General features: G+C 64.4%; 104 protein-coding genes and 1 pseudogene (2 of these 105 only partly in view). 44 read left to right on the forward strand and 61 right to left on the reverse strand.

What is annotated here, in order from left to right; translation table 11 throughout:
- The 4 genes from tssC to L1O02_RS19945 all read right to left on the reverse strand — a co-directional run.
- A protein-coding gene (gene tssC / locus L1O02_RS19930; RefSeq protein WP_016965107.1) for a type VI secretion system contractile sheath large subunit crosses the window boundary here: on the reverse strand, positions 1 to 985 show its 5' portion. It extends 491 nt beyond the left edge of the window; only the first 985 of its 1,476 coding nucleotides appear in the window; its start codon is at positions 983 to 985; its stop codon lies beyond the left edge, outside the window.
- Positions 986 to 1,012: 27 nt separating this feature from the next.
- Positions 1,013 to 1,519 carry a type VI secretion system contractile sheath small subunit gene (gene tssB, locus L1O02_RS19935; RefSeq protein WP_016965108.1) on the reverse strand — a complete coding sequence of 169 codons (507 nt, stop codon included), beginning with the start codon at positions 1,517 to 1,519 and terminating at the stop codon, positions 1,013 to 1,015.
- A gap of 32 nt (positions 1,520 to 1,551) precedes the next feature.
- The gene (gene tssA, locus L1O02_RS19940) at positions 1,552 to 3,108 is read right to left on the reverse strand and encodes a type VI secretion system protein TssA (protein ID WP_108542710.1); all 1,557 of its coding nucleotides are present in this window, start codon (positions 3,106 to 3,108) and stop codon (positions 1,552 to 1,554) included.
- A gap of 315 nt (positions 3,109 to 3,423) precedes the next feature.
- A complete protein-coding gene (locus L1O02_RS19945; RefSeq protein ID WP_060838533.1) occupies positions 3,424 to 3,789 on the reverse strand; it encodes a hypothetical protein in 366 nt (121 codons plus the stop codon).
- A 192-nt stretch (positions 3,790 to 3,981) separates the two neighbouring features.
- Between L1O02_RS19945 and L1O02_RS19950 the strand changes: the two genes are divergently transcribed.
- Positions 3,982 to 4,368, forward strand: a complete 387-nt coding sequence (locus tag L1O02_RS19950) for a hypothetical protein (RefSeq protein ID WP_108542709.1) — start codon at positions 3,982 to 3,984, stop codon at positions 4,366 to 4,368.
- 250 nt (positions 4,369 to 4,618) lie between these two features.
- Here the strand turns inward: L1O02_RS19950 and L1O02_RS19955 are convergent, their stop codons facing one another.
- Genes L1O02_RS19955 through L1O02_RS19965 form a run of 3 tightly spaced genes read right to left on the reverse strand, consistent with a single transcriptional unit; the run spans position 4,619 to position 8,847 of the window.
- The gene (locus tag L1O02_RS19955; RefSeq protein WP_060838531.1) at positions 4,619 to 5,707 is read right to left on the reverse strand and encodes a lipocalin-like domain-containing protein; all 1,089 of its coding nucleotides are present in this window, start codon (positions 5,705 to 5,707) and stop codon (positions 4,619 to 4,621) included.
- The gene (locus L1O02_RS19960; RefSeq protein ID WP_060843080.1) at positions 5,697 to 8,177 is read right to left on the reverse strand and encodes an FtsX-like permease family protein; all 2,481 of its coding nucleotides are present in this window, start codon (positions 8,175 to 8,177) and stop codon (positions 5,697 to 5,699) included. Before L1O02_RS19960 ends, L1O02_RS19955 begins: the two co-directional genes overlap by 11 nt.
- A 1-nt stretch (position 8,178) precedes the next feature.
- Positions 8,179 to 8,847, reverse strand: coding sequence for an ABC transporter ATP-binding protein (locus L1O02_RS19965; protein ID WP_060838529.1), 669 nt, complete (start codon positions 8,845 to 8,847; stop codon positions 8,179 to 8,181).
- 116 nt (positions 8,848 to 8,963) lie between these two features.
- On the opposite strand from L1O02_RS19965, the gene L1O02_RS19970 reads away from it, so the two are divergent.
- The gene (locus tag L1O02_RS19970) at positions 8,964 to 9,512 is read left to right on the forward strand and encodes a YniB family protein (protein ID WP_108542708.1); all 549 of its coding nucleotides are present in this window, start codon (positions 8,964 to 8,966) and stop codon (positions 9,510 to 9,512) included.
- On the opposite strand, the gene L1O02_RS19975 is transcribed toward L1O02_RS19970, so the two are convergent.
- The 11 genes from L1O02_RS19975 to pedF form a co-directional block, all read right to left on the reverse strand.
- Positions 9,486 to 10,337 (reverse strand): VanW family protein, encoded by an 852-nt coding sequence (locus tag L1O02_RS19975; RefSeq protein WP_108542707.1) that lies wholly within the window; start codon positions 10,335 to 10,337, stop codon positions 9,486 to 9,488. The two genes, L1O02_RS19970 and L1O02_RS19975, sit on opposite strands and share 27 nt — an antisense overlap.
- Before the next feature lie 151 nt (positions 10,338 to 10,488).
- Positions 10,489 to 12,216, reverse strand: coding sequence for a NahK/ErcS family hybrid sensor histidine kinase/response regulator (locus tag L1O02_RS19980; protein ID WP_060838526.1), 1,728 nt, complete (start codon positions 12,214 to 12,216; stop codon positions 10,489 to 10,491).
- Positions 12,200 to 13,363 carry an alcohol dehydrogenase-like regulatory protein ErcA gene (gene ercA, locus L1O02_RS19985; protein ID WP_060838525.1) on the reverse strand — a complete coding sequence of 388 codons (1,164 nt, stop codon included), beginning with the start codon at positions 13,361 to 13,363 and terminating at the stop codon, positions 12,200 to 12,202. The genes L1O02_RS19980 and ercA overlap by 17 nt, the downstream gene beginning before the upstream one ends.
- Before the next feature lie 920 nt (positions 13,364 to 14,283).
- The gene (gene pqqB, locus L1O02_RS19990) at positions 14,284 to 15,198 is read right to left on the reverse strand and encodes a pyrroloquinoline quinone biosynthesis protein PqqB (protein WP_108542706.1); all 915 of its coding nucleotides are present in this window, start codon (positions 15,196 to 15,198) and stop codon (positions 14,284 to 14,286) included.
- A 61-nt stretch (positions 15,199 to 15,259) separates the two neighbouring features.
- The gene (pqqA, locus tag L1O02_RS19995) at positions 15,260 to 15,331 is read right to left on the reverse strand and encodes a pyrroloquinoline quinone precursor peptide PqqA (protein WP_011060521.1); all 72 of its coding nucleotides are present in this window, start codon (positions 15,329 to 15,331) and stop codon (positions 15,260 to 15,262) included.
- Positions 15,332 to 16,029: 698 nt separating this feature from the next.
- Positions 16,030 to 17,550, reverse strand: a complete 1,521-nt coding sequence (locus L1O02_RS20000; protein WP_060838523.1) for an aldehyde dehydrogenase family protein — start codon at positions 17,548 to 17,550, stop codon at positions 16,030 to 16,032.
- A gap of 286 nt (positions 17,551 to 17,836) precedes the next feature.
- Complete coding sequence (gene pedH, locus L1O02_RS20005) at positions 17,837 to 19,612, reverse strand: PQQ-dependent alcohol dehydrogenase PedH (protein ID WP_016967314.1); 1,776 nt, start codon at positions 19,610 to 19,612, stop codon at positions 17,837 to 17,839.
- A 671-nt stretch (positions 19,613 to 20,283) separates the two neighbouring features.
- Positions 20,284 to 21,213, reverse strand: a complete 930-nt coding sequence (locus tag L1O02_RS20010; protein WP_235758567.1) for a quinoprotein relay system zinc metallohydrolase 1 — start codon at positions 21,211 to 21,213, stop codon at positions 20,284 to 20,286.
- A 35-nt stretch (positions 21,214 to 21,248) separates the two neighbouring features.
- The gene (locus L1O02_RS20015; protein ID WP_060838521.1) at positions 21,249 to 22,019 is read right to left on the reverse strand and encodes a quinoprotein dehydrogenase-associated SoxYZ-like carrier; all 771 of its coding nucleotides are present in this window, start codon (positions 22,017 to 22,019) and stop codon (positions 21,249 to 21,251) included.
- Positions 22,020 to 22,027: 8 nt separating this feature from the next.
- Positions 22,028 to 22,903, reverse strand: coding sequence for a transporter substrate-binding domain-containing protein (locus tag L1O02_RS20020; protein ID WP_108542704.1), 876 nt, complete (start codon positions 22,901 to 22,903; stop codon positions 22,028 to 22,030).
- A gap of 5 nt (positions 22,904 to 22,908) precedes the next feature.
- Complete coding sequence (gene pedF, locus L1O02_RS20025; protein ID WP_016967318.1) at positions 22,909 to 23,370, reverse strand: cytochrome c-550 PedF; 462 nt, start codon at positions 23,368 to 23,370, stop codon at positions 22,909 to 22,911.
- Between the two features lie 253 nt (positions 23,371 to 23,623).
- Between pedF and exaA the strand changes: the two genes are divergently transcribed.
- Positions 23,624 to 25,519: a quinoprotein ethanol dehydrogenase gene (gene exaA, locus L1O02_RS20030; RefSeq protein WP_108542703.1), complete on the forward strand. Its 1,896-nt coding sequence runs from the start codon at positions 23,624 to 23,626 to the stop codon at positions 25,517 to 25,519.
- A 187-nt stretch (positions 25,520 to 25,706) separates the two neighbouring features.
- Positions 25,707 to 26,366 (forward strand): pentapeptide repeat-containing protein, encoded by a 660-nt coding sequence (locus L1O02_RS20035; RefSeq protein ID WP_108542702.1) that lies wholly within the window; start codon positions 25,707 to 25,709, stop codon positions 26,364 to 26,366.
- A 1,164-nt stretch (positions 26,367 to 27,530) separates the two neighbouring features.
- Here L1O02_RS20035 and L1O02_RS20040 read toward each other — a convergent pair.
- The 5 genes and pseudogenes from L1O02_RS20040 to L1O02_RS31125 form a co-directional block, all read right to left on the reverse strand.
- Positions 27,531 to 27,859, reverse strand: a pseudogene (locus L1O02_RS20040) (type II toxin-antitoxin system RelE/ParE family toxin).
- On the reverse strand, positions 27,856 to 28,092 hold the full coding sequence (locus L1O02_RS20045; RefSeq protein WP_060843072.1) for a type II toxin-antitoxin system ParD family antitoxin: 237 nt from the start codon (positions 28,090 to 28,092) through the stop codon (positions 27,856 to 27,858). Before L1O02_RS20045 ends, L1O02_RS20040 begins: the two are co-directional and overlap by 4 nt.
- Before the next feature lie 42 nt (positions 28,093 to 28,134).
- Complete coding sequence (locus L1O02_RS20050) at positions 28,135 to 28,773, reverse strand: response regulator transcription factor (protein WP_060838517.1); 639 nt, start codon at positions 28,771 to 28,773, stop codon at positions 28,135 to 28,137.
- The gene (locus L1O02_RS20055) at positions 28,773 to 30,044 is read right to left on the reverse strand and encodes a HAMP domain-containing sensor histidine kinase (protein ID WP_235758568.1); all 1,272 of its coding nucleotides are present in this window, start codon (positions 30,042 to 30,044) and stop codon (positions 28,773 to 28,775) included. Before L1O02_RS20055 ends, L1O02_RS20050 begins: the two co-directional genes overlap by 1 nt.
- Positions 30,045 to 30,046: 2 nt before the next feature.
- Positions 30,047 to 30,169, reverse strand: coding sequence for a hypothetical protein (locus L1O02_RS31125; RefSeq protein WP_019092738.1), 123 nt, complete (start codon positions 30,167 to 30,169; stop codon positions 30,047 to 30,049).
- 191 nt (positions 30,170 to 30,360) lie between these two features.
- Here L1O02_RS31125 and L1O02_RS20060 point away from each other — a divergent pair, with 191 nt between their 5' ends.
- From L1O02_RS20060 to L1O02_RS20085, 6 genes are all read left to right on the forward strand, one after another.
- Positions 30,361 to 31,545 (forward strand): ABC transporter substrate-binding protein, encoded by a 1,185-nt coding sequence (locus L1O02_RS20060; RefSeq protein WP_235758569.1) that lies wholly within the window; start codon positions 30,361 to 30,363, stop codon positions 31,543 to 31,545.
- A 30-nt stretch (positions 31,546 to 31,575) separates the two neighbouring features.
- The gene (locus L1O02_RS20065; RefSeq protein WP_060838514.1) at positions 31,576 to 32,550 is read left to right on the forward strand and encodes a YVTN family beta-propeller repeat protein; all 975 of its coding nucleotides are present in this window, start codon (positions 31,576 to 31,578) and stop codon (positions 32,548 to 32,550) included.
- A complete protein-coding gene (locus tag L1O02_RS20070) occupies positions 32,547 to 33,305 on the forward strand; it encodes an ABC transporter ATP-binding protein (RefSeq protein ID WP_235758570.1) in 759 nt (252 codons plus the stop codon). Before L1O02_RS20065 ends, L1O02_RS20070 begins: the two co-directional genes overlap by 4 nt.
- The gene (locus L1O02_RS20075; RefSeq protein WP_060838512.1) at positions 33,302 to 34,096 is read left to right on the forward strand and encodes an ABC transporter permease; all 795 of its coding nucleotides are present in this window, start codon (positions 33,302 to 33,304) and stop codon (positions 34,094 to 34,096) included. The genes L1O02_RS20070 and L1O02_RS20075 overlap by 4 nt, the downstream gene beginning before the upstream one ends.
- A gap of 543 nt (positions 34,097 to 34,639) precedes the next feature.
- Positions 34,640 to 35,182, forward strand: coding sequence for a PQQ-dependent catabolism-associated CXXCW motif protein (locus L1O02_RS20080; protein ID WP_235758571.1), 543 nt, complete (start codon positions 34,640 to 34,642; stop codon positions 35,180 to 35,182).
- Between the two features lie 47 nt (positions 35,183 to 35,229).
- Positions 35,230 to 35,895, forward strand: coding sequence for a response regulator transcription factor (locus L1O02_RS20085; RefSeq protein WP_011060504.1), 666 nt, complete (start codon positions 35,230 to 35,232; stop codon positions 35,893 to 35,895).
- A gap of 409 nt (positions 35,896 to 36,304) precedes the next feature.
- Here the strand turns inward: L1O02_RS20085 and nahK are convergent, their stop codons facing one another.
- From nahK to L1O02_RS20105, 4 genes are all read right to left on the reverse strand, one after another.
- The gene (gene nahK / locus L1O02_RS20090) at positions 36,305 to 38,941 is read right to left on the reverse strand and encodes a hybrid sensor histidine kinase/response regulator NahK/ErcS' (protein ID WP_235758572.1); all 2,637 of its coding nucleotides are present in this window, start codon (positions 38,939 to 38,941) and stop codon (positions 36,305 to 36,307) included.
- The gene (nosP, locus tag L1O02_RS20095) at positions 38,871 to 40,034 is read right to left on the reverse strand and encodes a nitric oxide-sensing protein NosP (protein ID WP_060838509.1); all 1,164 of its coding nucleotides are present in this window, start codon (positions 40,032 to 40,034) and stop codon (positions 38,871 to 38,873) included. Before nosP ends, nahK begins: the two co-directional genes overlap by 71 nt.
- A 520-nt stretch (positions 40,035 to 40,554) precedes the next feature.
- Entirely contained in the window at positions 40,555 to 41,739 is a 1,185-nt protein-coding gene (locus L1O02_RS20100; RefSeq protein WP_235758573.1) for a porin, read from the reverse strand.
- Between the two features lie 225 nt (positions 41,740 to 41,964).
- A complete protein-coding gene (locus L1O02_RS20105; protein WP_235758574.1) occupies positions 41,965 to 43,026 on the reverse strand; it encodes an Ldh family oxidoreductase in 1,062 nt (353 codons plus the stop codon).
- A 132-nt stretch (positions 43,027 to 43,158) separates the two neighbouring features.
- On the opposite strand from L1O02_RS20105, the gene L1O02_RS20110 reads away from it, so the two are divergent.
- The 7 genes from L1O02_RS20110 to L1O02_RS31130 all read left to right on the forward strand — a co-directional run bounded on the left by L1O02_RS20110 (position 43,159) and on the right by L1O02_RS31130 (position 48,680).
- Positions 43,159 to 44,034: a MurR/RpiR family transcriptional regulator gene (locus L1O02_RS20110; RefSeq protein WP_060838506.1), complete on the forward strand. Its 876-nt coding sequence runs from the start codon at positions 43,159 to 43,161 to the stop codon at positions 44,032 to 44,034.
- 16 nt (positions 44,035 to 44,050) lie between these two features.
- The gene (locus L1O02_RS20115; RefSeq protein ID WP_108542694.1) at positions 44,051 to 44,803 is read left to right on the forward strand and encodes a transporter substrate-binding domain-containing protein; all 753 of its coding nucleotides are present in this window, start codon (positions 44,051 to 44,053) and stop codon (positions 44,801 to 44,803) included.
- Positions 44,804 to 44,889: 86 nt separating this feature from the next.
- Positions 44,890 to 45,609, forward strand: a complete 720-nt coding sequence (locus tag L1O02_RS20120) for an ABC transporter permease subunit (protein WP_235758575.1) — start codon at positions 44,890 to 44,892, stop codon at positions 45,607 to 45,609.
- Positions 45,606 to 46,316: an ABC transporter permease gene (locus tag L1O02_RS20125; RefSeq protein ID WP_235758576.1), complete on the forward strand. Its 711-nt coding sequence runs from the start codon at positions 45,606 to 45,608 to the stop codon at positions 46,314 to 46,316. The genes L1O02_RS20120 and L1O02_RS20125 overlap by 4 nt, the downstream gene beginning before the upstream one ends.
- A 46-nt stretch (positions 46,317 to 46,362) precedes the next feature.
- Positions 46,363 to 47,604, forward strand: a complete 1,242-nt coding sequence (locus tag L1O02_RS20130) for an FAD-binding oxidoreductase (RefSeq protein ID WP_235758577.1) — start codon at positions 46,363 to 46,365, stop codon at positions 47,602 to 47,604.
- 16 nt (positions 47,605 to 47,620) lie between these two features.
- Complete coding sequence (locus tag L1O02_RS20135; protein WP_281063585.1) at positions 47,621 to 48,421, forward strand: amino acid ABC transporter ATP-binding protein; 801 nt, start codon at positions 47,621 to 47,623, stop codon at positions 48,419 to 48,421.
- Positions 48,422 to 48,551: 130 nt separating this feature from the next.
- The gene (locus L1O02_RS31130) at positions 48,552 to 48,680 is read left to right on the forward strand and encodes a hypothetical protein (protein WP_258010304.1); all 129 of its coding nucleotides are present in this window, start codon (positions 48,552 to 48,554) and stop codon (positions 48,678 to 48,680) included.
- Between the two features lie 338 nt (positions 48,681 to 49,018).
- On the opposite strand, the gene L1O02_RS20140 is transcribed toward L1O02_RS31130, so the two are convergent.
- Positions 49,019 to 51,442, reverse strand: a complete 2,424-nt coding sequence (locus L1O02_RS20140) for an AAA family ATPase (RefSeq protein ID WP_235758578.1) — start codon at positions 51,440 to 51,442, stop codon at positions 49,019 to 49,021.
- Between the two features lie 475 nt (positions 51,443 to 51,917).
- Between L1O02_RS20140 and L1O02_RS20145 the strand changes: the two genes are divergently transcribed.
- Positions 51,918 to 52,199 (forward strand): hypothetical protein, encoded by a 282-nt coding sequence (locus L1O02_RS20145; protein WP_235758579.1) that lies wholly within the window; start codon positions 51,918 to 51,920, stop codon positions 52,197 to 52,199.
- 591 nt (positions 52,200 to 52,790) lie between these two features.
- Here the strand turns inward: L1O02_RS20145 and L1O02_RS20150 are convergent.
- The gene (locus tag L1O02_RS20150; RefSeq protein WP_235758580.1) at positions 52,791 to 53,492 is read right to left on the reverse strand and encodes a hypothetical protein; all 702 of its coding nucleotides are present in this window, start codon (positions 53,490 to 53,492) and stop codon (positions 52,791 to 52,793) included.
- Between the two features lie 18 nt (positions 53,493 to 53,510).
- Here L1O02_RS20150 and L1O02_RS20155 point away from each other — a divergent pair, with 18 nt between their 5' ends.
- On the forward strand, positions 53,511 to 54,551 hold the full coding sequence (locus L1O02_RS20155) for a hypothetical protein (protein WP_235758581.1): 1,041 nt from the start codon (positions 53,511 to 53,513) through the stop codon (positions 54,549 to 54,551).
- A gap of 435 nt (positions 54,552 to 54,986) precedes the next feature.
- Here the strand turns inward: L1O02_RS20155 and L1O02_RS20160 are convergent, their stop codons facing one another.
- The 6 genes from L1O02_RS20160 to L1O02_RS20185 all read right to left on the reverse strand — a co-directional run bounded on the left by L1O02_RS20160 (position 54,987) and on the right by L1O02_RS20185 (position 60,766).
- On the reverse strand, positions 54,987 to 55,310 hold the full coding sequence (locus L1O02_RS20160) for a hypothetical protein (RefSeq protein WP_108546325.1): 324 nt from the start codon (positions 55,308 to 55,310) through the stop codon (positions 54,987 to 54,989).
- Between the two features lie 125 nt (positions 55,311 to 55,435).
- Positions 55,436 to 55,783, reverse strand: coding sequence for a DUF3969 family protein (locus L1O02_RS20165; RefSeq protein ID WP_108546324.1), 348 nt, complete (start codon positions 55,781 to 55,783; stop codon positions 55,436 to 55,438).
- 370 nt (positions 55,784 to 56,153) lie between these two features.
- A complete protein-coding gene (locus L1O02_RS20170) occupies positions 56,154 to 56,549 on the reverse strand; it encodes a hypothetical protein (RefSeq protein WP_235758582.1) in 396 nt (131 codons plus the stop codon).
- A 372-nt stretch (positions 56,550 to 56,921) separates the two neighbouring features.
- Positions 56,922 to 57,356, reverse strand: a complete 435-nt coding sequence (locus tag L1O02_RS20175) for a hypothetical protein (RefSeq protein WP_235758583.1) — start codon at positions 57,354 to 57,356, stop codon at positions 56,922 to 56,924.
- On the reverse strand, positions 57,356 to 59,311 hold the full coding sequence (locus tag L1O02_RS20180) for a DUF637 domain-containing protein (RefSeq protein ID WP_235758584.1): 1,956 nt from the start codon (positions 59,309 to 59,311) through the stop codon (positions 57,356 to 57,358). The genes L1O02_RS20175 and L1O02_RS20180 overlap by 1 nt, the downstream gene beginning before the upstream one ends.
- 51 nt (positions 59,312 to 59,362) lie before the next feature.
- Entirely contained in the window at positions 59,363 to 60,766 is a 1,404-nt protein-coding gene (locus tag L1O02_RS20185) for a PLP-dependent aminotransferase family protein (RefSeq protein WP_108546321.1), read from the reverse strand.
- A gap of 87 nt (positions 60,767 to 60,853) precedes the next feature.
- Between L1O02_RS20185 and L1O02_RS20190 the strand changes: the two genes are divergently transcribed.
- From L1O02_RS20190 to L1O02_RS20200, 3 genes are read left to right on the forward strand one after another with little or no spacing between them, the layout of a single operon-like run.
- Positions 60,854 to 61,300: a GNAT family N-acetyltransferase gene (locus L1O02_RS20190; RefSeq protein ID WP_108546320.1), complete on the forward strand. Its 447-nt coding sequence runs from the start codon at positions 60,854 to 60,856 to the stop codon at positions 61,298 to 61,300.
- Positions 61,297 to 61,917: an NAD(P)H-dependent oxidoreductase gene (locus L1O02_RS20195; protein ID WP_102863379.1), complete on the forward strand. Its 621-nt coding sequence runs from the start codon at positions 61,297 to 61,299 to the stop codon at positions 61,915 to 61,917. Before L1O02_RS20190 ends, L1O02_RS20195 begins: the two co-directional genes overlap by 4 nt.
- Before the next feature lie 28 nt (positions 61,918 to 61,945).
- Complete coding sequence (locus L1O02_RS20200; RefSeq protein ID WP_016968757.1) at positions 61,946 to 62,377, forward strand: carboxymuconolactone decarboxylase family protein; 432 nt, start codon at positions 61,946 to 61,948, stop codon at positions 62,375 to 62,377.
- A gap of 607 nt (positions 62,378 to 62,984) precedes the next feature.
- On the opposite strand, the gene L1O02_RS20205 is transcribed toward L1O02_RS20200, so the two are convergent.
- A complete protein-coding gene (locus L1O02_RS20205; RefSeq protein ID WP_235758586.1) occupies positions 62,985 to 63,530 on the reverse strand; it encodes a hypothetical protein in 546 nt (181 codons plus the stop codon).
- Between the two features lie 270 nt (positions 63,531 to 63,800).
- On the opposite strand from L1O02_RS20205, the gene L1O02_RS20210 reads away from it, so the two are divergent.
- Both L1O02_RS20210 and L1O02_RS20215 read left to right on the forward strand, forming a co-directional pair.
- Positions 63,801 to 63,983, forward strand: a complete 183-nt coding sequence (locus L1O02_RS20210; protein WP_042942436.1) for a type II toxin-antitoxin system HicA family toxin — start codon at positions 63,801 to 63,803, stop codon at positions 63,981 to 63,983.
- Positions 63,984 to 64,021: 38 nt separating this feature from the next.
- The gene (locus L1O02_RS20215) at positions 64,022 to 64,423 is read left to right on the forward strand and encodes a type II toxin-antitoxin system HicB family antitoxin (RefSeq protein ID WP_016968754.1); all 402 of its coding nucleotides are present in this window, start codon (positions 64,022 to 64,024) and stop codon (positions 64,421 to 64,423) included.
- A 695-nt stretch (positions 64,424 to 65,118) separates the two neighbouring features.
- Here L1O02_RS20215 and L1O02_RS20220 read toward each other — a convergent pair.
- Positions 65,119 to 66,744: a methyl-accepting chemotaxis protein gene (locus L1O02_RS20220; RefSeq protein WP_108546318.1), complete on the reverse strand. Its 1,626-nt coding sequence runs from the start codon at positions 66,742 to 66,744 to the stop codon at positions 65,119 to 65,121.
- Between the two features lie 467 nt (positions 66,745 to 67,211).
- Between L1O02_RS20220 and L1O02_RS20225 the strand changes: the two genes are divergently transcribed.
- Entirely contained in the window at positions 67,212 to 67,568 is a 357-nt protein-coding gene (locus tag L1O02_RS20225; RefSeq protein ID WP_207816638.1) for a DUF6572 domain-containing protein, read from the forward strand.
- A gap of 48 nt (positions 67,569 to 67,616) precedes the next feature.
- Here the strand turns inward: L1O02_RS20225 and L1O02_RS20230 are convergent, their stop codons facing one another.
- Both L1O02_RS20230 and L1O02_RS20235 read right to left on the reverse strand, forming a co-directional pair.
- On the reverse strand, positions 67,617 to 67,871 hold the full coding sequence (locus L1O02_RS20230) for a hypothetical protein (RefSeq protein ID WP_235758587.1): 255 nt from the start codon (positions 67,869 to 67,871) through the stop codon (positions 67,617 to 67,619).
- A gap of 68 nt (positions 67,872 to 67,939) precedes the next feature.
- Positions 67,940 to 68,809: an AraC family transcriptional regulator gene (locus L1O02_RS20235; RefSeq protein WP_060843048.1), complete on the reverse strand. Its 870-nt coding sequence runs from the start codon at positions 68,807 to 68,809 to the stop codon at positions 67,940 to 67,942.
- Positions 68,810 to 69,179: 370 nt separating this feature from the next.
- Between L1O02_RS20235 and L1O02_RS20240 the strand changes: the two genes are divergently transcribed.
- Together L1O02_RS20240 and L1O02_RS20245 are read left to right on the forward strand one after the other, a co-directional pair.
- A complete protein-coding gene (locus L1O02_RS20240) occupies positions 69,180 to 69,683 on the forward strand; it encodes a zinc ribbon domain-containing protein (protein WP_235758588.1) in 504 nt (167 codons plus the stop codon).
- Positions 69,684 to 69,721: 38 nt separating this feature from the next.
- Positions 69,722 to 70,078 (forward strand): DUF6572 domain-containing protein, encoded by a 357-nt coding sequence (locus tag L1O02_RS20245; protein WP_235758590.1) that lies wholly within the window; start codon positions 69,722 to 69,724, stop codon positions 70,076 to 70,078.
- A 22-nt stretch (positions 70,079 to 70,100) separates the two neighbouring features.
- On the opposite strand, the gene L1O02_RS20250 is transcribed toward L1O02_RS20245, so the two are convergent.
- The 7 genes from L1O02_RS20250 to L1O02_RS20280 form a co-directional block, all read right to left on the reverse strand.
- Positions 70,101 to 70,355 (reverse strand): hypothetical protein, encoded by a 255-nt coding sequence (locus tag L1O02_RS20250; RefSeq protein ID WP_235758592.1) that lies wholly within the window; start codon positions 70,353 to 70,355, stop codon positions 70,101 to 70,103.
- A gap of 83 nt (positions 70,356 to 70,438) precedes the next feature.
- Complete coding sequence (locus L1O02_RS20255; protein WP_235760263.1) at positions 70,439 to 71,164, reverse strand: hypothetical protein; 726 nt, start codon at positions 71,162 to 71,164, stop codon at positions 70,439 to 70,441.
- Positions 71,165 to 71,307: 143 nt separating this feature from the next.
- Positions 71,308 to 72,381 (reverse strand): 2,3-butanediol dehydrogenase, encoded by a 1,074-nt coding sequence (locus tag L1O02_RS20260; RefSeq protein ID WP_235760264.1) that lies wholly within the window; start codon positions 72,379 to 72,381, stop codon positions 71,308 to 71,310.
- An 88-nt stretch (positions 72,382 to 72,469) separates the two neighbouring features.
- Positions 72,470 to 73,582, reverse strand: a complete 1,113-nt coding sequence (locus tag L1O02_RS20265) for an acetoin dehydrogenase dihydrolipoyllysine-residue acetyltransferase subunit (RefSeq protein ID WP_235758594.1) — start codon at positions 73,580 to 73,582, stop codon at positions 72,470 to 72,472.
- Positions 73,582 to 74,595 carry an alpha-ketoacid dehydrogenase subunit beta gene (locus L1O02_RS20270; protein WP_060843043.1) on the reverse strand — a complete coding sequence of 338 codons (1,014 nt, stop codon included), beginning with the start codon at positions 74,593 to 74,595 and terminating at the stop codon, positions 73,582 to 73,584. The genes L1O02_RS20265 and L1O02_RS20270 overlap by 1 nt, the downstream gene beginning before the upstream one ends.
- 30 nt (positions 74,596 to 74,625) lie before the next feature.
- Entirely contained in the window at positions 74,626 to 75,603 is a 978-nt protein-coding gene (locus L1O02_RS20275; RefSeq protein WP_235758596.1) for a thiamine pyrophosphate-dependent dehydrogenase E1 component subunit alpha, read from the reverse strand.
- Entirely contained in the window at positions 75,581 to 76,681 is a 1,101-nt protein-coding gene (locus tag L1O02_RS20280) for an NAD(+)/NADH kinase (protein WP_235758598.1), read from the reverse strand. Before L1O02_RS20280 ends, L1O02_RS20275 begins: the two co-directional genes overlap by 23 nt.
- A gap of 355 nt (positions 76,682 to 77,036) precedes the next feature.
- On the opposite strand from L1O02_RS20280, the gene L1O02_RS20285 reads away from it, so the two are divergent.
- Positions 77,037 to 78,905 carry a sigma-54-dependent Fis family transcriptional regulator gene (locus tag L1O02_RS20285; protein ID WP_129406644.1) on the forward strand — a complete coding sequence of 623 codons (1,869 nt, stop codon included), beginning with the start codon at positions 77,037 to 77,039 and terminating at the stop codon, positions 78,903 to 78,905.
- A gap of 146 nt (positions 78,906 to 79,051) precedes the next feature.
- Here L1O02_RS20285 and L1O02_RS20290 read toward each other — a convergent pair whose 3' ends face one another.
- Complete coding sequence (locus L1O02_RS20290) at positions 79,052 to 80,065, reverse strand: AraC family transcriptional regulator (RefSeq protein ID WP_129406645.1); 1,014 nt, start codon at positions 80,063 to 80,065, stop codon at positions 79,052 to 79,054.
- Positions 80,066 to 80,236: 171 nt separating this feature from the next.
- Here L1O02_RS20290 and L1O02_RS20295 point away from each other — a divergent pair, with 171 nt between their 5' ends.
- Together L1O02_RS20295 and L1O02_RS20300 are read left to right on the forward strand one after the other, a co-directional pair.
- Positions 80,237 to 81,088: a 3-hydroxybutyryl-CoA dehydrogenase gene (locus L1O02_RS20295; RefSeq protein WP_060838472.1), complete on the forward strand. Its 852-nt coding sequence runs from the start codon at positions 80,237 to 80,239 to the stop codon at positions 81,086 to 81,088.
- On the forward strand, positions 81,081 to 81,677 hold the full coding sequence (locus tag L1O02_RS20300; RefSeq protein WP_060843038.1) for a TetR/AcrR family transcriptional regulator: 597 nt from the start codon (positions 81,081 to 81,083) through the stop codon (positions 81,675 to 81,677). Before L1O02_RS20295 ends, L1O02_RS20300 begins: the two co-directional genes overlap by 8 nt.
- A 3-nt stretch (positions 81,678 to 81,680) precedes the next feature.
- Here the strand turns inward: L1O02_RS20300 and L1O02_RS20305 are convergent, their stop codons facing one another.
- Both L1O02_RS20305 and L1O02_RS20310 read right to left on the reverse strand, forming a co-directional pair.
- On the reverse strand, positions 81,681 to 82,316 hold the full coding sequence (locus tag L1O02_RS20305) for a response regulator transcription factor (RefSeq protein WP_235758600.1): 636 nt from the start codon (positions 82,314 to 82,316) through the stop codon (positions 81,681 to 81,683).
- Positions 82,313 to 84,214 carry a PAS domain S-box protein gene (locus L1O02_RS20310; RefSeq protein ID WP_235758602.1) on the reverse strand — a complete coding sequence of 634 codons (1,902 nt, stop codon included), beginning with the start codon at positions 84,212 to 84,214 and terminating at the stop codon, positions 82,313 to 82,315. Before L1O02_RS20310 ends, L1O02_RS20305 begins: the two co-directional genes overlap by 4 nt.
- Positions 84,215 to 84,589: 375 nt before the next feature.
- Here L1O02_RS20310 and L1O02_RS20315 point away from each other — a divergent pair, with 375 nt between their 5' ends.
- The 6 genes from L1O02_RS20315 to L1O02_RS20340 all read left to right on the forward strand — a co-directional run bounded on the left by L1O02_RS20315 (position 84,590) and on the right by L1O02_RS20340 (position 90,649).
- Positions 84,590 to 86,212, forward strand: coding sequence for an acyl-CoA synthetase (locus L1O02_RS20315; RefSeq protein WP_235758604.1), 1,623 nt, complete (start codon positions 84,590 to 84,592; stop codon positions 86,210 to 86,212).
- Between the two features lie 243 nt (positions 86,213 to 86,455).
- Positions 86,456 to 88,228 (forward strand): acyl-CoA dehydrogenase C-terminal domain-containing protein, encoded by a 1,773-nt coding sequence (locus tag L1O02_RS20320; RefSeq protein WP_129406649.1) that lies wholly within the window; start codon positions 86,456 to 86,458, stop codon positions 88,226 to 88,228.
- Positions 88,229 to 88,365: 137 nt separating this feature from the next.
- Positions 88,366 to 88,779 carry a hypothetical protein gene (locus L1O02_RS20325; RefSeq protein WP_060838466.1) on the forward strand — a complete coding sequence of 138 codons (414 nt, stop codon included), beginning with the start codon at positions 88,366 to 88,368 and terminating at the stop codon, positions 88,777 to 88,779.
- Between the two features lie 60 nt (positions 88,780 to 88,839).
- Entirely contained in the window at positions 88,840 to 89,316 is a 477-nt protein-coding gene (locus L1O02_RS20330) for a hypothetical protein (protein ID WP_235758606.1), read from the forward strand.
- Between the two features lie 62 nt (positions 89,317 to 89,378).
- Positions 89,379 to 89,984, forward strand: a complete 606-nt coding sequence (locus L1O02_RS20335) for a hypothetical protein (RefSeq protein ID WP_235758608.1) — start codon at positions 89,379 to 89,381, stop codon at positions 89,982 to 89,984.
- Positions 89,985 to 90,034: 50 nt separating this feature from the next.
- A complete protein-coding gene (locus tag L1O02_RS20340) occupies positions 90,035 to 90,649 on the forward strand; it encodes a hypothetical protein (protein ID WP_060838463.1) in 615 nt (204 codons plus the stop codon).
- Between the two features lie 67 nt (positions 90,650 to 90,716).
- Here L1O02_RS20340 and L1O02_RS20345 read toward each other — a convergent pair whose 3' ends face one another.
- Together L1O02_RS20345 and L1O02_RS20350 are read right to left on the reverse strand one after the other, a co-directional pair.
- Positions 90,717 to 90,902 (reverse strand): DUF2188 domain-containing protein, encoded by a 186-nt coding sequence (locus tag L1O02_RS20345; RefSeq protein WP_235758610.1) that lies wholly within the window; start codon positions 90,900 to 90,902, stop codon positions 90,717 to 90,719.
- Between the two features lie 96 nt (positions 90,903 to 90,998).
- Complete coding sequence (locus L1O02_RS20350; protein ID WP_235758612.1) at positions 90,999 to 91,205, reverse strand: DUF6021 family protein; 207 nt, start codon at positions 91,203 to 91,205, stop codon at positions 90,999 to 91,001.
- A 164-nt stretch (positions 91,206 to 91,369) separates the two neighbouring features.
- On the opposite strand from L1O02_RS20350, the gene L1O02_RS20355 reads away from it, so the two are divergent.
- The 7 genes from L1O02_RS20355 (at position 91,370) to L1O02_RS20385 (ending at position 98,342) form a co-directional block, all read left to right on the forward strand.
- Positions 91,370 to 91,990, forward strand: coding sequence for an HAD family phosphatase (locus L1O02_RS20355; protein ID WP_108546306.1), 621 nt, complete (start codon positions 91,370 to 91,372; stop codon positions 91,988 to 91,990).
- 1,251 nt (positions 91,991 to 93,241) lie between these two features.
- A complete protein-coding gene (locus L1O02_RS20360; RefSeq protein WP_060843028.1) occupies positions 93,242 to 93,430 on the forward strand; it encodes a DUF1843 domain-containing protein in 189 nt (62 codons plus the stop codon).
- Positions 93,431 to 93,466: 36 nt separating this feature from the next.
- Positions 93,467 to 94,102, forward strand: a complete 636-nt coding sequence (locus tag L1O02_RS20365; RefSeq protein ID WP_235758614.1) for a DUF1842 domain-containing protein — start codon at positions 93,467 to 93,469, stop codon at positions 94,100 to 94,102.
- Positions 94,103 to 94,154: 52 nt separating this feature from the next.
- Positions 94,155 to 94,760 carry a DUF1842 domain-containing protein gene (locus tag L1O02_RS20370; protein WP_060838457.1) on the forward strand — a complete coding sequence of 202 codons (606 nt, stop codon included), beginning with the start codon at positions 94,155 to 94,157 and terminating at the stop codon, positions 94,758 to 94,760.
- A gap of 135 nt (positions 94,761 to 94,895) precedes the next feature.
- On the forward strand, positions 94,896 to 96,362 hold the full coding sequence (locus L1O02_RS20375; protein ID WP_060838456.1) for a GDL motif peptide-associated radical SAM/SPASM maturase: 1,467 nt from the start codon (positions 94,896 to 94,898) through the stop codon (positions 96,360 to 96,362).
- A 248-nt stretch (positions 96,363 to 96,610) separates the two neighbouring features.
- Positions 96,611 to 97,366 carry a helix-turn-helix transcriptional regulator gene (locus L1O02_RS20380; protein WP_060838455.1) on the forward strand — a complete coding sequence of 252 codons (756 nt, stop codon included), beginning with the start codon at positions 96,611 to 96,613 and terminating at the stop codon, positions 97,364 to 97,366.
- A gap of 181 nt (positions 97,367 to 97,547) precedes the next feature.
- Complete coding sequence (locus L1O02_RS20385) at positions 97,548 to 98,342, forward strand: helix-turn-helix transcriptional regulator (RefSeq protein WP_060838454.1); 795 nt, start codon at positions 97,548 to 97,550, stop codon at positions 98,340 to 98,342.
- A 112-nt stretch (positions 98,343 to 98,454) separates the two neighbouring features.
- Here L1O02_RS20385 and L1O02_RS20390 read toward each other — a convergent pair whose 3' ends face one another.
- From L1O02_RS20390 to L1O02_RS20435, 10 genes are all read right to left on the reverse strand, one after another.
- On the reverse strand, positions 98,455 to 101,553 hold the full coding sequence (locus L1O02_RS20390; RefSeq protein WP_060838453.1) for an efflux RND transporter permease subunit: 3,099 nt from the start codon (positions 101,551 to 101,553) through the stop codon (positions 98,455 to 98,457).
- On the reverse strand, positions 101,550 to 102,761 hold the full coding sequence (locus L1O02_RS20395; RefSeq protein ID WP_060838452.1) for an efflux RND transporter periplasmic adaptor subunit: 1,212 nt from the start codon (positions 102,759 to 102,761) through the stop codon (positions 101,550 to 101,552). Before L1O02_RS20395 ends, L1O02_RS20390 begins: the two co-directional genes overlap by 4 nt.
- Positions 102,762 to 102,885: 124 nt before the next feature.
- Positions 102,886 to 103,497: a TetR/AcrR family transcriptional regulator gene (locus L1O02_RS20400; protein ID WP_060838451.1), complete on the reverse strand. Its 612-nt coding sequence runs from the start codon at positions 103,495 to 103,497 to the stop codon at positions 102,886 to 102,888.
- Between the two features lie 502 nt (positions 103,498 to 103,999).
- Positions 104,000 to 104,890, reverse strand: a complete 891-nt coding sequence (aepX, locus tag L1O02_RS20405) for a phosphoenolpyruvate mutase (protein WP_060838450.1) — start codon at positions 104,888 to 104,890, stop codon at positions 104,000 to 104,002.
- Positions 104,891 to 104,947: 57 nt separating this feature from the next.
- Positions 104,948 to 106,333: a class II fumarate hydratase gene (fumC, locus tag L1O02_RS20410; protein ID WP_060838449.1), complete on the reverse strand. Its 1,386-nt coding sequence runs from the start codon at positions 106,331 to 106,333 to the stop codon at positions 104,948 to 104,950.
- 89 nt (positions 106,334 to 106,422) lie between these two features.
- Positions 106,423 to 107,253 carry a hypothetical protein gene (locus L1O02_RS20415; RefSeq protein ID WP_060838448.1) on the reverse strand — a complete coding sequence of 277 codons (831 nt, stop codon included), beginning with the start codon at positions 107,251 to 107,253 and terminating at the stop codon, positions 106,423 to 106,425.
- Positions 107,254 to 107,372: 119 nt separating this feature from the next.
- Entirely contained in the window at positions 107,373 to 108,602 is a 1,230-nt protein-coding gene (locus L1O02_RS20420; protein ID WP_235758616.1) for a pyridoxal phosphate-dependent aminotransferase, read from the reverse strand.
- 259 nt (positions 108,603 to 108,861) lie between these two features.
- Positions 108,862 to 110,097 carry an MFS transporter gene (locus L1O02_RS20425; protein WP_060843019.1) on the reverse strand — a complete coding sequence of 412 codons (1,236 nt, stop codon included), beginning with the start codon at positions 110,095 to 110,097 and terminating at the stop codon, positions 108,862 to 108,864.
- A gap of 101 nt (positions 110,098 to 110,198) precedes the next feature.
- A complete protein-coding gene (locus tag L1O02_RS20430) occupies positions 110,199 to 111,023 on the reverse strand; it encodes a hypothetical protein (RefSeq protein WP_060838445.1) in 825 nt (274 codons plus the stop codon).
- A gap of 2 nt (positions 111,024 to 111,025) precedes the next feature.
- A complete protein-coding gene (locus tag L1O02_RS20435) occupies positions 111,026 to 112,249 on the reverse strand; it encodes an MFS transporter (protein ID WP_235758618.1) in 1,224 nt (407 codons plus the stop codon).
- A gap of 95 nt (positions 112,250 to 112,344) precedes the next feature.
- Here L1O02_RS20435 and L1O02_RS20440 point away from each other — a divergent pair, with 95 nt between their 5' ends.
- A protein-coding gene (locus L1O02_RS20440) for a LysR family transcriptional regulator (RefSeq protein WP_060838443.1) crosses the window boundary here: on the forward strand, positions 112,345 to 112,375 show its 5' end (the start). It continues 887 nt past the right edge of the window; only the first 31 of its 918 coding nucleotides appear in the window; its start codon is at positions 112,345 to 112,347; the stop codon falls past the right edge of the window.

Consider the following 112,375-nt stretch of genomic DNA (forward strand, 5'->3'; position numbering starts at 1 on the left):
GGACCTCGGTGGGGATCTTGGTTTCGATCTCGCCCATGCTCTCGAAGTGGTGCAGGGGCAGGTCCTCCACCGCGCCGCCGCTCTGCGGGCCGATGATGTTCGGGCACCAGCGGAACTTGGCAAAGCTGTCGGTCAGGCGGGTGCCGAAGGCGTAGGCGGTGTTGCCCCACAGGTAGTCTTCGTGACTGTTGGCAACGTTTTCCTTGTAGACGAAGGATTTCACCGGGTTTTCTTCCGGATCGTAAGGATTGCGCAGCAGGAAACGCGGCAGGGTCAGGCCGATGTAGCGCGCATCCTCGGACTGGCGGAAGCTCTGCCACTTGGCAAATTGCGGGCCTTCGAAGTGGTCCTTCAGGTCCTTGAGGTCCGGCAGCCCGGTAAAGCTTTCCAGGCCGAAGAACTTCGGCCCCGCCGCGGCAATGAACGGCGCGTGGGACATGCAGGCCACGCTGGACACGTACTGCATCAGCTTCACGTCCGGCGAGCTGGGGGACATGAAGTAGTTGGCGATGATGGCCCCCACCGGCTGGCCACCGAACTGGCCGTATTCAGCGGTGTAGATGTGTTTGTAGAGGCCGGCCTGCATCACTTCCGGAGAGTCCTCGAAGTCGTCCAGCAGGTCCTGCTTGGAGACGTTGAGGATCTCGATCTTGATGTTCTCGCGGAAATTGGTCCGGTCCACCAGCAACTGCAGGCCACGCCAGGCCGACTCCAGCGACTGGAAGTCGGGATGGTGGAGGATCTCGTCCATCTGCTGGCTGAGCTTGGCGTCGATCTCGGCAATCATCCGATCGACCATGGCCTTCTTCACCGGCTCGCCGCTGTTCTGCGGTTTCAGCAACTCTTCGATAAAGGCCGAGACCCCGCGCTTGGCGATGTCATAGGCCTCGTCATCCGGGGTCAGGCGCGTCTCGGCGATGATGCTGTCGAGAATGCTGTATTCACTGCTGTCCTGGTGCTTCTGCTGTGCGGCACTGCTGCTCATGTTCTAGCTTCCTTGGCGGTTGAGGGCTCAGTCTTGCAGGGCGGGGGCGGCGTTCAGACCCAGTTCACCCAGGACCCGGTCCCGAGACTGGTCATCGGCCAGCACGCCTTCGATGGCTTTGCGAAAGGCCGGCGCGTTGCCCAGCGGCCCCTTGAGCGCCACCAGGGCGTCGCGCAGCTCCATGAGTTTCTTCAGCTCCGGAACCTGCTCCACCAGGCTTGCGGGATTGAAGTCCTTCATCGAATCAACCCGCAATTGCACCGCCAGCTCGTCGCTGCCGCCGTCGTCCTGCAGGCGATTGGGCACGCTCAGGGTCAGGCGCAGTTCCTGCTTGGCCAGGACCTCGTCAAAGGTCATCTTGTCGATGCTGATGGGTTTGCGATCCTCGACCTTGCGCTCGTCCAGGCGCTGGGTGTAATCGCCGATCGCCAGCAGTTTCAACGGCAGTTCGATCTCTTCCTGGGCGCCGCCGGTGGCGGGCTTGAACGTGACGTTGATCCGTTCCTTGGGGGCTACAGAGCCTTCTTTGGCCATGACACTTCTCCTTGGGTTGTTGGCCCTGGGGCCTATTCGAGTACCACCTCGAGATCGAGATGGCACAGCCTGCGATAAACCTCTTCCTTGCGTTCGCGCACCGCGTGGTTTTGCGGCAACAGCTCGCAGCAGTTGTGCAGCAGCTGCAGTACCTCCAGCGCCAGCTGCGGCTCCCAGGCCTGCAGGCCCGAGTGCTGCAGCTGCTGGTCGAGAGTCTCCAGCTGGGTCTTGGCCAGTTCGTACTTCTTGGCCGTGAAACACAGGCGCGCCAGGCTCAACTGCCAGAAGAACCGCACCCGCCCACCCTGGGCGTTCTGCAGTCCCTGCTTGAGCACCTGCACCGCGGCCTTGAGGCCGTCCTTGCGCAGGATCGGCAGCACCTCCTCCAGAGCCTCTTCCCAGGCCGGCAGCTGGCTGTCCGCTTCGACCTTGCGCGGCACGTCGGCACTTTGCAGATGGGGCAGGACCTGGGCGCTGACCCAGGCGCGGGTGGCCGGATCGGCAAAGGCCACGCCGTCATGGAAACGCAGCTCGATCAGCCCGGGCAGGCGTTGCAGCAGCAGGGCGAAATGGAACTCCACCTCGCGCATGGCCGACTCGGCATTGAGTTCCTGCAGGCACTCCCAGACCATGCGCTGACCGTCGAACCAGAACGGCGCCCGGGCCAGACTCGCCTCCAGCTCCACCAGCAGATCGGCGTACTGGCCCTGGGCGAAACGTTCCTGGTAGTGACGCAGCTTGTCCGCCGGCAGCCCGCGCAAGGCGGTGACCTGCTCGGCATTGCGCTCGGGCACCGCATCGATGGCCAGCCACATCAGAGTGCGATTGAGGCGCAAAGCCCGTTGATCAGTGGCCTTCTGCCGCAGCCACCAGGCGCACAGCGGCCGGGCGTTGTCCTGCTGGGCACGCAGGGCCTTGTGCGCATCCTTTTCGTTATCGATGGGTGAACCGGGGGTGAACAGCTGCGCCGCCGCCTGCTTGACCTGAGCCACCACGCTGCCCACGGCGCCGGGTTCCGGCTGCTGGTCCGCGGCCCGGGTGACCATGCCCTGCAGACGCCGGCAGATGGGCAGCAGCAAGGGCGCTTCGTCCCCCAGGTGCCCGGTCAGGATGCCGTCCAGCCCCTGGATCTGCTCCACCAGGCGGCGGAACAGCGGCAACTGCTCCTTGATCGGCACATCGTCGTCGAGGGCTTCCTGCAGGCGCGGCACCAGCCAGGCGACCGCCGCGGCACGGGTGCGCGGCTTGGCCGGATGCACCTGCTCCCAATGGTGTTCGCACAGGTGGCGCAACAGCCCCAGGCCCGCCAGCAGGCCTGGGAAAGACTCACGCTGATGCAGGGCCCAGGTCAGCCAGGCGGCGACCCGCAGATCCTTGGATTGATGACGCAACAGGGCTTCGCTTTGCTCCTGGACCTTCAGCCAGTCGATCTGACCGTTGGCATGCAGCGACTGGGCTTTGCCCAGCTCGTTTTCCAGGGCTTCGTACTCGTTGGAGAAGCGTACGTCTTCGCCGGCGAAACTGTGCTCGTGCACAGGGGACTGGGCGAGTTTGAGGTGATGGGAATACAACTTACGGGAGTAGCTCATGGCTGGCCACTTTCCATGCCCGCCACGCCGCTCAGACAAAAGCGCTGATTACGCTCTTTGAAGAAAAGTCTGACAAAGGTGGGAAACAAAGTGCGCACTGGAACTACCGGATATCCATTCAGGTGGCAAAACCCTAACGGAACACCCCAGGCAAAAATATAGGATTTTTCCTATATAGACTGATAAACCTCTAATACAAATATATTTAAGTTCTTATGCGCAACTTCTTGCACAGTTGTATTCGGATTTATGCAACAAGTGGTATTAATCGCGCCGCCCCGCCTGGCTCGCTCACCCCTGCCGCACCGAGCGCCGTCAATGGGCCGCCGACTTATCCGCGCTCAGCACTTTGCGCAATTGCAGGTAGATCACCCCATCGCCGTCGAATGCGAGTACTTCATTAGCGCTCAAAGTTTCACCGTCGCGCCCTTCATATTTGAGCCAGCCCTCATCCCACAACTGACCACTTTCATAACGCACCTGCACAAAGTAATAAGGCGGCTCGGCGCGGGTGATTTCAATGTAATGCCCACCATCGGCCGCGCCCTGCCACTGGGCATTGGGGTGCTCGGCCAGCCCACGGGCCGGCGCCTTGGTGAAGTCCATCAAGGCCACGTACAGTGCAATCAGCACCAGCGCCAGCCCGCCCATCGCCATCAGAAAACGCTTCAACCAGATCAATCCCTAATCTCCAGCACATGGCCCGTTCACCGGCGGCCCGGTCGGGCCGGGGGGCATTCTGTGCCCCTGCCGTGCAACAGCGCAATAAAAAGCCTCGGGCAACTTGCCAGGCGCTGCCGCTCCCTGCAGCCTTGTCGCCTGACCGGTCCATGGACCGCGCGCCCTTGCCCCTCGACAACGGAAACACCTGACATGCGCATCACCCTCACCGCCCTCCACAGCGACCCGTCGTCAGCATTGTGGGTCGACTTCAGCTGTGCTTTCGGTGAAGGCCGGGGCCAATGGCTGGGAGCCCCGCCCCAGGTTGCCCAGGAGCACGAGGTGGAGCTGAGTCTGGAGGATGAGTTCCGCTGGCAGCACAACCTGTGGGCCGGCACCGGGTCTGAGCCGCGAATGGCTCGGGACAAGGACGGACTGCACATCACCGGGCAATTGCTCCAGGTGGACGAGGACGGTGGCGCGGCCCTGGCCATGGGCGCCTCCATCGTCCTGCTGAGCGTGCAGGGACGCACCCCGCCACGGCCGGGATTCGTCAGCCTGCTGGCCCGTCAGGTGAGTCTGCAACCGCTGGCACTTTGAGCGTCGCTCGGGCGAAACCGAAGAAGGCGCAAGCAAGGAAGGATGAAGCAGGAACATCGCCGAGCGCGACAGGGAAAGGTGTCCGCCCAGTGCTCTGGCCTTGGCAATCCATGCACCGGTAAAGAGCCCTTGCACCGGGCGAACGCTTGGCATTCTAGTGCAACTACCCGGGAATGTCCGTGGGCCGAATCTGAATAAAACTGCAGCGATCGGCACTGCCACCCGCCGCGCCGGTGCGAGCCGGCCACCCTCAATAGCCGGTCATCTCCAGATAGCCGCTGCCGCCGTGGCTGCCCTCCAGCGTGACCGGCCCTTCCCAGTAGGGAATGCTCAGTTGCATCCAGGACTGGGGATTCAAGGCCCGGGTCCTGATGTCCAGCCCCTTGTCGGGAATGCTCAATTGCCAGGCGATCGGCAGGCGCCGTCCCTCGACCAGGGCAGTGTCCAGCGCCGTCATGCGGATCTGCTCCCGTCCCAGGCTCTGGGTGCTGCCGTCGGCATTGATCCAGGTGCCGGTGATATAGGGCGCGTGACCGTCCTGCCGGACCCGAAACAGCATCAGCCGCTCGCCGCTGTCCAGATGCAGGGAAAACCAGTCCCAACCGCTCTGGTCGGCCGCCAGGGGCTGGCTGCTCCACTCACGGTCGAGCCAGGCCGGGCCGCTGACCTCGTAACGCTGGCCATCGATCTGCAACTGGCCCGTGGCCTGGAAAAACGGCTGGCTGTAGTAATAGGACGCCTGCCCCTGATCGGATTTGCGGCTGTAGCCACCCTCGCCCTGCAGCACCAGGGGCCGGCTGCTGGACAGTTGCAACCGATAGGCAAACCCCGGTCCGCTGGCCTGCACCTGCATCCGTGCCAGGGGATTGTCGCCGCCGGACAGGCTGTCGAAGCGCCAGTCATCAATCCAGGCCTGGAACGGCTGCGCCGTGACCCCGGCCTGCCCCACCCCGCCCCGGGCATAACGCTCGGCGGCATGATGGCTGCTGGCCGAAGTGGCCGCCGCGTGCCCCAGCCAGACCAGCGGCGCACTCCAGCCGGGCTGCTCCGGCGCGGCGCGCAAGGCGCTGCGAAACAGCGTCCACTGCACACCGAAGCGTCGCCCCTCCGCGTCCTTGAGGTCGGCGGTGAGGTACCACCACTCGATGCGAAAACCGTCGTGGGGACCATGATCGGCAGGAAAGCTGAACCTGCGCCCCGGCAGCACCGGGGCGAAGGCCGCGGCCTCATTGCCCAGCCCGGCAAACCCCTGGGGCGCCGCGGCGTCCTGGTCGCAACCGGCCAAGGACAACACCAGCCACAGCGCAAGCAGGCCGCGGCACACGGGCTCAGTCTTCATGGGCAAAGCTCCTCAGCAGATCCGCCGGTTGCGCACGGTACAGGCGAAGCAGCGGCCAGGCCGAAGCCAGCAGGGTCGCCAGCATCGCCAGCCCCAGCAATTGCAGCAACTGCCCGGGAAACACCCGCAACGGCAGGCGCCAGCCAAAGGCCTGGACGTTGATCACGCTGTCCAGGCACCAGGCCAGGACGATGCCCAAGGGCAGCGCCAGGACCAGGGTGAGCAAGGCCAGCAGCCAGGTCTGGGCCAGGTTCAGCAGCAGCAACTGACGCCGCCCCACACCCAGGGCCCAGAGTGGCGCCAACTGGCCCAGGCGACTCTGGCTCTGGGTCAGCAGGCTGATGAACAACGCCACCCCGGACACCCCCAGGGTCAGGCTGTTGAGGGCCGCGGTGGCAGCAAAGGTGCGCTCGAAGACCTGTTGCGACCAGCCCTTGAGCCGGGCCTGATCGATGACCCGACTGTCATCCAGGTGAAATTGCCGTTGCATCTCGCCGATCAGCGCCGGCACCGCCGCTGGCGCAAGGCGCAGGTTGAAACGGTTTGGCGTCAGGTCCGGCCAGTGCCGCAGCAGGTGCTCGACGTTCACCAGCAGGTGCCCCCGGGGATTGCCGTAATCGGCGTAGATCCCCACCACCTGCGGTGCCCACTGCCCTTGCGGCACCGGCAGTTCCAGGCGATCGCCGACCCGCAGCCTGAGCCGCCGGGCCAACTGCTCGCTGAGCATCAGGCTGTCCTGGCTCGCCAATTGCGCCCAGGGATCGGCGCCCGCCGCCTCCAGCAACGGCCAGTGCTCACGGTAGCTGTCATGCTCGACCACCCCGTACAGGTCCGCCGGCCAGCCCTGGATCTGCAACGTCACTTGCCAGCTGGGCAACAGCGCCGTCACCTGGGGCTGCTGCGCCAGCCAGTCGCGCAGTTGCCGGGCCTGCTCGGGGGATTGCGGATTGACGTAGAGCTCGGCGCTCAAGCGCTGCTCCAGCCAGTCAGTGAAGGTCTGGCGAAAACCGGCGGTCATGCTGCCGGCGCCGATGTTCGCCGCCAGGGCCAGGAGCAAGGCCATCAAGGCCAGGCTCAGGGCTGGCAACTGCTGCCGGCAATCGGCGAGAAACCACTGCGCCAACACCCCGCGGCTGCGCCCCAGCAAACCGCCCAGCACCGCGTTGAGCAGCACCGGCAGGCCCAGGGCGGCCGCCAGCAGCAAGGCCGCCATCAGCACGAACCCACTGCCCAGACTGTCGCCCCAGCGCCACGCCAGCAGCGCCACCAGCAAGGCCAGGCAAGCGATCCAACCCTGGCGCCGCAACCAGCGAGCATGGGCCTGGTGCCAGGCCTGGGGATTGGCCAGGGCCAGCAGCGGCAGGCGCGCCGCCCGCAGCAGGCTGGCGCCACCGGCCAGCAAGGCGCCCAACAGACTCAGGCCGATACCGCTGAACCACCACCCGGGACTCAGGCTCAACTGCCCCGCCACTTGCGCGCCGTACAAGCCCCGCAGGCTGGCGGCCACGTCCGGCAGCAACACACCGGCCAGCAGGTAGCCGCTGACCACCCCCGCCACTCCGCCCAGCAACGCCAAGCCGCCCAGTTCGACGCTCAGGCAGAGGATCAGCACACGCGCACTGACCCCGCAGGCCCGCAAGGTGCGCAGCAAGCCACGCCGCTGTTCCAGGGCCAGGCCGATGGCGGCATGCACGATAAACAGCCCGACCACGAAGGACAGGAACCCCAGGGCATCCAGGTTCAGGTGAAAGCTCTCGGTCAGGCGCGCCAGATCGCTCTGTGCCTGCCCCTGGCGCAACACCAGTTGCCCCCTCAGGGCCTCGGGCAACGGCGGCGCGCTGGCGGCAAACGCCTTGGGCAGCAACAGCCGGCTCAACTGCCCGGGCTGGCCCAGCACCTGCTGGGCAAAGCCGATGTCCATCAACAACACGCCCGGGGCCATGTCCGCCTGCACCCGCAGCGGCGGCAAGCGCTGGCCGTTGAGTGCCGAGGGTTGCTCGCCCGGTTGCCAGCCCAGGCTGGCCAGGGTCTGCGGCGCCACCCAGGTCATCCCTGGCGGGCTGATGAATTCGACCCTCTGCTGCAGCGCCAGCGTCTGCCCGGCCACCGCAGCACCGGCAGGCAGCGACAACGGCTCGATGCCCAGCACTTGCAGGGACAGGTCGTCATGTCCCGGCACCTGCAGGCGCCCCTGCAGCACCGGCGACACCGGCCAGCCGGCACGACGCAGGTCGACGAACCACTGCTGGGCGACACTGGCTCCACTGGGGCTGCTCAGGCTGGCCTGGGGCTCGCCGCCGATCAGCTGGCTGGCCCGCGCATAACTGTCCCGGGCCTGACTGTTGAGGGCCAGCACGCCGGTCAACAGGCTGGTGGCCAGCCACAGCCCGGTGAGCACGCTGAAGAACTGCACCGGATGCTGGCGCCAATGACTCAGCAACGCCTGCAGGGCCGTCACCAAGACCCGCATCTCAACCCCCGACCGGGTCGGCCAGACGGCCGCGATGCAGCACCACCGTCTGTTGCAGGCGGCTGGCCACCCGCTGGCTGTGGGTGACCATCAACAGGCTGGTGGGGCTGTCGGCCAACAGTTCCAGGAGCAAATCCAGCACCTCGTCGCTGGTGGCCTCGTCGAGGCTGCCGGTGGGTTCGTCCGCCAGCAGCAACCCGGGTTTCGCCGCCAGGGCCCGGCCCAGGGCAACCCGTTGCTGCTGGCCGCCGGAGAGCTGCTCCGGATAGCGCCGCAGCAGGTCCCCCAGGCCCAGGCGCGCCACCAGCTGCGCCTGCCACAGCGGATCGAGGCGCCCGGCCAGGCGCGCCTGGAAGCTCAGGTTGTCTTCCACCCGCAGGCTGCTGATCAGGTTGAACTGCTGGAACACCAGGCCCACTTCAGTGCGTCGCCAGTCGGCGCGCTGGCCCTCGGTCATCTGCTCCAGGTGCTGCCCGCCGATGCGGATGCTGCCGGCGTCGACCCGGTCGAGCCCGGCGATCAGGTGCAGCAAGGTGCTCTTGCCACTGCCCGACTCGCCCATCAGCGCCAGGCTGCTGCCGTGCCGCAGCTGCAGGTCCACGCCCTGCAGCACCGCCAGCGGGCCCTGGGGCGTGGGGTAACTCTTGAAGACGCCTTGTACCTGCAGCATGGGCTGATTCGTCCGAGTAGAGAGGGAGCCAAGGATAGCCTGAGCAGCACCGCCCCTATCGGCCCGTGCCGGTGAAATATAGTATTGCGCCACTTTCTTCATGGCAGGACGCACAGATGAACTACACCCAGGCCCAATTGAAGTACCGACTGCAGATTGGCGCAGGCGCATTGATGTTCACCGGCGCACTGATCTCCACGCTGTTCTCCACCCTGAAAATGCTCCACTGGCGCCTGGACAGCTACACCGCCATGGCGAGCACCATCAACCGCCCGATTCAGCAGTTCACCCTGATGGTCTCGGAAAACACCCGGGCCCTGGACTGGTTCTGGGACAACAGCCCGACCCCCGACTTCCTGCGCCTGAGCAACGCCGCGCACTGGAAGTTCCTGCTGATCTACCTGCTGATCTTCGTCGGCGCCGCCCTGTTCGCCTCGGGCCGGACGCTGATGCGCAAGGTCGAGGCCGTGGAACCGCTGATCGAGGCCCAGCTCAACGCCCCGGTCGAGGACGGCGTGCCCGCCAGGACCCTGCAACAGCTGGAGGAGTCGACCCGGGTGGAGGCCGCGCCAGCGTTCTTCAGCCAGACCCGCCTGCTGGTGGTCTGGCCCCTGGGCGGCGCCGCGGTCTACCTGGGCCTACTGTGGATGCTGGGCATCATCTGAGCCCGTCGCCGGCTGATCGAGCAGCGCCTCGGCCACCGGGTACTTGACCAGCACCCGGTTGCGATACAGGCACTCCTGGCGCAGCAGCTGGGCGTCCTGGCCCTTGGTGCGAATGTCGCGCCAGATCTGGTTCTCGCGGTACACCCGGGTGCCCTCGCGCACAAAGCGATGGGCCCGCTGGTAGACGTGATAGCGATACTCCCGCGGCCGCTCGCAGAGCAGCTCGCCCTCCAGTTGCTGCGCGCCGACCAGCAGCTTGAGCTGCAAGGTCTGCGGCCCGGGGTTGTACAGCACCAGATCGATGTAGTTGTAGAAGATCGCCGCACCGGAACCGAAGGGCAGCACCCGGCCCTCGTCGGGGAACGGGTCGAAGCTGTGGTTGGCCCGCTCCACCACCTCAAGCGGCGAATGCAGCGCCATCCAGTGAATCAGGTTGCTCAGTTGGCAGATGCCACCGCCGATGCCGCTGCGGGCCTCGCCGAACGACAGCTCCATGCCTTCGACAAAACCGCGCCGGCGACTGGGTCGGCCCACCAGCTTGCAGAAGGAAAAATACTCGCCGGGGGCGATGCGCACGCCATCGATACAGGCCACCGCCAGCTTGAGGTTGATCACCTTGTTGTGCTGCAGCGCCAGGTCGGAGTCGCCCAGGGTGCGGATCAGTTTCGAGGTGTGCTTGATCAGCCGATGGGGCAAGCGCGGGCTGCCGGCCTCGGGCCGGGCGTAACGGCGCCCGGAACAGCGCCAGGCCAGGTGGCGCATCAGGCGCTTCTGGCGCACCCGCAGCCAGTACAGCAGCGGGTGATACGAGGACAGGGGTTTCATCGATGGGTCAACGGCGGCCCGGCGCGCTGGCGCAGGAGCCGGCTTCGTCCTTGAAAAAAAGAGCGGCATCTTAGCCGCAAGCCTGCCCCCATGCCAGAAGCCCCGCACCCGAGCGCCCCATCCTCGGATGCCCCATGGAACCGGCCCGGCCCTAGCCCAGCAACTGGCTGAGCACGGCCCGCAGCTTGCCCGGCTTCACCGGCTTGTTGAGCAACGGCGCGCCCAGTTGCTGCAAGGCCCGGCGACACTGGTCGCTGCGGTCGGCGGTAATGATCACCGCCGGCAGCGGCTGCTGGAAGTGCTCGCGCAACTGCTGCACCACCTGGCAGCCGGTGACCCCGTGATCCAGGTGAAAATCCGCCAGGATCAGCTCCGGCGCCCGGCCCTGAAGCACCGCCAGGGCGGCCGCCTGATCGGTGGCGGTGAGCACTTCGCAGCCCCACTGCCCGAGCAGCGCGGCCATGCTCTCAAGGATGCTCAGCTCGTTGTCCAGCACCAGCAGACGCCGCCCCGGCAGCGGGTTGCCGGTGCCCGGCTGCGGTGCCTGCAAACTGATGGGCAATGGCACCCGGTCCGCCAGGGGCACCTCGATGCTGAACCGCGAGCCCCGCCCCGGCCGCGACTGCACCTGCACCCGGTAGCCGAGGATCTTGGCGATGCGCTCGACGATCGCCAGCCCCAGGCCCACCCCTTTGCGGTCGGCGGCACGGCCCACGTCCAGCTGATTGAATTCGAGGAAGATCGATTCCAGGCGGTCGGCGGCAATGCCGCGCCCGGTGTCCCACACCTCCAGCCGCAGCTGATCGCCGCGACGCCGCGCCGCCAGCAGGATGCTGCCGCGCTCGGTGTAGCGGCAGGCATTGCTGAGGAAGTTGCGCAGAATCCGCGTCATCAGCCGCAGGTCGGTGAACAGGGCAAAGTCGCCAAAGCGCACCCGCAGCTCCAGGCCCGCCGCCTCGGCCACCGACTGGAACTCCGAGACCAGCGGCGCGAGCAACTCATCCAGGCGATAGACCGCAGGGTCCGGCTTGACCGCCGCCTGGTCGAGCTTGGAGATGTCCAGCAGATCGGTGAGCAGGTCCTCGGCGCCTTCCAGGGCCTGGTGGGTGCGCTCCACCAGCAGTTGCTCGGCCGCCGGCAGGCGCCGCTCGCGCAAGGTGGAGATCAGCAGGCGCGCGGCATTCAAGGGTTGCAGCAGGTCGTGGCTGGCGGCGGCCAGGTACTTGTCCTTGCTGCGATTGGCCGCCTCGGCGGCGTCCCGGGCCTCGCGCAGGTCGCGCTCGATGCGCTCGCGCCGGGCGATCTGCTGTTGCAGGTTGCGGTTGGCCTCCAGCAGCTCATCGGTGCGCGCCGCCACGCGCTGCTCCAACTGGTCGTTGAGCTGTTCCAGGCGCTGCTGGGCCAGCTTGCGTTCGGTGATGTCGGCGACAAAGCCTTCCACCAGCCCATCCTGATCCGGCTTGAGCAGCAGGTTCATCAGCACGTCGATGCTGCTGCCGTCCTTGCGCCGCAACTGGGTTTCATAACCCAACAGGCTGCGCTGGCGCTGCAGCTGCTCGCCGATGGCGGCCAGTTCCGCGGCACCGCCCACGAACAGATTGCCCGCCAGGTCGGCCAGGGAGAACAGCACTTCCTGCGGGTCCTGATAGCCCAGCATGCGCGCCAGGGCCGGGTTGGCCGCGCGCAGGCCGGCCTGCAGGCTGGCCTGGAAGATCCCGTGCACCGCATGCTCGAACAGCCACTTGTAGCGGTTGCGCTCGGTTTCCAGGTCTTCCAGGCGCGCCGCCAGTTCCGGGTAGTGACTCTTGCGCGCCGAGTGATTGCCCAGCCCCAAAAGCCCCGCCAGGGCCCGTTGCTGTTCGTCAGAGGGCCTCGCCATACACCACCTCGACATCACGCTGGCTGGATTCGCGAGGGTTGGTGAGGATGCACGGATCGTCCATCGCATGCTGCGAGAGGAACGGAATGTCGCTGCTGCTGACCCCATGCAGGCTCAGGGTTTCGTGGAAACCGATGGCGTGCTTGAGGGCGATCAGGTGCTCCACCAGGCGCCCGCAGATCTGCCGCTGGTTGAGCCCGCGACAGTCGATGCCGAAGGTCTCGGCAATCACCTTGAAGCGCTCCGGCGCCGAGCTGTAGTTGAAGGCCACCACATGCTCCACCAGCACCGCGTTGCACAGCCCGTGAGGCAGGTCGAGAAAGCCTCCCAGGCTGTGGGACATGGCGTGCACCGCGCCGAGAATCGCGTTGGAGAACGCCAGCCCGGCCTGCATGCTGCCGAGCATGATCTGCTCGCGCAGGGCGATGTCGCCGGGGTTGGCGATCATCTGCACCAGGTTGCCGTTGATCAGGCGCATGGCTTCCAGGGCATGGGGATCGGTGAGCGGCCCGTGACCGGTGGAAACAAAGGCCTCGATGGCATGCACCAGGGCGTCGATACCGGTGCAGGCGGAGAGGAACGGGTCCATGCCCAGGGTGGTTTCCGGGTCGATCAGCGACACATCCGGCACCACCGCCTTGCTGACGATGGAGAACTTCATCCGCTCCTGCTGGTTGGAGATGATCACGAACTGCGAGACGTCCGCCGAGGTGCCGGCGGTGGTGGGAATCATGATCAAGGGCGGGCTCGGCACGCGGATCATGTCCACCCCTTCGAACTCCAGGATGCTGCGCCCGTGGGCCACCACGATGCCGATGCCCTTGCCGCAGTCCATGGGGCTGCCGCCGCCGACGGCGACGATCACATCGCAGGCGTTTTCGCGGTAGACCTCGGCGCCCTGCATCACCTCCTCCACCCGCGGGTTGGGCGACACCTGGCTGTACAGGCAATAGTCGACACCCTGGGCCTGGAGACTGGCCTCGACATCGGCGACCCAACCGGCGGCGATCACCCCGGGGTCGCTGACCACTAGGACCTTGCGCGCGCCGAAGGTCTTCGCATAGTTGCCGACGTTATGCCGGCAACCGGCACCAAAGATGATTTCCGGAGACACGAACTTGCGCAGCAGACTGAGATTCTGGCTCATGACGGAAGCCTGTTTTCTTATTGTTCTGAAAGGAGAACGCCAGCCTAAAGCATCCGTTGCTGAAAGCAATCCGACCATCGGCGGACTTCGCAGCCTCGCAGGCCCTGTAGCCGCTGCCGCAGGCTGCGAACGGCACGAAGGGCCGCAGCGCTCTTGAGGCCGCTGCGGGTTTGGCGGGTGATCGCCAGGCAAGGTCCTGCGGACCTTTGCTCAGCTTCGCCGTGGCTCAGCAGCGGCTAAAGGGCTACAGGGCCAGTATCGATCCGAGGGTGTAGCCGCTGCCGCAGGCTGCGAACGGCACGAAGGGCCGCGGCGCCCTTGAGACCGCTGCGGGTTTGGCGGGTGATCGCCAGGCAAGGCCCTGCGGACCTTTGCGCAGCTTCGCCGTGGCTCAGCAGCGGCTACAGGGCTACAGGGCCAGTGCCGATCCGAGGCTGGTGTAGCCGCTGCCGCAGGCTGCGAACGGCACGAAGGGCCGCAGCGCTCTTGAGACCGCTGCGGGTTTGGCCGGTGATCGCCAGGCAAGGTCCTGCGGACCTTTGCGCAGCTTCGCCGTGGCTCAGCAGCGGCTACAGGGCCGGTGCCGATCCGAGGCTGGTGTAGCCGCTGCCGCAGGCTGCGAACGGCACGAAGGGCCGCAGCGCTCTTGAGGCCGCTGCGGGTTTGGCGGGTGATCGCCAGGCAAGGCCCTGCGGGCCTTTGCGCAGCTTCGCAGGCTCGGCAGCGGCTACAGGGCTACAGGGCTACAGGACCAGTATCGATCCGAGGTTGGTGTAGCCGCTGCCGCAGGCTGCGAACGGCACGAAGGGCCGCAGCGTTCTTGAGGCCGCTGCGGGTGTGGCGGGTGATCGCCAGGCAAGGCCCTGCGGGCCTTTGCGCAGCCTCGCAGGCTCGGCAGCGGCTACAGGGACCGGGTGGCGTCAGAGGTGGATGTCCAGGCCGTCATGCGCCACTTCGATGCCGCGGCGGGTCAGTTCGGCGCGCTCGGCGGAGTCTTCGTCGAGGATCGGGTTGGTGTTGTTGATGTGGATCAGCACCTTGCGCGCCCGGGGAAAGCGCTCCAGCACCTCGAGCATGCCGCCGGGGCCGCTTTGCGCCAGGTGGCCCATCTCGCTGCCCAGTTTGTCGCCGACGCCACAGACGCGCATTTCATCGTCGCGCCACAGGGTGCCGTCCACCAGCAGGCAGTCGGCGCGGTCCATCCATTCCAGCAGGGCCTCATCCACCTGCCCCAGCCCCGGGGCATAGAACAGGCTGGCGCCGCTGCGCCGGTCCTCGATGAACAGGCCGATGTTGTCCCCCGGGTGCGGGTTGCCACGGTGGGGCGAATACGGCGGCGCGCTGCTGCGCAGGGCAATGGCCCGCAAGGCGAGGTCCGGGCAAGCCGGCAGGCTGAATTCGCGGCCATCGAGGTGGATGGGCTGCCACTGCAAGCCGCCGTTCCAGTGGCTGAGCATGTTGAACAGGGGGAAGCCGCTGCACAGGTCCTGATGGACCATCTCGGTGCACCAGACCTGATGCGGGCAGCCTTCGCGCAGGCTGAGCAGGCCGGTGCAGTGGTCGATCTGGCTGTCCAGCAGGATCACCCCGGCCAGGGCGGTGTCGCGCAAGTGCCGGGCCGGTTGCAGCACCGGGAAGGACTCCAGCTGTGCGCGAATGTCCGGCGAGGCGTTGCACAGGATCCAGTCGTTGCCGTGGTCGCTCAAGGCGATGGACGACTGGGTACGGCGCTGGGCGCGCAGGCTGCCGTCGCGCACCCCGGCGCAGTTGCGGCAGTTGCAGTTCCACTGCGGAAAACCGCCGCCCGCCGCGGAACCGAGAATGCGGATATGCATGACGTGCTCCTGAAGGGCAAAAGACTCCGGCCAACACCAGGAGCGGCCGGAGCGGGACGGCTCAGCGGTTGGCGAAGTACATGGTCACTTCAAAGCCGATGCGCAGGTCGGTGTACGCGGGTTTATGCCACATGGGGTCAATCCTCTTGTTGTGCCGGACGATTCCGGTAGAGGCATTAATGCACGGGGCGCGCGGCGGCCGAATGCTACTTTGGGACGAGCCGGCGGGGTGCGTTGGTAGGGGCTGGGCGCACGTGTAGCCGCTGCCGCAGGCTGCGAACGGCACGAAGGGCCGCAGCGTTCTTGAGGCCGCTGCGGGTTTGGCGGGAGATCGTCAAGCAAGGCCCTGCGGGCCTTTGCGCAGCCTCGCCGGGGCTCGGCAGCGGCTACAGGGCCGGTGTCGATCCGAGGTTGGTGTAGCCGCTGCCGCAGGCTGCGAACGGCACGAAGGGCCGCAGCGTTCTTGAGGCCGGCGCGGGTTTGGCGGGCGATCGTCAGGCAAGGCCCTGCGGGCCTTTGCGCAGCCTCGCCGGGGCTCAGCAGCGGCTACAGGGCCGGTGTCGATCCGAGGTTGGTGTAGCCGCTGCCGCAGGCTGCGAACGGCACGAAGGGCCGCTGCGTTTTTGAGGCCGCTGCGGGTTTGGCGGGGGATCGCCAGGCAAGGCCCTGCGGGCCTTTGCGCAGCCTCGCCGGGGCTCGGCAGCGGCTACAGGATGGCGCAAGTTGAGGGGATCGGGGTCTCTAAAAAAAACGGCGCGACGTCCACCCAAGACGTCGCGCCGTTGCCACACAAAGCGGGGCAGCACCCAACTACCCCGCCCTTTCTTGCCCTTAGAAGAAGCCCAGGGGGTTGATGTCGTAGCTCACCAGCAGGTTCTTGGTCTGCTGGTAGTGGTCGAGCATCATTTTGTGAGTCTCGCGGCCCACGCCGGATTTCTTGTAGCCACCGAACGCGGCATGCGCCGGGTACAGGTGGTAGCAGTTGGTCCACACCCGACCGGCCTTGATCGCCCGGCCCATGCGGTAGGCGCGGTTGATGTCGCGGGTCCACAGCCCGGCGCCCAGGCCGAACTCGCTGTCGTTGGCAATCGCCAGGGCTTCGGCTTCGTCCTTGAAGGTGGTCACGCCCACCACCGGGCCGAAGATTTCTTCCTGGAACACGCGCATCTTGTTGTGGCCCTTGAGCAGGGTCGGCTGGATGTAATAGCCGCTGGACAGGTCGCCTTCCAGGCGCTCGGCGGCGCCACCGGTGAGCAGCTCGGCGCCCTCCTCCTGGGCGATCTGCAGGTAGGAGAGAATCTTCTCGTACTGCTGCTGCGATGCCTGGGCGCCGACCATGGTCTCGGTGTCCAGCGGGTTGCCGCGCTTGATCTTGACGATCTTCTTCATCACTTCGGCCATGAACGGCTCGTAGATCGACTCCTGCACCAGGGCGCGGGACGGGCAGGTGCAGACTTCACCCTGGTTGAAGAACGCCAGCACCAGGCCTTCGGCGGCCTTTTCGATGAACTTGGGTTCGGCCTGCATGATGTCTTCGAAGAAGATGTTCGGCGACTTGCCGCCCAGTTCCACGGTGGACGGAATGATGTTCTCGGCGGCGCATTTCATGATGTGCGAGCCCACCGGGGTCGAGCCGGTGAAGGCGATCTTGGCGATGCGCTTGCTGGTGGCCAGGGCCTCGCCGGCTTCGCGGCCGAAACCCTGGACGATGTTCAGCACACCGGCCGGCAGCAGGTCGGCGATCAGCTCGGCGAAGATCATGATCGACAGCGGGGTCTGCTCGGCGGGCTTGAGCACCACGCAGTTGCCGGCGGCCAGGGCCGGGGCCAGTTTCCAGGCGGCCATCAGCAGCGGGAAGTTCCACGGGATGATCTGCCCGACCACGCCCAAAGGTTCGTGGAAATGGTAGGCAGTGGTCAGTTCGTTGATCTCCGCGGCGCCGCCTTCCTGGGCACGGATGCACCCGGCGAAGTAACGGAAGTGGTCGGCGGCCAGGGGCACGTCGGCGTTGAGGGTTTCGCGCACCGCCTTGCCGTTGTCCCAGGTCTCGCTGACCGCGAGGATCTCCAGGTTCTGCTCGATGCGGTCGGCGATCTTCAGCAGCACCAGCGAACGGTCCTGGGCGCTGGTCTTGCCCCAGGCATCGGCGGCGGCATGGGCGGCGTCCAGGGCCTTGTCGATATCGGCGGCGCTGGAACGGGGGAATTCGGCGATCACTTCGCCGTTCACCGGCGAGGTGTTGGTGAAGTACTGGCCTTCCACCGGCGGCACGAACTGGCCGCCGATGAAATTGCCGTAGCGTGGCTTGAAGGACACGACGGCGCCTGGGGTTCCGGGTTGTGCGTAGATCATGCTGAGCCTCTGCTGGTCGAGGCCTGTCCGACGACAGGCGATGGACCGATGGTAGAGAGCCTCGGGTGCCGGACGAATGCATCGTTGGCAGGGGGGGCTCTCGTCATTTGGTCGTAGGTTGATTGCCCAGTGCGGGAGCCGGCTTGCCGATGAAGGCGCTCTTGCGGGCCTCTTCGCCAGCAAGCTGGCTCCTACGGTCGGCAGGGATATCCCGGGGCTTGTAGGAGCCGGCTTGCCGGCGAAAGCGGTCGTGCGGGCGCCTTCGCCAGCAAGCTGGCTCCTACGATTAGCGTTTGCTCACCAGGTCCTTGGGCAGCTTGAAGGTCCAGAGCATGCCGCCCTGGTTGAAGTCCTTGACCCGCTTGGCCACTTCGCCGCCCCACAGCGGCACCGCGCCGCCCCAGCCGGAGAGCACCGAGACGTACTGCTCGCCGTCCATTTCCCAGGTCACGGGCGAGCCCAGGACTCCGGAGCCGGTCTGGAATTCCCAGACCTTCTCGCCGGTCTTGGCGTTGAACGCCTGGAGGAAACCTTCAGGCGTGCCGGTGAACACCAGGTTGCCCTTGGTGGTCAGCACCCCGCCCCACAGCGGCGCGAAGTTCTTGTGGCGCCAGACTTCCTTGCCGCTGATGGGGTCGATGGCCCGCAGCACGCCGATGTAGTCCTCGTTCAGCGGCTTGATGGTGAAGCCCGCGCCGAGGAACGCCGCGCCCTTCTTGTAGGCGATGCCTTCGTTCCAGATGTCCATGCCCCACTCGTTGGACGGCACATAGAACAACCCGGTGTCGCGGTTGTAGGCCATGGGCATCCAGTTCTTGGCGCCGAGGAAGGCCGGGGCGACGAACACCGAACTGCCCTTGGCTTCGCTGCCCGGGGCGCCGGGACGGCTGGCCTCGTTGTAGATCGGCCGGCCGTTCTTATCCAGGCCGGTGGCCCAGGTGATCTTGTCGACAAAGGGGAAGCCACGGATGAACTTGCCGTTGGTGCGATCGAGCACGTAGAAGAAGCCGTTGCGGTCGGCGGTGGCGGCGGCCTTGATCTCCTTGCCGCCCTCCTTGTAGTTGAAGGAGATCAGCTCGTTGACGCCGTCGAAGTCCCAGCCGTCGTGGGGGGTGCTCTGGAAGTGCCACTTGATGGTGCCGTCGTCCGGGTTCAGGGCCAGGCGCGACGAGGAATACAGGTTGTCGCCAGGGCGCAGGTGGGAGTTCCACGGCGCCGGGTTGCCGGTGCCGAACAGCAGCAGGTTGGTTTCCGGGTCGTAGTAGCCGCCGAGCCACGGCGCCGCGCCGCCGGTCTTCCACAGATCGCCCGGCCAGGTCTTGCCCGCCTCGCCGCCGGAAATGCCGTTCTCGATGGCCTTGCCGTCCTTGTACACATAGCCCATGTGGCCTTCCACGGTGGGGCGCATCCACAGCAGCTCGCCGTTTTTCGGGTCGTAGGCCTGGATCTTGCCGACCACCCCGAACTCGCCGCCGGCGACCCCGGTGATCAGCTTGCCGTTGACGATCATCGGCGCCGCGCTGATGGAGTAACCCTCCTTGTGGTCGGCGACCTTCTTGCTCCACACCACCTTGCCGGTGTCCTTGTTCAGGGCCACCAGCTTGGCGTCCAGGGTGCCGAAGAACACCAGGTCGCCGTACAGCGCCACGCCGCGGTTGATCACGTCGCAGCACGGGCGGATGTCATCCGGCAGGCGCGCATCGTACTGCCAGAGCTTCTTGCCGGTGCGCGCATCCACCGCGAACACCCGCGAGTAGGAGCCGGTCATGTACATCACCCCGTCCTTGATCAGCGGCTGGGCCTGCTGGCCGCGCTGCTTCTCGCCGCCGAAGGAGAAGGCCCAGACCGGCCGCAGCTCCTTGACGTTATCGACGTTGAGCAGGTCCAGCGGGCTGTAGCGCTGGCCCTGGACACCCAGGCCGTTGGTGACGATCTGCTGCGGGTTCTTCGGGTCCTGGAGGATCTCTTCATCGGTGACGGCGGCCAGGGCCGCGCTGGACAGCAGCATGGCGCTGAGCACCAGGCTCACGGCGAAAAAGGGACGACGTGGGGGTTGGGTCATGACGGCTACCTCGGCGGTTATTGTTGTTCCCGGGAAATTTTCCCGGTCTGCCGGGAATTCTTGGTCCCGGCCTGTTTGCCAACAATTGCCCGCAGTGCGGAGTTTTCTAGTTCCTTGGTACTGGAGGGGCAGAGGCAAGCTTCAAGCAACAAGCGGCAAGCAGGCGCCATGCCCCCGCACCGTAGGAGCTGGCTTGCCAGCGAAGGGGCCCGCAAGATCGCCTTCGCCGGCAAGCCGGCTCCTACAAGGCTCCACGCGATGTACCTGCCTCCCGTAGGAGCTGGCTTGCCAGCGAAGAAGCCCGCAAGATCGCCTTCGCCGGCAAGCCGGCTCCTACAAGGCTCCACGCGATGTACCTGCCTCCCGTAGGAGCTGGCTTGCCAGCGAAGAGGCCCGCAAGATCGCCTTCGCCGGTAAGCCGGCTCCTACAAGGCTCCAAGCGGTGTGCCCGCCTAACGTAGGAGCTGGCTTGCCAGCGAAGAAGCCCGCAAGACCGCCTTCGCCGGCAAGCCCCCACAAGATCCCTCATGTAGATGTGGCGAGGGAGCTTGCTCCCGCTGGGTGGCGCAGCCGCCCCAATGGCGGCCACCCCGTTCTTGCTGATAGATCACGGATTCAGGTCTGGCGACCGCTGCGCGGTCGAGCGGGAGCAAGCTCCCTCGCCACAAGGGTCAGTGATCGTCGATACGCTGCAGGCGCTGGCGCTCGTAACGCGGGTACAGGTGGCTGACGCTACGGATCAGCTCGTAGCGGGTCAGGCTGATGCTGGCAAAACGCTCGGGGATCGGGCGGCGGATCATCTCCGCCATGTCGTCGCCTTGGGCGGCGCCGTCGCGCATCAACCCGTCCAGCCAGCCCAGGTAGTCACGCATCTGGGCAAAGGGCCGGGCATCCGTCGCCACCGGGCCATGGCCTGGAACGATCAGCTTCCACGGCAGGGCCTGCAAGGTGTCCAGGTCCTTGAGCCAGACACCGAGCCCCGGGCTGTTGGGGGTGGTCAGCGCGCGCTCGTAGAACACCAGGTCACCGGCAAACAGCACCCCGGTGTTCTCATCGAGAATCGCCAGGTCGGCACCGGTGTGCCCACTCAAACTGAGCAGGCGCAAGCGATGCCCGCCCACCTCAAGCACCCCGGGCTCCAGCACCCGGGTCGGCAGCACCACCTCGGTGCCGCGCATCCAGTCGCCGACCATGCGGTACAGGTTCTCGGCCATGGCGTCCCCCTGCTGGCGCAGCAGGTCGGCTGTGCCGGCCAGGGCGCCGATGGGCACATCGCCAAAGGCCTGGTTGCCCAGCACATGGTCGGGATGATGGTGGGTCAACAGCAGCTGGATCACCGGCTTGTCGGTGGTGGCGGCAATCGCCCGGCGCAAGGCTTCGCCGTAGCGTTTCGACGGCCCGCTGTCGATCACCACCACCCCGCTGTCGGTGACGATGAACCCGGTGTTGACGATGTTGCCGCCGTTGGCCTTGGCGAAATTGTCGGTGCTGCCTTCCAGCAGCCAGGTGTCCGCGGCGATCTGCCGGGGCTTGAGTTGATAGTCCAGGTCGGCCCGGGCCGGCAGGCCCAGGCATAGCAGCAACAGCAGGATCCAACGCATGGTGCGCCTCGGCTCGGGTGGGTCAAAGGATGCGCTCAGGGCAGCTTGGCCTCGAACTGGTTGCCGCTGTTGTCGCGCAACAGCAAGCGGGTCTGCCCCGTCCCCTGGATGTCGAACCCCAGGTTGGGGTTTTCGCTGACCGCCGGGAACAGTTCGAGGCTGGCCAGAAGCTGATCGTTCGGGTCGCGCAGTTCGGCGTGGTTGAGAAAGAACTCGGGGATGCCGCTGACCAGGCCGTTGTCCATCGGGTGAGACACTTGCAGGCGCAGACGGCTGGCATCACCCCGCGGGTAACGCCCGCCCAGCACCTCGCCGATGTGCTCTTCCCAGCCCGGCTGGGTGCGCACCACGCTGGGGGCGGTGCAGCCGCCACCGGCGGCATCGATCAGGGTCGAGCCCACGTGCCACAGGCCGTCGCGGGTCTGCACCGCGGCGCGCAGCGGCGTGGCCTGCTCGATGCGGATGCGGATCGACAGCCAGGGCAGCACCCGCTCCCCCGGCACGAAATCGACAATGCGCGGCAAGGGGTTGAGCTCGGCCCAGGCAAGGATGCGCACCACGTCGCCGCTGAAGGCCCGGGCGTCGATCTCCAGCGGCACCTGCCGCGCATCCTCGGCAAAGGGCGGCGCCAGCAGCTTGACCCGGTCATCGAAGACGAACGCGGCATCGCCCAGCAATTGCTTGTGGTAGAAGGCCCACATCACCGAGGGCACCGGGTCCGCGCCCGGGGCCTGGGGATCGGCGGCCAGCGCCGGGGTCGCCAAGGGCAGCCAGCACGCCAGCAGACAGGTCGCTCGCCAGTTCATCGCAGCTCCTATTGATACATCTCCGGGACCTCGTAACGCAGGCCATAACGGGCGTACAGCGCCTGCAGGCGACCGTCGCGGATCAGCCCTTCCAGGGCCTCCTCCACGGCATAGGCCAGCTGGCGGTTGCTTTCATGCACCGCCATGCCGATCTCCCACACCTGCTTGCCCATGTTCGGGTAGGCGTTCTCCGCCAGGGCCAGCTGCGGGTCGGCGGCCTTATGCAACTGCCAGTCGATCTCGCCGCGCATGGCCATCACCGCGTCCACCTGCCCGGCCCGCAAGGCACCGAAGGCCTGCTGCACGCTGGGGTAATGATGGGTCTTGGCACTGAGCATGCCGTTGAACACCGAGGTCAGGTAGAACGAGGGCACGCTGTCCACCTCGACCCCGATCGGGTGCTCCTGGAACACCGCGACACTGGCCACCGAGTCCAGCCGGCGGCGGTCGAATGCCACCTGCCAGCGCTCCTCCTGATAGGGGCCGAACATCACCACGTGGTCGTTGGCCAGCTCCCCCAGTTCATTGCGCTTTTGCGCGTAGTCGTGGTCGTAGGGCACGCGCATCATCAGGTCGGCCAACTGCTGGTGGCGCAACGGGCTGCCGCGCCAGATGTAATCCCGCAAGTCGTCGTCGAGCTTCTCCCCGGGGGGCGCCCAGATCAGTTGCAGGCGCACCCCCAGGGCCTCGGCCAGGGCTTGCGCCAGCTCGACGTCGACGCCCCGGGGCTGGCCCTGGTCCTCGAAGCTGTAGGGGGCAAAATCCTGGTACACCGCCACCTTCAGCTCACCGGAGGCGATCATCGTGTCGTAGTTGCGCACCCCGGCCTGCGCCGCCGCGCAGCACAGCAGCAAGCCACTGAGAAACAGCGCCAGGCGGCCCATGGCAATCACTCCTCGACGCGCACGCTGTCCAGGTAGGTGCGCACCGCCCACAGGGCTTCCTGGCTCAGGTAGTCGGCCATCTTCGGCATGTACACCCGGCCATCGCGCACCGCGCCGTGGCGCACCCGCTCGACGAACCATTCATCCCCGGCTTCACCGGCATCGAGCATGCGCAAATCCGGCGCAATGCCGCCGGACTTGGCTTCCAGGCCATGGCAGGCGGCGCAGTTCTGGTTGTAGGCCGAGGCGCCGATTTCCACCGCCTTGTCGTGCTCGGGCGAGGTGCGGTACGGGTTGACCGAAGCCCAGCCGTCGCCATCGACGCTCACCCCGGCGTCCTTGATCGGCGTCAGGCCCTTGGTTTCCACCGCCTGGGGCACCACGTTGCCATGAGCCCATACAGCACCGGTGGCCAAGGCACCGGTCAGCAGCCCTACCGCGAGCAAGGCGTTGCGTTTTGTTGTCATTGTTATGCCCTCAAGATTGCACGCAAGACCTCGCTACAGAGGCCATGGCGCCATCTTAGGAACAGCCGGCGGACGGCCGTATGCTGCTTTGGTGGTCGCGCCCTACTCCCTTGGTAGTAGGGCTTGTGGCGCGGGCCTAAATCAGGTGCCGCCCGGGAACTATTCCCGGCAAGGGCGGGACTTTTTCCGTATCTCAACACCCGCCCCGGGGCAGACCCTAGTCAGGCCAAAACCTCCACTGGGAACTGCAACCATGACAATAAGATCGCTACCCGCCCTTTCCCCCCTGAGCCTTGCCGTCCAGGCCCTGCTGCTGGCCGGCAGCCTGTCCCTGGGCACGGCGGCCACAGCGGCCACCGCCCCGGCGGCACCTGCCAGCAAGAACGTCACCTGGGAAGACATCGCCAACGACCACCTGACCACCCAGGACGTGCTGCAGTACGGCATGGGCACCAACGCCCAGCGCTGGAGCCCCCTGGCCCAGGTCAACGACAAGAACGTGTTCAAGCTGACCCCGGCCTGGTCCTACTCCTTCGGCGACGAGAAGCAGCGCGGCCAGGAATCCCAGGCCATCGTCAGCGACGGCGTGGTCTACGTCACCGGCTCCTACTCGCGGGTGTTCGCCCTCGACGCCAAGACCGGCAAGCGCCTGTGGACCTACAACCACCGCCTGCCGGACAACATTCGCCCGTGCTGCGACGTGGTCAACCGCGGCGCGGCGATCTACGGCGACAAGATCTACTTCGGCACCCTCGACGCCCGGGTCATCGCCCTGGACAAGAACACCGGCAAGGTGGTGTGGAACAAGAAGTTCGGCGACCACAGCGCGGGCTACACCATGACCGGCGCCCCGGTGCTGATCAAGGACAAGACCAGCGGCAAGGTGCTGCTGATCCACGGCAGCTCCGGCGATGAATTCGGCGTGGTCGGCCAGCTGTTCGCCCGCGACCCGGAGACCGGCGAAGAGGTGTGGATGCGGCCCTTCGTCGAAGGCCACATGGGCCGCCTGAACGGCAAGGACAGCACCCCCACCGGCGACGTCAAGGCACCGTCCTGGCCCGATGACAAGACCACCGAAACCGGCAAGGTCGAAGCCTGGAGCCACGGCGGCGGCGCCCCTTGGCAGAGCGCCAGCTTCGATGCCGAAACCAACACCATCATCGTCGGCGCCGGCAACCCCGGGCCGTGGAACACCTGGGCGCGCACCGCCAAGGACGGCAATCCCCACGACTACGACAGCCTGTACACCTCGGGCCAGGTCGGCGTCGACCCGAGCACCGGCGAAGTGAAATGGTTCTACCAGCACACGCCGAACGATGCCTGGGACTTCTCCGGCAACAACGAACTGGTGCTGTTCGACTACAAGGGCAAGGACGGCAAAGTGGTCAAGGCCACCGGCCACGCCGACCGCAACGGCTTCTTCTACGTGGTGGACCGCAACAACGGCAAACTGCAGAACGCCTTCCCCTTCGTCGACAACATCACCTGGGCCAGCCACATCGACCTCAAGACCGGCCGCCCCGTAGAGAATCCCGGCCAGCGTCCGGCCAAGCCGCTGCCAGGTGAAACCAAGGGCAAGCCGGTGGAAGTCTCGCCGCCGTTCCTGGGGGGCAAGAACTGGAACCCCATGGCCTACAGCCAGGACACCGGGCTGTTCTACATCCCCGGCAACCAGTGGAAGGAGGAGTACTGGACCGAGGAAGTGAACTACAAGAAAGGCTCGGCCTACCTGGGGATGGGCTTCCGTATCAAGCGCATGTACGACGACCACGTCGGCACCCTGCGCGCCATGGACCCGACCACCGGCAAGCTGGTGTGGGAACACAAGGAACACCTGCCACTGTGGGCCGGCGTCCTGGCGACCAAGGGCAACCTGGTGTTCACCGGCACCGGCGACGGCTTCTTCAAGGCCTTCGACGCCAAGACCGGCAAGGAGCTGTGGAAATTCCAGACCGGCAGCGGCATCGTCTCGCCGCCCATCACCTGGGAACAGGACGGCGAGCAGTACATCGGCGTGACCGTGGGCTACGGCGGCGCGGTGCCGCTGTGGGGTGGCGACATGGCCGAACTGACCAAGCCGGTGGCCCAAGGCGGTTCGTTCTGGGTGTTCAAGATCCCGAGCTGGGATAACAAGACCGCCCAGCGCTGACCGACTGGTGGCGAGGGCGCTGGCGCCCGCTGGGCCGCGCAGCGGCTCCGAACCCTGCCCACGCGATAGCTCAGGCCTACCGCGTGGGCCGGGTTCACGACGGCTACGCCCCCGGGGCGCCGGCCGGTCCAGCGGGCGCCAGCGCCCTCGCCCCACCCGCCTTCACTCCCGCCTGGAGAACCGCACCATGAACTACCTGCCCCTGGTCCTGCTGTTGGGCCTCTCCCCCGCCTTCGCGGTGAACGTCGACGACGACGGCAACGATGTACCCCTGACCATCAATGGCTGCCTGATTGCCGAATCCAGCCAATGCCCGGGCGCCAACCTGCGCGGCGCCAACCTGGCCAACCAGGACCTGCGCAAGATGAACCTGGCCGGCGCCGACCTCTCCGGCGCCGACCTGCGCCATGCCCAGCTGGACCTGGCCAATTTGGAAAAAGCCCGCCTGCAAGGCGCCAACCTGACCCGCGCCAGCCTGCAACAGAGCAACCTACGGCTGGCGGACTTCAGCGACGCCAAGCTGATGGCGATCCAGGGCTGGAGCCTGTTTGCCCAGGGCGCGCAATTCGAGAATGCCAACCTCAGCGCGGCCTACCTGCAATTTGCCCGGCTGTCCGGGGCCAAGCTGCACCGGGCCAACCTGCAGGCGGCGGATCTGGAGATGGCCTGGTTGAACAAGGCCGATCTGCAAGGGGCCAATCTGAGCGAGGCCAATCTGCAGGAAGCCAAACTGGGCGAAAGCAATCTGGAACGCGCCGATTTGCGCGGGGCGCGGCAGCATTATGGGAATTTTCAGGATGCCAATATGGAGGGGTGCCAGGGGTGTCCGGGGACGTGGGATAAGTAGGGGGTTGGGGGCATAGCCGGTGCTGTGGGTGTGGCCACCTGGGGGGCGCTCTTTCAGCTAGTGGGACGGGGTACATATCCGTTGCTGCGGGTGCGGCCACTTAGGGTTTCGCTCTTACAGCGAGTGGGACGGGGTACATATCCATTTCTGCGGTCACGGCCACTTAGGGTTTCGCTCTTACAGCGAGTCACTTTGAAACCCGGAATGCCGGCCAGCCCAAAGTAACCAAAGGCTCCTGCCCCTCCACTCGGTGCCTCGCTGGGGCTCGGCATGCCCGAACTCCGGCATTGATCCGTGGGCCGCCGCAATGGGCCATCCATGGCCCAGTGCGGCTAACCCGGCATCCCTGCCGGGTTACCCACGGATCAATGCCTGCGTTCGGCCATCGTGTCTAAGGGGGCAGGAAGATCAAAAGCCAGATCAAAAACAAAATCTGAATGCGGCCTGCCGGCCAACCTGTTTCATCGCCGTTCGCATTACATGTAGCCGCTGCCGCAGGCTGCGAACGGCTCCGCAGGAGACGCTAAACCTGCCTCCCCGATATTCCTGACCTATCGCTCCGCCTGGTTTTGCGAGCGCGAGCGCTCGTTCGCAGCCTTCGGCAGCGGCTACAAGGAGCCGGCCTGCGCACCTGGGTTTTGGCGTTGACTTTTGATCTTGATCTTGATCTTCAGGCCCCTTCCCAGCCGGCCGAGCGCAGGCGTTGCGTAGGGGGCAGCTCGGCATGGATGCCGAGCTAGCCGCCACCCGGCCATGGATGGCCGGTTGGTGGCGGGCCCCCGGAGCAATGCCGGAGAGAGGGAACCCCGAGCCCCAGCGAGGGGCCCATGGAGGGGCAAGCGTTTTTGGTTCCTTTTTAGGCGTTTGTAAAAAGGGACTCGCCGTAAGGGCGAAACCATAAGTGGCCATAACCGCAGGAACGGATATGTACTCCGTCCCCCATCGCCGCAAGGGCGAAACCCTAAGTGGCCGCACCCGCAGCAACGGATATGTACTCCGTCCCCCATCGCCGTAAGGGCGAAACCCTAAGTGGCCGCACCCGCAGCAACGGATATGTACCCCGTGGCACAGCCCCCTAAAGACGAAACCACCAGCAGCCACACCCTCAGCAACGGATATACACCCCGCCCCTTCACCACAAAAAGCCCCCAACATCCCCCACCACTACCGGAAAACACCTTCAGCCAACCACTCAGGAAAGTCCCGCATACCATGCAAAACCCGCCATACATCGATGTGGTCATCGCGTTCAACGTAGAACACCAGATAGGGATAGCGCTTCAGCGGCCAGCAAAGCACCCCCGGCAGATCCAGCTCGTGGGCGTAGCGAGACATACTCGAGGCCGAATGGCGGCCGATATGTAGATAGGGCTTTTCAAAGCATCGATAAAACCGAGCGCAGCCTGCTCGGCCTGTTGGTCAAGGTAGTAGTTGATAACACCTTCCACATCCTGGCTGGCAAGGGCGCGTGGCATGACCGGCTTGGCTTTCATCTTCGCGCCTTGTGAACCCTGGCACGCAGGGATTCGAAATAGTCACCCTGCACAGCAGTGCCCGGCGCCGATTGAGCACCGGCCAACAACAGGCCACGCAGATGTTGCCGATCCTGATCCTTGCGAATCAGCTCACGCACATATTCACTGCTGGTGCTGTAGCCGCGCTGGCTGACTTGATCATCGACAAAGGACTTGAGAGCGTCCGGCAGGGAAATGTTCATGGTGCTCATGGCTTTGTCCGCCTTTGACAAATTTTGCCAAACCATACCCCCTCACCCCGCCACCCGCACCACCCCCATATCAATCCCCAAATGCACCAACTCCGCATGGGAGCTGACCTGCAGCTTGCTCTTGAGCAAGGTCAAATGGTTCGACACAGTCTTGGCGCTGATGCACAGCTGCTCGGCAATCACCCGCGCCGGGGTGCCCTTGGCCAGCATCACGAAGATCTCCAGCTCGCGCTGGGTCATGCTCTGCAAGCGCGGGTCGCTGGCGTTCTGCGCCGGGGTGCAGGCCAGTTGGGTGGCCAGGGGCTGTTCGATGTAGGCGTGTCCGGCCAGCACCCGGTGCACCGCTTCGATCAGCACCTGGGGTGCGGAGTTCTTGGTCAGGTAGCCCGAGGCACCGGCCTCCAGGGCCTGGCGCACCAGGGGCAGTTCGTCGTGCATGCTGAAAAACAGCACCCGCAGTTGCGGCAGGCGCTGGCGCAGGCGGCGGGTGGTCTCCAGGCCGCTGATGCCCGGCAGGCCGAAATCCATGATCACCAGGTTCGGCACTTCTTCGGCGACCCGGGTCAGGGCTTCTTCGCCGCTGGCCGCTTCGCGCACCTGCATCGCCGGCAATACCGCGCGCAGCAGGCTGGCGTAACCCTGGCGAACCACGGCGTGGTCATCCACCAACAAGATGTTCATCAGGCCTCCACGGGCATGTTCAGGGGCATGTTCAAGGCCAGCGCCCAACCGGCACCGGGACGGCTGAGGATGTGCAGTTCGCCCCCCAGGCTGCGGGCCCGTTCGGCCATCGAGTGCAGGCCGACGCCGGGGCGCTGGGGCTGGCGTGCGCCGCATCCGTTGTCGCGCACCAGCAGGCGCAGGCCCCGGGCGCTGCGTTGCAGGCGCACCCGCACCTGGCTGGCGCCGGCGTGCCGGGCGACGTTGGTCAGCGCCTCTTGCAGCAGACGGTAGAGGTGGGTCTTGCTGGCGTCGGGCAACGCCGGCAGGTCGGCGCCGACCCGCAATTGGCAGTCGATGCCCTGGCTGTCCTGCCATTGGCTCACCAGCAGGCCGAAGGCTTCGGCCAGCGGCAGGTGCTGCAGCACCACCGGGTACAGGTCCTGCACCAGGGCGCGAAAGCCCAGCTGCAAGCGTTCGCAATTGAGTTCCAGGGCCTGGGCCGTGTGTTCCACCACCGTGGGCTGGCCGCTGACCATGCGCAGCAGGCAGACCTGGGCGCGGATGCCCGCCAGGTATTGCCCGAGGTCGTCGTGCAGGGTCTGCGCCAGGTAGGTGCGTTCGCGCTCCTGCACCGCCAGCAGGGCCTGGGTCAGTTGCGCGTTGTCGGCGCGGGTCTGCTCCAGGGTCGCGGTCATCCGGTTGAAGTGTCCGGCCAGTTGTCGCGCTTCCGGCAGGCCGGCTTCGCGCAGGCGCACCGCCAGTTGCCCGCCGGACACCTGCTGCAAGGCCCGCAGCAAATCATCCAGCAAGCCCATGCCCCGACGTACTGCCCAGCGGATGGTCAGCAGGCTCAAAAGCAGGGCCAGGCCGCACAGGCTCAACAGCTGTTGCAGGGAATCCCAAACTTCATCGATCTCATCCCGCGCGTCCACGGCGATCAGCACCCGGCGGCCGTCGCCCAGGTCCAGTTCCCGGGCGCTGTGGCGACGGTCGCTGAACAGCTGGCGGCCAAGCCAGGCGTCCAGCCCGGCCTGCTCGGGCATGCGCGCCGCCTCGTCCGGCCCCAGCCAGTGCACCCGCACATGGCGCAGGCTCTGGGTGAGATGCGGTTGCAGGCCCGCCGGGTTGCGCTCGGCGCTGTCGCTCAAGTACTCCACCACCGCTTCGGCGGACTGCAGTTCACGCTCGACATCGGCCACCGCCTGATGCAGCAGCAAGCCGGCGCAGGCCAGGGTCACCACGGCAAAGAACGCCGTGACCCACAGGTTGATCCGCCACAGCGCCGACATGCCTAGCGCCCCGGAACCAGCGGCACCGCCAGGGGCACGACCGGGCGCGGGCCGTGCAGGCGATCGACGCCGATCAGGCTGAGGATCAGCAGCAAGGGCAGGAGCAGCACTTTGATGATGCGCATGGGCGTCGCTCTCAAGGTTCGGGCTCAGGGTTCGGGGCAGATTCAGGCCAGGATCGAGGCCGCAGGGACCATGCTAAGACCGCCGCGCCCGCGCCGGGTTACTACCTTGGTACTGCCCGGGCGCTACTTTCTGCATATTTCCCCGCCCCGACGCTGTTCCTATGCTGGCGCCACCTGCCGTGGAGCGCCCTATGCACAAGCCTGCCCCGCTTATCCCGACTTGCCTGCTGGTGCTGGCCTCGCTCCTGCTGCCCCTGAGCGCCAGCCAGGCCAACGAGGAACCCTTGCAGGTGCGCATCGGCTACCTGGGCTATCGCCCTGACCCCGGCCCGCTGCTGTCCAACATCATCCCCGAGCCCGCCGACGCCGGTCTGCAAGGCGCCCAGTTGGCGATTGTCGACAGCAACAGCACCGGGCGCTTTCTCAAGCAGCAGTTCCAGCTCGACAGCGCCAGCGTCGACAGCCCCGAGGCACTGCTGCAAGCCGCCAGGGCCCAGCACGACCAGGGCCTGCGGCTGTTCGTGGTGAATGCCCCGGCGGCCAGCCTGCGGGAGTTGTCGGCGGCCCTGCCCGACAGCCTATTGTTCAACGCCGGCAGCCCCGACGACGCCCTGCGCAGCAGCCAGTGCCTGGGCAACGTGCTGCACAGCCTGCCCGGCCGGGCGATGCTGGCCGACGCCCTGGTGCAGTTCATGGTGCTGCGCAAATGGCAGCGGGCCTTGCTCATCGTCGGCCAGACCGAAGACGACCGCGCCTACGCCGACGCCTTGCGCCGGGCCATGCAGCACTTCGGCCTGAAGATCGTCGCCGAGAAAGCCTGGAGCTTCGACAACGACCAGCGCCGCAGCGCCCAGGCCGACATGCCGCTGTTCACCCAGACCGCCGAATACGACGTGGTGCTGGTGGCCGACGAGCGCGGCGATTTCGGCGAATACCTGCCCTACCAGACCTGGTACCCGCGCCCGGTGGCCGGCACCCAGGGCCTGACCCCCACCGGCTGGCACAAGAGCGTGGAAACCTTCGGCGCCGCGCAGTTGCAAAAGCGCTTCGAAGCCCAGGCCGGGCGCTGGATGAACGACCGCGACTTCGCCGCCTGGATGGCCGTGCGCAGCGTCGCCAGCGCCGTGAGCAAACTGCGCCAGGCCGACCCGCGGGCCCTGCAGGCGCTGCTGCTCAGCGACCAGCTGCCGCTGGACGGCTTCAAGGGCCGCAAGCTCAGCTACCGGCCGTGGAACGGCGAACTGCGCCAGCCGATTCCCCTGGTGCAGCCCCGGGCCCTGGTCAGCACCTCGCCCCAGGACGGCTTCCTGCACCCCTTCAACGAAATGGACAGCCTGGGCTACGACCGCCCCGAAGTGACCTGCCGCTACCCCTGATCCGATCACCACAACAACAAGGAATCCGCCATGCGCCGCCCTCTTCTCTGCCGCTCTGCCCTTTGCGCGGCCCTGCTGCTCGCCGCCGGGCACGCCATGGCCGCCACGGCCTGGGTCTCCAACGAAAAGGACAACAGCCTGAGCCTGATCGACCTGCAGACCCTGGAAGTCACCCAGACCCTGCCGGTGGGCCAGCGCCCGCGCGGGCTGCTGCTGTCCCATGACAACAAGCTGCTGTACATCTGCGCCAGCGATTCGGACCGGGTCCAGGTGATGGACGTGGCCACCCGCAAGATCATCAAGGAGCTGCCCTCCGGCAAGGACCCCGAGCAGTTCGCCCTGCACCCCAACAACCGCTGGCTGTACGTGTCCAACGAGGACGATGCGCTGGTCACGGTGATCGACACCGAGACCGCCAAGGTCCTCGGCCAGATCAACGTCGGGGTCGAGCCCGAGGGCATGGCGGTGAGCCCTGATGGCAAGTGGGCGGTCAACACCAGCGAAACCACCAACATGCTGCACTGGATCGACACCAGCACCCAGACCCTGGCCGACAGCACCCTGGTGGACCAGCGCCCGCGCTTCGTCGAGTTCAACCAGGACGGCTCAAGGCTCTGGGCCTCGGCGGAAATCGGCGGCACCGTGACCATCCTCGACGTGGCCACGCGCCAGGTGCTCAAGACCCTGAACTTCAAGATCAAGGGCGTGCACCCGGACAAGGTGCAGCCGGTGGGCATCAAGCTCAGCGCCGACGGCAAGTACGCCTTCGTCGCCCTGGGCCCGGCCAACCACGTGGCGGTGATCGACGCCAAGACCTACGAGATCCTCGACTACCTGCTGGTGGGGCGGCGGGTCTGGCAGCTGGCATTCACCCCGGACCAGAGCCAGCTGCTGGCCACCAACGGGGTCAGCGGCGATGTCTCGGTGATCGATGTCAACAGCCTCAAGGTGCTCAAGTCGGTGAAGGTCGGGCGCTATCCCTGGGGCGTGGTGGTGACCCCATGAACGCTTTGGAGGTCAGCCAGCTGAGCTTCGCCTACGGCCCGCGCCAGGCCCTCGATCAGGTCAGCCTGAGCCTGGCTCCCGGGCGCTTTGCTGCCCTGCTGGGGCCCAACGGCGCCGGCAAGTCGACCCTGATCGCCCTGCTCACAAGGCTCTACGACCTGCAGCAGGGCGACATCCGCGTCGGCGGCTGCTCCCTGCGCAACGCCGCCCGGGCCGCCCTGCGCCAGCTCGGCGTGGTGTTCCAGCAAAGCACCCTGGACCTGGACCTGAGCGTCGAGCAGAACCTGCACTACCACGCCGCACTGCACGGTTTGTCGCGGCGCCAGGCCCAGGCGCGGATCGACGCCGAACTCGCGCGCCAGGGCCTCACCGAACGGCGTCGGGAGAGCGTGCGCGCCCTCAATGGCGGCCACCGCCGGCGGGTGGAAATCGCCCGCGCCCTGCTGCATGAACCGCGCCTGCTGCTGCTCGATGAAGCCAGCGCCGGCCTCGACCCGGCCAGCCGCCTGGCCCTCAGCCGGCACATTCGCCAGCTGTGCCAGGAACAGCGCCTGAGCGTGCTCTGGACCACCCACCTGCTGGATGAAGTGCAGGCCGACGACCAGTTGCTGATCCTGCATCAGGGGCGCCTGGTGGCCAGTGGCGTGGCCAGCGCCATCAGCCAGCAACAGGGCGGCGACCTGGGCACGGCCTTCGCCCGCCTGACCCAGAATCCCCAGCCGCGCCCGGCGCCGATCGGAGAACCGCTCGCATGAACGCCTACTGGCAGTGCCTGCGCGGCATCGTGCTGCGCGAATGGCTGCGCTTCGTGCTGCAGCGCACACGCTTTCTCAGCGCCCTGGTGCGGCCCCTGCTGTGGCTGCTGGTGTTCGCCGCCGGCTTTCGCGCGGCCCTGGGCATCGCCATCATCGAACCCTACAGCACCTACATTCCCTACGAGGTCTACATCGTCCCCGGGCTGGCCTGCATGATCCTGCTGTTCAACGGCATGCAGGGCTCGCTGTCGATGGTCTACGACCGGGAAATGGGCAGCATGCGCGTGCTGCTCACCAGCCCCCTGCCCCGGGCCTTCCTGCTGGCCAGCAAGCTGCTGGCCACCTCATTGATCTCGCTGCTGCAGGTCTACGCCTTCCTCGCCGTGGCCTGGCTGTATGGCGTGCAGCCGCCGGCCATGGGCCTGCTGGCCGCGCTGCCGGCGTTGCTGCTGGTGGCCCTGATGCTCAGCGCCCTGGGGTTGCTGCTGTCCAACGCCATCCGCCAACTGGAGAACTTTGCCGGGGTGATGAACTTCGTGATCTTCCCGCTGTTCTTCCTGTCCTCGGCGCTGTACCCGCTGTGGAAGATGCTCGAAGCCAGCCCTTGGTTGTACTGGCTGTGCGCCCTCAACCCCTTCACCCACGCCGTGGAGCTGGTGCGCTTCGCCCTGTATCAACGCCTCAACCTCCTGGCCCTGGCGGTGTGCCTGGGGCTGACCCTGGTGTTCTCCCTGCTGGCGGTACTGACCTTCAACCCGCAACACGCCGCCCTGCGCAAAAGCACCGCCTAAACATCTCCAGATAAAGAGCCTCTGTAGCTGCTGCCGAGCCTTGGGCGAGGCTGCGACAAGGGCCGCAGGCCCTTCCAGCGATGCAAAGACCGGCACATAGCTGTGAACAGAACCCGGTGGACTGTCCTGCTGGACCGCGCCAGCAGGTTTAGCGTCTCCTCCGGAGCCGTTCGCAGCCTGCGGCAGCGGCTACACGAAGCCCTGCAATCTCCGCAATCTCTACAACGCCTGTAGCCGCTGTCGAGCCTACGGCGAGGCTGCGACAAGGGCCGAAGGCCCTTCCAGCGATACAAACACCAGCACATAGCTGTGAAGAGAACCCGGCGGACTGTCCTGCTGGACCGCGTCGGCAGGTCTGGCGTCTCCTCCGTCGGAATGCCGCCCAAGCCGTTCGCAGCCTGCGGCAGCGGCTACAGACAACTACAAGAGCGTCACCCAGCCAGGACCTACGACTTTGGTACTGCTTTTGCTGTCGATGGTCGCATTCACAAATGCCCCCGCGCTGGCATGTAATGGGCGCATAACAAGAAGGACAACCCCCTTATGCCCCGTGCCCTGCAGACCCTGGCCCTGCTGTCCCTGTGCCTGACCCTGGGAATGGCCCAGGCCGAGACGCCGCTGTTTTCCGCCGACGGCTATCGCACCAGCCTCTACCGCAGCCCGACGCCCACGCAGATCGAGGTCGCGCAGATCATCGACACCCAGGGTTTGCAGGCCCTGCTCCAGGCGCAACCCAAACCCCTGCTGATCGACGTCTATCGCCGGCAATGGCTGCAAGGCCGCTTCATCGACAGCGAGCCCCACGCCAACCTGCCCGGCAGCCACTGGCTGGCCAATACCGGCGACGGCGAGCTGAGCCCCGAGTGGCAGCGCTACTTCAGCCGCTACCTGCAGCAGCTCAGCGCCGGCAACCGGCAACAACCGCTGGTCTTTTATTGCCGCGCCGATTGCTGGCTGAGCTGGAACGCGGTAAAACGCGCCGCAGCCCTGGGCTATACCTCCCTCTACTGGTATCGCGACGGCCTGGACGCCTGGGAGGCCGCCGGCTTGCCCGTGGTGGCGGCCCAGCCGGAAGCCTTTCCCTGAAGCCGCCAGCGCGCCCCCGCACAATCACAATAACGAGGTGAAAGGCCATGTATAAAATTCTGATAGCCGACGATCACCCACTGTTTCGCGAAGCCATTCACAACGTCATCAGCGACGGATTTCCCGGCAGCGAGGTGATGGAAACCGCCGACCTGGACAGCGCCCTGGCCCTGACCCAGGAGCACGACGACCTCGACCTGATCCTGCTGGACCTGAACATGCCCGGCATGCACGGCCTCAACGGCCTGATCACCCTGCGCAACGAAGCGCCGACCATTCCGGTGGTGATCGTCTCCGCCGAGCAGGACAAGCAGATCGTGCTCCAGGCCATCACCTACGGCGCCGTCGGCTTCATCACCAAATCCTCGGCGCGCTCGCAGATGACCGAGGCCATCGAACAGATCCTCAACGGCAACGTGTACCTGCCGCCGGACATCATCCGCACCCAGAAAAGCCAGCCGGGACGCCGCAGCAGCGAGACCCCGAGCTTCCCCCCGGAACTGCTCCAGGCCCTGACCCGCAAACAGCTTTTGGTGCTGGAACGCATGACCAAGGGCGAGTCCAACAAACAGATCGCCTACACCCTGGACATTGCCGAAACCACAGTGAAGGCCCACGTCTCGGCGATCCTGCGCAAGCTCAACGTGCACAACCGGGTGCAAGCGATCCTCAGTGCCGGGGATATCGATTTCGGCGCCTACCTACGCCGCTAACCCCTGTAGCCGCTGCCGAGCCTTCGGCGAGGCTGCGACAAGGGCCGAAGGCCCTTCCTGCGATTCTAAAGACCGGCGCATTCATCGCGACCAACGCCGTGGCGGTGAATCGGATAACGCGGGTTGTTCTGGTGGACCGCGTTGCCAGGGTTGGCGTCTCCTGCGGAGCCGGGCGCAGCCTGCGGCAGCGGCTACACGAAGCCTTCCGCAACCTGCAAGTCCTGTAGCCGCTGCCGAGCCTTCGGCGAGGCTGCGACAAGGGCCGAAGGCCCTTCCTGCGATTCTGAAGACCCGCGCAATCATCGCGACCAACGCCGTGGCGGTGAATCGGGTCACGCGGGGTGTTCTGGTGGACCGCGTTGCCAGGTTTGGCGTCTCCTGCGGAGCCGGGCGCAGCCTGCGGCAGCGGCTACACGGGGGGCGTCAGCAGGTGGCTGATGGCGGTCTTGAGTTTCATCGGGCGCACCGGTTTGTGCATCAGGGTGTGGCCCAGCTGCCGCAGTTGCTGTTTGAGCTCGTTGCTGTAGTTGGCGGTGATCATCATCGCCGGGATCGCCAGGGCGCGGCGGGCGTTGATTCGTGCCACGGCGTCGATGCCGTTCTGCTGGTGGTCCAGGTGGTAGTCGGCAATCAGCAGGTCGGCGTCGGCGCGGTAGTCGTCGACCTGGCGCGCCAGGTCTTCTTCGGACAAGGCGGTGATCACCTGGCAGCCCCAGCCTTCGAGCAGGGTGCGCATGCCGGCGCAGATCGCCGCGTCGTTATCCAGCACCCAGATCCGCGCGCCGTGCAAACGTTCCAGCAGGGCGTCGCCCAGCTCCGGGCGCGGCGCCGGCAAGGGCGCGCTGGCGCTGATGGGTACTTGCACGCTGAACACCGAACCGCGCCCCGGCCAGGAGCGCACGCCGATGCGGTGGCCGAGGATCCCGGCAATCTTTTCCACGATGGCCAGCCCCAGGCCCAGGCCGCGGTCCTGGTCCGGGCGCTGTTCTTCACCGCGCTTGAATTCCTGGAAGATTTCTTCCAGGCGTTCGGCGGCGATGCCCATGCCACTGTCCCAGACTTCGATCGACAGCCAGTGCCCCTGGCGCCGGCAACCGAGCACCACCCGGCCCTGGCGGGTGTAGCGGATGGCGTTGCTCAGCAGGTTGCGCAGGATTCGCGCCAGCAGCTGGATGTCGCTGCGCACCAGGGCCGAGCACGCCACGAAGTGCAGTTCCAGGCCTTCGCTGCGAGCCACCTGGGCGTACTCGGCGGCGAGGTTTTCCAACAGTTCGCTCAAGGCGAAAGGCGCGATGTCGGCCTTGATCACCCCGGCATCAAGCTTGGAGATGTCCACCAGGGTACCCAGCAGGTTCTCCACGTCTTCCAGGGAGTTGCTGACATTGCGCACCAGGGCGCTGCTGGCCTGGGGGTCGCGGCGCTCCAGCAAGGCGCTGGTGAACAGCCGCGCGGCATTCAGGGGTTGCAGCAGGTCATGGCTGACCGCGGCGAGGAACTTGGTCTTCGACAGGTTGGCCCGCTCGGCCTCGCTCTTGGCCTCGCGCAAGCGTGATTCGACCCGGCTGCGCTCTTCGATCTCGCGCAGCAGCTGCTGGTTGAGGGTGGTCAGTTCTGCGGTGCGTTCGCGCACCCGCAGCTCCAGGTTCTGGTAGGCCTGATGCAAGGCCTCGGCGGTGCGCCGGCGTTCGGTGATGTCGCGGATCAGCACGAAAATCCCCACCACTTCGCCATTGGCCAGGCGGTTGGGCACGTAGGAGCGCAGCATGTAGCGCTCCTGGTTGTTGACGTTGGTTTCGGCGAACTCGAAGGTCACGCTCTCCCCCGCCAGGGCCCGCTCCACGTAGCTTTCCAGGCGCTGGTAGTGCTGTTCGCTGTGCACCTCGCGCAGGCTCTGGCCGAGCATCACGCCCCGTGGCCAGCAGTACCACTCCTCATAGACCTTGTTGGTGAACTCATACACCAGGTCGGCATTCAGGTAGGCGATCAGCGCCGGCACATGGTCGGTGATCAGGCGAATCCAGCGCTCGCTCTCGCTCAGGGCCTCGGCGTGCTGGTAGCGCTCGGTGATGTCGGTGAAGGTGTTGACGAAACCGCCGGTGGGTAGCGGATGGGTGCGGATCTCCAGGACCCGGCCGTCGCTCAAACGTTGCTCGCACTCGTGGATCACCCGGCCATTGCCGTCGCGGCTGGCGGGGGTCAGCAGGCTCAGCTCACTGTCGCCGATGACCTCGGCAAACAAGCGGTGCGCGGCCACCGGGGCCAACCCGCTGAGCTCCAGGAAGCGCCGGTTCCACAGTTCGAGAATGCCTTCGGCGCTGACCATGGCCACGCCCTGGGACAGGTTGTCCACCGCCCGTTGCAGCAGGTGGGACTTTTGCGCCACCGCCTGCTCCCGGCGCAGGGTTTCGCTGTGCTTGACCTCGGTGATGTCGGTGAACAGGATCACCCGCCCGCCCTCCCGGGTCGGCCGTTCGCTGACCTGCAGCCAGCGGCCGTTGTGCAGGCGATACAGCGGCTGTTCGTCGGCGCCGCTGCGCGGTTCCTCGCTGAACAGCCCGGTGCTGGTCATCAGCCGGCGCACTTCCGACAGGCGCATGCCGGCCATGATCCGCACCCGGCCGTGGGTCCAGAAGGCGCGGAAGCGGCTGTTGAACAGGACGATGCGCTGCTCCTGGTCGAACAGCACGAAGGCGTCGGAAATGCTCTCGATGGCGTCGATCAGGTGCTGGTGGGCCGTCTCGGCCCGCAGCCGCGCCTCGCTGAGCAGATGGTTGCCGGCCTTGAGCTCGGCCATGGCCTGGTTCAGGGCGTCGGTGCGTTCGCGCACCTGCTCGGCCAGCACCACCGAATGCTGGAACGCCGCGTAAGGGTCGTTGCCGCGGGTGATGCCCGATTCGACCCGTTCGATCAGCGCCGCGTTGATCCGCCGCAGCTTGCGGTTCTCGCGCTGCAGGTCATCGAGCTGCGCTTGCAGCTCAGCGGCGGGCCGGAGTTCGACTGCGGGCAATGGCGACCCCGGTGAAGGTCTGGTTGATGTGCATGCCATTGAACTGTTCTCCGTAGGTGTTGAAACCCATCACCCGTTGATCCCGCAAAAAGGCCCCGATCTCATCCAGGCTGCCGCGATCCTCCAGCTCCAGGCGACGCAAAAAGCAGTCACAGCCGATGGTCAGCAACAGGCTGCCCAGGCGCTGCTGCAAACCGTCGAACAGCTGTTGCAGGTTGGGCAGCAAGGGGCCGGGGGTCATGGCGGTGAGGACGATGCCGTTCTCCACCGCGCAGTAGAAACTCAGGCTCAGGTCCGGGTGCACCTGCTGCACCGCGCGCACGTAGTAGTGCTGGTTGATGCGCACCGCCAGCGGGTGGGCGGCGAACACCCGATGGTCGAGCTGCGCCAGGGGCACGCCGATCAACCGTGCGTACTCCTCGGCGGCCGGTTCCGCGTTCAGTTCATAGACCCGGCGCGAGGCGCTGTCGGCGCCGGTGACCACCAGTTTTTCTTCCCGGGGCTGGATGTGGTGGGTGGTGAACACCTCGAAATCCAGCCAGGTGTTGACCAGCACCACCACCGCCGCGCCGCTGTGGAACTCGCCGCCGTAATACACGTGGGTGTGGGTCAGGTAGTTGTCATCGCCGGCCGAACCGCCGAAATGGGGAATGTCCCCCAGGGCTGCGCTGAGAGCGGCCAGGACCATTTCTTCGCGGCTCGACAGGCCGTCCAGCAGGGTCAGGGCGAAGCTGTTGCCCTTGATCGGCGCCAGGGTGTTGCTGCGGCAGCGGCCCACCAGGCGTTCGACCATCTGCTGGGCGTCGATCAGGCTGAAGTGTTCCATCTGGTCGATCAGCTCGGCGGCGATGGAAAAGTGCCGGTGATCGAAGCCGATGGCGGTCACGCAATTGCGCCCGTAGCCCAGGGGGGTGATTTCCCCGGCGCTGGTGCAGCCCACCAGGGGGATGCCGCCAAAGCTCTGCTGCAGGGCCGGACCCAGGGTGTGCAGGGGGTATTCGGCGGAACAGAAAAACAGCACGAAGCCCAGGTGCGGATGCAGCAACTGGCTGGCCAGGTCCTGGGCCACCTGCTGCGGATCGACGGCCTGGGACATGGCACTGACCACGCCCTCGCTCTGGGCTTGCTGCATCGTCGCCTCCGGCGCCGGTTGTCTGAGCAATGAGTGTACGAAGCCGGCCCCGGAGCACGAATGCTACTTGGGTAGCGGGTAGCCGGTTCCATGGGCGTAGGTGCTGGCTTGCGAGCGAAAGTGTCGGCCGGTTTGGTGCAAGGCTGGCGGGCCTCTTCGCCGGCAAGCCGGCTCCTACGGGGAATGCGCCAATGCGGAAAATAGGCGAGGAATGCGCGGCGCGACCTCCGTAGGAGCTGGCTTGCCAGCGAAGGCGTCATCCGGGCTGGTGCAAGGCTTGAGGGCCTCTTCGCCGGCAAGCCGGCTCCTACGGGGAATGCCCCAATGCGGAAAATAGGCGGGGAATGCGCGGCGCGACCTCCGTAGGAGCTGGCTTGCCAGCGAAGGCGTCATCCAGGCTGGTGCAAGGCTTGAGGGCCGCTTCGCCGGCAAGCCGGCTCCTACGGGACATGCGGGAGATATGGGGAATGGAGGGGGCGCCGGCCCGGGCGCGATGCGCACGCCAGGGCCGGCGCTGGGGTTACCAGGTCAGCACGGCACCCACGGCGAAGGTGTTGGTGTTTTCGTTTTGCGCATTGGTGTGATGGCCGTCGATCTCGAACTGGTTGTACTCGGCCACCAGCTTGAGGTTGTCGTTGATGTCGTGGAACAGCGCCACGCCCCGGGTCTGGTAGTCGGCGCCGCTGCCGACCACGCCGTTGCCGTCGTCCTTGGTCTTGCCGTAGGACAGCGCCAGGCGGTTCTTGCCCAGCTTGTACGAGCCCTGCAGCAGGTAGCCCTTGCTGTCCACGTTGCGCAGCGTGGCTTCGCCGGCGTTGTTGGTGAAGAACGGGTTGATGCCCTTGGCCTGGAACCCGGAACCGGTCAGGGACAGGCCGCCCATCTTGGCCTGCAGGCCATAGCCCAGGCCCTTGGACGTCACCGACTGCACGTTGGGGTCGGTGTTGTCGGAAGTCTGGTAGCTGCCGTTGAGCCAGCTGTAGAACTTGGCCCCGCCCAGGTCGAACTGGTAGGTGACCTCGCTCTCGGTGCGCGGGTTCTTCTGGTAGGCCTTGCCCAGGGCGCTGCTGTCGTTGGTGTCCACCGGGTCGAGGATGCCCACCGCCACCCGCAGGCCGTCCATCACCGGGCTGCGGTAAGTGATCTGCGACGACGGAAAGGGATAGGGATAACCGCTGCCGATGTTGCCGAACGACACCCCGCCGCCGTCCACCAGCCCCAGGCTGTCGCTGACCTGGCCGTACCCGGCAAGCATTTCATCGAGCAGGATGTTGGAGCGGGCGAACAGGCCGAAGTCCTTGCCGATCAGCACCTCGCCCCATTCCGGGTTGGCCACGGTGCCGTAGAACTGGCGCACGTCAATGGCGGTGTCGGTGCCGTTGGTTTCGCTGTCGTTGATGGTCACCCAGAACGAGGCCCGGGCGCCGAGCTTGAGGTCGTCCACCTGCTTGCCCATGTTGAAGCCCAGGTAGTTGGGCAGAAAGCCCATCTTCACCCGCGCCTGGCGGCGGTCGTACTGCTCGCCGGCGCGGTCGACCTTGCTGTTGACGTAGAAGGCGTTGATGTAGCCGTCGGTGGAAAAGGTGGTCTGGTCCTTGTCGTACAGCATGATCTCGGCTTCGGCGACAGTGCCCAGGCCAAGGGTCGACAGGCCGACGAGCAGGGCCGGAATCAGGGGGTACTGGCAGTTCTTATTGTTATGCATGGCGCGCTCCGCAAACGGGGGACGAAATGTCGGAGGCGATTATCGAAAGGGCCCCAGGGCACTGACAGGCTGCCTTGGAGGCAGATTGCCAGTGCTTTGGAGGGGCTGGCAGGGAGCGGCAAATCCGATCCACGACCGGACCGCTACCGGGCCCACTACCTGGAGTAACACCAAGGGCTCATGGCCCCGGGTGCGAAGGGATGAAGTCCTTAAGTCGTCGGCCGTTCAGTCGTCGCCCGTCTTATCGTCGCCCGCGAGCGCGCGCAACCGCGCCAGCTCGGCGGTAGCCAGGGGAATGCCGTGCTCCAGCGATTTGGCCCGGGTGCGGTAGCGCCGGTCCCCGGGCATGCGCTCCAGGCCCACGGCCTGCATCTGCCGCACCAGCTCGCCGCTGCGCTGGGCAAAATGCCCGCCGCCCAGGTGGCTGGGGTCGATGACGATCAGCAGTTGCCCGGTCCACGGCGTTTGCGCTCCCGGGTGTTGCGACCAGTCGAACTCGAAGGAGAAGTTGCCGCCAGTCAGCGCCGCCGCCAGCAGCTCCACCATCATCGACAGCGCCGAGCCCTTGTGCCCGCCAAAGGGCAGCAAGGCGCCGCCGTCGAGAATCGCTGCCGGATCGCAAGTGGGCTGGCCGTCGCGGTCCACCCCCATGCCCGGGGGCAGCTGCTGGCCCTGGCGCTTGGCGATCTGCACATCGCCGTGGGCGATGGCGCTGGTGGCCAGGTCGAAGACGATGGGCTCGGCGCCCTCGCGGGGGGCGGCGAAGGCAATCGGGTTGGTGCCGAACAGTGGGCGCTGGGCGCCATGGGGCACCACGCAGGTCATGCTGTTGACCAGGCTCAGGGCCACCAGGCCTTCTTCGGCGAAGGGCTCGACATCCGGCCACAAGGCCGCGAAGTGATGGGAATTGCGAATCGCCAGCACCGCGATCCCGGCGCTGCGGGCCTTGCTCAGCAGCAGCGCGCGGGCCGCGGCCAGGGCCGGCTGGGCAAAGCCGCCGCCGGCGTCCACCGCCACCACGCCGGGGGCCACATCCTCCACTTGCGGCACGGCCTGACCGTTGACCCAGCCACTGGCCAGGGACGACAGGTAACCGGGCATGCGGAACACCCCGTGGCTGTGGGAGCCATCGCGCTCGGCGCGGGCGCAGTTGTCGGCCAGCACCCGGGCCACCTCGGCAGAGGTGCCGTGGCGAAGAAAAATCCGTTGCAGCAAGTCGGTCAAGGCCGGCAGGTCGAGGTACTCGACATCAGCCTGCGCCACGGTCGCGTGGTTCGCGTCGGTCATTGCAGCTCCATTGGAATTGTTATTGGAAGGGGCCTGACTATCGCGTCACGCCAGTTAACTGTCAAATGTTGACTTCATGACAGAAAACCTTCATTTTCCGTTTCCAGCGGTCAATAAAAACAAGGAGCGGCCATGAGCCAGCCCATCAAACAACGCCTTGAAAGCAGCTTGTCCAGCGCCACCGCGTCGGGCCGGGCAATTGCCAGCTACATGCTGGCCAACCTCTATGAGCTGCCCTTCCAGACCGCCGCCGACATCGCCGAAAAACTCGGCGTCAGCGAATCCAGCGTCGGCCGGTTCTGCCGCGCCATCGGCTACAGCCATTTCAAGGATCTGAAAAACGACCTGAAGAACGACCTCGGCGAAGGCCCGTGGCTGGTGGGCGACCGCCTGCAGGAATTTCGCCAGCAGCCCAACCCGGCGGCCCAGGGCCTGCCCCGCAGCTTCGAGCTGGAAGTGGCGGCGCTGGTCAAGGTCTACGAATACAGCCTGACCCCGGCCTGGCAGACCGTGGTCCAGCGCCTGGCCAGCCGGCGCCGGGTGTACGTGGCGGGGTTCCAGACCGAGCGCGGCATCGCCGCCTCCATGGTCCACCTGCTGCAATACCTGCGCGACGGCGTGCACCTGGTGGACGGCTCTGCCGGGCATTTCGCCGACGTACTGCTCAGCCCCGCCGAAGACTGCGCCCTGGTGGTGTTCGAGGCCCGGCGCTATTCGCGCCACGCCCTGACCCTGTGCCACAAGGCTCGCGAGGCGGGGATTCCGGTGACCCTGGTCACCGACACCTTCTGCGACTGGGCCGAGCAGAACGCCGACGAGGTGTTCCGCGTGCCCACCGAGTTCAACCTGTTCTGGGAATCCACCGCGGCCATGCTGTCGCTGGTGCACCTCTTGATCAACGAGGTGTGCAAGCACCTGGGCCCCGAGGTGGAAAAACGCCTGGAAGCCACGGCCGCCCTGCATAACGAATTTGTTGGCTACACATCGTCCACCCGCGCAAAACAATAAATAACCGAGGTGCTCCATGAACAACGTCATCCGCTTCGCCAGTGCCTGCGCCCTGGTCTTCGCCGCCTCCGCGGCCCAGGCCGAAACCCTGAAGATCGCCACCGAAGGCGCCTACCCGCCCTTCAACTACGTGGACTCCAACAACCAGCTGCACGGCTTTGACGTGGACATCGCCAACGCCCTGTGCAAGCAGATGCAGGTCGAATGCCAGATCGTCGCCCAGGACTGGGAAGGCATCATCCCGGCGCTGCTGGCGAAGAAATACGACGCCGTGGTGGCCTCGATGATCGCCACCGACGAGCGCAAGAAAAAGATCGCCTTCAGCAACCACTACTACCGCACCCCGCTGTCGGTAGCCGTGGCCAAGGACTCGGACATCACCGACGCCCAGACCAACTTCAAGGGCCGCACCGTGGGCGCCCAGGCCTCCTCGACCCAGGCCATCTACGCCGAGGACCACTACGGCCCGGCCGGCGCCGACGTGAAGTTCTACCCAACCCTGGACGAAGCCAACAGCGACCTGGCCGCCGGACGCGTGGACGGGGTGATTGCCGACAAATTCCCGCTGCTGGCCTGGGCCGAAAGCGCCGGCAAGGACTGCTGCAAGATCATCGGTGACGTCAACGGCACCACCGCCGACGCCTCGATCGCCGTGCGCAAGGAAGACAACGCCCTGCGCGAGCGCCTGAACAAGGCCCTGGACGCGATCGTCGCCGACGGCACCTACAAGCAGATCTCCAGCCGCTACTTCGCCTTCGACATCTACTGACCGCCCGCCTTTGCCGCTGCCGTTGCCCCGCGCTCCCTTGAGCGCGGCGGCGCCCTGCACGGTTCAATCTTCCAGAGGGTTCGCGCATGTTCGAACAGCTGTCACTCCTGTCCTTTGCCAGCGGCGGCTGGGGCTCGGCCCTGCTTGCCGGGGCCCTGGTGACCATCGCCCTGGCCCTGACCTGCGTGCCCATCGGCCTGCCCCTGGGCTTGCTGGTAGCCCTGGCCGCACGCTCGAAAAACCGCTGGGCGCGGGCCTGGGCCACGACCTTTTCCACGGTGTTTCGCGGCCTGCCGGAGCTGTTGACCCTGCTGATCATCTACTACGGCTGCCAGATTGCCGCGCAGAAGATCCTCGGCGCCCTGGGCTACCCCGGTGAAGTGGCGATCAATACCTTTGTCGCCGCGATGATCGCCTTCAGCCTGGTGTTCGCCGCCTTCTCCAGCGAGATCTGGCTGGCCGCGTTCAAGACCCTGCCCAAGGGCCAGTACGAAGCCGCCAGCGCCCTGAGCCTGTCGCGGCGCACCACCTTCAGCCGGGTGCTGCTGCCGCAACTGACCCGCATCGCCCTGCCGGGGCTTTCCAACAACTGGCTGTCGCTGCTCAAGGACACCTCCCTGGTGTCGACCATTTCCCTGGTGGACCTGATGCGCCAGACCAACCTCGCGGTCAGCGTGACCAAGGAACCCATGCTGTTCTACAGCGTGGCCTGCTTTGGCTACCTGTTCTTCTCGGCGCTGTCGGGGCACCTGTTCAGCTTTCTTGAACGGCGCTTCAACCGTGCGCAACGGAGCCTGCAACCATGAGCCTGGATGACCTGCTGAACCTGTTCCTCAACCAGGACCTGCTGGAACGCTACGGCCCGCGCTTTATCGACGGCCTGCTGGTGACCGCCAAGCTGGTGGCGATTTCCTTCAGCCTGGGCGCCGTGCTCGGCCTGCTGATCGCCCTCGGGCGGTTGTCCAGCAATCAGCTCCTGCGGCGCTTCACCGGGGCCTACGTGTACTTCTTCCGCGGCTCGCCGCTGCTGGCCCAGCTGTTCATGCTGTATTACGGCCTGGGCTCGTTCAAAGGCTTCTGGCAGGACGTGGGCCTGTGGTGGTTCTTCCGCGACGCGTGGTTCTGCACCCTGCTGGCCTTCACCCTGAACACCGCCGCCTACCAGGCGGAGATCCTGCGCGGCAGCCTGCTGGCCGTGGCCCAGGGCCAGCGCGAAGCCTGCAAGGCCCTGAGCCTGTCGCGCTGGACCGCGTTTCGCAAAGTGATCCTGCCGCAGTCGCTGCTGATCGCCATCGGGCCTCTGGGCAACGAGCTGATCTTGATGATCAAGGCCAGCGCCATTGCCTCCCTGGTGACCATCTACGACCTGATGGGGGTGACCAAACTGGCCTTCTCCCGCAGCTTCGATTTCCAGATCTACCTGTGGGCCGCGGTGCTCTACCTGCTGATCGTCGAAGTGGTACGGCGCAGCCTCAAATACCTGGAAGGCCGCCTGGGCCGGCACCTGAACTGAACCCTTTAGCGGGCCGCCGCGCGGCCCCTGTCATAAGGACTGAAACATGCATTGCCAAACCCTCGTTCTGGGCGCCGGAATCGTCGGCGTCAGCAGCGCCCTGCACCTGCAGGCCCGCGGCCGCCAAGTGGTGCTGCTGGACCGCCAGCCCCCGGGCAACGGCACCAGCCACGGCAACGCCGGGCTGATCGAACGCGCCAGCGTGATTCCCTACGCCTTCCCCCGGGAAGTGACCAAGCTGGTGCGCTACGGCCTCAACCAGCAATCGGACGTGCGCTACAGCCTGCGCCACCTGCCCAAGGCCGGCCCCTGGCTGCTGCAATACTGGCGCCACTCCTCGCCCAAGGGCCTGGCCGCCGCCACCCGCGCCATGCTGCCGCTGATCGAACGCTGCGTCACCGAACACCTGGCCCTGGCCCGCCCGGCCAACATGCTGGAGCTGATCGCCGACGGCGGCTGGCTCGAAGCCTTCAACGAACAGCAGGCCTTCGACTTCGCCCAGCGCGCCGCCGCCGACCTGCGGGACTACGAACTCAACTACCGGGTACTGGACCGCACCGAACTCTTGGCCCTGGAACCCGGCCTGCACCCCGACATCGTGGGTGGCCTGCACTGGCTCGACCCCAAGACCGTGAGCGACCCCGGCGGCCTGACCCGCGGCTACGCCGAACTGTTCAAGCAACGCGGCGGCCAATTCGTCATCGGCGATGCCCTGACCCTGACCCAGATCGAAGGCGGCTGGCAGATACAGAGCGAACTCGGCCCGATCACCGCCCGGGAAGTGGTAGTCGCCCTGGGCCCGCAAGCCAGCGGCATTTTCGAACCCCTGGGCTACCGCATTCCCCTGGCGATCAAGCGCGGCTACCACATGCACTACGCCGCCGTGCCCGGCACCCGCCTGCAGCACCCGATCCTCGACCCGGTGGGGGGCTACGTCCTGGCGCCGATGGTGGGCGGCATCCGCCTGACCACCGGCATCGAATTTGCCGACTGTGAAGACCCGATCAACGAAATCCAACTGCGCCGCTGCGAAGCCCTGGCCCGAAACTTCTACCCCCTGGGCGAACGCCTCGACGCCGAACCCTGGCTGGGCCGCCGCCCGTGCCTGCCGGACATGTGCCCGGTGATCGGCCCGGCCCCGCGCCACCCCGGCCTGTGGTTCAACTTCGGCCACGCCCACCACGGCCTGACCCTGGGCCCGGTGAGCGGCCAACTGCTGGCGCAGATGGTCACCGGCGAAACGCCCTTTACCGACCCCACCCCCTACCGCGCCGAGCGCTTCAACTGACCGACGGAGAACCGCCATGCAGACCCAGACCGCCCCGCTTCCCGCCGCATCCGAAGCGCCTGCCCGCCCCGCTGCCGACCCACGCGAAGTGGTGATCGATATTGCCGGGGTGAACAAGTTCTACGGTGCTTTCCATGTACTGCACGACATCGATCTTAAAGTGCGCCAGGGCGAACGCATCGTCCTTTGCGGGCCTTCGGGCTCCGGCAAATCCACCCTGATTCGCTGCATCAACCGCCTGGAGATTGCCGAAAAAGGCCGCATCCTGGTGGACCGCACCGACCTCTCGCAAAACACCCGCGAAGCCGCCCAGGTGCGTAGCCAAGTGGGCATGGTGTTCCAGCACTTCAACCTGTTCCCGCACATGAGCGTGCTGGACAACTGCACCCTGGCACCGATGACCGTGCGGGGGTTATCGCGGAAAAAGGCTGAAGAGTTGGCGCGGGGGTTTCTGGCCAAGGTGGGGATTGAGAATCAGGCGGATAAGTACCCGAGCCAGCTGTCTGGCGGGCAGCAACAGCGCGTGGCGATTGCACGGGCGTTGTGCATGGAGCCGAAGATTATGTTGTTTGATGAACCGACTTCGGCGCTGGACCCGGAGATGGTGAGTGAGGTGTTGGATGTGATGGTGAAACTGGCAGGGAGTGGGATGACGATGTTGTGTGTGACCCATGAGATGGGGTTTGCGCGGCAGGTGGCGGAGCGGGTGTTGTTTTTGGATGGAGGGCGGATTGTGGAGGATGCGCCGCCGGAGGAGTTTTTTGGGGCGCCGAAGAGTGAGAGGGCTAAGGCGTTTCTTGCGCAGATTGTGCATTGAGGTAAGCAATTTGCTACGGAATTCCGACACCATGACCAAGCGCACCTTAGCCGCTTCCTGTTGACAGCTATAAAAGGCTGGACTAGTTAAAAATAGGATTTAACAACCCAAGCGATAAAGGAAGTCGACCATGAGTATCAAACCTGGCCCGAAAAGAAAAAACGAAGATGGCACTGCGGACAAAAGACAGAGAGTCACGCCCGAAAAGCAGAAAGAGCATCCAGACCTGAAACCCCATAAGCATAAAAAGGGGGAATAGGATCGAAAAGCAGCTCCCGAGAGCTGCTTTTTATTTACATACAGGTCTATCTGTTACTACTACAACAATGATCAATTGCACCGTGTAGTAAACGAAAGAAATATAAGATTATGGATCGATGCCTTATCAAAGCTCAGCAAAGGGATAAATCGCCTAACCGAAAAAATGCGTACTGCAATGATCACAGCCAACAGTAAATTACTTGATCTACCGTTAGTGACAGGCAGCTACCGACCCCTCGAAAGAGCCTAGAAAATCATCAGCGATTTACAGCGTACGCTTTAACATTACAGAGACACTGTACGCCTTGGCGGCAGATGCTCTGTAATGTTTATACGTCAAGCTATTCTTTCGGGCTCGCCAATACTTTTCAATAGCGCATTATATTGAACAGCATCAGAGGCATATATTTTGTCTAGGACGTAGTTTGCCACTTTGGCTATCTCGGGAATTTCTACTGGCTTAAAGCTTCTGTCTGGAACAGCTTCTAGATGAGAAAACTCATTATTAAGACGATTTACAAGGGCAACGGCTATATTCTCTTCCTCTCCAAAGAATTTCTTTATCCGCTCAAAAGTGTCGTTCCTATCGTCATGGTAGGGGTACTTGAAGAAAAGATAAGCCTCAAGAAATTTTCGCAGATTATTGCCAAAGCCAAAAAATGGTTCGTGGCTAATTTGTGCAGCAGCTTGGTCTTTGCACTTATAGATCTGATGAAACAGGTAGTGAAATTCAGTTATGTAGTCTTTGAGATAAGACGGCATGATTAGGATATTGCTTTCTGCTCCGTGGCGCTCAATCATGAAATGCTCATGATCGAAAACACTCTTAGCTTTAGCTTCGCCCGCAGGTATTTTTTTTGTTGGAATAGACAGACGCTTGAGGTATTTAAGAAAGTCCAAGTTGTGTGTTGAAATAAAAAGCTGCTGATAGCGATAAGTGTTTGAACCATCAGATTTTTTTATCGGCTTAGCAATCAAACTCTCAATCAAGCTATACATGAAAAATACGTGATTACTATCCAAGCTTGAAATCGGATCATCAATGTAAATTATCAGTTCTTTATCTTTGCTTTCTGGATCAGCTAGCTTGGCAATAAAGTAGCAAAATGCAATCAAACTACATTCGCCCTCACTCAGGTTGTAGGCGGCCTTGCCGTCTCGTGTGATCTCAAACTTTATAGTTGCCTTGTCAGCGCTGTCGCGAGGCTCAAGCTTGAGGCCGTCATGACCAAAGAAGTTGTTGAGTAGGGAATTAACTCGTTCAGCTCCTTTACGCTCATCCTTCTGCTGGGTTCTTAAGCTTTGGACTTCTGCCTCGGCGTTACGAATTTCTTTTTCTGCGTTCGTACATGCCATTTCTGCAGTATCGGCGTTGATCTTGAGGGCTGCTATACGGGCCGACTCCGCTTCATAGGTAATAGCGTCCGCAAACGCAAACACGTCAGTCAACCGAAGCGCATCTCTCGCGGTAGCCTTGTCTGTTTCCAGCGTCTTTGTCTTCCCGTTGTTCTTGGCAATCAACGTATTGATGACATTTAGATGCGTCTGAATTTCTTTGGGGTCGTGTCGTGGAAGCAGAAGTGCAACGGTTTGGAAAAGATTGCTTTTTCGTGTTTCCAGCAACTTCTTAAGTGCTTCCAAGTCTTTTTTGTAGACGCCCAATGCATCGGTGAGTGCCGTGCTCCTCGTGTCGAAGTCAGAACGTTCCTCTGTGTAAAATTGATCGCTTCTCAACGAAACAAACCCAGCGACGGCCGCGATCTCTGCATTGACTAAGGTGATGGCGTTGTCTAAAGCGGTTTCAAGATCACCGGACTCCTTGCTGAAATGCTCGTCTAACGTCTGCCAAATGTCATGAGGCAAGCTCTGCCGGCAGAAGGCACAGACTTTGCGTTTATCTCGATGGTGGGCGATACCTTGCTTGACCCACAGTTGCAATATGCTGTCGTTGAGTAGTTCTTGAATGGGCTTAGTCGGCGTGATCACTTTGGATAGAGATGGATCTGCTAGGCTTTTCAAGGAGTCAAACTGGAGGGTAATGGCAAGCGTGTTCGTTATGTCAGGCAAAGCTTCTTGCTTGAGCAGTGCAAGTTTTCCAGCTTGTTCCTGGAGCGTAAGCGGAACGAATCCAGCCTTATTAATAGCGGCAATGTCGCGTTTGATGTGGTCGATGTTGTACACGGGAACGCCGTACTGGCGGTTTTTCTTAATCTTGTCAGCGGCATGCGAACGCAGCTTGCCCTCCAGTGCAGTGAAGGCGTTACTGTATTCAATCTTGGTGCGGTCGCGCTCTTTTCTCGTGGCCTCAAGGTCAAAGCGAAGGCCAGCTTTTGCCTCAACGCTTCCCAGCGTCGCCTCGATAGTAGCAATGGCTTCGTCAATCTCCTTATTCTGCTCACCAACTATGGCGAAGGTTTTGATGTCACCGCCATCCTGATTGACCAAGAAGCTGAGGTTATCAGTCACAAAATCGCGGTTGTAGACCCTCACGTCATAGTCGTGAGTCAATAGGTCCGAGCAAGTAACAGCACCCTTGTCACCCGTAACGGTGAAGGACGATCCAACGTAGTTCAAAGGGAGCCTACGCGTCTCCAGTGCACGAAAGATACGAGAAAGGGTCGTCTTGCCCGAGTAGTTGCGCCCGTAGATGATATTTAAACGCTGGAAGGTCTTAATGTTTTTTCCGTTGTCTCTAACGGCTTTTTTCCACTCCAGCCCGGAGAAGCTGCCGAAACTTGCGATGTCTACCTGACTAATCATTGATCCATTCCTACCTTGGTGGACTTGAATCAACTCCAGTCTAGTTGGTGCTTTGAGTGTCTGCTTCTGACCGATTTCCGTCGGTGGCTACTGACTCCTGGCATGTAGCGGTTTAAAGCATGAGGGGGTTTAAACCTCATCACATACCTGCCGTGACCATTGGCGTCGTCATGACATACCGCCTCAAACATCCTCATCGACACATGGTTGTACTGAGCAAACGCTACCCTTATAGTTCGCCCTCGCGGCAAAATCCGCGAACGACCTTGGCCGGTCGAATTACAACGACGCATCAGCGTCCAAAACACCATTGCAGACGCTTTTTTTGTGCCTGCGATTCTGTGTTATGGCGGCTGTGTGCGGGACACCTTCGGGTGTGCCGGTGTCGTTGTAGCCGGTCGGCCAACCCTCGCACAGCTGCCACCCTCCATTTGCTTGGCCGCAAACGGTGGAAGCTCTACAACGAGTAACGACCATGGACGATCAATCGATTTCCCGCTTCTCCCCCGTCGACACCCACGACGCCAACCAAGCCGTTTTCTACCTCGACACCCAAGCCTCTCTGAGCGATCTGGCCAGCAGTGCGGCCCATCGTTTCACCGTGGTGCGGGATCTGATGGACACGCTGTCCACGCTTAACCTGAAAGACATTGCCGACTGCGACCTGACACGGGTAACCCGAGGGGTGCATCTGCTCACCCGGGAGGGTTGCGCGGTGCTGGAGGTGATTCAGTGGCGAACAGAGCAAGAGGCTTGAACGCCATTGAACTCAACAAGCGCGTAAAACGCGCTTTGCTTTGGCTTTTGCTCTTGCTCTGCCTGCCCCTTCAGAAGGCCGAACGCAGGCGTTGCGCAGGGGGCAGCTCGGCATGGATGCCGAGCTAGCCGCCCCAGGCCATGGATGGCCTGTGGCGGCGTGCCCCCGGAGCAATGCCGGAGTGAGGGAACGCCGAGCCTAGGCGAGGCGCCGGATGCGGGGGCAGGAGCGTTTTGCTTACTTTTGTGCGCTGTTCAAAAGTGAGTCGCCGTAAGGGCGAAACCCTAAGCAGCCGTGACCGCAGCAACGGATATGTACACAAAACCCTATGCAGCCAGGTGAAAAGCATCGGCAGGTTTGGCGAGGACTGCGTCCTCGTGCGCAGCCTCGCTGCGCTCGACAGCGGCTACAGGTTTCGAATGATGAGAGGCAGTGATCAACAAGCAGCTCATTCAACCGCGACACGGTACTCATCAACTACCCTCCCCCCTTTGAACCTTGGGCCCATAGCCAGGGCCCTATTTGCAGCGATGCGCATGAGTATCGAAAGTAACGCAGCGTCACCGAGCACCAAGGCTTTTCGCACAAAGCCTAGGGAAAGCGGACGCTCGGTCCAGAGGCCGCTGCCGACATAACCGCGTTACGCACGGGTAAAGGGGCTTGCTCGGGGTGTTGCTGCAAAAAATGCTTGATCGCTTGATCCTGGCGATCCACCACGCATACGTTCACGTTAGGGCTAGGGACGGTGCATTCTCCAAGCGCGAGGGCCCCGCAGTTCAATACGCCGTACACCGCAGCCGGTTGCGCGACGGCCGAGCAGCCGTAGACCATCTCGCCAAGGTAATTGAGCTGCCCTTGGGTGACGGTGAAACGCAGCGGTTTGGAGTAAGCCCCCATGACCCCGCGACGATGACCCAGGCGGCTCACTTCATAGTCACCGGCAGGTAGCCATGCCGAGTAGTCATCCTTGGGTCCCCAGCCATAAGTCTTGCCGCTCTTGATATCGCGAAACTCAAGGTAGGTTCCGTAGGGGCCGCCTTCCAGCAGCGCGCCGACCACTAGGCCCGCGTTTTGCGCGTTGTAAACAGGCGAATTCAAGGCCATTTCAGCTGGCATTGACGAACAACCAGCCAGTAATCCAATCAGGCCAATTGCAAAGATGTTGCGCGAGCCAAACATTCCGCTACCTCGGTGGGAGACAAAGAAAAACCCCAGAAAATTCAGGGACGACAGGCGCGCTGGACGGCGGCGCCTGCCTTCTTTAGCATGATGGCCTTTCGCCCACTCGTGCATCAAGGACGATCTATCAACATGTTCTGTTTTTCCCAATGGCGCGTGCGTGGCGCTGTAAGCATTGCCGCGCTGGTACTTGGCGGGTGCAGTTTCAATGGCACCTACCCGGACGCCAGTGCCCCCGATGCGGCGAAGCTGCGCTTTATCAGCAGCAGTGACAGCTCGACGCTCGACTTGTTCGATGCCGAACACTGCGGCGGCCAAACCACGGGGCTGCTCAATAACCTGTTCAGCGCCAATACCCGGCGACGGGCAGACATGAGTGCCGCTGCACCCGAGGATGCCAAGGCCTACTTGGAAGTGCGGCTGCAACCGGGCCATGAGCTATTCGCGCGAGCCAATACCTTGAGCACCGGCAGCGTGTGCACCGTGGGGTTCAACTTCACCCCGCAGAGCGGCGGCGAGTACGAAGCGGACTTCCGCAAAGTAGGTCGCACTTGCCAGGTCACCCTTAGCCGTCTGCGCCAGATCGATGGCAAGACTGTGCGCACGCCGATCGTGCTGACCAACAAAGGCCTGCCCGCCTGCGCCGGCCACAACCCTATTTTCCCCAAGCCCACCGAAGCACAACCGCAGTCAGCGGAGCGTGCAGCGCTGATCGCGCAGATCGTCGACGCGAGTGTCATCGCGAAAATGCAGCCCGACGCCGAGGATTCCCCTTCGGTCCAGAAAACACTGCTCGACAGATCCGTAGCGGAACGCAAACAGCGCCTCGACTTCAGCCTGCCCGATGCCTATTGGACTGAATATCAACAGAACCTGGAGCAGTTCTCCAATGAGATGAGGGGCACCAAGGCCCGTTCATTGCAGTTGTACAAGGACTACTACACCAACCGTCTGGGCCTGCTCGACACCCCTGCGATCAAGGAACTTTTGCCCAACAGCGAAGCGGCCGACCGTAGCAAGGCGATGTCGACCAATAATGAAATGCTGGAGTACTACTACCGAGCCCAGCAAGCACTGCTTAAGGAAACACTGAGCGCACATCAGGCACGCATGGCCGATCTGGATCAGCGCTTTGAGGTGTGCAAGCGTTTCACGGCCTGCTGGCAACGTTGAAGCGGAGTGCGGCTTGAAAATACTGGCCGACGCACGTATGCCGCCTTCGCCCTGAGCAGGGGGCAGCTGGGCATGGATGGCCTGTGGCGGCGTGCCCCCGGAGCAATGCCGGAGTGAGGTAACGCCGAGCCTAGGCGAGGCGCCGGATGCGGGGGCAGGAGCCCTTTGCTTACTTTGGGGCTTTTCCAAAGTGAGTCGCTGTAAGAGCGAAACCCTAAGCAGCCGTGACCGCAGCAACGGATATGTCCACAGAACCGTATGCAGCCAGATGAAAAGCATCGGCAGGTTTGGCGAGGACTGCGTCCTCGTGCGCAGCCTCGCTGCGCTCGACAGCGGCTACAGGTTTCGACGGCCAAATAGCTGTATCACCTGACTGCATTGAGACGACCAGTTACACCACAGTTCCAATCACGGGCTAGCTCTCTTTTGCTCCCTCTACTCAACCGAAAATGATGAGAAGTAAAATGACAACTTATTATCTTCAAGATCGACCAACTGATAACGCATCCGGTCAAAACCCGAATCCAACTGACTCACGGTCATATGCATCAACTGAGTCAATCCGCCACCAATATCACGGGACGCAAAATGACTGATATCAATAAATCTGACACACACGACATCAGCCCCTGCCTTTTCAGAGTCCGAAATTGATAGAGATAAATCATAAGCCACACCATCTTCGTTCAACTGAATACTAATGGCATGCAAGCAGTTGTGAGCGACGAGCAACTCATTCAGCCGCAGAACCCTAATCATTATTCTTCACTATCTCTTTTCCCTAGGGAACATAGGTGGCGCTTTTGGCGATGACAACGCCTTTGTCCAAATCGCACCACACTCATTTCGAACACGAGCAAACCTGCTCTAACTTAAACTCTTTATCAACGCAGCCTTGCAAGCTTCCACTGCATATCTGGCGCACAAATACTACTCAATACCCCTGAAAACCTTTCAACAAGCATATCTATATTTTTCTCATACCTATGAGGCAACAAGCTAAGCACATCCTCTAGTTCACAACATTCAAGTACAAGATCGCAAATAACAGAAGAGACACCTTTATCTCTTAAGACTTTCTCAGTTCTCGGTGTAAAAAGAATTTGCTCAGCCTCCTCTAGCGACATCAAGCCAGAGCGAACCGAAGTTAACAAACCAATGGACAGTGCAGAAATGACCCTGCAAACTTCATCAGCCCCAAAAACCTCTACAATCAACGAAAAATCTTTCATCAAAGCATTACTCCTTTAGTTCTACCACCTCGTCCTATTGCAATCATATTTTTACACCGAGCAACTTACCACCTTCACTTTTAAAATACTGCACCGATAGCTTCTTCCCATTCAAAAAACCATCATTATAATCCTTCAGCCATTTGCCGGGCTCTACAGCGGGAAAAACTTGACCGTCGCTACTACTTAGGTTTTGTACGAAAAGTAGGTATAGACCGGTGATAGCCAGCCGCTGGCTGAAGCAGACAGGTTTTTAGGTCACTCGAAAGATCAGAATCAAGGTCGGCAAGAATAGGTCAGTGATCTTACCAGGGTAAATTAAGAACCACGCCGCAAGCTGGGGTTCCTCAATTTCAAGTACCAGACAAAATCAGAACGACAACATCTGAGAAAATATTATTAAAGCTCTTTTTGATGACTCAACAACATCAACCCATTCAGGCTTCGTCAAGTACTCCGCATCTGTAAGACAAGTCCCATACTTATCAAAAACCCTGTCAATACTGTTAACAACATCAGAAATCGCTGCAACTTCGCTTTCCCCTCTCAGCACAATTCCAATCCAAGAGCGAGGATCGTTTGCCAAATCAGTGTCATCGTATAAAAAATGAACAGCATAATTAAACTCATCATAACCTATATCAGGGTTCGCTCTAGATACCCAAGCGTTGTATTGATAATCAACACTAGACAACCCCTCCAAGTAAGAGATCAGTTCCTCTCTCATCGCGGGATATTCGAGCTTGGACAGTTCGAACTTCTCCATTTTTCATACTCAATTAACAGAACACAAACCTTCCCTGCACACTGACTAATAAACCCGATAACCCCCCCTACAACCCAACAACAACGCAATCCACTTACCGATCTAACTGATTGATATGAACCCCATCCTTATAGATAAGAACACTGCACCCTTTGACTTTTAAGCCTCACCATCAAAAGCCAGTATTTCTCATTTAGCAATATCTACCAAAACCTCTGAAACCTAAGAATCCTAGCAAAACGCAGCCTGTTGAAAATTCGCACAAACAGAAAGGGGCGGTACAAAGCAGCTCCATTTCAACCTTGACATCTAACTAAAAGCACAGTATCCGCCCAGCTCAAAAACACATTCCACCAAACTCATCAAACACTTTCACAATCTAACAGAAAGATACTCCTCACTCTCCAAGAGAGTATAAACATCTTTCTTGCAATCAAAATACACATGAGCATCATCATATATCACTCGCCCTCCGAAAGCCTTCCCTATCGCACAAGCAACTGCCACCGAAAACAACATATTTTCTTTGGAGCTCCTTGTAACTTCAGCAACAATAGGTAAATCCACCTCTGAAACCTCTCTCGAATCTTCAGGAAGCCTCATAAAACCAATCCAACAAAGAGGCTCCTGTTCTTGATCATGCACAAAGACAAAACTATCAATCAATTCCCCCCCACCGCCGAGATTCACACCGACCCTTAATTGACCTGCCTCTAAAAAAAAACCAGAAAGGAAGGTAAGCAGCTCTCTTAGGAGGCTTTGAAAGTTTGGGACTTCTTTGATCGGAACAAATAAACCAGATGACATCACTCCCACCCTTTATATTGAGAAACTCGACCAGAGGATATATTCATCCAGCCATCCTGAGTTTTTATATAAATATTACTCACCGCCCCTTCACCAACAACATTTGAGACTGGGGACCCCGACTTAAAGTGACTTAACATTTTCTCCATGGACACTCCTGTACTAGCTGCATCAATATACAAATCCCCCTTATACCCAGCTTTAGCCATGTCTTCAGCGCCACTAAGAATATTTCTTCTAACCGAATTTATACTAGTCCCTTTGATTGTCTTAAGTTGAACAGGAACACCATCAAGCCAGCCATCAATGCCCGCAAAACTAGGTGTATCAGCCCCCTTAAATTGACCTCCTCTAAAGGAAACGATATCAGATGCCTGTTTAAACTCGTGTTCCTCTAAAGCCCCCCTAACTACAGAGCCTTTCTTTCCTGAAGGTAATGCCAACGTAAAATTAGCATCGTTAGCCGCTGGCTTATCAATACCTACAACCTTAGTTTCCCCTGAGACTAGATTCTTCGCGGTCTCTTTTGCAGCTGGCTTCACCGGATGACTATAGGGCATTCCCGCCTCGGCATCCGTCATCGCACTGGTCGAATTAGGATTCTTGGCGGCTTGCCCCGCACCACCAGTTCCTTTTGCCGCAAGCTCATCCACAGCCTTGGCGACAGGTACACCTGTTGGCGTCGCCCTCACCAATCCTTGCAGGTAGTTACCAAAGCTACGAATCCCATTGCCAAGATTGATGACCGCCAGTACCAAGCTCGCCTTAGCCTCAACACCAAGCCTATACCGCTCAGACTCCGTCTCAGTGTACAAATCGCCAACTATGTGAGGAGCTCTGCTGAACATAAAGCCGTCAACAAAAGCGATTGCTTCAGGCTTGGCGTTCTCTATCCCCTTTCCATGCTCCCCCTCTACACGCATGGCAAAAACGATGTCGTCGACCGTCAACTTGCTGAAATCAATGCCCATGTCGCATAGCAGTGGGTTTTCGCGACATTGGTCCAGCGCTTGCTGGGCCATCTGTTTCGCCGCAGGTTCATGCAGGTCATGGTTGTACTGAGTGGCGCCTTTGGCGATGGCAACGCCTTTGTCCAAATCGCCGTCGACTGCCGCAGCCGCTACCAAGCCGGTAAGTTGCGATAGAACCAGCCTCAGCTCTTTGTTATCCCGGCCCAGGTCGCCCATCGAGCTCACCATGACTTCATTGAGCCCTGCTGCCGCTGCGCCGGTCTTGAAGTCACTGCCCGTCAGCTCAGCCAACAAGCCACCCATGATCGCGTGAGCAACCACTTTTTGGACGCTTGCATCTGGAAAATGAATGGCGTTGTCACCAATCCAGTTGAAGCCGGAGGCCATGGCCATTTGGCCGGCCTCGCCCATCAAGGCTGCACTGAAGTTGCTGCCGAAACTGCCTCCCCCAATGGCCGAGGACACTCCGCTCGAGATAAGCGCTCGCCCAACGGTACGAGTCGCCGCATCAGACGCATTACTCCAACGGAAGATATCTTTGGAGGAGTTCGCCGCACCTACCGCAGCACCATCCGTGGGTTGAATACCCTGTGTGGCCGAGCCCGCGCCATCGGCTGCCGTGAACCATTTGTCGTCGGCGTGATCAAGGAGCCCAGCAGTAAATCCTGCAATCGCAGCGTTCTTCAGACTCCCCGTACTGAACGTATCTTTCACCGCCAGACCAAGGTTGCCCTTGTTATCAATGGTGCTAGTGACCGCGGTCGTGCTCAGGCTGGCAGCAACTGCCAGGTTTGACCCACTCAACCCCAAACCAGCGGGGCCGAGGATGAAAGACATCAGAATAGCGATGGCAATCTTGGCGCCGGCGCCGAGGCCAGAGGACTCATACTTGAAGCTGTCGTGAATTTCTTTGACTTGGCGCCAATCGATATCACCACGGGCCTCCGCCTGCTTCATCCAAGCCAGCTTGGGGTCCGCTTGCACCATCGCATCGATGGTTTGGCTAACGCTCTGTTGATCGACCTGTTTCCCCTCTCACCCAACAACCCGCCCCAACCGCTCCGCCACACTCACCGCCTGCTCCGCACTGCCCACATTGGTAAACCCCATCACCAACCCCTGCCTCCCCCCATCCCCCAGATACCACTGCGACAACGGCTCCACCGCAATCCCCTCCCCCCGAGCCCGCCGGGCAATCTGCACATCGTCCCCCTCCCCCAGCCCAGCCACCACATGCATGCCCCCCGCCTGCGGGTCTATCTGCAAACGCCCCCCCACCTGCTGGTGCAACGCCTCCACCAGCCATTGCCGCCGACGCGCATACAAGCCACGCATTTTGTTCAGATGCCGGGCAAAGTGCCCCTCGTTGAGAAAGGCCGCGACCGTCGCCTGCTGCAGGTGCGGGCAGTGGTTGTGCAAACAATCCGCCTGGCGGGCGAATGCTGGGGTCTGTTCGGCGGGCACCACCAGGTAGGCCAGGCGCAGCCCTGGAAACAGGACTTTGCTGAAGGTGCCGGTGTAGAGCACGCGGCCCTGCTGGTCGAGGCTCTTGAGGGCCGGCAAGGGCTTGCCCTGGTAGCGGTATTCGCTGTCGTAATCGTCCTCGATGATCCAGCTGCCTTGGCGGTTGGCCCAGTCCAGCAGGGCCAGGCGCCGCGGCAGGGACAGCGACACCCCCAGCGGGCTCTGGTGGGTCGGGGTGACCACGGCAAAGCCGGCCTCTGGGGCGCGGGCGATGCCTTGGGCGACGTCCAGGCCCTGATCGTCCACGGGCACCGGCACCAACTGCGCGCCGGCTTCCAGCAGTGCGTTCCTGGCCATGAAGTAGCCGGGCTCCTCCAGCCAGCAGGTGGCGCCTGGGCGCATCAAGGTGTGGCTGATCAGGTCGAGGCAGGCGCGATAGCCGGCGCAGACGAAAATCTGCTCCGGGTGGCAGGTGATGCCCCGGGAAATCCCCAGGTAGGAGGCAATGGCCGCCCGCAGCGGGGCGTAGCCGCGCGCGTCCGGGTAGACCAGACCTTCGACGCCCGCCTGGCGCAGTTGCCGGCCCGCCAGGCGGGTCCAGAGTTTGCGCGGAAAGGCGTCCAGCGCTGGCAGGCCCATTTGCAGTGCCAGGGGCGACATGCCGGCATGGGTGGCTTGGTGGGTCGTTGCTGCCACCGGGGCGCGCTGCACGGGCGCACAAATCGGCGCCAGTTGCGGGGTGACAATGGTCCCGGCGGCCCCGCGAGCAATCAGGTAACCCTCGCCTATCAGCAGTTGATAGGCGGCTTCCACGGTGCCCCGCGCCAGGTTGAGCTCCGCGGCCAAGGCGCGAACCGCCGGCACGCGGTCCCCCGGACGCAGGCGGCCATCGGCGATGGACTCGCGAAACCGCTGGTACAGCTGGCGATAGATCGGCGCCGTCTGGCTGCGGTCCAGTTCGAAAGGAAGGATCATGGCCTAGTCATTTATGCATTTTTTGGCCCTGTAGCTTAAGCCATCGGCCTTCTACAGTGGGTCATCTCTTTGCAGCGGATGACGGACATGCCCTACACCCTTCAACACCTCGATAGCGAGGCGGCCCTGGCGGCCAGTTTCGACGTGATGCGTGTCTTGCGCCCGCACCTCACCCACCCGGCGTCCTATGTCGCCCAACTGGCCCGGCAAACCGAACAGGGCTACCGCTTGCTCGCCGCGTGGGACGCCGAGCGCATCGTCGGCCTGGCCGGTTACCGCGAGCTGGAAAACCTGCTCTACGGGCGTTTCATCTACGTCGATGACCTGGTGGTGAGCCCGGAGCTGCAGCGCAGCGGCCTGGGAGCGCGGCTGTTGAGTGCGGTGCGGGATGAGGCCGTGCAGCGTCAATGCGAGCACTTCGTGCTGGATACCGGCCTGCATATGCCCCTGGCCCAGCGCTTCTATTTCCGCCAGGGGTTGCTGGCCCGCGGCATGCACTTCACCCAGCGGCTTCGCGGTGGGGAGCCGGCATGAACACTGTCCTGTTGATCAACGCCAGCCCCCATGGCCAGGTTTCCCAGGGGCACCGGCTGGCACTGGAGCTGCTGAGTTCCCTGCGCCAACGCTATCCGCAGCTCGAACTGGTCGAACGCGATCTGGGGGCGCAGCCGTTGCCACCGCTGGGCCTGGACTACGCCCACGCCCTGACCACCGCCACGCCCTTCGACGCGCCGTTGTTCGAGGTGTCCGAAGGGCTGATTCGTGAGTTGGAGCGCTGCGATGTGCTGCTGATTGCCACGCCCATGCACAACTTCACCCTGCCGGCGGCGCTCAAGCTGTGGATCGACTACGTGCTGCGCATTCACCGCACCTTCAGCTCCGGCCCGGAGGGCAAGGTCGGCCTGCTCAAGGACCGCCCCGTGCATGTGCTGGTGAGTTCCGGCGGCTTTCACCAGGGCCCGCGGGCACGCCAACCGGACTTTCTCACGCCTTACCTGCGCCAGGTGCTGAACACGCTTGGCCTGTTCGACCTGCAGTTCACTTATCTGCAGGGCTTGGTGTTCGGCGACGAAGCGGTGCGCGCAACCCTCGACGAGGCCCGCAGCGCACTGTCCTTGCAGCCACTGTTCACCCCCCTTGTTTGCGCCTGATCACTTTTTTCTCCAGCGGAGTTTCACCATGAGCCAACTCAGACTGCCCTTTGCCACTTTGTCGCCGGCCGCCTATCAAGGCCTGCTCGCCACCAACACCGCCCTGGCCGCCAGCCCCCTGGGCCTGCCCTTACTGGAACTGGTGTATTTGCGCGTGTCGCAGATCAACGGCTGCTCGTTCTGCCTAGGCAAGCACTCACAGACCCTGCGTGAATGTGGAGTCGCCCAGGACAAACTGGATTGCCTCGCCGGCTGGCGCGTCAGCGAACTGTTCAACGACCGCGAGCGCGCCGCCCTGGACTGGGCCGAAACCCTCACCTACGTCCACGACAAGGGCGCGCCGGACGCACTGTACGAACCGCTGAAAGCGCACTTTAGCGAGGTCGAGATTTCCGACCTGACCTTGGCCGTGTCCTTGATGAATGCCTTTAACCGGCTGGCGGTGGGCATGAAGCTCTGAGAGTGAGGTCGCCGTTGACGGTGTTGGCTTTGCTTTGGACTTTGGCTCTTGATCTTCCTGCCCCTTCAGAAGGTCAAGCGCAGGTATTACGCAGGCGTCAGCCAGGGCGATGGATGGCTTGCGGGCCAATTCGCCGGCAAGCCGGCTCCTACGAAAGCGCGTACAACGCGCTTGGGCTTTTGATCTTGATCTTGCTTTTGATCTTTCTGCCCCTTCAGGAGGCCGAGCGCAGGCGTTGCGTAGGGGGCAGCTCGGCATTGATGCCGAGCTAGCCGCCCCAGGCCATGGATGGCCTGTGGCGGCGGGCCCCCGGAGCAATGCCGGAGCGAGGGAACGCCGAGCCTAGGCGAGGCGCCGGATGCGGGGGCAGGAGCGTTTTGCTTACTTTTGCGCTTTTCAAAAGTGAGTCGCTGTAAGAGCGAAACCGCCAGCCGCCGCACCCGCAGCAACGGATATGTAAACCAGCCGCCCCCAACTGCACTCGGTAAGAAGGTGCCTGCGCGTCATCGTTGGCGAGCTTCGCTGGCAAGCCAGCTCCTACAGGGGATCGGTTGCAGGTGGGCGATATCAGGTCGGTCGTGGGGTCGCCGTTTGGCACCCCCTCTCTTTATCCGAGGAAAGCTCCGGTGGCGCCGGCATCGGCCAATGCAAACAGCAGTTCCTCCAGCGCTTCCGCTGGAACCGACCCCAAGTCAACCTTGAACCTGTACCCCTCCTCGGTTGCTTCCGGGTCCGACACAAAATGCACCACCCCTTGCAGCCCTTCTTCGGTCGGCCGGTTCTCATCTTCGCCATCGAACCACTCAAAGAACCACCCCCGAATAACCTCGCATGCCTGTTCCAGGCTCAACCCCCGCACCTCCAGCGGCAACCAGTCCCAGCCAAAGGGCGAGATCCCCACCGCCATCTGCTCGATCGCAAACCTCACAGGCTCAAAACCCAGCTCAGCTTCGGCATCGACCTGCACCGGCTCCCCGCTCTCGGCCGCGATCACATCCACCCGACAAGGCGTGCCCATGGCCCCTTCAACCGCCAGCGAACCATCGCTGTTGCGGTACGCGGGCTCGACATGCGCCGCCCCTTCTGCGGCAACACGCGCCAGGGTTTCAACATAGGGTTTACGAATGGCGACAAGCAGTTCGCTGACGGTCATGGATCTGATGACTTCCTTGGCATGAACCCGCCGACGGATCGGCCTTCGACGGGGGAGATGGGTGACTGAAAATCCGCGGCAATAGTGCAATGGGCGGCAGTGGCACGTCCATGAAAAACCGAGGGCACTTTCATGTTGCCTGGGACCGCCCAGCACACCGGCCCCTGCTGAACGACACCCCTTGATACATAACTCCAGACACACAATTCAACCTACGTTATCATGCGCCTGGAGTTATAAAGCACCTCTCACCCCGACAAGGAGATGGAGGTGCAAAGCAGACAGTTGATCAAGGAGCTTGAAGCCGCGGGATGGGTGCTGGAGCGAGTCACTGGCAGCCATCATCTGTTCCAGCATCCCTACAGGCCCCACACCGTTCCAGTGCCTCACCCGAAGAAGGATCTGCCCCGGGGAACGGTCAGGGCCATCAGGAAACTGGCCGGGCTGCTTTAGCTCCCATCATTCTTCGCACCTGTATTGAGGAAATCCCCGTGCAATATCCCATCTGCATCGAGTGGGGCGACGAACACACCGCCACCGGCATCCAGATTCCCGACATCCCCGGCGCCGTCACCGCCGGCGACACCTTCGAGGCCGCCTACAGCGCCGCCATCGAGATTGCCCACGTCATGCTCGAAGAACGGGCCCGAGCCGGGCAGGCCATTCCCCTGCCCTCGCCCACCGGCAAACACCGCACCCACCCCGATTTCGCGGGCATGGGCTGGGGCATGCTGGAGATCGACATCACGCCTTACCTGGGCAAGACCGAGAAGGTCAACGTGACCTTGCCGGGGTATGTGATTCAGCAGATCGACCGCTTCGTCCGCGAGCACAACATCAAGAGCCGCTCGTCCTTCCTGGCCGATGCGGCAATGGAAAAGCTCGGGCGCTAAACACAGGCTCAAGCGGGGAACAGGGCCAATGCAGAACGCCGTCAGGTTGGAGAGTCGCCCTCAGGCCGCCTGCCGTCAGATGTTGAGTTGATCCGGCCCTGGTTTTGGTTTTGGTTTTGGCTTTTGATCTTCCTGCCCCCTTAGACACGATGGCCGAACGCAGGCAGTGAGCCGTGGGTAACCCGGCAGGACGCCGGGTTAGCCGCCATCCGGCCAGGGACGGCCGGTGGCGGCGGCCCACGGATCAATGCCGGAGTGAGGGCCTGCCGAGCATTAGCGAGGCACCGAGTGGAGGGGCAGGAGCCCTTTGGTGACTTTGGGCTGGGCCGGCATTCCGGCTTTTCCAAAGTGACTCGCTGTAAGAGCGAAACCATAAGTGGCCGTAACCGCAGCAACGGATATGTACGCAGAACCCTATGCAGCCAGGTGAAAAGCGTCGGCAGGTTTGGCGAGGACTGCGTCCTCGTGCGCAGCCTCGCTGCGCTCGACAGCGGCTACAGGTTTCGACGGTCAGGGCCATAAGGAAACTGCTTGCTTTGGCGCTGTTCAAAAGTGAGTCGCTGTAAGAGCGAAACCGCCAGCGGCCCTGGCCGCAGCAACGGATATGTCCCCCACCCCGCGCCCTCATTGAAGAGCTTCGCTGGCAAGCCAGCTCCTACGGAGGAACCAGACCACCGTAGGGCAAAAAACCGCGCTCAAACCTTGAACCGCGCCACCAACCGATTCAGCTCAATCGCCAGATTGGCCATCTCCCCGCAGGCACTGGCCGTCTGGCTGGCCCCCGCCGAGCTCTGGATCGACAGCTCGCGAATGCTGGTCAGGTTCTGATCCGCCTCGCGGGCCACCTGCGCCTGCTCTTCCGAGGCGGTGGCGATCAGCAGGTTGCGCTCATTGATCTGGGTGATCGCCTGGGCAATCTGCTTGAGCGACACATCGGCGTTCTGCGCCACCGAAATCGAGCTGTTGGCCATCTCCGCGCTGACATTCATGGCACTCACCGCCTGGGTCGAATCGGCCTGGATCGCGCTGATCATCTGCTCGATTTCCTGGGTCGACTGCTGGGTGCGGTGAGCCAGGGCCCGCACTTCATCGGCCACCACCGCAAAGCCCCGGCCCTGCTCACCGGCGCGGGCGGCTTCGATGGCGGCGTTGAGGGCCAGCAGGTTGGTCTGCTCGGCAATCGCGCGAATCACTTCCACCACCTTGCTGATGTCCTGGGCCCTGCCGGACAGCGCCTTGACTTGCTCGCCAGTGCTGGCCACGTTGCCGGCCAGGCCTTCGATGGCCTTCAGGGTCTGGGCCACGTTCTCGATGCCGGAGCGGGTGAACTCCATGGACTCGCGGGACGACTGCGCGGCCGCTTCGGCGTTGCGTGCCACCTCGTCCACCGCGGCGCTCATTTCAGTCACCGCGGTGGCTGCCTGGCTGACTTCATCGTTCTGCCGCACCAGCCCGCGGCTGGCGTCTTCGGTCACCGCGGTCATTTCTTCCGAGGCCGAGGCCAGTTGGGTCGAAGAGTCGGCGATGTGGGCGATGGTTTCCCGCAGGTTGCTCTGCATCTTGGCCAGGGCGGCCAGCAGGCGGCCGGCTTCATCGCGGCCATTGACCCCGATCTCCCGGGACAGGTCGCTGCCGGCGATGCGCTCGGCCACCGCCAGGGCATCGCCGATGGGCGCGGTGATGCTGCGGGTCAGCACGGTGGCCAGCACCACGGTGAGCACCACCGTCACCCCCATCAACACCAGCACCAGCGTCAGGCCGCTGTTGTACACCGACGAAGCGGTGATCCCCGCCTGCCTGGCGCCTTCGTCATTGAAGTCCGAGAGCTTGTCCATCTTCTCCTGCATGGCGTTGGTCATGGGGCTGATGCGGGTGTTGATCAAGGTGATGGCCGCGGCGTTGTCACCGCTGCGCAGCAGCGGCTCCAGCTCGTCCACCAGCTTGAAATAGGCCTGCACATCGGTCGCCACCGCCTGGTACAGCTCACGCTCCGCCGGCCCGGTGATCAGGGGGACGTACTGGCTGATGGTGTTCTGCAGGGTGCTTCGGTAACCGCTCAAGGAGGCGATGCGGGTCTGGCGTTGTTGTTCGTCGGTGGTCACGGTGATGCGGATGCTTTCCAGGCGCAGACGCAAGATGCCGGTCTTCATCTTGCCGATCTCGCGGATGCTGGCCATCCAGTTGGTCTCCACATCCTGTTCCGCGTCTCGCAGCTTGCCCATTTGCAGCACCGCGACCATGCCCAGGGCGAACACCACCAGGACAATGAGCGAGAAAAAGGCGGCAGACCTTGGTGCAAGATTCATTGTCCTGACGTTCATGGTTTATCTCTCTAATAGAATGGTCGGTACTTCCCTGCTGTCATTCCACGCTATCGACTGAGTGTCAGAGAGCTGCAAACAAGCCGACGACTGGGGTAGCGGCCCACTCGGCACGGCAACGTCGATACTCACTCGGGTCAATCCAGGCCTGTCGGGATTGCAGGCCACACTCCGTCCTCCTGCGCCCACGAACCGCCTCCCGGGCGGGTGAGCATCAGTTAAGTCGAATAACGCGGCCCGCGCCGTCTCGATGCTTCGGGGCAATGGCACCTGGAGCCCGGCGTCTATCCACCGGGGGGCCTAACAAGCCATAGCAGATGATGGCATTTTGTCACTGCCGTCGATCCGACCGCTCTTGAAAACCGCTCGGCCAGGTTGCGCCTGAACGGGGCAAAAACCGACTGCCCGCTGAAGAATCCAGCCGCTACGGCATACAATCCCGCCCTCAACCGCCTGAAGGATCAGCCATGTCCATCACCAACCCAACAGTCATCGATATCTGGGCAATCCCCAAATCCGCGCCCGACAGCCTGCTGTTGATCATGGTCGACCCTCTCGAATGGGGTGACGAAGCGGCGCACAGCGAGCACCTGCTCCTGCTGCAGGAGAAGATCAACACCTACATCACCTTTATCGAAAGTGAGGAGATCTACCGCGAAATTCCCGATGCCTGCGGCAAGCAGCTGATGATCCGGGTCCTGGGTTTGCACGAGCTGCCCGAGCAGGTCGATTGGTTTTTCAAACGCATTGGCGAGATCCTCAACGAGCGCGGCATCGGCTTTGATTTCGAGCTGAAAGTGACCGAACAGGCTCCCGGCCTGTAGCCCGCCAGCTGCGCGCTGCCCCTCGGTCGAGCAGCGCGCAGCACCACCTTATGCCGGTAGGATCAGCGCCCGGTTAAGCGCAATGAAATCCACATGCCGCTCATGGGAAAAGCCCTCGATCACCTCTTGCAGGTGCACATGCTCCAGGCCATCGGCCGCCATGTCAGTTGCAGCCTTGATCAGGAACTCACCCAGCGCCCTGAGCGTGTCCGGCTCGGCGAGAATCGAGATCTCGTCCAGCTGGATGCTCTGCTCACTGCCCACCGCGGTTCCCTGAACGCTAAGGCGTTTCAACGTTGGCAAAGGTCGAACTCCTGTACCCGTAGGTCATGCTCAAATCGAGGTCATGAGCAAGGTTTGACCCATCCCCACTACTGCAAGGGCACATAAATATCCGTCAGCCACTGCTCCAGTGGGGTCTGCGGATAAATACTCAGGTATTCAAAGAACATCGGCTGATCCCGCAGTTCCTCGCCACTGCCCGGCAGCCAATCGCGGTAGATCGGGTAGATGCTTTCACCGATGTGATCCGGCGAGCCCACATGCCGCACCACCGCATAGCGGCCACCGGCAATCTGCATCTCGCCAATACCCACCTCATTGGCCACCACCGCCTCATGAATCTCGCCGCAGATGGCAAAGCGGAATTCCTGCGGCGCCGTGGTATCGGGGTTGTTGAAGGGGATGCCAAAACTGCGGCTCGATGCCACCGGCGACTGCCCGCTCTGCATCCGCCAATCGATAAACCTGCGCACGCTTTCATTGACCAGCTCGGCAGGCCCGCAGTGCTCCAGCGCTGCAACCCGGGTGTCGGCAAAGTCCACGATTCGTACCTGCATGATGATGCTCCTGGAAAAATGAGGGATGGCAAATACCGCATTCCAGACCTGCCAGTTCGGCTGCTTCCTGAACGCACTCGGGCTCATGCCGAACGCCCGCCTGAACGCCCTGGAAAACGCCTCGGGGCTTTCGAAACCAGCGCCGAGCGCGGCCTCCAGCACCGAGTAGTCCGCCCGGGACACCAGGCGATGGGCCGCACCGCGCAAGCGCATCAGTTGCACATAACGTGCAACCGGCACGCCGACGAAGGCGGTGAATTGCCGATGGAAGTGAAACTCGGAGAAGTTCGCCACCCGGCTCAACGTCCTCACCGACAGATCGCCTTCAAGGTTCTCATTGATGTAGGCCAGTACCGCGTTGAAGCGTTTGGCATAGGCGGCGTTGATCGACAGGTCAGGCACTGGGCAAAGGCTCCGGGAATAACGGTAGGCACAGGATCGGCTATCCCGGCAGGCACGCGCCTAGCCGCTCTTGCTCAAGGTGCACCCGGGTGGTTCGTGACAGCCGCCCGGGGAAAGGCCTTGAATCACCCCGCGCCGTGATTGTCCTCATCATTCGACAGCAAGCCAATGGCCTGGCGCGCCAGCAACACAGAGGCGCTCCTGTTTGATAACGGCAGCGGCGCCGACCGAGCGACCGCTTGACCTCACTGGCCACTACCCCACACCACGCCGCTCGCATGATGGTTTATGGCGTCGCCGCCAAAGAACGGATATTTTGCAGCCCCCGTTCAGCGGGAGCTGTACTCACACCCCAACACAAGGACTTGCAATGGGCTTCTCGCTCCCCCTCTGGCTCATTCTCACGGCAATGACCGCTTACGCGGCCAGTACACGTGGGCGCTCGGGGCCAAGATGGTTTGCAATCGGGCTGTTCTTTCCGGGTGTCGCCCTGCTTGCCCTGTGGTTGATGCCCCGGCTGGCAAAGACCGGCGTTGACGCGCTGGTGCATGAAGATCTGCGCCCTTGTCCTGCCTGCGGCCAAGACATCAAGGCCAACGCCTCACGATGCAAGCGCTGCGGCGCCGACGTGGAGCCCATCGCCTTGAGGGATCGCAGCGGATGGGTGGCCCGCATCACCCCGCAAACCGATGAAGACTTTGCGCGCATGGCGGCCCAGATGGGGCTCATCGATATACCCACGGTTCTCGATGAACCACCGCACCTTTTTGCCGGCCCCTTCGAAGAAAAGGCCGAGGCACAGAACACCCTCAACTACCTGAAGTCCGAGCATGGCCTGGATGGACTGGTGACCTGGCGCTCAGTGACCCGGTAAATGAAATGCTTGCCAGCCGACCTCGTTAAGGATCAGACGTGTCCATCACCAATCCAAAAGTCATCGATTTCTGGGGCATCTCCAAGGAGGCGCCCAACGACCTGCTACTGGTCATTACCGACCACCTGGAATGGGGGAACAAAGCGGCGCAGGGCGAGCACTTGCTGTTGCTGCAAGAGAAAATCAACAGCTACATCGCCTTCATCGAAGGTGGCCAGATCTACACCGAGATTCCCGGCGCCTATGGCAAGTACCCGATCATTCAAGTCACGGGCTTGTATGAACTGCCCGCGCAGGCCGAGTACTTCATGGCCCGCGTGACCGAAACCCTGAATGACGTGGGCATTGGCTTCAAGTTCGAACTCAGGGCCGACGAGCGGATTCGCAACATGTAGCTAGGCCGAACAATGCGCTGCCTCAGGCAGGCTTGATCAGCGCCCGGTTGAGGGCAATCACATCCACATGCGCCTGGTGCGAGAAGTGCTCGATCACGTCTTGCAGGTGCACATGCTCCAGGCCATTGGCCGCCATGTCAGTTGCAGCCTTGATCAGGAACTCACCCAGCGCCCTGAACGTGTCCGGCTCGGCGAGAATCGAAATCTCGTCCAGCTGGATGCGCTGGTCACTGCCCACCGCGGCTCCCTGAACGGTGAATGTCTTCAGCTTTTTCAAAGGTTGAATGCCTGTACCCGTGGATCATTGTTGAGGGGGCCCGTCTGCAGCGAAAATCAGCACCTGCGGCCAAGGCCTTGGCCCTACTGCACCGGCAAGAAATTCATCAGCAACAGGCTCTGCGCATAATTGAACCCCACCCGCCGATAGCGCTCATCCAGAATCTGCGTCAGCAAATCCAGGCGCGCGACGATCTTGCCAAACTCCACGGCAAAACTCAGGTTGCTGCCCTCCTCGGAAATCTCGTTGGAGAACAGCAACAGCACGCCATTGGCATCCTGGCGCTGGCTCAGCAGCCAGGTGGCTTTTTCAATATTGCGCGCCGCATTGCTGATGAACTGCGGATCGATGCTATCGGTCATGTAGAACTCGGTCCGCCCGCCATGGGCGGTCACCAGCATGCTGCCAATGGCATAGATAAAGGCACCGACCCGATCCCCCTCAAACTCCGGGCTCAAGGAATAACTCAAGGCCGCCAAATCACGACGATCTCCCAGAGCCGGCAGTGGCTGGCGTTTTTCGATGGCGTTGCGGATCTCGCGCTGGGCCGTGGTGCCGTCGGGGAAACCCGACTTGCGCCACTGGCTGGGATTGCGCAGGTAGAGCTTACCCATCAGCAGGTACAGGCTCTGCAGGTTGTCGCGCATGCCGATGGTGGCCATGCGATCGACACTGGTCTGGAAGAATTCATCAGGCCTGGCGTCACCAAACTGTTTGGCGATATCCCGGCCTTGCTGCTGGGTGCAGGCGGTGGCGCCAAGCATCAGCAGCGCCACCAGGAACAGGCGCGCAAAGCGGGTTTGCATCATGCAAGAAGAGGGAGCGTAGGCCATCGGCACCGGGTCGAAATTCACGGGCTGCGGCGGGGATCGGCGCGGCCAGGCCTGGTGATAGAACGCAAAACTGTAAAAAAGTGCGATGGCCGCCGCCGGCCATCGCCAAAGAGCGCCCCTTAAGGGCGTCGCAACTGACCGGGGGACACGATGATCTTGACGTTGTGTTCCTTGTTGTTGACCAGCTCCTCGAAGCCCTGGCCGACGATCTCTTCCAGCTGGATGCGCCCGGTCACCAGGGGCGCAATGTCCAGCCGGCCATCGGCGATAAAGGCGATCACATCGGCGAATTCACCGTTGTAGGCCAGGGCCCCGAGCACCTGTTTCTCGGTGGCCACCAGTTCGAAGAAGTTGAACTCGCTGGGCTCTTCGAAGATCCCCACCAGCACGCATTTGCCGGCCTTGCGGATCAGATCGATGGCCAGCTTGGCGGTGTGCTTGTTGCCGATGCACTCGAAGCTGACATCGGCCCCCAGCCCGCCGGTCAAGCGCTTGACCTCGGCCAAGGCGTCGCATTCCTTGGGGTCGAGCACGTGGGTGGCGCCCACCTCCAGGGCCTTGGCCTTGCGCGCGCCGGACATTTCCAGGGCGATCACCTGGGCCGCGCCGGCGGCCTTGGCGCACATGATGGTGCACAGGCCGATGGTGCCGGCGCCGACCACCACCACGTTCTGCCCCAGCAGGCTGCCGGCCTTTTTCACCGCGTGCATGCCCACCGCCAGCGGCTCGATCAAGGCCCCGGCCTCGGCGGGAAAGTTCTCCGGCAAGGCGTACAGCAGGTTGGCCGGCACGTTGACCAATTCGGCGAAGGCGCCGTTGTTCATCAGCCCGGTAAAGGCCAGGTTTTCGCAGATGTTGTACCGGCCGTGGGTGCAGTAGTAGCAGGTGCCACAGTGCTGGCAGGCGTCGGCGGCCACCGGCTGGCCGACACTGAACCCCTGGACCCCTTCGCCCAGGGCGACGATCTCGCCGCAGAACTCGTGGCCGAGGATGCACTGGCCCTTGATCCCGGTCAGCGGGTGCGGCGCGTCCACCGGAATGAACACCGGCCCGGCCACGTATTCGTGCAGGTCGGAACCGCAGATGCCGCACCAATCGACGCGAATCTGCACCCAGCCGGCGGGCGGCGCGTCGGGCAGCGGTACGTCTTCGACGCGGATATCGTGGCGGCCATGCCAGACCGCGGCGCGCATGCTCGGAACGGATTTGAGGGCAACACTCATCTTGGCTTCTCCTGATTGTTATAGGACTGCGACGGCCCCCTGGCCGCCGCAGCACAGCTCAGTGCTGGCGAATGAAGTCGAGGATCAGGCGGTTGACCTGCTCCGCCGCTTCCATCTGCAGCATGTGCCCCTGCCCCGGCAGCACCTCGATCTGCGCCTTGAGATCGGCGCTGTGGCTCACCGGAATGATCCGGTCGTCGCTGCCCCAGATCACCAGCACCGGCTGCGCGCCGTCCTGCACCACCGGGCGCAGGTCGGCCTGCTGGCGGCCGTCGGCGAACAGCGTGCCGGCCAACTGCCCGAGGGCCGCTTGCACCCCTTCCAGGCGCTTGTACTTGAGCATGTCGTCGAGCATCTGCCGGTTCACCAACTCGGCGTTGGAGAACAGCTGCACCAGTTGCGGCTTGAGCGCATTGCGGTTGCTGGCCTCGACAAAGCCTTGCAGGTAGTCGCCGTTGATCTCAGCGCCCAGCCCGGCGCTGCCGATCAGGGTCAGCGAGCGCACGCGCTCGGGCGCCAGCCGCGCGGTGTTGAGGGACACCGCGCCGCCCATGGAGTGGCCCACCAGATGGGCCACGGGAATCTCCAGGTGATCCAGCAGCGCCAGCAGCACCTCGCTCAATTCATCCAGGTCGCCCCGTTGCAGGGCCTTGGCCGATTCGCCGTGGCCCGGCAGGTCGAGGGCGATCACCCGGCGCCCGGCGGCCAGGGCCTCGTGGTTGAACAGCCAGTTGTTGAGGTCGCCGCCAAAGCCGTGCACCAGCAGCAGCGGCGTGCCGCCTTCGCCGCGCTCGAAATAGCGGATCAACCGACCGCCCAGTTCGACCTTCTGCGGCGCCGGGCCGCTGTCTTCGTCGGCGCTGTCGCCGGGCACAAAGCTGGCCTGGAACTGCGCGATCACCGCGTCGATCTCGGCGTCGCTGGCCTCGCCTTCGACCACGATGCCCAGCAACGCACCCACCGCCAGGGTCTCGTCCTGGCGGGCGATCTGCCGGCGCAGGACACCGGAGAACGGCGCCTCGACGCTGCTGGAGATCTTGTCGGTCTCCACGTCCAGCACTTCATCGCCCTTGCTGATGCTCTGGCCTTCTTCCTTGAGCCAGGCATCGACCCGGCCCTCGGTCATCGACAGGCCCCACTTGGGCATGGTCAGGGTATGGATCTGGCTCATCAGCGGCTCCACTCGATCACGGTGAGCACGGCTTGTTCGATCTTCGCCGCGTCGGGGATGTACAGGTCTTCCAGGGCGTCGGAGAACGGCACTGGGGTGTGGGGCGCAGTGACCATTTCGATCGGTGCCTTGAGGGAGGCGAAGGCTTTCTGCGCCACCAGGGCCGAGATGTCGGTGGCCATGGAGCAGCGTGGGTTGGCTTCGTCGATCACCACCAGGCGCCCGGTCTTCTCCACGCTTTCCAGGATGCTGTCTTCGTCCAGCGGGCTGGTGGTGCGCAGGTCGATGACTTCGCAATCGATGCCGCGCCCGGCCAGGCTGCGCGCCGCGTCCAGGGCGGTGTTCACCGTGCGCCCGTAGGACACCAGGGTCACGTCCTTGCCGTCACGCAGGAAGTTGGCCTCGCCGAAGGGAATCGCGTAGGACTCTTCCGGCACGTCGCCCTGCAGGCTGTAGAGCATTTTGTGCTCGCAGAAGATCACCGGGTCGTTGTCGCGGATCGCCTGGATCAGCAGGCCCTTGGCGTCGTAGGGCGACGACGGGCAGACCACTTTCAGCCCGGGGATGTGGGTCCACAGCGAGGTGAGCATTTGCGAGTGCTGGGCCGCGGCGCGCAGGCCGGCGCCGACCATGGTGCGGATCACCAGCGGGGTCTGGGCCTTGCCGCCGAACATGTAGCGAAACTTCGCCGCCTGGTTGAGGATCTGGTCCAGGCAGCAGCCGGCGAAGTCGACGAACATCAGCTCGCACACCGGGCGCACGCCACGGGTGGCGGCGCCGACCGCGGCACCGACGTAGCCGATCTCCGACAGCGGGGTGTCCAGCACCCGTCCGGGGAATTGATGGTAGAGGCCCTTGGTCACCCCGAGCACACCGCCCCAGGCGTCGTTGTCGCCGGGGGCGCCGGCACCGCCCGCCACGTCTTCACCCATGATGAACACGCTGGGGTCGCGCCGCATTTCCTGGGCCAGGGCTTCGTTGATGGCCTGCTGGTAACTGATTTTTCTCGCCATGATGGTGATCTCTTGTTGTTCTATGGGGCGTTATGGGTAGGCGACGTAAACGTCGCTGAGCAGGTCGGCGGGGCTCGGCTTGGGATCGGACTTGGCCTTGCGCACCGCGTCCTCGATCAGCGCGTCCACGTCGGCATCGATCTGGTCCAGCTGGCTGGCCTGCACCAGGCCCGAACGGGTGGTGCGCTCGCGGAACTGCATCAGGCAGTCGTTGTGATCGCGGTAATGCTTGACCTCGTCGGGGGCGCGGTAGGTCTGGGCGTCGCCCTCGAAGTGGCCGTAGTAGCGGGTCAGCTTGACCTCGATCAGCGACGGCCCCTCCCCGGCCCGAGCCCGTTCCACGGCGGCGCCGGCGGCTTCGTGCACGGCGAAGAAGTCAAAACCGTCCACCGTCACCCCGGGCATGCCGAAGCCGGCGGCGCGGTCGGCGATGTGATCGCAGGCCACCGACCAGTTGGAGGCCGTGGCCTCGGCGTAGCCGTTGTTCTCGGCGATGAACAGGCACGGCAGGTTCCATACCGAGGCCATGTTCATGGCCTCGAACACCGCGCCTTCGTTGGAGCCGCCGTCGCCGAAGAACACCACCGACACACCGTCGGTGCCTTGCAGCCGGGCGGCCAGGGCCGCGCCCACCACCAGCGGCGCCCCGGCACCGACAATGCCGTTGGCGCCGAGCATGCCCTTCTCGAAATCGGCGATGTGCATGGAGCCGCCCTTGCCCTGGCAGACCCCGGTCTTCTTGCCGTAGATCTCCGCCATCATCCCGTAGACGTCCACGCCCTTGGCGATGCAATGGCCGTGGCCGCGGTGGTTAGAGGCGATGCAGTCGTCGTCGCGCAGGTGGGCCATGACCCCGGCGGCGGAGGCTTCTTCCCCGGCGTAGAGGTGAACGAAACCGGGGATCTCGCCGGTGGCGAATTCCACGTGCAGGCGTTCTTCGAATGCGCGGATGGTGCGCATCACCCGGTAGGCGTGGAGCAACTGGTCAGTGGTCAGGGGTGTCGACATTTTTATTCTCCAGGGTGTCTTCGGACTGAAGGTTCACGGGGTGTTGCCGGTGATGGCGGTCGATGGCCAGCAGGCGCTGGCGCGCCGCGTGGGCCAGGACCGCGTTGACGTCGATGCTCAGCGGGCCGCCGGCATCCAGGGTGACCGTGGGCCGGTCGTGGGGGTTGAATTCGATCTCGCGCTCGCCATCCAGGGCCAGGGTGCCGGCGCTCAGGCACAGCGGCTGGGGCTCATTGGGTTGCAGATAACCAGCCTCCAGCACCCCGCAGCCCTGCAGCAGGCCGGAGGCCAGGGGCACCAGCAGCGCTTCGGGGGATTGCGGGTCCAGGCGCATCCAGGCGCCGTGGCGGTCCTGGCGGGTCACCGGCAACCACAGCCCGCAGAGCGCGGAAATGCCGATGGACTGGGGTTCGGCGAAGGTCACGAAGACCTGCGCCAGGTCGCTGCCACGACTGATGGCCCGGGCGCCGACGAAGGCCAGGGGCGACACCGCCACATCCACCAGGGCCACTTCGCACAGGCCTCGGGCCGGCTCGCGCACCAGCAGGCGCTTGTTGCGCCGCAGGGCGATGTCGGCCGGCACCCGGCCGCTGGCGTAGAGCCCGCCGGCCAGCCCGGCGCTGGTGGCTTCGCGCAGTTCCGGAAAGGCGTTGTTGGTGCCGGTGGACAGGGTCAGCAGCGGGATGTCGCCAACCTCGGCGGCCACCGCCTTGTGGGTGCCGTCGCCGCCAAGCACGGCGATCAGCGCCACCCCGCGCTCGGCCATCCAGCGCGCGGCCTGGCGGGTGTCCTCGACGCTCTGGCGCAGGGTCAGGTCGAGGAACTCCAGGGCCGGCCAGTGCTGCTCCCGGGCCTGGCGGCTGCGGCTGTTCTTCTGCACCGCGGCGGCGATGCCGGTCATGTCGGTGGGCATCAGCACCTGCTCGATGCCGGTGGCGCCAAAGGCCGCCAGCAGACGCTGGATCACCGAGACCTTGTCGGTGCTGGAGAACAGCCCGGCGTTGGCGGTGAGGCGGCGCACATCACGGCCCGAAGCCGGGTTGGCGATGATGCCAACGGTCAGGGGGCGGCGGTTCATGGGCTCACCGCGGGCGGAGCACAGGCAGGAGAAAACATTGGGCACCTCGTTCTTATTCTTCGATGGGCCAGTCGACGCGGGTTGCCGGGGACTGGTTGCCAAGGGCCAGAGCAAGGCCGGTGCCAGTTGTCGGAAAATCTCTGAAAAAGGCCGTTCCAGAGCGGCTGACAGGCTTGCTGCGACGCGTTGAAGCCAGCCGCCCGTGAGACGTCGCATGTCAGGCTGCACGGGGCCTGGGCGAGACCTTGAGACGTTGCGTCTCACTGCCGTCCCGGCGGCGTTCGGTGCTTGTCCAGGGCGGCGGATCGGCGCTTAATGCGCCGACAACGATAAGAAGCTGCAACCGGAGGCCTTCATGCTTTCCGCACATTCCAAAGCCCATGTGGACTGCGTCAGCCGGGTCCTGAAAAACGCCGCGCACCTGCCCCAGGCGCCGGTGCCGAGCCTGATCCTCGACTCCTGGCGGCGCTCCATGGAGCAGCACCAACTCGACCCCGGTTCGCTGCAGGGGCCGCGCATCCTCTCGGAAAACGTGCTCAAGGAATGCCGCGAGCGCTCCGAGCTGTTCCTGCGCATCGCCAGCGAAGAAGTGGCGCGCCTGCATGGCCGGGTGCGCGACGCCGACTACTGCGTGCTGCTCACCGACGCCCAGGGCCAGACCATCGACTACCGGGTGGAATCCACCCTGCGCAACGACTGCCGCAAGGCCGGGCTGTACCTGGGCACCTGCTGGTCGGAGGGTGAAGAAGGCACCTGCGGCGTGGCCGCGGTGCTCACCGCGCGCACGCCGATCACCGTGCACAAGCGCGATCATTTTCGTGCCGCCTTCATCGGCCTGACCTGCTCCGCCGCCCCGGTGTTCGATCCCCAGGGCGATCTGCTGGGGGTGCTGGACGTGTCGGCGGTGCGCTCCCCGGATGACCGCCGTTCCCAGCACCTGATCCGGCAGATGGTGGTGCAGAGCGCGCGGGAGATCGAACAGGCGTTCTTCATGAACAGCGCCCAGGGCTACTGGGTGCTGCGGGCCCATGCCAGCCCGGGTTATGTCGACAGCCAGCCGGATTATCTGCTGGCCTGGGACGACGACGGCTGCCTGCGGGCGCTGAACCCGGCGGCGCGCCATTACCTGCTGCGCCGCTATGGCCGCTTGCCGCAGCACATCACCCAGGTGTTCGACCCGCAACTGTTGCAACGCGCCCGGGACGAGGTCCTGTGCCCGCTGTCCGCCGAGCTGCATGGCCGCTTGCAGGCGCCGCGCCGGCCCCAGAGCCGCCCCCGCCTGAGCCTGGCCGGCGAGCCGCTGGACCCGCGGGTGGAACAGAGCCTGCGCCTGGCGGTGCGGGTCAAGGACCGGCATCTGCCGGTGCTGATCCAGGGCGAGACCGGTTCCGGCAAGGAAGTCTTCGCCCGCCAATTGCACCAGGCCAGCCAGCGCCGGGACCGGCCCTTTGTCGCGGTGAACTGCGCGGCGATTCCCGAGAACCTGATCGAGAGCGAGCTGTTCGGCTATGTCGCCGGAGCCTTTACCGGGGCCTCGAACAAGGGCATGCAGGGGCTGCTGCAACAGGCCGATGGCGGCACCCTGTTCCTCGATGAGATTGGCGACATGCCCCTGGCCTTGCAGACCCGCCTGCTGCGGGTGCTGGCCGAGGGGGAAGTGGCGCCGCTGGGGGCCGCGCAACGCAAGGCGGTGGACATCCAGGTGATCTGCGCCACCCACCGCGACCTGGAAGCCCTGGTGGCCGAGGGCAGCTTTCGCGAAGACCTGTATTTCCGCCTCGGTGGCGCGCGCTTTCAACTGCCGCCGCTGCGCGAACGCAGCGACCGGCTGGCACTGATCACCCAGATAGTCGAAGAGGAGTCCAAGCGCTGCGGCGCGCCGGTGCAACTGGGCAATGCGGCGCTGGAGTGCCTGTTGGGCTACCGCTGGCCGGGCAACGTGCGGCAACTGCGCCACGTGCTGCGCTATGCCTGCGCCGTGTGCGAAGGGCCGCTGATCCAACTGCATGACTTGCCCGAACAACTGCGCGGCACAGCAGCCGAAGGCGCCCTGCCCGCCCAGGAAAGCGCCACCAGCCCCGAACGCCAGGCCCTGCTGGATGCCCTGGTGCGCCACCGCTGGAAACCCGTGGCGGCGGCCAAGGCCCTGGGCATTTCCCGCGCCACCCTGTACCGCCGCGTGCAACAGCACGGCATCCAGATGCCCGGCCGCAGCCCGGTCTAACCCCAATGAAAACCTGTAGCCGCTGCTGAGCCTGCGAAGCTGCGCAAAGGCCCGCAGGGCCTTGCCTGGCGACCTCCCGCCGAATCTTCAGCGCCTCAGAAGTCCCCCGCGTCTCCTGCGGAGCCGTGCGCAGCCTGCGGCAGCGGCTACAGGGTGGGGTTGAGGCGGGCGCGGTAGCGCCCGGGGCTTTCGCCGGTCCATTTCTTGAACGCGCGGTGGAAGGCGCTGGGCTCCTGGAAGCCGGTCAGTTCGGCAATCTCGCTGATGCTGACGTGGGTGCGGCGCAGCAGTTCGACGGCGACGCCGCGGCGCACTTCGTCCTTGACCTCCTGATAGGAGCCGCCCTCGCGCTCCAGGCGCCGGCGCAGGGTGCTGGCGCTCATCTGCACTTCGCGGGCAAAGGCTTCCAGGGTCGGCCACTGGCTGTAGTGGCTGCCCCGCAGGCGTTGGTGCACCTGGCGGGTCAGGCCGTGCTGGTTGCGAAAACGGATCACCAGCCATTGCGGGGCGCTGCGCAGGAACACCTTGAGCGAGGCCAGGTCCTGGACCACCGGCAGGCGCAGGAAGCGGCTGGCGAATTCGATCTCGGTGCGCCCGGCATTCCAGCTCAGGTTGCTGCCCCACAGCAGCGCATCGTCGCTGAGGCTCAGGCGGGAATGGCGAAAGTCGGCGCGGTCGATGGGGATCCGCCGCCCGCCCAGCCAGCACAGCAGGCTGATGATCAGCACCAGCAGGGTTTCTTCGGCGTAGTGGCCGCGCAGCGGGTCGGCGCAGTGGCTTTCAACGCTGATCACCGCGCGCTTGCCACGCACGCTGAGGTGGGCGCCGACGTCCCGTAAAAACAGGCCAAAGTTGTTCAGGCACTGGCGCAGGGCCTTTTCCAGGTTGGGTTCCTGGATCAGTCCGCGGCAGATCAGGGCAAAGGCCCCCGGCGGCATGCCACGGGAGTCGAGCTGGAAGAATTCGTCCTGCAATTCGCGGATCTGGATCAGCCACAGGGCGGCAAAGGCGCTGCCGGGCACCCGCGCCCGGGGCTGGTCGAGCAGCGCCGGGTCGATGCCGGCCTCCCTCAGTACCGCCGCCAGCCGCTGCGGCTGCTCACGCAGGGCATGGGTCATCACCCGGACAAAGTAGACCGCGACCGAATCCGTTTCACGCATGTAGAGGCTGTGCTCCCGTAGCAGGACCTATGGCAAAAAACGCCAGCACCCTTGACCGCTTTCGGCATAGGCCGGCCACCGTGTGCGGCTCTAGACTCGCGCTGGATAACGCGCTGGGCAAGGCAACCGCGCCATGCTCCGCGAAGGCCATGAACAAAGGAAGAGCTGAAGATGAATCTTGCGAATATCGGGGTGATCGGCGCCGGCACCATGGGCAACGGCATTGCCCAGGTCTGCGCCCAGGCGGGCTTCGACGTGACCCTGCTGGACATCGCCCAGGGCGCCCTGGAAAAGGCCCTGGCCACCATCGGCAAGAACCTCGACCGGCAGGTGAGCAAGGGCACGCTGAGCGAAGGCGACAAGCTCGCCGCCCTGGGTCGGATCCGCATCAGCACCGATTACAGTGCGCTCAAGGACGCGCAGCTGGTGATTGAAGCCGCCACCGAGAACCTCGACCTCAAGCTCAAGGTGCTGCAGCAGATCGCCGCCCAGGTCAGCGCCGAGTGCGTGATCGCCTCCAACACCTCGTCGCTGTCGATCACCCAGCTGGCCGCCAGCGTCAGCGCGCCGGAGCGTTTCATCGGCCTGCATTTTTTCAACCCGGTGCCGGTGATGGGCCTGATCGAGGTGATCCGCGGCCTGCAGACCAGCGACGCGACCCACGCCCTGGCCATGAATATGGCCGAGCGCCTGGGCAAGACCGCAATCACCGCCGGCAACCGCCCGGGTTTTGTGGTCAACCGCATCCTGGTGCCGATGATCAACGAGGCAATCCTGGTGTTCCAGGAAGGCTTGGCCAGCGCCGAGGACATCGACGCCGGCATGCGCCTGGGCTGCAACCAGCCGATCGGCCCGCTGGCCCTGGCCGACCTGATCGGCCTGGACACCCTGCTGGCGATCCTCGAAGCCTTCTACGACGGCTTCAACGACAGCAAGTACCGCCCCGCGCCGCTGCTCAAGGAAATGGTTGCCGCCGGTTACCTGGGGCGCAAGACCGGTCGGGGTTTCCATCACTATGGCTGAGCGCTGCTCACGCTTTGCCGAAAGCCGCGACAAGGCCCTGGAGCTGTTCGCCAGCAAGGGCTTCGGCCAGGTCGGCATGCGTGAGCTGGCGAGCCATCTGGGGCTGACCCCGGGCTCGCTGTACCACCATTACCCGAGCAAGCAGCACCTGCTGCTGGACCTGATCGAAGAGTTCTTCGATGAGCTGCACAGCACCCTCAAGCGCCTGCAACGGCGCAAGTTGCAGGGCGACTGCCTGCCGGCGCTGATTCGCGCCCACCTGAAGCTGCACCGGGAATTGCCGCGGCATTTTCGCCTGGTGGAACGTGACAGCGGCTGCCTCAATCCCGACCAGCAGGTGCGGGTCGGGCAATTGCGCGAGCGTTACGAGCAACAACTGCTGCAACTGCTGGGCACCCCGCCCGGCCTCGGCCCGGCGGCCCAGCGCGCCGCCGCCCATGCCCTGGCCAACCTGCTCAACAGCGCCCCCAGCTGGTTCAGCGAGCAACCGCTGGCCGAGCGTGAACGTGAGGCGCTGCTGGAAAACCTGCTCAGCGGCGCCATCGAGCGCCTGCTGGGTGGCGCGCCGCTGCACAGCGCGGTGGCCTGAGCCTCAGCGCAGTTGCAGCGGGTCCACCAGGCCGGCGGCAATCGCCATGCCCACCAGCTGCGGCAGGTGCTCGGCCCGCATGCGCTTCATCACCCGTGAGCGGTACAGGTCGATGGTCTTGATGCTGACCCCCAGCTGTTCGGCGATCTCGCGGTTGCTGTAGCCCTGCACCAGGGGCAGCAGCACGTCCTTCTCCCGCGGCGTCAGGCTCTCCAGCAGCGCCTGCACCCGGGCCTGCCCGGCGCTCTGGCTCTGATGACGGTCGGCGCGGCTCAGGGCCTGCTGCACGCTGTCCAGCAGCAGCTGTTCGTTGTAGGGCTTCTCGATGAAATCCACCGCACCGGCCTTGAAGGCACGGACCACGATCGGCACGTCGGCGTGGCCGCTGACAAAGATCAGCGGCAGGTGGATATCGCGCTGGCGCAGCTCTTCCTGGACATTCAGGCCGCCCATGCCGGGCATGCGCACATCCAGCAGCACGCAGGCATTGAGGCTGGGGTCGCAGTGTTCGAGAAACTCCCGGCCGCTGGTGAAGGGCACGGCCTTGAGCCCCACCGACTCCAGGAGCCAGACGGTGGAGTCGAGCATGCCCGGGTCGTCGTCGACCACGTACACCAGCTGCTGCGCCTCACTTGTCATTGCCTTGCTCCTGTCGTTGCGGGGGAAGTTGCCTGGGAAGTTGCCGGGGGGTCGGCCGGGGCGCTGGCCGGCAGCCGGCAGCACATGCGCAGGCCCACCGCCTGGGGCTGGGCCTGCAAGTCGCCGCCAAAGCCCTCGACGATGCTGCGGCTCATGGACAGCCCGAGCCCCAGGCCGTTGGCCTTGCTGGTGTAGAACGGGGTGAACAGCTGCGGCAGTTGCTCGGCACAGACCCCGGGGCCCTGGTCGCTAACGCTGATCTGCACCCCGCCTTCGCTCCTCGCCTCGGCCGCCAGGACAATGTGCGAGCCCTGCTGCCCATGCACTTCACGATTGGCTTCAATGGCGTTGCGCAGCAGGTTCAGCAGCACCTGCTCCAGCAGCACCCGGTCGGCGTACACCGGCGGCAGATTATCCGCCAGGTGCAAGTCGATCGTCACCTGGCTGGCCTGGGCTTCCCAGGCACACAGGCGCACGGTTTCCCGGGCCACTTCGGCGAGGTCCAGGGCCTGCACCCGGCGCCCGCCCTTGCGCAGGAAGGCCCGCAGGCGCTTGATCACTTCGGCGGCGTGGGTCGCCTGTTCGGCGATTCGCTCCAGGCCCTGGGCGACCTTGTGCGCGGCTTCGGGCTGGGTGTCCAGGGCTTGCAGGTAACGTTGGCTGGCATTGGCGTAATTGACCACTGCGGCCAGGGGCTGGTTGATCTCATGGGCGATGCCCGAGGCCAGTTCGCCCAGGGTCACCAGCCGCGCGCTGTGGGCCAGTTCGTCCTGGTGATGGCGCTGCTGGGCCTCGCGCAGTTCGCGCTCGCTCTGGTCGTGGGCCACCAGGGAATAGAAGCGCTCGCCACTGGCCGCGCGGTGGGCCAGGAGCATCAGCGACACCGGCACCGAGGCGCCGCCGGCCGGCGGTTGCAGGCGCGCCTCGATGCTCCAGCGGCCGCTGCGCTCGGCGCGCTCCCAGCCCTCGCGCTGCAGGCTGTCCAGCACGTGCGCGCTGAGTATCGAGGCCAGGCCGGGCATCGCCTGATCGGCCGCCAGCCCCAGGGTGCGCCGCGCCGCCGGGTTGAGGTAGGTCACCGCGCCGCCGGGCTGGATGAACAGCACCGGGTCGGGGTTGGCTTCCACCACTTCGGCCAGGCGCCGCTTGTTCTCTTCGGCCTGGACCCGGGCGGTGATGTCCCGGGACACCGCCACCACTTCCACCACGGTGCCGGTGTAGGTGTCGCGGATGCCCCGGCAGGCGGTTTCGAACCACAGGTAATGACCGTCGCGATGGCGGATGCGGTAGGTCATGGTGTGGTAGCCGTCCTGCTCCAGGGCGTCGCGGGTGCGCTGCATCAGCCCGGCCAGGCCCTGGCTGTGGAACAGGCTGCGGGCCAGCAGGCCGCGCAGTTGTTCGGGCCAGTAGCCCAACAGGGTCCAGGACGCCGGCGAGGCATCGAGGAAGCGGCCGTCCGGGGTGTGCCGGGAAATCAGGTCGGTGGTGTTCTCGGTGATCAGCCGGTACAGGCGCCGGGCCCGGGCCGACTCGCGCTCGGCCTGGACCTGGGCGGTGGCCTCCTGACAGCGCGCCAGCACCCGCTGGTGCAGGGGGTCGGGAATGAAGCTCCAGAGCAGGATGCGTTCGCCCCACTGGGCCTCCACCTGTTCGATGGCACGCTGCTGCTCCAGGCAGGCGCGCACCAGGGCCGCATGGTTGATCGGCAGCAGGGCCGCAACATCAGCGCTGGCGGTGTTGTCGAGCCACTGGCGCAGTGCCGGGTTGAGGTCCAGCGGCTGCGCCCGGGCGTCCAGCAGCAGGCTCGGCTGCGGGTCGTGGCCCAGCCAGGGCGAGTCCGGCAGCTGGCCTTGGCGCTGTAGCTGCAACCAGCGGCTCAGGTGGGTGGAGGTGGGCATGGTCGATCAACCTGTGGGTGGCAACAGCGATTTTCTCAATATAGTACAACTACTATACAACTCAGGTAGTACTTCCATATCAATCGACAAACAGTATATAAAAGACCCCGGATAAGTCACCGAGCTTTCGCTGGGTGTGCTGTGTACCTGTAAGGAACGCCTGATAAGGATCGCCTGACCGTTGGAGCTGGCTTGCCAGCGAAGGGGCCCGTGAGAGCGCTTTCGCCGGCAAGCCAGCTCCTACGGGCCAGGGTGTTCTTGAGATCGCCTTCGCCGGCGAACCGGCTCCTGCAGTGGGTGTCCCTCAGGTACACAGCACGCGCCACCCAAGCCTCGGCCAATAGAGCTAATAATCAGCCACCGGGTACCCGAACCATGTCCATCTACGAGCAAGGCCTCGCGCCGTCTGCCGTCAACCATATCGCCCTCTCCCCCTTGAGCTTTATCGAACGCACCGCTGCGGTTTACCCCGAGTATCCGGCGGTGATCCACGGTTCGATCCGCCGCACCTGGGCCCAGACCTACAGCCGCTGCCGGCGCCTGGCCTCGGCCCTGGCCGGGCGCGGCATCGGCAAGAACGACACCGTGGCGGTGATGCTGCCGAATATCCCGGCGATGCTCGAAGCGCATTTTGGCGTGCCGATGATCGGCGCCGTACTCAATGCCCTCAACGTGCGCCTGGACGCCGAGGCCATCGCCTTCATGCTGGCCCACGGCGAGGCCAAGGTGCTGATCGCCGACCGCGAGTTCCACGGGGTGATCCACGCGGCCGTGGCCATGCTCGATCACCCGCCGCTGGTGATCGATGTCGACGATCCGGAATACGGCGAAGGCCAGGCGGTCAGCGACCTGGACTACGAGGCTTTTCTCGCCGAGGGCGACCCGGAGTACCCCTGGCAGTGGCCGGAAGACGAATGGCAGGCCATTGCCCTGAACTACACCTCGGGCACCACCGGCAACCCCAAGGGCGTGGTCTATCACCACCGCGGCGCCTACCTCAATTCCCTGGGCAACCAGATGATCTGGGCCATGGGCAACCACCCGGTGTACCTCTGGACCCTGCCGATGTTCCACTGCAACGGCTGGTGCTACCCGTGGATCGTCACCGCCCTGGGCGGGGTGCATGTGTTCCTGCGTCGGGTCGATCCGCAGAAGATCCTCAACCTGATCCGCGAGCACCAGATTACCCACCTGTGCGGCGCGCCCATCGTGCTCAATGCCCTGGTGAACATGCCGGAATCGGCCAAGGCGGCCATCGACCACCCGGTCAACGCCATGGTCGCCGGGGCCGCGCCACCGGCCAAGGTGATCGGCGCCGTGGAGGAGATGGGCATCAAGGTCACCCACGTCTACGGCCTGACCGAGGTCTATGGCCCGGTGACCCTGTGTGCCTGGCACGCCGCCTGGGACGAGCTGCCGCTGGAGCAGCGGGCGCAGATCAAGTCGCGCCAGGGCGTGCGCTACCCGACCCTGGAAGGGGTGATGGTGGCTGATCCGAAAACCCTCGAACCCATACCCCGGGACGGCCAGACCATCGGCGAGATCTTCATGCGCGGCAACACCGTGATGAAGGGCTACCTGAAGAACCCCAGCGCCACCGCCGAAGCCTTCGAGGGCGGCTGGTTCCATACCGGCGACCTGGGGGTGACCCACCCGGACGGCTATATCGAAATCCGCGACCGGCTCAAGGACATCATCATTTCCGGCGGCGAGAACATCTCCACCATTGAGCTGGAAGGCGTGCTCTATCGCCACCCGGCGGTGCTGGAAGCGGCAGTGGTGGCCCGGCCCGACGAAAAATGGGGCGAAACCCCCTGCGCCTTCATCACCCTCAAGGCCGATCACCAGGACGTGGGCGAAGCCGAGATCATCGCTTTCTGCCGCGAACACCTGGCGGGCTTCAAGGTGCCGCGTACCGTGGTCTTCAGCACCTTGCCCAAGACCTCCACCGGCAAGATCCAGAAGTTCGTCCTGCGCGACCTGGCGAAAAACCTCTAGCCTGAATACACCGACCCAGCCCCCGTAGGAGCTGGCTTGCCAGCGAAGGCGCTCTCACCGGCCCACCCCTCGTAGGCGCTGCCCGAGCGGCGCTCCGCTTGCCAGCGAAGGCGTCGGCCAGGGCGATGCATGGCTTGCGGGCCTCTTCGCCGGCAAGCCGGCTCCTACAAAGGGGCGGGCTTGGCGTTTTCGATTCATGCGGCCACGGCCGCTCAACCTCCCCTTTTGCCCGAGGTTCCTGCAATGCCCGAATTCAATGCTCCGCTGCGCGATATGCGCTTTGTCCTGCATGAAGTGTTCAACGCACCCAAGCTCTGGGCGCGCCTGCCGGCCCTGGCCGACACCGTGGACGCCGACACCGCCGACGCGATTCTCGAAGAAGCGGCCAAGGTCACCGGCAATCTGATCGCCCCGCTCAACCGCAGCGGCGACGAGGAAGGCGCCAGCTGGCACGCCGGGCAGGTGCGCACCCCGGCCGGCTTCAAGGAGGCCTACCGCACCTACATCGAGGGCGGCTGGGTCGGCCTGAGCGGCAACCCGGCCTACGGCGGCATGGGCATGCCGAAGATGCTCGCGGTGCAGTTCGAAGAGATGCTCTACGCCGCCAATTCCAGTTTCGCCCTGTATTCGGCCCTGAGTTCCGGGGCCTGCCTGGCCATCGACGCCCACGCCAGCGAGGAGCTCAAGCAGCGCTACCTGCCACCGATGTACGAAGGCCGCTGGGCCGGTTCCATGTGCCTGACCGAGGCCCACGCCGGCACCGACCTGGGGATCATCCGCACCCGCGCCGAACCCCAGGCCGACGGCAGCTACCGGATCAGCGGCAGCAAGATCTTCATCACCGGCGGCGAGCAGGACCTGACCGAGAACATCATCCACCTGGTGCTGGCCAAGCTGCCGGACGCCCCGGCCGGGCCCAAGGGCATCTCGCTGTTCCTGGTGCCGAAGATCCATGTCGACGCCAACGGCGTGCTCGGCGCGGCCAACGCGGTGAGCTGCGGCTCCATCGAGCACAAGATGGGCATCAAGGCCTCGGCCACCTGCGTGCTGAACTTCGACGGCGCCAGCGGCTGGCTGATCGGCGAGGCCAACAAGGGCCTGGCGGCGATGTTCACCATGATGAACTACGAGCGCCTGTCCATCGGCATCCAGGGCATCGGCTGCGCCGAGAACTCCTACCAGAACGCCCGCACCTACGCCCGCGAACGCATCCAGAGCCGCTCCCCGGCCGGCCCCGTGGCCAAGGACAAGATCGCCGACCCGATCATTGTCCACCCCGATGTGCGGCGCATGCTGCTGACCATGAAGGCCATGACCGAAGGCGGCCGGGCCTTCGCCAGCTACGTCGGCCAGCAGCTGGACCTGGCCAAGTTCGCCGACCAGCCCCATGAGCGGCACAACGCCGAAGCCCTGGTGGCGCTGCTGACCCCGGTGGCCAAGGCGTTCTTCACCGACACCGGGCTGGACAGCTGCGTGCTCGGCCAGCAGATCTTCGGCGGCCACGGCTACATTCGCGAATGGGGCCAGGAGCAACTGGTGCGCGATGTGCGCATCGCGCAGATCTACGAAGGCACCAACGGCATCCAGGCCCTGGACCTGTTGGGGCGCAAGGTGGTGGGCAACGGCGGCGTGGCCCTGCGCCTGTTCACCGGCGAGATCCGCGACTATGCCTACCTGCCCGGCGCCGCCTACGCCGCCGAGCTGCTGGACGCGGTGCAGCGCCTGGAAGACCTCAGCGACTGGTTGCGCGAGCAGGCGGCGCAGAACCCCAACGCGGTGGGCAGCGCCTGCGTCGAGTACCTGCAGCTGTTCGGCTACGTGGCCTACGCCTACCTGTGGGCGCGCATGGCCCAGGTGGCCGAGCACCAGCGCTCCGAGGACGACGGCTTCTATGGCGCCAAGCTGGCCACCGCGCGGTTCTATTTCAGCCGCCTGCTGCCGCGCATCCTCAGCCTGGAGCAGAGCATTCGCGCCGGCAGTTCCTCCTTGTTCGGCCTGGACGCCGAGCACTTCTGAGCATCCGGGCAGGGCGCCTGCCGCCCTGCCCCGACTCCAGCGCCAAGCGCCAAGCTCAGGCAACAGCACACCCCACGGATGCAAAACCGCAAGCGGCCCGGCATACTTCGCACCCGGACACCGCCCAAGGAAGAAACGTGTTGGCCCCCGCCCTGATCGTCGCCAGCTCAGCCATCGTGCTGCTGCTGGGCAGCCTGCACCTGATCTACACCTTCGCCACCGACAAATTCCAGCCCCGTGATCCGGCCCTGGCCGAACGCATGCGCCAGGTGTCGCCAATGATCACCGGCCAGACCAGCCTGTGGCGTGCCTGGGTCGGCTTCAATGCCAGCCATAGCCTGGGGGCGATGTTGTTCGGCCTGGTCTATGGCTACCTGGCCTGGCTGCACCCGGCCCTGCTGCTGGAAGCCCGCGGCCTGTTGCTGATCGGCCTGGGCTTTCTCGCCAGCCTGTGGCTGCTGGCGATCCGTTACTGGTTCCGTATTCCCCTGGCGGGCATCAGCCTCGCCCTGGTGCTGTTCGCCGCAGGAACTACGCTGCTTTTCAGCTGACGGGTACCCGTTGCCCAACCGCTCCAGCCCTGCCCGACCTGAATAAATTCCGGAGTTCACATGGAACGTCAACCCCCCAACGAAGGCGCCGCCGCCCTGCGTCAACCCGGCAAACGCCCCTGGTATATCTACCTGATGGCGATCTGGGCCCTGATCGGCATCGGCGGCCCTCTGAGCCAGCTAGCGCGAAGGGTGTTCGCCGATGAGCCGCTGCTGTTGCAAGTCAGTTCGGTGCTGATCCTCGGCGGCGTACTGCTGCTGATCATCAACCTGATCAAGCTGAAACCGCAGTACATCGTGGCCTTTGGCGTGCTCTGCTGCCTGGAAGTGGGCCTGCAGCTGTTCGGCATCATCGACCGCCTGTACAGCGGCGACACCCTGGCCCACGCCGCGCTGCTGCTGATCTATCTGGTTCCGGCACTGGCCTTTGCCCTGCTGGCCCTGCGCACGAAACTGCTGAGCCGGGCCAGTGAGTACCGCCAATCGGTCGACCTGCAGAACCGAATCGCCTTTGCGATGAAACACAACAAACGCTGAACCTGCCGGCCCGGCGCCCAGTGGCGCCGGGCCAGATACCCGCTGCCCAATCGAGTCCCTTCATGTCCCGTCTGTACACCCTCTGTTCCTGGCTCTACCTACCGCTGTGCTGGATCGCCGTGGCCGCGCCGACGGCCAGCATGATCCATTGCAACCTGAACCTGATCGTGCCCCGGGAGGTCGGCGGCACCTTGTTCGGCGGCTCCATGGGCTTTGTGATGTACCTGGGCGGCTGGGCCCTCAGCGTCCTGGGCCTGGTGCTGGCGCTGCTGACCCGGGTGCCCGGCGCGCGTCTGGCCTGGATCGTCGCCGGGCTGGCGCAGTTGCTGCTGGGCCTGTGGTGGCGGATCAACTACCCGGATGATTTCGACGGCAACCTGCTCTTCAGCATCCAGCCCCGGGAGCTGGACTATGTGATGGTCTTCGGCTTTGCCCTGGTCTACAGCGGCGTCTACCTGTTGCGTCAGCAGCGGCTCAAGCCGCGTCCACCCGCCACTGGCAATCGGCTGTTGCTGCGCACCCTGTGGGCCCTGGTGCTGGGGGCGGCCTTCATCCTTCCACCGCTGCAGGCCATCACCCGCAAGCCACTGCCCTATTGCGCCTTCGACCGGGCCGGCAATCAGTTGAGCGTATGCCTGGGCCCAGGCACCCGGGTGATTGTCGACTGAATGGCCCCCTGACTTCATTCCTCCTTTTCTTGACCTTGATGAGTGTGCCCATGTCTCGCCTGTTTACCCTGTGGTTGTGGCTGTACCGCCCCCTGTGCTGGATCGTCGTCGCCATCCCGCTGTCGGTGATGCTGTTGTGCGACGTGCAAATGATGCAACCGCGGGATGTCAGCGGCACGCTGTTCGGCGGCGCCATGGGGTTTCAGCTGTACCTGTTTGCCTGGGTGCTGTGCCTGATCGGCCTGGTCCTGGCCCTGCTGACCCGGATGCCCGGCGCGCGCCTGGCGTGGCTGCTGGCCGGGCTCGTGCCCTTGCTGCTGGGGGCCTGGTGGCGGCTCACCTACCCGGATGATGAAGATGGCAGCCGCTCCTTCAGCCCCCAGGACTGGGAACTGGACTACATGATGGGCATCGTGTGCCTGTTCGTTATCAGCGGCCTGTACTTCTACTGGCGCCGACGCCTCGTCTCACGGCCCGCCGCCACCAGCGCCGATGTGCTGTTTCTGCAAACCCTGTGGGCGCTGGTCCTGGCGGCGGCGTTCATCCTGCCGCCGCTGAGCTTCATCAAGCAGCAATCCCTGCCCCGCTGTGCGTTCAACAAGGCCGGGGAGCAATTGACCGTGTGCCTGAGCGATGATCCGAACGAGCCGGTCATTGTCGACTGACCCGGCGCTTGCAGCAGCCCGGACAGAAAAAAGCCCCGATCGGTCCGGGGCTTTTTTCTGTCGGCTGCTATCGATGTTGGGTGGCCGGTGATGCCCTGCGCACCGGCAAGGCGGCGGCGAAAGCCATGGCCTCTTCCCGGGTGCCGAAGCTGGCGAGCCGATCACCCGCCGTACAGACCTTCCAGGGCCCGTGGTTGACGCTCAATACCTGATAACCGTTGATCTGCAGCTTGTTCAGCAGCGGCGTACTCATGGACACCTCCCTTGTTCTCCGCGTGCCTGGGGCTTGGGCGTTTTACCTTACACCCGCAGAACCCTCCGGCGACGGCCGCATGTCGGCGCGACGCGCTCATTTCCTCAGGTTGGCCAGAGGGTCGTAGGCTCGCGAGCGCTTGCGCCGGTGCTCGGGTTCCGGCTGATCCAGGGGCGCCCTGGCCGGCCCCACCGGATCGATCTGGGGATCGGCGAGGTCCGGCGAATCGGGGTCGAAACCCGGGTCATGATGATTCGAGGCATGCTCGGACGAGCGCGGCCCCGTGGGGGTCTTGGCAGCCATGGTCAGCTCCTGTGCTAGCCCGCAAAAGGACGGGGACAGCCGTTGGATCGCGATCCGTTCCCAAGGTGCCGGCCAGCGGACCAATGGCCACCGGCAAATTGCATTGCACGGCGCCGCGTCGCAGGATGACGCCCTGATCCACAACCGCTGAAAAGGAAGTGCTGATGACGATTCGTGCCGTGGTTTTCGATTTTGGTGGCGTGCTGTTCGACTGGAGCCCGCACCACCTGTACCGCCAACTGATCCCCGACGACCAGCGTCGCCAGTGGTTCCTCGACACCGTCTGCACCCAGGCCTGGAACACCCAGCAGGACGCCGGCCGGCCCCTGGCCGAAGCCACCCGCAGCCTGGTGGCCGAGCATCCCGAGCATGCGCCGTTGATCGAGGCCTATTACGGACGCTGGCCGGAGATGCTCAAGGGGCCACTGGACGAAGGCGTGGCCCTGCTGGAGGAACTGCACCAGGCGCAGGTGCCGCTGTTCGGGTTGACCAACTGGTCCCAGGAAACCTTTCCCTATGCCTGGGAGCACTACCCGTTCTTGCAGAAGTTTCGCGACATCGTGGTGTCGGGGCAGGAGCGGCAGATCAAGCCGGATGCCGAGATCTATCACACGGCCTTGGGGCGCATTCGCGCGCATGTGCCGGGGGTTGCGCCTGAGGAGCTGGTGTTCATTGATGACCATGCGCCAAATATCGTCGCGGCCAGGGCGTTGGGGTGGCGGGCGATTCATCATGTGGCTGGGGGAGAGACGCGCAGGCAATTGAGGGAGTTGGGGGTGGTTTGAGGTTTTTTTTTGGGGGGGGTGGAGTGTACATATCCGTTGCTGCGGTCACGGCCACTTAGGGTTTCGCTCTTACAGCGACTCACTTTTGAAAATCCGGAATGCCGGCCCAGACAAAAGTAAGCAAAACGCTTCTGCCCCTCCACTCGGTGCCTCGCCTAGCGAGGCATGCCCGAACGAAGGCATTGATCCGTGGGCCGCCGCACTGGGCCATCCATGGCCCAGTGCGGCTAACCCGGCGTCCTGCCGGGTTACCCACGGCTCAATGCCTGCGTTCGGCCATCGTGTCTAAAGGGGCAGGAAGATCAAAAACCAGATCAAAAACAAAATCTGAATGCGGCCTGCCGGCCAACCTGTTTCATCGCCGTTCGCATTACATGTAGCCGCTGCCGCAGGCTGCGACCGGCTCCGCAGGAGACGCTAAACCTGCATCCCCGATATTCCTGACCTATCGCGCCGCCTGGTTTTGCGAGCGCGAGCGCTCGTTCGCAGCCTGCGGCAGCGGCTACAAGGAACCAGCCTGCGCACCTGGGTTTTGGCGTTGGCTTTTGATCTTGATCTTGATCTTCAGGCCCCTTCCCAGCAGGCCGAGCGCAGGCGTTGCGTAGGGGGCAGCTCGGCATGGATGCCGAGCTAGCCGCCACCCGGCCATGGATGGCCGGTTGGCGGCGGGCCCCCGGAGCAATGCCGGAGCTCGGGCACCCCGAGCCCCAGCGAGGGGCCGTATGGAGGGGCAAGACTTTTTGCTTACTTTTGTGTCGTTTGACAAAAGTGAGTCGCCGTAAGGGCGAAACCCTAAGTGGCCGTGACCGCAGCAACGGATATGTACACCGCCCACCGCTGTAAGAGCGAAACCCTAAGCCACCGTGACCGCAGCAACGGATATGTACACCGCCCACCGCTGTAAGAGCGAAATCCCAAGCCACCGTGACCGCAGCAACGAATATGTACCCCGCCCCACTCGCCGCAAGATCGAAACCCCAAGCCACCGTGACCGCAGCAACGGACATGTACCCCACCCACCGCTGCAAAAGCGAAACCGCCAGCCCCCCTCTATCGCCATCCGCACTCACCTCCCCCTTGCATATCGCCCTTTGGAATTTCCACAAAATCAACCCCTTACCCCCGTGAATCCACCCGTCGGAAACCCACAAAATCAATGTGCCATTACCCCGCCAACTCCCCCCGCGCTGCTTAACTGCAAGGGCTGCCAAGTACCGCAGCCCCCCCTAAACCCCACGGAAGGCACACACCATGAGCCCCACCTCGCAACACACGGTTGTTCCCTACGGAGTCGCGATCCAGTCGGCCATCGCCGAAGGCCAGCTACCCCAGATGAAAGCACTGCTGGCCAAGCGCGATCCGAAGGGCGACGAACCCAAGGATCTGAAAAGCGCCTACGAGCGGCTGGCCAAGGAAGTCGCCCGGCTGGAGCAGCACTGATCGCTGTTTCCCCGTCATTGAATGGAGGCAAAGCATATGTCCGGTTCCAATTCCCACGCCGAAGGTCTGTTCCCCCTGAGCTATCGCATCGGTACCGATAAGTCCGGGGCGCCCAGTCTGATTCTCAACCTGCTGGTCTACACCCCCGACCACAGTGTCCGCGGCGGTTCGACCATCACCCAGGCGCTCAACCCGCCACCCGACCTGCACAGCGATGTCTGGGGTCAGTACACCTACCTCACGGTCATGCACCCCACCACCAGCAAGATCCTCATCACCGCCCAGGGCAATCAGGGCGGCCCCGGCTCCAACGCCATCATCACCTTCAAGCTGCACCTGGTGGTCGGCGACGACTGGAAGGAAGGCATCGCCAACTACCAGTACTTCAACGGCCACGACTGGGTTTCGGTCAATCAGGCCCCCGCCCGCCTGCAGGAGACGGTGCAGTCCAGCAGCCTGTCGACGCCAGAGCACTCGGGCCACTACAGCGCGGTGAACAGCACCAGCGCCGCGCTGTACGGCGGGCCGATCCACGGCGCCATCGCCAGCGGCGATCTGGCCCAGATGAAGAACCTGCATCGGGTGGCCACCCAGCAACTGGAGCAGCTGCCGCTGATCCGCACCGCGCTGGACGCCGCCAAGGCCGAGATCAAGAAGCAGGAACGCCGCTGATCAAGGCCATTCATCGCACCTGATGCCTTCTATCCAGATAAGGAGTTGCAGCATGACAATCGGACTGTTCCATACCCGCATCATCGTCGCCAATCCTGTGATCGGAGCGCCGGTGCTGACCCTCGACCTGCTGGTCAACACCCCGCAGAAAAGAGTCAGCGGCGTGGCCCGGATCACCCAGAGCACCTCGCCACCGCTGCAGTTCCGGGCGGATGTCTGGGGCGACTACTCCCAGGTCAAGCTCGATCCGTCCAGCGAGGGCCACATCATCCTCAGCCTGGCCGGCAACCCCAGCGGTCCCACCAGCCAGATCGCCGAGACGTTCCATCTGCAGGGCATCCTCGGCCTCGACTGGGCCAGCGGCTTCGCCAGCTACAAGTACCAGTACCAGGGGCATTGGCACGTGGTGCAACACGCCGCCGTGAGCCAGGCACCGGTGGAGCAGAAACAAGGCGAACGCGCAGTCCAGGCCGGCCAGCCCGCCATGCATCCCCACCCGCTGTACGCGGTGGCGCTGCAGGAGGCCCAGACCAGCGGCGACCTGGCGCGGCTCAAGGCGCTGGTGGCCCAGGGCGAGCAGCAGCTGGCCAACAGTGAAAACCTGAGCCAGGCGGTGCAGCAGCTGCAGGCGGAAATCAGCCGCCTGGAGCGCCGCTGAGTCCAGGCCAGCGGGGCCGGCCGTCAGCGGACGGCCCCGACTTGGGCCAAACCGATCGCGCCCGTACCGCACACCCGAGGCGCGCCTGTTTCGATGGCTTGCTGCCGCGCACCGCTGGGTGCGCAAGGATCTTTCATGTCAGACCGTCTCCCTGCCCGCTACCTCAGCGAAAACGACCTCAAGCGCTATGTGCCGGTGCACGTGGTCTGGGAAATCACCCTCGCCTGCGACCTCAAGTGCCTGCACTGCGGCTCCCGCGCCGGGCACCGGCGCCCCGGGGAACTGAGCACCGAGGAATGCCTGGCGGTGATCGATTCACTGGCCGCCCTGGGCACCCGGGAAATCACCCTGATCGGTGGCGAAGCCTATTTGCGCAAGGACTGGACGCGACTGATCCAGGCCATCCACGACCACGGCATGTACGTGGCGATCCAGACCGGCGGTCGCAACCTGACCCCGGCCAAGATGCAGGCCGCGGTGGACGCCGGGCTCGATGGCGTCGGCGTGTCCCTGGACGGCCTGGCGCCGCTGCACGACGCGGTGCGCAATGTGCCGGGCTCGTTCGACAAGGCCCTGGACACCCTGCGCCGGGCCAAGCAGGCCGGGCTGAAGATCAGCGTCAACACGCAGATCGGCGCCGCCACCCTGCCCGACCTGCCAGCCCTGATGGACCTGATCATCGACGCCGGCGCCAAGCACTGGCAGATCCAGCTGACGGTGGCCATGGGCAACGCCGTGGATCACCCGGAACTGCTGATGCAGCCCTACCAGCTGCTGGAGGTCATGCCGCTGCTGGCGCGCCTGTACCGCGAAGGCAATGAGCGCGGCCTGCTGATGAACATCGGCAACAACATCGGCTACTACGGCCCCTACGAACACATGTGGCGCGGCTTCGGCGACGACCGGGTGCACTGGACCGGCTGCGCCGCCGGGCAGACAGTGCTGGCCCTGGAGGCCGACGGCACGGTCAAGGGCTGCCCGTCCCTAGCCACCGTGGGCTTCTCCGGCGGCAACGTGCGCAACATGAGCCTGCACGACATCTGGCACTACAGCGAAGGCATTCATTTCGGCCGCCTGCGCTCGGTGGACGATCTGTGGGGCTATTGCCGCAGCTGCTACTACAACGACGTCTGCCGCGGCGGCTGCACCTGGACCTCGCACTCACTGCTGGGCAAGCCGGGCAACAACCCCTATTGCCACTACCGGGCCCTGGACCTGCAGAAAAAAGGCCTGCGCGAGCGCATCGTCAAACTCGAAGACGCCGGCCCGGCGTCCTTCTCCGTGGGCCGCTTCGACCTGATCACCGAGCGCATCGACACCGGCGAAGCCGTGGCCAGCGTCAGCGACAGCGGTCAGGTGATCAAGCTGGCCTGGGTCAACCAGGGCCAGGCAGCCCCCGCCGAAGGCCGCATTCCGCCGCGCCTGGCCCTGTGTCGCAGTTGCCTGGAGTACATCCACGCCGTCGAGACCACCTGCCCGCACTGCCACGCCGATGTCGCCGCCGCCGAAGCCCGGCACCAGGAGGACCGGCTGCGCCAGCAGGCCCTGATCAACACCCTGCACCAGTTGCTGGGCCTGCCCCCGGAGCAGCCGCGCCTGTAATCGCCGCCCGTTGCGCCGCCGCCCCCCGACGCGGCGGCGCTGATATCGATGCCGCCGCCCTGGCGCGGACGTTGCCCGCCGTCCACTGCGCAAGATTTTGCGCCTATCATCGAACAGCCGGCAGAACCCTGTACTAGGATACGAGGCGATCCTTTGTCGATCGGAACCAGAACGGAGATCAATCAGCGATACCCGAACTCGTTGCTATAACGCTGTCCTGCCACACCTTCACATTCATGGATGAAATGATGAACGCACAAGTATTGTTTCCACGCATCGGCAAGGTCATTGCCAGCACCGGCAGCCGCCATTTTCCGCGCATGCTCCACGACCTGATCCTCACCCAACTGCCGGTGGACGCCACCCACATCACTCGACTGCCGGTGGACCCGCACCAGTCGCCCGAGCACAGCGAGCAGCCGCAGCTGCAGAGCCACTACCCGCTGCACAGCGACGCCCACTGCGGCGACGAGCCGCTGTTGCAGGCCGGTTTTCCCGAGCCGGCCGGCACGCCCGAGGCCCGGCAACTGCCGCCGCGCCGCGAGGGTTGCGCCGAGACGGCACAACTGCACCTGACCGGCCGCAAGGATGCCTACCATTACGTGCTCTCGGTGTACCGCAGCAATCAGGCCGAGAGTTTCTCGCCCCAGGAGCGCCTGCTGCTGGAGGACTTCTCGCCCCTGCTGTTGCCAATGGTGGAAAAGCACATCAGCGCCCTGCAGCCCCAGGCCGCCTCCACAGAGCAGGACGGCGCCACCCTCGAAGGCCTTCAAACCCTGCGCCTGCGCTTTACCGAGCGTCTGGCGCAGTCCGGGCTGAGCCTGTCCAACCGTGAGTTGGAAGTCTGTGTCGGGCTGCTGGCCGGGCGCACCGCGCCGCAACTGGCCGAACAGCTCAGGCTCAAGGTCAACACCGTCGAGAGCTACCTGAAACGCGCCGCCATCAAGCTGGGCATCAGTGGCCGCCATTCGCTGCTGCGCTGGATGTACTCGCCCCAGCCCTGAGCCGCGTCCCCAGGCCCTGGCGAGGCCTGTGTGTCCCGGTTTTCCCCTACAGACGCACAGAGCTCGCCCGGGCTTAAATCCAATGCCGGGAACCGCTACAGGTTCAAGGAGCCTCTGCCACGGACCGTCGTGGCAGTCGCGTTTCGAGCAGCGATTCGTCTCGATCAAGGATGATATGGATATGAATCAGACCCGCAGTATCGCCAACATGCCAACCTCGCATTTCTACTTCGAGCTGGGGCAGTTGATCTCCAGCACCGGCCATGCCCGCTTCGCCAAGGACATGCTGCAACTGGTGAACCAGCTGGTGCCGGTGAACCAGTTGCAGCTCAGTGAATGGACCCTCGACGAATGCCAGGCCAGTTCCCTGGAGATCACCCTGCTGGGACGCGCCGGGTTGCAGGATGACCTGCCCCTGCCGGAGCCCCCGCGACGCCATGACCCGCTGCTGCAAAAGATGCTGGAAATGGACGACTCGCTGCTGATTCAAATGAATGCCCAGGGCAGCCCCGCTCGCCCGACCCCGCACCAGTGCCACCTGGTGTCGCGCAAAGCCAGCCGGCGCTGTGTCATCGCCCTCTACCGCGATCCCGCCCAGGGCGGCTTCACCCTCAGCGAACTGTCGTTTCTCAAGAGCCTGTCGGCGACCCTGCTGCCGCTGCTGGAACGCCACGCCCAGTTGCATCGGCAACAGGCGCTCAAGCACCTGCGCAACTGGAGCCTGCGACCTCTGGACGCGCGTCGGCAGACGCCGCTGCAACGGGAGTTCGACGAGCGCCTGTCACTGGGAGACATCAACCTCTCGGCCCGGGAGAAAGAGGTCTGCCTGGGGCTGCTGACCGGGGGCACGGTGCCGGAAATGGCCCAGCGCCTGAGCGTCAAGAACAGCTCCGTGGAAACCTACCTCAAGCGCGCCGCCGCCAAGCTCGGGGTCAGCGGCCGCCACGGGCTGGCCAAATGGATGGTGGGCGCCTGAGAGCAGCCCCAGGTCGCAGGTTCCGGGCCAGCAGCCTCCTCCCGCAGGGCACCTCCTCCGTCCTCGGCTGACCGCTGCCGCGCCACCGGCCAGCGGCTTGCGCAGCCCCGGCTCAGGGCCGTGCCTCGGCGCGGTCCTGCGCGGTGACTGAGGTGAGGCGCGCCAGGCGCGGCGCCAGCCAGCGCTTCAGGTCGTCCATGCAACTGAAGACCACCGGCACCAGCACCAGGCTCAGCAGGGTCGAGGTGATCAGCCCGCCGATCACCGCCACCGCCATGGGGGCGCGGAACCCGGCGTCGGCGCCGCTGCTGAGCAGCGCCGGCACCATGCCCGCGACCATGGCAATGGTGGTCATGATGATCGGCCGGGCGCGCTCGGCCCCCGACTGGATCAGGGCCTGGTGCCGGGGCATGCCAAGGCGACGCTTCTCGAGGGTGAATTCCACCATCAGGATCGAGTTCTTGGTGACGATGCCCATCAGCATCAGCAGGCCGATGACCACCGGCATGTCGATGGCGGCGCCGTACAGCAACAGGCCGCCAATCGCCCCGCCGACGGACAACGGCAGTGCGCTGAGGATGGTCAAGGGCTGCAGGAAATCGCGGAACAGCAGCACCAGCACGGCGAACACCATCATGATGCCCAGGCCCATGACCACGCCGAACTTGTCGAACATTTCATTCATGTATTCGGCATCGCCGTACTCGACACGGCGCACGCCGTCGGGCAACTGCTGCAGCGCCGGCAACTGGCCGATGGCTTCCAGGGCCGTGCCCAGGGTGATCCCGGCCAGATCGGCATCCACCGACACCCGGCGCAACCGGGAGAAGCGCTCGATCCGCGCCGGCCCGCTGCCATAGCCGATATCGGCCACCGCGCTGAGGGGCAGCACCGTCCCCCTGTCGGTGCTGACGCCGAGGTTGCTCAGGGCATTCAGGTCGCCCTGCTCGATGGCCGGCAGCAGCACCCGGATCGGCACCTGGCGGTCATGGAAATTGAAGCGCGCCGAACTGGCGTTGATTTCGCCCACGGTGGCGATCCGCGCCACGCTGCCGATGGCCTGGGCACTGACCCCGGCCCGGGCCGCTTCGTCCACCCGCGGCTGGATCAGCAGCTCCGGACGCGGCAGCGGCTCGTTGACCTGGACGTTGGCGATGCCCTGGAGCGCCCGCATGTCGCGTTGCACGGCATGGGCGGCGCGGCTCAACGCCGGCCCGTCGGGCCCCACCAGGATGATCGAGATATCCCGCGCCGCGGTTTCACCACGAAAGGCGTAGCGCAGGTCGGCAAAGCCGTTGAGCAGCGGCCGCAGGGACTGTTCGAAGGCCTTCTGGCTGAGCTCGCGCTGGTCCGCCGGGAGCAATCGCACCAGCAGTTGGCCGGTGGCCACGTCGGTGGCCCCGGAGGCATCCTCGCCGCCGGCGGTGACGAACACCGAGAGCACCTCGGGCCGCTGGCGAATCTGCCGGGCCATGTCGGCCAGCACCTTGTCGGTCCGCACCAAGGGCGTGCCGGGCGGCAGGGAGACGTCGATGCGCGACAGGCTGAGGTCATTCACCGGCATGAACCCCGAAGGCAACAGCGGCACCAGGGCGAACGAGCCGACCAAAAACAGCCCGGCCAGCCCCAGGCTCAGGCGCCGGTGCCGCAGCGCCCACTCCAGCAGCTTCAGGTAGCGCCCCAGCAGGCCGCCGGGCGCCATCGGCCGCGGCTCATGGCCCGCACCCGGGGCCTTGGGCTTGAGCAGATAGGCCGCCATCAACGGCGTGACCAGGCGCGCCACCAGCAGCGAAGCCAGCACCGCCGCCGAGACGGTGATGCCGAACGGGGTGAAGTACTGGCCGATGAAGCCACCGATGAAACTCACTGGCAGGAACACCGCGACCAGGGTGGCGGTGATCGCCACCACGGCAAAGCCGATGGCGTCGCTGGCGTCGATGGCCGCCTGGTAGGGACGCTTGCCCTGGTCCAGATGCCGTTCGATGTTCTCGATCTCGACGATGGCATCGTCCACCAGGATGCCGATCACCAGGGTCAGGGCCAGCAGGGTGATGCTGTTCAGCGAATAGCCGAACCCGGCCATGACGGCGAAGGTCGGCAGGATCGACAGCGGCAGGGCAATGGCCGCCACCAGGGTGGCGCGCCAGCTTCGGAGGAACACCAGGACCACCAGGACGGTCAGCAGCGCGCCTTCGACCAGGGTCATGATCGCCGCGTCGTAACTGGCCAGGGTGTAGTCCACCGAAGAGGAGATCTGGCGGATCTCCAGGTCCGGGCGCTGTTGCTGCAGGCGCTGGATGACCGCCTCGACGCCGGCCGCCACCCGGGTGTCGCTGGAGCCCTTGGCGCGAAACACCGCGAAGCCCACCACTTCCTCGCCGTCCAGACGCGCCTGGGAACGGGCCTGGCTGGCGCCGTCATGCACCCGGGCCAGCTCCCCCAGGCGCGCCCAGCGCCCCTCGCCCAGGGCAATCGGGGTCTGGCTCAGGGCCTCCACCGTCAGGGCGCTGCCCAGGGTGCGGATCGACTGTTCGCTGTGGCCCAGCCGGGTCCGCCCGCCGGGCACGTTGATATTGCTCTGCACCAGTTGGCCGTTGACCTGCTCGGCGGTGAGGCCCAGGGCTTGCAGGCGCTCGGCCATGAGTTCGACCTTGACCTCGCGCTCAACCCCACCCAGGCGCTGCACCTTCTGCACCCCGGGCACCGCCAGCAGTTCGCGGCTGAGCTGGTCGTCGACGAACCAGGAAAGCTCCACCAGGCTTCGCGTGGTGCCCTTCACGGCGTAGTTGAGGATGGCCCCGCCCTCGACGTCGATGCGGGTGATCATCGGTTCCTCGATGGTCTGCGGCAGGTCGGCGCGGATCAGCGCGATGGCGTCGCGGATGTCGTTGGCGGCGCGCCCGGGATCGACTCCGAGCTGGAACTCCACGGTGGTCACCGAGATGCCGTCGGCCACCGTGGAGGTGATATGGCGGATGCCGGCCAGGCCGGACACCGCGCGTTCGACCCGCAGGGTCACCGCGTGTTCGAGTTCGGTGGGGGCCGCGCCGACCTGGGACACCAGCACCGTGATCACCGGGAACTCGACCCGCGGGTTGGCGTTGATCGGCAACTGCAGAAAGGACAACCAGCCGCCCACACTGAGCACCAGGAACAGCACCAGGGTCGGAATCGGTCGGCGGATCGCCCAGGAGGACAGGCGCAGGCTCATGGTTCCAGCTCCTCGTCTTCAGCCGGCCGGACCCGGTCGCCCTCACGCACGAAGGCCGAGGCCCGGGCCACCACTCGCTCGCCTTCCGCCAGCCCGGACAGCACTTGCACCTGGATGCCGTCACGCCGGCCGACGCGAACCTGCCGCAGACTGGCCTTGCCCTCCGGGTCCAGCACCACCACCGCGGCCTGTTCGTCACTGGTGAACGTCAGGGCGCGCTGCGGCAGCACCAGGCTCGGGCCCTGGGCCGGCAGTTCCAGGCTACTGGTGGCAAAACTGCCGGCGCGCAGCTCGGGGTCGGCCGCCAGGGTAATGCGTACCCGACCGCGACGGCTCGCGGGGTCGACTTTCGCCGCCAGCAGGCGCACCTGGCCTTGCACCGGGGTCGGCAGGCCCGTTACCTGGACCGCCAGCCGGGTGCCGACCTGCAAGGCGCGCAGGGCGCTTTCAGTCACCTCGCCGTCCAGCTCCAGGCGGTTGTCGCGGATCAGCCGGAACAGCGGCTCGGAACCGGCGAGGGCGCCAACCCGGGCATGCCGTTCGGACACCACGCCGGCCACCGGCGCTCGCAGCGTGGCTTTCTGGCGTTGCGTCCGGGCGTCCGCCAGTTGCGCCCGGGCCTGGGCCTGCTCGGCCCGGGCCGCCGCCAGGGCAGCCTGGGTGGCGCGGGCCTGGGCCCGTTGCTGGTCGACTTGCTGGGCGCTGGCGGCACCGATGCCGCCCAGTTGTTCCAGGCGCTGATGGCTGGTCCGGGCCTCGACGCTCAACGCCTGCTGCTGACCAATCAACGCCGTCGCTCGCTCCAGCGCGGCCTCGGCCTGGTGCACCTGAGCATCCAGGTTGTGGGTTTCCAGCTCGGCGAGGACCTGCCCGGCACTGACCCGGTCGCCCTCCTCCACCCGGACCGAGGCCAGGCGCTGATCCTGCAGGGCGGTGCCGACGGCAATCTCTTCCTGGGGCACCAGGGTGCCGCTGATGAAGATGCGCTGCCCGACATTGCCGGTACGGACCTGCACGCTGCTGACTTTCAGCGCGGGCGGTGGTTCCTGGCCGTGGCTTGCCGGCAACTGGGTCTGCGGCAACCACAGGGCCAGCAGCGTGCCCACCAGGGTCAGCAGCGTCACCAGCAACAGCCTGGGGGTATGTTTGGCCAGGCGCCGCAAGCGCTGGCTGCGACATTGCTCGGGAGTGGGATCGATCGAGTTCATGTGTCGGGTACTCAAGGATTCATCGGCGCCCGGAACACGGGCACGCTGCCCCGGAGCCGGCAAGCGGCCCGAGACGCCATGACGCAAGCAGGGCAACGGCCACAGAGCCGTTGCAAGGTGGCAGTCAGCCGGGTTCGGGCTGCTGGGGACGCAGGAAGCGACGAATGATCAGGCGCAGCATCGGCTGGTGGGCCAGGGCCTGGAAATCCGCCTCCATCACCACCCGGGCGATGGCGCCTTCCGTCAGCGCCAGCAGCCACACCGCGGCCATGTCCGGGTCCAGCTGCGGGTCGATCTGACCGGCGGCCATGCCGCGCCGGAGCAAGGCCGCCAGGTCGGCCTTGACCCGCGCTTCGTTGGCGGCGAACAAGGCCCCCATCTGCGGGTTGCGGGTGGCCTCGGCCGCCACCTCGATACTGATCCGCGCGTGCAGCGGCTCGCTGCAGGCCTGCATCATCGCCAGGGCGATGTGCTCGACGGCGTCCAGGGCGTCCTCGGCTGCGTCCCACTGGGAGAACAGGCGCGTCATGGCCTTGCGGTCTTCCTCGGCGATTGCGGCAATGATCGCCGCCTTGCTCGGAAAGTAATGGAACAGGTTGCCCGGGCTCATGCCGGCGGCCGCGCAGATCTGCGCGGTACGGGTGGCGTGAAAGCCGTTCCGGGCGAAGCAGGTCAGCGCCGCGTCGAGGATCTGCTGGCGCCGGGCTTCCATCTTGTAGGGGTCTACCGTTCTCATTGCCCACCCTGGCGCCACAGGCCTTGCCGGCGCGATTCATAGACTGACTGATCGATCCAGTATTGAGCCGCAGTCCGGTCACTGTCCGAAGCCGTCGAAGCGCTTCAGTGCCGGTACATGCCGCGATCACAGGCTAGCGCGAGGGTTTTCCGAGAGCTGTAAATCTGTGTGAAAAATAGTGCAGGACTGCATAAGGCAACCAGCCGGGTTCGGCGGGACGCGGAGCGGATGCCGGAGCAATGCCTGGAGGGGATAGGAGCCAACCCGGCCAGCCAGGGGCAGTAGGCGGTACAACTAAGGCCGGGCGGGCGGATGCCGCGATGTTGCAGCCCGCCCTGACCAGGCACCGCCATGTTGCGGTTCACTGTGATACCTGGCCGGGCGAACGGGGGCCATTCTAGGCATCGGTCCGAACCGCGTATGTAAGAAAATTCTTATTCCTCAACGGCCTGAATCCCCTGCCCCACCAAGACGAAACAGGCCATTTTCAAGAACGCCGCGATCAACGGGTGCCCGGCACCAGATCGAGAATCTCGTCGATGCCCAGGCAACGGGGCTCCACCTCCAGGGTCCTTCCGTGTTCAAGGATGCCCACCGCCACATCGCGCATGGCCATGTAGGCGCTGCGCAACATGTGGTTGGCGTAGATCACCGCGTTGAAGCCGGCCCCTTCCAGCTCGTCGAAACTCAGGTGGGCATAGCTGGTCGGCACGCAGATCAGCGGCACCCGCGGGCAGTGGCGGCGGAACAGCCTGGCGAACTCGAGGATCTCCAGGCCGTCCTTTTTCCGGCTGTGAATCATGATCCCGTCGGCGCCGGCGGCGACATAGGCCAGGCAGCGTTCGATGGCGTCGTCCATGCCCTTGTCGAGGATCAGGCTTTCACAGCGGGCGATGATCAGCAGGTCCTCGTGGCTGCGACTGCTGCAGCCGACGCGGATCTTGTCGCAGAACTCCTCGATGGAGTCCTGAAGCTGGCTCACGGCGTTGCCGAACAGCGAGTTCTTCTTCAGCCCGCACTTGTCCTCTATGACCACCGCCGACACCCCGGCCCGATCGAGCATCTTCACGTGGATCGCGAAATGCTCGGCCTTGCCGCCGGTGTCGCCGTCGAAAATCATCGGCAGCGAACAGACATCGAAGATCTCGCGAATGCCGTGCAAGCGATTGCTCGGCGAGAGGATCTCGATGTCCGGCAGGCCCTTGTGGGTCGAGTCGGTCAGGGAGCTGGACCAGATGGCGTCATAGCTCAGGCTGGGCCCGGTCCCGCGCTCCAGTCGGGATTGTTGGGCCAGCAGCGCCGAGATCGGGCTGTGGGCTTCAAGCACCCGCAGACAGCGCTTGCGGCGCAGCAACTGGCTGAGGTTGGTTCGGCGAATATCAGCGTCCTGCATGGGATTCACGCGCCTCTTGTGGTTGGGGAACTCCGGGTTCGCGGCGGCCGGGCCGCCTCAGGGGTGGGTCATGTCGAGGGCCACCACGTAACGGTCGAAATCCGCGGCCGAGACGTAGCCCAGCTGTTGCGCCACTTCCCGCAGGGACTTGCCCTGATGGTGGGCGGTCTTGGCGATGATGGCCGCCTTGTCGTAGCCGATGTGGCGGTTGAGGGCGGTCACCAGCATCAGGTTCTTCTCGATGTTGGCCTCGATCCGCGCCCGATTCGGCTCGATGCCCAGCGCGCAGTGGTCGTTGAAGGCACGGCAGGACTCGGCCAGCAAGGTGATGCTTTCCAGCACGTTGTGCACCATCACCGGTTTGTAGACGTTGAGCTGGAAGTTGCCCTGGCTGCCGGCGAAGGCCACGCAGGCGTCGTTGCCGAAGACCTGGGTGCAGACCATGGTCAGCGCCTCGCACTGGGTCGGGTTGACCTTGCCCGGCATGATCGAGGAGCCCGGCTCGTTCTCGGGAATATCGATCTCGCCGATGCCGCAGCGCGGGCCGCTGGCCAGCCAGCGCACATCGTTGGCGATCTTCATCAGGGCCATGGCCAGGGTGCGGATCGCCGCCGAGGTGTTGACCAGCGCGTCGTGGGCCGACAGGGCGAAGAACTTGTTGCTGCACGACTTGAACGGGTAGCCGGTGAGCTCGGCGATGACCCGTGCGCACTCGTCGCCGAACTGCGGATGGGAGTTGAGCCCGGTGCCCACCGCCGTGCCGCCGATGGCCAGGTCATAGAGGCCGCCGAGGTTGAGCTGGATGGCGCCCAGGGCGTAGTCGATCTGCTCGACCCAGCCGCCAATCTCCTGGCCGAGGGTGATCGGCGTGGCGTCCTGCAGGTGGGTACGGCCGACCTTGACCACGTCGCGGAACTGCTCGGCCTTGTCGGCCAGGGTGTCGCGCAGGACCGCCACCCCCGGCAGCAGGGTTTCGTGGATCTCGCTGACCACCACCATGTACATGGCCGTGGGAAAGGTGTCGTTGGACGACTGCCCACGGTTGACGTGGTCGTTGGGGTGGATGGGTTTCTTGCTGCCCAGTTCGCCACCGAGCATCTCGATCGCCCGGTTGGCGATCACTTCGTTGGCGTTCATGTTGGACTGGGTGCCGGAGCCGGTCTGGAACACCACCAGCGGGAAATGATCGTCCAGTTGCCCGCTGATGACTTCGTCCGCGGCCTTGACGATCGGCAGGGCGATGGCTTCCGGCAGTTCGCCGAGCGTGAGGTTGGCCAGGGCCGCGGCCTTCTTCAGGATGCCCAGGGAGCGGATCATCGGCGCGCCCCACTGGAAGCGCGAACGGCCGATGGGGAAGTTGTGGATGGAACGCTCGGTCTGGGCGCCCCAGTAGCGGTTGGACGGTACGGCGATGGTCCCCATCGAGTCGGATTCATGACGCATGTTCAAGGTGCTCCAGTGGTAGGCGCAAAGCGCAATCAGGTCGGGGTTGCCGGGCAGGCGCGTCCTGCCCGGCGTGGTGCAGGGGCGCCCTACTCCTTGAGTACGGAGGCCATTTTTTCCAGGTGCGCGCAGGCCCGCACCACGTACTCGTCGGACAGCGCGGCGATGCGCCGGTAGTCGATCTGCTGGCCGGTGGCCTGGGTGTAGAGCCGCAGGGCCTCGGTGGCGTGGCGGAAGTGCCGGGCCTCGACAGCGCCGCAGTGAACGCTGAGGAAGCCGGCGATGCGGTTGGCCTCCCCCGCCGGATGCCCGCAGGACTCGCGCAGCCAGTTCTTCCACAGCGGGGTCATGAGGTTGTATTCGCCGGTGTTGAACAGCTCGGTCAGGGCCATCATCTCCAGGGCCTCCACCAGGTTCGGTGCCAGGGGGCGCTTCTGCCCGACCCAGGTGGAGAACTCCTTGGTGATGGGGTTCAGGTACTTGTCCTGCAGGCGCCAGTTGTCCGAGCCGCAGATGGCCGAGGCCATGCGGTGATAGAGCTTGGAGTGATGGGGATGGCCATGCATTTCGCCGAGGCCGACGTCCTCGACGATGATCTCGCCACAGTGCCGGGCGGCTGCCAGCAGCTTGAGCTTGTTGTCATCGCCGGGCAGCTCCGCGGACTCCTGCAGCAGCCGCACGATGATGCTCGACACCGCATGGGCGGCGCCGTCGGGGCTGCGCCAGCCGCAGAAGAAGGTGCACAGCGAATCCACGGACCAGCGGCGGGAGGTCATGCGCTGGTAGGTCAGGCAATAACCGTCCAACAGGCCGGGGTTGTTTTCAAAGCCGGTGAGCAGGGCTTCCACCAGATTCCGATCCTCGACATCCACCAGTGCCTGATGCACATAGCCGATGAACGCCTCGCGGGAACTCTCCATGTTTCTCTCCTGTAGTGACTCTTGGGTTCACGGACAACAAGCCAGGCGTCGCCACCCCGGGCCTCTGGACGGGCTCGGGAACCGGAACAACGCGGTGGCAGATGCGGGTGACGGCAGCGCTAATCCATGACGATCGCCGACATGAACTGGGCGAAGCGGCTCAGGCCTTCGATCAGCTCCTGGTACTCGACGGCGTAGGAAATGCGGATGCAGTGAGGGTCGCCACAACCGGAACCGGGGACCACGGCAATGTGCGCCTCGGTCAGCAGCAGGTCGGCGAGGTGGTCGACGTCGCGGATCGGCTGGCCGCGGTAGTAGCCGCCCAGGCGCGACGCGATGTCGATGTACAGGTAGAACGCCCCTTCCGGCGGCGCATAGCGGATGCCTTCCAGGCGATCCAGGTAGGTGCGCGCGGCGTGCAGTTGTCGCTGCAGGAACGGATTGACCTGGGCGGCGAACTGCGTCGAGTCGGCATTCAAGGTATTGAGCGCGGCGTATTGCGACAGGCTGCTGGGGTTGGAGGTGGTGTGGCCCTGGAGGTTGTGCATGGCCGCGATCACTGGCGCCGGGGCGCAGGCGTAGCCGACCCGCCAGCCGGTCACCGCCTGGCTCTTGGAGAAGGAATCGATCAGCACGGTCTGGGCCTTCAGCGCCGGGAACAGCGCCAGGATGTTGTGGTGCTCGTGGGGTTCGCGCACCAGGCCGCGATAGCACTCGTCGAACATCACCCACAGCCCGCGCTCGAAGGCCAGCTGGGCGATCGCCAGCAGTTGCTCCCGTTGATAGACAGTACCGGTGGGGTTGTTCGGGGTGTTGATGACGATCATCCGCGTGCGTTCGCTCAGCGCCCCCTGCACCGCTTCCAGGGTCAGCCGGTAGTCGTCGTCGCGGGTCTGCACCAGCACCGGGGTGGCGCCCGCCAGGCGGATCTGGGTGGGAAAGGTTTCCCAGTACGGGCAGGGCACTATCACCTCGTCACCGGGGTTGAGCAGCACCATGCAGGCGTTGTACAGGGCCTGCTTGGCCCCGGCGGTCACCGCCACTTCATTGGCCGCGAAGGTCACGCCGGTGCGCTGGCTGACCCGCTGGGCGAGCTTCTCCCGCAGCGCCGGCAGGCCGATGGGCGGGGTGTAGCGATTGCGCGCGTTTTCAATGGCTTCGATGGCCCCAGTGCGCATGTCCTGGCAGGCATCGAAGGACAGTTCACCGGCGGCGAAATTGATCACCTTGACCCCGCTTTCCTTCAGGGCGTTGGCTTTGCTACGCATGCTGGATGTGCCCGGCGCGCTGAGGCCGAGGGCACGGTTGGACAAAGACAAGCGGCTTGCAGTGGCTTCGCTGTTATTCATGTTGTTACCTGCGAAAACGATCTGGAAGCAAGGCGCCCCGGAGTCGGGAAAACACCTTGCACAGCCCACCTGGCCAAGGCCCCCAGCCAGGTCTTCTTACATTCTGATGACAGTCGCAAACACCGGCCAATACCGTTTGCGTCGTGATTGATACTGGAAAAGTAAGAACTATCCGAAGGCGCCGCGAGCCGCGCACAGAATGCATCAGGCCCGGGCAGAACAGCCCCGGGCCTGATGGTTTATGGCTCGACAACGGTCTTCAGGCGGCGCCGGAGACTGACCTCGCGTCGGCGTCCATGCCCCGCTGCACGTACCAGGACAGGGGCAGCGTCAGCAGCAGCGTGGCGGACAGGGCCATCACCGCCAGGGGAATCCCGGTGACGTCACCCAGGCCGCCGAACAGCACCGGAGCCAGGGCCCCGCCGCCGATGGTGCCGGTGTAGAACAGCGAGAACGCCTGCTCGCGCTTGCCGGCACCGGCCAGGTCCGGCACCGCGCCGTACAGCACCGAGGACGTGCCATTCAGGGCCAGGCCCAGCAGCGGCAACATCAGCATCAGGCCGGCATAGGGCAGGAACACCGCCAGCACGATCAGGCTGGCGGTGGTGAACTCGGTGATCCACACGGTTTTCATCATGCCGATGCGCGCGCCGAGGTAACCGCACAGCAACTTGCCGAAGGCGCCGCCGACGAACAGCAGGGTCAGGGCCAGGCCGATACCGGCGGTGCCAGCGCCCTTGGCCTTGAGCAGGAACGGCAGGAAGGTCAGAAAGCCCATGCGCACCGCGCTGTCCAGGGTGCCGGTGAGGATCAGCGCGCGCATCCCGCTGGCCGAGCCCTGGCCCTTGACCGTCTTGGGCGCTTTCTCGCTGATGGCCTTGGTCACGGCCCGGGAGGGAATCAGCCACCACAGCAGCACCGCGGCGGCCAGTCCCAGAAGGCCGATCAGGGTGACGCTGGCGCGCCAGCTGATCAGGGTCAGCAACAGGCCCACCAGGCCCGGGACCAGGGTCTTGCCGATATCCCCGGCGAAGTTGTACTGGGACAGGGCCTCCTTGACCCCGCCGCCGGCTTCATGGGTATCGGTGATCAGCGAGGAGGCCAGCGGGTGCTGGGTACTGGCCCCCAGGCCACCGAGCAGCAGGGCCAGGAGCAGCACGCCCAGGCCTCCGGCCTGCCCCGCCAACAGGTAGGCCAGCCCGGCCAGGGCGGTGCCGCCCACCAGCAGGCGCTCACGCCCCCAGCGCCGCGCGGCGCGACTGGCCAGCAGCTGGAAGCCGGCCATCATTCCGGAATAGACCCCGCGCAACAGGCCGATCTGGGCATAGCTCATGGCGAACTGCGCCTGCCAGATCGGCAGCAGCACGTAGATCACGTCAGTCAGGCCGTCATGCACCGCATGGGCGCTGCAACCGGCGAACAGGGAGCGACGACGCACGCTGGCATCCGTCATCGGCGCGGCCTCCAGGGAGGCGCTGTGTTTCAGATCATTCATCGTCGGCCAGGTTGCAAGGAGGGAAAGGAAGCGGATCAGTCACAGGATAGGCAAGCCGGAGCCGGCCACAAGCCCCGCTTGCGGGGCCGGGCCGGCGACCCTCAGCGCAGCGCCTGGGCGCAGTCGCGCATCACCCGGGCCTTGCGCTGCAGGTATTCGGCGAAGATGTCCCGCGCGGCCTGCGGGTCGACCTGCACCTGCATGGCCTCGACGAACTCGTTGACCGCCGCCACGGCATGGGCGAAGTGGTTGCTCTCGGTGCCGCCGGTGTGCACGGTGACCCAGGCCACGGTGGTCCGAGCCTTCTCCGCCGGCACGCCCATGTCGCGGACGAACCACTGCTTGTACAGCGGGTGGATGTACTCCACTTCGCCGTGGGTATAGACCTCGTGGACCAGGGTGGTCAGCAAGCCTTGCAGCAGGTCCCGGTCGCGCAGGCGGCGGAAGTCGGTCCAGTCCTTGAACGCCTGCGCCGAAGGCAGGCAGTTTTCCTTGAGCAGCCACTGATCGTCACCGCAGATGGGCGTGGCCATGTTGTAGAACAGGTCCGAGTGCAGGGTGTTGCCCAGCGCGCCCAGGTCCTCGTCGGTGATCCGCTGCAGGCTGCCGCAGGCCCGGTAGAGGCCCTCGGCGGCTTCCGAACCCTGCTCGGAACGGGCCAGCAAGGTGATGCGGTTGGCCAGGCCGGAGACGCTGGTGGCGGAGTTGTTGGTCTTCGACCAGCTGGCGAAGAACTTGCGCAACACCGCAGGCGGGTGGCGGCGCGAGGTGAGTTTCTCGAAAGCATTCTCGATGTCCACCAGAGCGTTTTCCTCGCTCCAGAAGGCTTCGAACAGGGCATGCTTCAAGACACTGGCCGGCATGTCGTTCAACACAGGTTCGACGATCTTCAGCAATTGGCTCTGCCGGGTCAGTACGTTATTCATGGTCACCTCACGTATTCCTTGTTGGATGATGAATCAAGCGGGTTGAGCGGCCGCATGGCGGCCGGCGTTTCGGGGTTGAGGGGCTTCCAGCCGCCCCAGGCGATCAACAGCGACAGCAACTGGAAGACCACGATCAACGCCACGCAGCCCGGCCAGCCCCAGTGACTCCAGAGCAAGGCCGGGATCACGGCGCCGAAACTGCCTCCCAGGTAATAGAACGTCAGGTACAGCCCCACCGCGCCGGCCTTGTTGTGGCCGGCGGTGGCGGTGGTAAAGGAGTTGGCCGCGGCCTGGGCCAGGAACACCCCGGTGGAGCTCAGGGCCAGGCCCAGCACGATCAGCCATAGCGAGGGCAGCAGAGTCAGGGCCGAACCACAGACCCCGAGCAGCGCCGCGGCGACCAGCAGCTCAGCCTGGGGCCGGGACCGGCTCAGGCGGCCGGCAATCGGGATCACCACCAGCGCCAGGAGGAATACGCTGTAGATCGCCCCCAGGGCGGCAGCCCCCAGGTCGAACGGCGGCAGGCTGAGGTAAAGCCCGGCGTAGGTGAAGGTGGCGACTTGCGAGAACAACACGCAAAAGCCCACGCCGTAAGCCGCCAGCAACGGCCGGCTGCACAGTTCGCGCAGGGCGCCCAGGCGGCTCGGCCGGCTTCTGGTAACCGGCGACGGGTTGGCCGGCAGCAGGTAGTGAATGGCCACGCCGATCAGCAGGCTCAGGCCCGCCAGCAGGGCGAAGGCCTCGCGCCAGCCGACGTATTCGGTCATGAAGCCGGTGACGAAACGTCCGGCGAACCCGCCCAGCACGGTGCCGGCCACATACAGGCTGGTGACTTCGGTGACGGTGCCGCCACTCCAGCGATCACCGATGTAGGCCACGCTGGTGGCGAACACCACCGGGATCAGCATGCCTTCGATGAAGCGCCAGACCAGCAACTGGGCAAAGCTGCCGGCACAGGCCGCGAGCAGCGCCGGCAGCGCCAGCAACAGGGACGCCAGGACAATCACCGAGCGCTGCTGGAACCGGCCGGTGAACCGACTGACGAAGGGCGCGGTGATGGCCACCGCCAGAGTGGTCACGGTAATGCTCCAGCCGGCCTCCCTGATGCTCACCGCAAAGCTCTGGGAGAACTCCTGGAGAATCCCCTGGGTGGCATACAGGTTGAGAAAAGCCGCACAGCCACACAAAAACAGGGCAATGCGAGCACAATGCTGGCGCGAGTTCATGAAACCTCTCGTTTTCTGACGAAAGGCCTTTATAAAATACGCCGCCGATCCAAGACCAATACCGATTTACGACCGATCAATACCCAGGGAACCGGATGCTCGATCTACGCAGATTGCGTTACTTTT

This window comes from Pseudomonas sp. BC42 (assembly GCF_021560055.1).
Taxonomy (GTDB): Bacteria; Pseudomonadota; Gammaproteobacteria; order Pseudomonadales; family Pseudomonadaceae; genus Aquipseudomonas.

Coding starts and splice junctions, on each gene's coding strand:
- L1O02_RS20155 (WP_235758581.1), top strand. CDS start 53,511: ATGTTCTGTTTTTCCCAATGGCGCGTGCGTGGCGCTGTAAGCATTGCC.
- L1O02_RS20000 (WP_060838523.1), bottom strand. CDS start 17,550: ATGATCTACGCACAACCCGGAACCCCAGGCGCCGTCGTGTCCTTCAAG.
- L1O02_RS20165 (WP_108546324.1), bottom strand. CDS start 55,783: ATGAAAGATTTTTCGTTGATTGTAGAGGTTTTTGGGGCTGATGAAGTT.
- L1O02_RS20335 (WP_235758608.1), top strand. CDS start 89,379: ATGTCCCGTCTGTACACCCTCTGTTCCTGGCTCTACCTACCGCTGTGC.
- L1O02_RS20105 (WP_235758574.1), bottom strand. CDS start 43,026: ATGACCGACGCGAACCACGCGACCGTGGCGCAGGCTGATGTCGAGTAC.
- L1O02_RS20225 (WP_207816638.1), top strand. CDS start 67,212: ATGTCCATCACCAACCCAACAGTCATCGATATCTGGGCAATCCCCAAA.
- L1O02_RS20355 (WP_108546306.1), top strand. CDS start 91,370: ATGACGATTCGTGCCGTGGTTTTCGATTTTGGTGGCGTGCTGTTCGAC.
- L1O02_RS20345 (WP_235758610.1), bottom strand. CDS start 90,902: ATGAGTACGCCGCTGCTGAACAAGCTGCAGATCAACGGTTATCAGGTA.
- L1O02_RS19980 (WP_060838526.1), bottom strand. CDS start 12,216: ATGGCGAGGCCCTCTGACGAACAGCAACGGGCCCTGGCGGGGCTTTTG.
- L1O02_RS20150 (WP_235758580.1), bottom strand. CDS start 53,492: ATGCACGAGTGGGCGAAAGGCCATCATGCTAAAGAAGGCAGGCGCCGC.
- L1O02_RS20385 (WP_060838454.1), top strand. CDS start 97,548: ATGAATCAGACCCGCAGTATCGCCAACATGCCAACCTCGCATTTCTAC.
- L1O02_RS19970 (WP_108542708.1), top strand. CDS start 8,964: ATGAACTACACCCAGGCCCAATTGAAGTACCGACTGCAGATTGGCGCA.
- L1O02_RS20425 (WP_060843019.1), bottom strand. CDS start 110,097: ATGAATGATCTGAAACACAGCGCCTCCCTGGAGGCCGCGCCGATGACG.
- tssB (WP_016965108.1), bottom strand. CDS start 1,519: ATGGCCAAAGAAGGCTCTGTAGCCCCCAAGGAACGGATCAACGTCACG.
- L1O02_RS20295 (WP_060838472.1), top strand. CDS start 80,237: ATGAATCTTGCGAATATCGGGGTGATCGGCGCCGGCACCATGGGCAAC.
- L1O02_RS20220 (WP_108546318.1), bottom strand. CDS start 66,744: ATGAACGTCAGGACAATGAATCTTGCACCAAGGTCTGCCGCCTTTTTC.
- exaA (WP_108542703.1), top strand. CDS start 23,624: ATGACAATAAGATCGCTACCCGCCCTTTCCCCCCTGAGCCTTGCCGTC.
- ercA (WP_060838525.1), bottom strand. CDS start 13,363: ATGAGCCAGAATCTCAGTCTGCTGCGCAAGTTCGTGTCTCCGGAAATC.
- L1O02_RS20415 (WP_060838448.1), bottom strand. CDS start 107,253: ATGGAGAGTTCCCGCGAGGCGTTCATCGGCTATGTGCATCAGGCACTG.
- L1O02_RS20130 (WP_235758577.1), top strand. CDS start 46,363: ATGCATTGCCAAACCCTCGTTCTGGGCGCCGGAATCGTCGGCGTCAGC.
- nosP (WP_060838509.1), bottom strand. CDS start 40,034: ATGCAGCAAGCCCAGAGCGAGGGCGTGGTCAGTGCCATGTCCCAGGCC.
- L1O02_RS20370 (WP_060838457.1), top strand. CDS start 94,155: ATGACAATCGGACTGTTCCATACCCGCATCATCGTCGCCAATCCTGTG.
- pedF (WP_016967318.1), bottom strand. CDS start 23,370: ATGACAACAAAACGCAACGCCTTGCTCGCGGTAGGGCTGCTGACCGGT.
- L1O02_RS20275 (WP_235758596.1), bottom strand. CDS start 75,603: ATGTCGACACCCCTGACCACTGACCAGTTGCTCCACGCCTACCGGGTG.
- L1O02_RS20045 (WP_060843072.1), bottom strand. CDS start 28,092: ATGAGCACCATGAACATTTCCCTGCCGGACGCTCTCAAGTCCTTTGTC.
- L1O02_RS19950 (WP_108542709.1), top strand. CDS start 3,982: ATGCGCATCACCCTCACCGCCCTCCACAGCGACCCGTCGTCAGCATTG.
- pedH (WP_016967314.1), bottom strand. CDS start 19,612: ATGACCCAACCCCCACGTCGTCCCTTTTTCGCCGTGAGCCTGGTGCTC.
- L1O02_RS20080 (WP_235758571.1), top strand. CDS start 34,640: ATGCCCCGTGCCCTGCAGACCCTGGCCCTGCTGTCCCTGTGCCTGACC.
- L1O02_RS19975 (WP_108542707.1), bottom strand. CDS start 10,337: ATGAAACCCCTGTCCTCGTATCACCCGCTGCTGTACTGGCTGCGGGTG.
- L1O02_RS20035 (WP_108542702.1), top strand. CDS start 25,707: ATGAACTACCTGCCCCTGGTCCTGCTGTTGGGCCTCTCCCCCGCCTTC.
- L1O02_RS31130 (WP_258010304.1), top strand. CDS start 48,552: ATGAGTATCAAACCTGGCCCGAAAAGAAAAAACGAAGATGGCACTGCG.
- L1O02_RS20285 (WP_129406644.1), top strand. CDS start 77,037: ATGCTTTCCGCACATTCCAAAGCCCATGTGGACTGCGTCAGCCGGGTC.
- L1O02_RS31125 (WP_019092738.1), bottom strand. CDS start 30,169: ATGCGCATCATCAAAGTGCTGCTCCTGCCCTTGCTGCTGATCCTCAGC.
- L1O02_RS20340 (WP_060838463.1), top strand. CDS start 90,035: ATGTCTCGCCTGTTTACCCTGTGGTTGTGGCTGTACCGCCCCCTGTGC.
- L1O02_RS20300 (WP_060843038.1), top strand. CDS start 81,081: ATGGCTGAGCGCTGCTCACGCTTTGCCGAAAGCCGCGACAAGGCCCTG.
- L1O02_RS20365 (WP_235758614.1), top strand. CDS start 93,467: ATGTCCGGTTCCAATTCCCACGCCGAAGGTCTGTTCCCCCTGAGCTAT.
- L1O02_RS20280 (WP_235758598.1), bottom strand. CDS start 76,681: ATGAACCGCCGCCCCCTGACCGTTGGCATCATCGCCAACCCGGCTTCG.
- L1O02_RS20015 (WP_060838521.1), bottom strand. CDS start 22,019: ATGAACTGGCGAGCGACCTGTCTGCTGGCGTGCTGGCTGCCCTTGGCG.
- L1O02_RS20395 (WP_060838452.1), bottom strand. CDS start 102,761: ATGAACTCGATCGATCCCACTCCCGAGCAATGTCGCAGCCAGCGCTTG.
- L1O02_RS20120 (WP_235758575.1), top strand. CDS start 44,890: ATGTTCGAACAGCTGTCACTCCTGTCCTTTGCCAGCGGCGGCTGGGGC.
- L1O02_RS20320 (WP_129406649.1), top strand. CDS start 86,456: ATGCCCGAATTCAATGCTCCGCTGCGCGATATGCGCTTTGTCCTGCAT.
- L1O02_RS20265 (WP_235758594.1), bottom strand. CDS start 73,582: ATGAGCCAGATCCATACCCTGACCATGCCCAAGTGGGGCCTGTCGATG.
- L1O02_RS20380 (WP_060838455.1), top strand. CDS start 96,611: ATGAACGCACAAGTATTGTTTCCACGCATCGGCAAGGTCATTGCCAGC.
- L1O02_RS20330 (WP_235758606.1), top strand. CDS start 88,840: ATGGAACGTCAACCCCCCAACGAAGGCGCCGCCGCCCTGCGTCAACCC.
- aepX (WP_060838450.1), bottom strand. CDS start 104,890: ATGCAGGACGCTGATATTCGCCGAACCAACCTCAGCCAGTTGCTGCGC.
- L1O02_RS20350 (WP_235758612.1), bottom strand. CDS start 91,205: ATGGCTGCCAAGACCCCCACGGGGCCGCGCTCGTCCGAGCATGCCTCG.
- L1O02_RS19965 (WP_060838529.1), bottom strand. CDS start 8,847: ATGCTGCAGGTACAAGGCGTCTTCAAGAGTTACCCCACGCCCCAGGGC.
- L1O02_RS20190 (WP_108546320.1), top strand. CDS start 60,854: ATGCCCTACACCCTTCAACACCTCGATAGCGAGGCGGCCCTGGCGGCC.
- L1O02_RS20125 (WP_235758576.1), top strand. CDS start 45,606: ATGAGCCTGGATGACCTGCTGAACCTGTTCCTCAACCAGGACCTGCTG.
- L1O02_RS20200 (WP_016968757.1), top strand. CDS start 61,946: ATGAGCCAACTCAGACTGCCCTTTGCCACTTTGTCGCCGGCCGCCTAT.
- L1O02_RS20185 (WP_108546321.1), bottom strand. CDS start 60,766: ATGATCCTTCCTTTCGAACTGGACCGCAGCCAGACGGCGCCGATCTAT.
- L1O02_RS20135 (WP_281063585.1), top strand. CDS start 47,621: ATGCAGACCCAGACCGCCCCGCTTCCCGCCGCATCCGAAGCGCCTGCC.
- L1O02_RS20050 (WP_060838517.1), bottom strand. CDS start 28,773: ATGAACATCTTGTTGGTGGATGACCACGCCGTGGTTCGCCAGGGTTAC.
- L1O02_RS20110 (WP_060838506.1), top strand. CDS start 43,159: ATGAGCCAGCCCATCAAACAACGCCTTGAAAGCAGCTTGTCCAGCGCC.
- L1O02_RS20195 (WP_102863379.1), top strand. CDS start 61,297: ATGAACACTGTCCTGTTGATCAACGCCAGCCCCCATGGCCAGGTTTCC.
- L1O02_RS20170 (WP_235758582.1), bottom strand. CDS start 56,549: ATGGAGAAGTTCGAACTGTCCAAGCTCGAATATCCCGCGATGAGAGAG.
- L1O02_RS20270 (WP_060843043.1), bottom strand. CDS start 74,595: ATGGCGAGAAAAATCAGTTACCAGCAGGCCATCAACGAAGCCCTGGCC.
- L1O02_RS20010 (WP_235758567.1), bottom strand. CDS start 21,213: ATGCGTTGGATCCTGCTGTTGCTGCTATGCCTGGGCCTGCCGGCCCGG.
- L1O02_RS20140 (WP_235758578.1), bottom strand. CDS start 51,442: ATGATTAGTCAGGTAGACATCGCAAGTTTCGGCAGCTTCTCCGGGCTG.
- L1O02_RS20255 (WP_235760263.1), bottom strand. CDS start 71,164: ATGATGCAAACCCGCTTTGCGCGCCTGTTCCTGGTGGCGCTGCTGATG.
- L1O02_RS20305 (WP_235758600.1), bottom strand. CDS start 82,316: ATGACAAGTGAGGCGCAGCAGCTGGTGTACGTGGTCGACGACGACCCG.
- L1O02_RS20075 (WP_060838512.1), top strand. CDS start 33,302: ATGAACGCCTACTGGCAGTGCCTGCGCGGCATCGTGCTGCGCGAATGG.
- L1O02_RS20430 (WP_060838445.1), bottom strand. CDS start 111,023: ATGAATAACGTACTGACCCGGCAGAGCCAATTGCTGAAGATCGTCGAA.
- L1O02_RS20315 (WP_235758604.1), top strand. CDS start 84,590: ATGTCCATCTACGAGCAAGGCCTCGCGCCGTCTGCCGTCAACCATATC.
- nahK (WP_235758572.1), bottom strand. CDS start 38,941: ATGGCATGCACATCAACCAGACCTTCACCGGGGTCGCCATTGCCCGCA.
- L1O02_RS20055 (WP_235758568.1), bottom strand. CDS start 30,044: ATGTCGGCGCTGTGGCGGATCAACCTGTGGGTCACGGCGTTCTTTGCC.
- L1O02_RS20065 (WP_060838514.1), top strand. CDS start 31,576: ATGCGCCGCCCTCTTCTCTGCCGCTCTGCCCTTTGCGCGGCCCTGCTG.
- L1O02_RS20375 (WP_060838456.1), top strand. CDS start 94,896: ATGTCAGACCGTCTCCCTGCCCGCTACCTCAGCGAAAACGACCTCAAG.
- L1O02_RS20240 (WP_235758588.1), top strand. CDS start 69,180: ATGGGCTTCTCGCTCCCCCTCTGGCTCATTCTCACGGCAATGACCGCT.
- fumC (WP_060838449.1), bottom strand. CDS start 106,333: ATGCGTCATGAATCCGACTCGATGGGGACCATCGCCGTACCGTCCAAC.
- tssA (WP_108542710.1), bottom strand. CDS start 3,108: ATGAGCTACTCCCGTAAGTTGTATTCCCATCACCTCAAACTCGCCCAG.
- L1O02_RS20310 (WP_235758602.1), bottom strand. CDS start 84,214: ATGCCCACCTCCACCCACCTGAGCCGCTGGTTGCAGCTACAGCGCCAA.
- L1O02_RS20290 (WP_129406645.1), bottom strand. CDS start 80,065: ATGCGTGAAACGGATTCGGTCGCGGTCTACTTTGTCCGGGTGATGACC.
- L1O02_RS20060 (WP_235758569.1), top strand. CDS start 30,361: ATGCACAAGCCTGCCCCGCTTATCCCGACTTGCCTGCTGGTGCTGGCC.
- L1O02_RS20160 (WP_108546325.1), bottom strand. CDS start 55,310: ATGATTAGGGTTCTGCGGCTGAATGAGTTGCTCGTCGCTCACAACTGC.
- L1O02_RS20175 (WP_235758583.1), bottom strand. CDS start 57,356: ATGTCATCTGGTTTATTTGTTCCGATCAAAGAAGTCCCAAACTTTCAA.
- L1O02_RS20420 (WP_235758616.1), bottom strand. CDS start 108,602: ATGAATAACAGCGAAGCCACTGCAAGCCGCTTGTCTTTGTCCAACCGT.
- L1O02_RS19955 (WP_060838531.1), bottom strand. CDS start 5,707: ATGAAGACTGAGCCCGTGTGCCGCGGCCTGCTTGCGCTGTGGCTGGTG.
- L1O02_RS19960 (WP_060843080.1), bottom strand. CDS start 8,177: ATGCGGGTCTTGGTGACGGCCCTGCAGGCGTTGCTGAGTCATTGGCGC.
- L1O02_RS20435 (WP_235758618.1), bottom strand. CDS start 112,249: ATGAACTCGCGCCAGCATTGTGCTCGCATTGCCCTGTTTTTGTGTGGC.
- L1O02_RS20360 (WP_060843028.1), top strand. CDS start 93,242: ATGAGCCCCACCTCGCAACACACGGTTGTTCCCTACGGAGTCGCGATC.
- L1O02_RS20145 (WP_235758579.1), top strand. CDS start 51,918: ATGGACGATCAATCGATTTCCCGCTTCTCCCCCGTCGACACCCACGAC.
- pqqB (WP_108542706.1), bottom strand. CDS start 15,198: ATGCATATCCGCATTCTCGGTTCCGCGGCGGGCGGCGGTTTTCCGCAG.
- L1O02_RS20070 (WP_235758570.1), top strand. CDS start 32,547: ATGAACGCTTTGGAGGTCAGCCAGCTGAGCTTCGCCTACGGCCCGCGC.
- L1O02_RS20020 (WP_108542704.1), bottom strand. CDS start 22,903: ATGGGCCGCCTGGCGCTGTTTCTCAGTGGCTTGCTGCTGTGCTGCGCG.
- L1O02_RS20205 (WP_235758586.1), bottom strand. CDS start 63,530: ATGACCGTCAGCGAACTGCTTGTCGCCATTCGTAAACCCTATGTTGAA.
- L1O02_RS20390 (WP_060838453.1), bottom strand. CDS start 101,553: ATGAGCCTGCGCCTGTCCTCCTGGGCGATCCGCCGACCGATTCCGACC.
- L1O02_RS20400 (WP_060838451.1), bottom strand. CDS start 103,497: ATGAGAACGGTAGACCCCTACAAGATGGAAGCCCGGCGCCAGCAGATC.
- L1O02_RS20085 (WP_011060504.1), top strand. CDS start 35,230: ATGTATAAAATTCTGATAGCCGACGATCACCCACTGTTTCGCGAAGCC.
- L1O02_RS20260 (WP_235760264.1), bottom strand. CDS start 72,381: ATGCGCGCCGCGGTCTGGCATGGCCGCCACGATATCCGCGTCGAAGAC.
- L1O02_RS20100 (WP_235758573.1), bottom strand. CDS start 41,739: ATGCATAACAATAAGAACTGCCAGTACCCCCTGATTCCGGCCCTGCTC.
- L1O02_RS20115 (WP_108542694.1), top strand. CDS start 44,051: ATGAACAACGTCATCCGCTTCGCCAGTGCCTGCGCCCTGGTCTTCGCC.